The sequence below is a fragment of the Salegentibacter profundi genome, assembly GCF_054121475.1.
In genome coordinates, this window is the sequence record NZ_JBSYGG010000004.1 from 230,687 (window position 1) to 346,029 (window position 115,343).

At 39.9% G+C, this 115,343-nt stretch carries 104 protein-coding genes and 6 tRNA genes (2 of these 110 running past the window's edge); 51 read left to right on the forward strand and 59 right to left on the reverse strand.

Features of this window, described 5'->3' with window-relative positions; translation table 11 throughout:
• The 4 genes from ACW6NC_RS07795 to ACW6NC_RS07810 form a co-directional block, all read left to right on the forward strand.
• A protein-coding gene (locus ACW6NC_RS07795) for an HAD family hydrolase (protein ID WP_457864989.1) crosses the window boundary here: on the forward strand, positions 1–713 show its 3' portion. The gene continues 97 nt to the left of window position 1, outside the view; 713 of the gene's 810 nt are visible here — the last part of the coding sequence; its start codon lies off the left edge, out of view; the stop codon is at positions 711–713.
• Positions 714–827: 114 nt separating this feature from the next.
• Positions 828–2,090: a DUF819 family protein gene (locus ACW6NC_RS07800; protein ID WP_457864991.1), complete on the forward strand. Its 1,263-nt coding sequence runs from the start codon at positions 828–830 to the stop codon at positions 2,088–2,090.
• 52 nt (positions 2,091–2,142) lie between these two features.
• Complete coding sequence (locus ACW6NC_RS07805; RefSeq protein ID WP_457864993.1) at positions 2,143–2,895, forward strand: DUF4369 domain-containing protein; 753 nt, start codon at positions 2,143–2,145, stop codon at positions 2,893–2,895.
• A gap of 228 nt (positions 2,896–3,123) precedes the next feature.
• Positions 3,124–4,401 (forward strand): L-lactate MFS transporter, encoded by a 1,278-nt coding sequence (locus ACW6NC_RS07810; protein ID WP_457864994.1) that lies wholly within the window; start codon positions 3,124–3,126, stop codon positions 4,399–4,401.
• A gap of 677 nt (positions 4,402–5,078) precedes the next feature.
• On the opposite strand, the gene ACW6NC_RS07815 is transcribed toward ACW6NC_RS07810, so the two are convergent.
• From ACW6NC_RS07815 to ACW6NC_RS07840, 6 genes are all read right to left on the reverse strand, one after another.
• A tRNA-Thr gene (locus ACW6NC_RS07815) sits at positions 5,079–5,152 on the reverse strand.
• 11 nt (positions 5,153–5,163) lie between these two features.
• Positions 5,164–5,430 carry a hypothetical protein gene (locus tag ACW6NC_RS07820; protein WP_457864995.1) on the reverse strand — a complete coding sequence of 89 codons (267 nt, stop codon included), beginning with the start codon at positions 5,428–5,430 and terminating at the stop codon, positions 5,164–5,166.
• Between the two features lie 79 nt (positions 5,431–5,509).
• A complete protein-coding gene (locus tag ACW6NC_RS07825; protein WP_457864996.1) occupies positions 5,510–5,962 on the reverse strand; it encodes a peroxiredoxin in 453 nt (150 codons plus the stop codon).
• Positions 5,963–6,373: a 6-pyruvoyl trahydropterin synthase family protein gene (locus ACW6NC_RS07830; protein WP_457864998.1), complete on the reverse strand. Its 411-nt coding sequence runs from the start codon at positions 6,371–6,373 to the stop codon at positions 5,963–5,965. It lies immediately after the preceding gene.
• Entirely contained in the window at positions 6,370–6,888 is a 519-nt protein-coding gene (idi, locus tag ACW6NC_RS07835) for an isopentenyl-diphosphate Delta-isomerase (protein WP_457865000.1), read from the reverse strand. Before idi ends, ACW6NC_RS07830 begins: the two co-directional genes overlap by 4 nt.
• A 56-nt stretch (positions 6,889–6,944) precedes the next feature.
• Complete coding sequence (locus tag ACW6NC_RS07840) at positions 6,945–8,609, reverse strand: OmpA family protein (protein WP_457865001.1); 1,665 nt, start codon at positions 8,607–8,609, stop codon at positions 6,945–6,947.
• An 83-nt stretch (positions 8,610–8,692) separates the two neighbouring features.
• Between ACW6NC_RS07840 and ACW6NC_RS07845 the strand changes: the two genes are divergently transcribed.
• Both ACW6NC_RS07845 and ACW6NC_RS07850 read left to right on the forward strand, forming a co-directional pair.
• Positions 8,693–10,282 (forward strand): peptide chain release factor 3, encoded by a 1,590-nt coding sequence (locus ACW6NC_RS07845; RefSeq protein ID WP_457865003.1) that lies wholly within the window; start codon positions 8,693–8,695, stop codon positions 10,280–10,282.
• Between the two features lie 113 nt (positions 10,283–10,395).
• Positions 10,396–11,763, forward strand: a complete 1,368-nt coding sequence (locus ACW6NC_RS07850; protein ID WP_457865005.1) for an alanine/glycine:cation symporter family protein — start codon at positions 10,396–10,398, stop codon at positions 11,761–11,763.
• A gap of 35 nt (positions 11,764–11,798) precedes the next feature.
• Here ACW6NC_RS07850 and ACW6NC_RS07855 read toward each other — a convergent pair whose 3' ends face one another.
• From ACW6NC_RS07855 to ACW6NC_RS07960, 22 genes are all read right to left on the reverse strand, one after another.
• Positions 11,799–12,116: a DUF3467 domain-containing protein gene (locus ACW6NC_RS07855; protein ID WP_332039639.1), complete on the reverse strand. Its 318-nt coding sequence runs from the start codon at positions 12,114–12,116 to the stop codon at positions 11,799–11,801.
• A 170-nt stretch (positions 12,117–12,286) separates the two neighbouring features.
• Positions 12,287–16,588 carry a DNA-directed RNA polymerase subunit beta' gene (gene rpoC, locus ACW6NC_RS07860; protein WP_457865007.1) on the reverse strand — a complete coding sequence of 1,434 codons (4,302 nt, stop codon included), beginning with the start codon at positions 16,586–16,588 and terminating at the stop codon, positions 12,287–12,289.
• Between the two features lie 80 nt (positions 16,589–16,668).
• Positions 16,669–20,481 carry a DNA-directed RNA polymerase subunit beta gene (rpoB, locus tag ACW6NC_RS07865; protein ID WP_457865009.1) on the reverse strand — a complete coding sequence of 1,271 codons (3,813 nt, stop codon included), beginning with the start codon at positions 20,479–20,481 and terminating at the stop codon, positions 16,669–16,671.
• A 131-nt stretch (positions 20,482–20,612) separates the two neighbouring features.
• Complete coding sequence (gene rplL / locus ACW6NC_RS07870) at positions 20,613–20,990, reverse strand: 50S ribosomal protein L7/L12 (protein ID WP_081211360.1); 378 nt, start codon at positions 20,988–20,990, stop codon at positions 20,613–20,615.
• 57 nt (positions 20,991–21,047) lie between these two features.
• Positions 21,048–21,569: a 50S ribosomal protein L10 gene (rplJ, locus tag ACW6NC_RS07875; protein ID WP_457865011.1), complete on the reverse strand. Its 522-nt coding sequence runs from the start codon at positions 21,567–21,569 to the stop codon at positions 21,048–21,050.
• Between the two features lie 10 nt (positions 21,570–21,579).
• A complete protein-coding gene (gene rplA, locus ACW6NC_RS07880; RefSeq protein ID WP_457865013.1) occupies positions 21,580–22,278 on the reverse strand; it encodes a 50S ribosomal protein L1 in 699 nt (232 codons plus the stop codon).
• Positions 22,279–22,297: 19 nt separating this feature from the next.
• A complete protein-coding gene (rplK, locus tag ACW6NC_RS07885) occupies positions 22,298–22,735 on the reverse strand; it encodes a 50S ribosomal protein L11 (RefSeq protein ID WP_457865015.1) in 438 nt (145 codons plus the stop codon).
• Between the two features lie 79 nt (positions 22,736–22,814).
• Complete coding sequence (nusG, locus tag ACW6NC_RS07890; RefSeq protein ID WP_093405645.1) at positions 22,815–23,366, reverse strand: transcription termination/antitermination protein NusG; 552 nt, start codon at positions 23,364–23,366, stop codon at positions 22,815–22,817.
• Between the two features lie 14 nt (positions 23,367–23,380).
• Entirely contained in the window at positions 23,381–23,578 is a 198-nt protein-coding gene (gene secE, locus ACW6NC_RS07895; protein ID WP_457865234.1) for a preprotein translocase subunit SecE, read from the reverse strand.
• A gap of 78 nt (positions 23,579–23,656) precedes the next feature.
• Positions 23,657–23,729: transfer RNA gene (locus ACW6NC_RS07900), tRNA-Trp, on the reverse strand.
• A gap of 60 nt (positions 23,730–23,789) precedes the next feature.
• The gene (tuf, locus tag ACW6NC_RS07905; protein WP_457865017.1) at positions 23,790–24,977 is read right to left on the reverse strand and encodes an elongation factor Tu; all 1,188 of its coding nucleotides are present in this window, start codon (positions 24,975–24,977) and stop codon (positions 23,790–23,792) included.
• A gap of 58 nt (positions 24,978–25,035) precedes the next feature.
• Positions 25,036–25,107 (reverse strand) — tRNA-Thr (locus ACW6NC_RS07910).
• 135 nt (positions 25,108–25,242) lie between these two features.
• Positions 25,243–25,315, reverse strand: a tRNA-Gly gene (locus tag ACW6NC_RS07915).
• 73 nt (positions 25,316–25,388) lie between these two features.
• Positions 25,389–25,470 (reverse strand) — tRNA-Tyr (locus ACW6NC_RS07920).
• Positions 25,471–25,685: 215 nt separating this feature from the next.
• Positions 25,686–25,759, reverse strand: a tRNA-Thr gene (locus tag ACW6NC_RS07925).
• Positions 25,760–25,862: 103 nt separating this feature from the next.
• Positions 25,863–26,165, reverse strand: coding sequence for a ribosome hibernation-promoting factor, HPF/YfiA family (hpf, locus tag ACW6NC_RS07930; RefSeq protein ID WP_457865019.1), 303 nt, complete (start codon positions 26,163–26,165; stop codon positions 25,863–25,865).
• A gap of 33 nt (positions 26,166–26,198) precedes the next feature.
• Positions 26,199–27,089 (reverse strand): tyrosine-type recombinase/integrase, encoded by an 891-nt coding sequence (locus ACW6NC_RS07935; RefSeq protein WP_457865021.1) that lies wholly within the window; start codon positions 27,087–27,089, stop codon positions 26,199–26,201.
• A gap of 157 nt (positions 27,090–27,246) precedes the next feature.
• Positions 27,247–27,441: a 30S ribosomal protein S21 gene (rpsU, locus tag ACW6NC_RS07940; protein WP_081211342.1), complete on the reverse strand. Its 195-nt coding sequence runs from the start codon at positions 27,439–27,441 to the stop codon at positions 27,247–27,249.
• Positions 27,442–27,538: 97 nt separating this feature from the next.
• Positions 27,539–28,708, reverse strand: a complete 1,170-nt coding sequence (locus ACW6NC_RS07945; RefSeq protein WP_457865023.1) for an acyl-CoA dehydrogenase family protein — start codon at positions 28,706–28,708, stop codon at positions 27,539–27,541.
• A gap of 481 nt (positions 28,709–29,189) precedes the next feature.
• Positions 29,190–31,268, reverse strand: a complete 2,079-nt coding sequence (locus ACW6NC_RS07950) for an amino acid carrier protein (protein ID WP_457865025.1) — start codon at positions 31,266–31,268, stop codon at positions 29,190–29,192.
• A 133-nt stretch (positions 31,269–31,401) separates the two neighbouring features.
• Positions 31,402–31,632: a PspC domain-containing protein gene (locus ACW6NC_RS07955; protein ID WP_457865026.1), complete on the reverse strand. Its 231-nt coding sequence runs from the start codon at positions 31,630–31,632 to the stop codon at positions 31,402–31,404.
• 173 nt (positions 31,633–31,805) lie between these two features.
• On the reverse strand, positions 31,806–32,513 hold the full coding sequence (locus tag ACW6NC_RS07960; RefSeq protein WP_457865027.1) for an SGNH/GDSL hydrolase family protein: 708 nt from the start codon (positions 32,511–32,513) through the stop codon (positions 31,806–31,808).
• A 57-nt stretch (positions 32,514–32,570) separates the two neighbouring features.
• Here ACW6NC_RS07960 and ACW6NC_RS07965 point away from each other — a divergent pair, with 57 nt between their 5' ends.
• Positions 32,571–33,137, forward strand: coding sequence for a hypothetical protein (locus ACW6NC_RS07965; RefSeq protein WP_457865028.1), 567 nt, complete (start codon positions 32,571–32,573; stop codon positions 33,135–33,137).
• Positions 33,138–33,279: 142 nt separating this feature from the next.
• Here ACW6NC_RS07965 and ACW6NC_RS07970 read toward each other — a convergent pair whose 3' ends face one another.
• Together ACW6NC_RS07970 and ACW6NC_RS07975 are read right to left on the reverse strand one after the other, a co-directional pair.
• A complete protein-coding gene (locus tag ACW6NC_RS07970; protein ID WP_457865029.1) occupies positions 33,280–34,260 on the reverse strand; it encodes a PLP-dependent cysteine synthase family protein in 981 nt (326 codons plus the stop codon).
• 54 nt (positions 34,261–34,314) lie between these two features.
• Positions 34,315–35,547 (reverse strand): ABC transporter permease, encoded by a 1,233-nt coding sequence (locus tag ACW6NC_RS07975; RefSeq protein WP_457865030.1) that lies wholly within the window; start codon positions 35,545–35,547, stop codon positions 34,315–34,317.
• 9 nt (positions 35,548–35,556) lie between these two features.
• Here ACW6NC_RS07975 and ACW6NC_RS07980 point away from each other — a divergent pair, with 9 nt between their 5' ends.
• Both ACW6NC_RS07980 and ACW6NC_RS07985 read left to right on the forward strand, forming a co-directional pair.
• Positions 35,557–36,786, forward strand: coding sequence for an exo-beta-N-acetylmuramidase NamZ family protein (locus ACW6NC_RS07980; protein ID WP_457865032.1), 1,230 nt, complete (start codon positions 35,557–35,559; stop codon positions 36,784–36,786).
• A gap of 58 nt (positions 36,787–36,844) precedes the next feature.
• Positions 36,845–37,048 (forward strand): PLD nuclease N-terminal domain-containing protein, encoded by a 204-nt coding sequence (locus tag ACW6NC_RS07985; protein ID WP_457865235.1) that lies wholly within the window; start codon positions 36,845–36,847, stop codon positions 37,046–37,048.
• Here ACW6NC_RS07985 and ACW6NC_RS07990 read toward each other — a convergent pair.
• Positions 37,045–37,539 carry a YkgJ family cysteine cluster protein gene (locus ACW6NC_RS07990; RefSeq protein WP_457865034.1) on the reverse strand — a complete coding sequence of 165 codons (495 nt, stop codon included), beginning with the start codon at positions 37,537–37,539 and terminating at the stop codon, positions 37,045–37,047. The two genes, ACW6NC_RS07985 and ACW6NC_RS07990, sit on opposite strands and share 4 nt — an antisense overlap.
• Before the next feature lie 11 nt (positions 37,540–37,550).
• On the opposite strand from ACW6NC_RS07990, the gene ACW6NC_RS07995 reads away from it, so the two are divergent.
• Complete coding sequence (locus tag ACW6NC_RS07995) at positions 37,551–38,285, forward strand: class I SAM-dependent methyltransferase (RefSeq protein WP_457865035.1); 735 nt, start codon at positions 37,551–37,553, stop codon at positions 38,283–38,285.
• Between the two features lie 35 nt (positions 38,286–38,320).
• On the forward strand, positions 38,321–39,094 hold the full coding sequence (locus tag ACW6NC_RS08000) for a hypothetical protein (protein WP_457865036.1): 774 nt from the start codon (positions 38,321–38,323) through the stop codon (positions 39,092–39,094).
• A gap of 156 nt (positions 39,095–39,250) precedes the next feature.
• Here ACW6NC_RS08000 and recQ read toward each other — a convergent pair whose 3' ends face one another.
• A complete protein-coding gene (gene recQ, locus ACW6NC_RS08005) occupies positions 39,251–41,449 on the reverse strand; it encodes a DNA helicase RecQ (RefSeq protein ID WP_457865037.1) in 2,199 nt (732 codons plus the stop codon).
• A gap of 82 nt (positions 41,450–41,531) precedes the next feature.
• On the opposite strand from recQ, the gene ACW6NC_RS08010 reads away from it, so the two are divergent.
• Genes ACW6NC_RS08010 through lptB form a run of 4 tightly spaced genes read left to right on the forward strand, consistent with a single transcriptional unit; the run spans position 41,532 to position 44,459 of the window.
• Positions 41,532–42,497, forward strand: a complete 966-nt coding sequence (locus ACW6NC_RS08010) for a KpsF/GutQ family sugar-phosphate isomerase (RefSeq protein ID WP_457865038.1) — start codon at positions 41,532–41,534, stop codon at positions 42,495–42,497.
• Positions 42,497–43,336, forward strand: a complete 840-nt coding sequence (gene tatC / locus ACW6NC_RS08015) for a twin-arginine translocase subunit TatC (protein WP_457865039.1) — start codon at positions 42,497–42,499, stop codon at positions 43,334–43,336. The genes ACW6NC_RS08010 and tatC overlap by 1 nt, the downstream gene beginning before the upstream one ends.
• Positions 43,326–43,676 (forward strand): carboxymuconolactone decarboxylase family protein, encoded by a 351-nt coding sequence (locus ACW6NC_RS08020; protein ID WP_457865041.1) that lies wholly within the window; start codon positions 43,326–43,328, stop codon positions 43,674–43,676. Before tatC ends, ACW6NC_RS08020 begins: the two co-directional genes overlap by 11 nt.
• Before the next feature lie 42 nt (positions 43,677–43,718).
• A complete protein-coding gene (gene lptB, locus ACW6NC_RS08025) occupies positions 43,719–44,459 on the forward strand; it encodes an LPS export ABC transporter ATP-binding protein (protein WP_457865043.1) in 741 nt (246 codons plus the stop codon).
• A gap of 18 nt (positions 44,460–44,477) precedes the next feature.
• On the opposite strand, the gene ACW6NC_RS08030 is transcribed toward lptB, so the two are convergent.
• Positions 44,478–45,236, reverse strand: a complete 759-nt coding sequence (locus ACW6NC_RS08030; protein WP_457865045.1) for a CDP-alcohol phosphatidyltransferase family protein — start codon at positions 45,234–45,236, stop codon at positions 44,478–44,480.
• A gap of 147 nt (positions 45,237–45,383) precedes the next feature.
• Between ACW6NC_RS08030 and lnt the strand changes: the two genes are divergently transcribed.
• Complete coding sequence (gene lnt, locus ACW6NC_RS08035; protein WP_457865046.1) at positions 45,384–46,982, forward strand: apolipoprotein N-acyltransferase; 1,599 nt, start codon at positions 45,384–45,386, stop codon at positions 46,980–46,982.
• A gap of 179 nt (positions 46,983–47,161) precedes the next feature.
• Here lnt and ACW6NC_RS08040 read toward each other — a convergent pair whose 3' ends face one another.
• The 18 genes from ACW6NC_RS08040 to ACW6NC_RS08125 form a co-directional block, all read right to left on the reverse strand.
• The gene (locus ACW6NC_RS08040; RefSeq protein ID WP_457865048.1) at positions 47,162–49,660 is read right to left on the reverse strand and encodes a hypothetical protein; all 2,499 of its coding nucleotides are present in this window, start codon (positions 49,658–49,660) and stop codon (positions 47,162–47,164) included.
• An 81-nt stretch (positions 49,661–49,741) separates the two neighbouring features.
• A complete protein-coding gene (locus ACW6NC_RS08045; RefSeq protein ID WP_457865050.1) occupies positions 49,742–50,263 on the reverse strand; it encodes a DUF4402 domain-containing protein in 522 nt (173 codons plus the stop codon).
• Positions 50,264–50,267: 4 nt separating this feature from the next.
• Entirely contained in the window at positions 50,268–53,048 is a 2,781-nt protein-coding gene (locus ACW6NC_RS08050) for a T9SS type A sorting domain-containing protein (RefSeq protein ID WP_457865051.1), read from the reverse strand.
• A gap of 4 nt (positions 53,049–53,052) precedes the next feature.
• Positions 53,053–53,871: a fimbrial biogenesis chaperone gene (locus ACW6NC_RS08055; RefSeq protein ID WP_457865053.1), complete on the reverse strand. Its 819-nt coding sequence runs from the start codon at positions 53,869–53,871 to the stop codon at positions 53,053–53,055.
• An 84-nt stretch (positions 53,872–53,955) separates the two neighbouring features.
• Positions 53,956–54,450 carry a DUF4402 domain-containing protein gene (locus ACW6NC_RS08060; RefSeq protein ID WP_457865055.1) on the reverse strand — a complete coding sequence of 165 codons (495 nt, stop codon included), beginning with the start codon at positions 54,448–54,450 and terminating at the stop codon, positions 53,956–53,958.
• An 86-nt stretch (positions 54,451–54,536) separates the two neighbouring features.
• On the reverse strand, positions 54,537–55,019 hold the full coding sequence (locus ACW6NC_RS08065; RefSeq protein ID WP_457865057.1) for a DUF4402 domain-containing protein: 483 nt from the start codon (positions 55,017–55,019) through the stop codon (positions 54,537–54,539).
• A gap of 194 nt (positions 55,020–55,213) precedes the next feature.
• The gene (locus ACW6NC_RS08070) at positions 55,214–55,717 is read right to left on the reverse strand and encodes a DUF4402 domain-containing protein (RefSeq protein ID WP_457865058.1); all 504 of its coding nucleotides are present in this window, start codon (positions 55,715–55,717) and stop codon (positions 55,214–55,216) included.
• A gap of 264 nt (positions 55,718–55,981) precedes the next feature.
• Positions 55,982–57,379, reverse strand: a complete 1,398-nt coding sequence (locus tag ACW6NC_RS08075; protein ID WP_457865060.1) for a sugar transferase — start codon at positions 57,377–57,379, stop codon at positions 55,982–55,984.
• Positions 57,380–57,521: 142 nt separating this feature from the next.
• On the reverse strand, positions 57,522–58,538 hold the full coding sequence (locus ACW6NC_RS08080; protein ID WP_457865062.1) for a glycosyltransferase family 4 protein: 1,017 nt from the start codon (positions 58,536–58,538) through the stop codon (positions 57,522–57,524).
• A complete protein-coding gene (locus ACW6NC_RS08085) occupies positions 58,538–59,551 on the reverse strand; it encodes a glycosyltransferase family 4 protein (RefSeq protein ID WP_457865064.1) in 1,014 nt (337 codons plus the stop codon). The genes ACW6NC_RS08080 and ACW6NC_RS08085 overlap by 1 nt, the downstream gene beginning before the upstream one ends.
• Positions 59,508–60,869: an O-antigen ligase family protein gene (locus tag ACW6NC_RS08090; protein ID WP_457865066.1), complete on the reverse strand. Its 1,362-nt coding sequence runs from the start codon at positions 60,867–60,869 to the stop codon at positions 59,508–59,510. Before ACW6NC_RS08090 ends, ACW6NC_RS08085 begins: the two co-directional genes overlap by 44 nt.
• Positions 60,869–62,275: a glycosyltransferase gene (locus ACW6NC_RS08095; protein WP_457865068.1), complete on the reverse strand. Its 1,407-nt coding sequence runs from the start codon at positions 62,273–62,275 to the stop codon at positions 60,869–60,871. Before ACW6NC_RS08095 ends, ACW6NC_RS08090 begins: the two co-directional genes overlap by 1 nt.
• Before the next feature lie 342 nt (positions 62,276–62,617).
• Positions 62,618–63,781, reverse strand: a complete 1,164-nt coding sequence (locus tag ACW6NC_RS08100; protein ID WP_457865070.1) for a glycosyltransferase family 4 protein — start codon at positions 63,779–63,781, stop codon at positions 62,618–62,620.
• Positions 63,778–64,593, reverse strand: coding sequence for a class I SAM-dependent methyltransferase (locus ACW6NC_RS08105; RefSeq protein ID WP_457865071.1), 816 nt, complete (start codon positions 64,591–64,593; stop codon positions 63,778–63,780). The genes ACW6NC_RS08100 and ACW6NC_RS08105 overlap by 4 nt, the downstream gene beginning before the upstream one ends.
• A 10-nt stretch (positions 64,594–64,603) precedes the next feature.
• Entirely contained in the window at positions 64,604–65,590 is a 987-nt protein-coding gene (locus ACW6NC_RS08110; protein ID WP_457865072.1) for a glycosyltransferase, read from the reverse strand.
• 1 nt (position 65,591) lies between these two features.
• Positions 65,592–66,581: a glycosyltransferase family 2 protein gene (locus ACW6NC_RS08115; protein WP_457865074.1), complete on the reverse strand. Its 990-nt coding sequence runs from the start codon at positions 66,579–66,581 to the stop codon at positions 65,592–65,594.
• Positions 66,571–68,172 (reverse strand): glycosyltransferase family 2 protein, encoded by a 1,602-nt coding sequence (locus tag ACW6NC_RS08120; protein ID WP_457865075.1) that lies wholly within the window; start codon positions 68,170–68,172, stop codon positions 66,571–66,573. The genes ACW6NC_RS08115 and ACW6NC_RS08120 overlap by 11 nt, the downstream gene beginning before the upstream one ends.
• 243 nt (positions 68,173–68,415) lie before the next feature.
• On the reverse strand, positions 68,416–70,698 hold the full coding sequence (locus ACW6NC_RS08125; RefSeq protein ID WP_457865076.1) for a nitric-oxide reductase large subunit: 2,283 nt from the start codon (positions 70,696–70,698) through the stop codon (positions 68,416–68,418).
• A 496-nt stretch (positions 70,699–71,194) separates the two neighbouring features.
• On the opposite strand from ACW6NC_RS08125, the gene ACW6NC_RS08130 reads away from it, so the two are divergent.
• From ACW6NC_RS08130 to ACW6NC_RS08190, 13 genes are all read left to right on the forward strand, one after another.
• Positions 71,195–72,055, forward strand: coding sequence for an ABC transporter permease (locus ACW6NC_RS08130; RefSeq protein WP_457865078.1), 861 nt, complete (start codon positions 71,195–71,197; stop codon positions 72,053–72,055).
• A 51-nt stretch (positions 72,056–72,106) separates the two neighbouring features.
• Complete coding sequence (locus ACW6NC_RS08135) at positions 72,107–72,868, forward strand: class I SAM-dependent methyltransferase (protein ID WP_457865080.1); 762 nt, start codon at positions 72,107–72,109, stop codon at positions 72,866–72,868.
• A gap of 6 nt (positions 72,869–72,874) precedes the next feature.
• On the forward strand, positions 72,875–73,798 hold the full coding sequence (locus ACW6NC_RS08140) for a glycosyltransferase (protein WP_457865082.1): 924 nt from the start codon (positions 72,875–72,877) through the stop codon (positions 73,796–73,798).
• A 170-nt stretch (positions 73,799–73,968) separates the two neighbouring features.
• A complete protein-coding gene (locus ACW6NC_RS08145; RefSeq protein ID WP_457865084.1) occupies positions 73,969–74,868 on the forward strand; it encodes an FkbM family methyltransferase in 900 nt (299 codons plus the stop codon).
• 28 nt (positions 74,869–74,896) lie between these two features.
• Entirely contained in the window at positions 74,897–75,280 is a 384-nt protein-coding gene (locus ACW6NC_RS08150; RefSeq protein WP_457865085.1) for a glycosyltransferase family 2 protein, read from the forward strand.
• 11 nt (positions 75,281–75,291) lie between these two features.
• Positions 75,292–75,804, forward strand: a complete 513-nt coding sequence (locus ACW6NC_RS08155; protein WP_457865086.1) for a hypothetical protein — start codon at positions 75,292–75,294, stop codon at positions 75,802–75,804.
• Positions 75,805–75,860: 56 nt separating this feature from the next.
• Entirely contained in the window at positions 75,861–76,544 is a 684-nt protein-coding gene (locus tag ACW6NC_RS08160; RefSeq protein ID WP_457865087.1) for a sulfotransferase family 2 domain-containing protein, read from the forward strand.
• A 278-nt stretch (positions 76,545–76,822) separates the two neighbouring features.
• Positions 76,823–77,599: a class I SAM-dependent methyltransferase gene (locus ACW6NC_RS08165; protein ID WP_457865088.1), complete on the forward strand. Its 777-nt coding sequence runs from the start codon at positions 76,823–76,825 to the stop codon at positions 77,597–77,599.
• 22 nt (positions 77,600–77,621) lie between these two features.
• Positions 77,622–78,899, forward strand: a complete 1,278-nt coding sequence (locus ACW6NC_RS08170) for an ABC transporter ATP-binding protein (RefSeq protein WP_457865089.1) — start codon at positions 77,622–77,624, stop codon at positions 78,897–78,899.
• Between the two features lie 15 nt (positions 78,900–78,914).
• Positions 78,915–79,877 (forward strand): sulfotransferase family protein, encoded by a 963-nt coding sequence (locus tag ACW6NC_RS08175; protein WP_457865091.1) that lies wholly within the window; start codon positions 78,915–78,917, stop codon positions 79,875–79,877.
• Positions 79,878–79,980: 103 nt separating this feature from the next.
• Positions 79,981–80,805 carry a glycosyltransferase family 2 protein gene (locus ACW6NC_RS08180; RefSeq protein WP_457865092.1) on the forward strand — a complete coding sequence of 275 codons (825 nt, stop codon included), beginning with the start codon at positions 79,981–79,983 and terminating at the stop codon, positions 80,803–80,805.
• 30 nt (positions 80,806–80,835) lie between these two features.
• Complete coding sequence (locus ACW6NC_RS08185; protein WP_457865094.1) at positions 80,836–81,687, forward strand: glycosyltransferase family 2 protein; 852 nt, start codon at positions 80,836–80,838, stop codon at positions 81,685–81,687.
• Position 81,688: 1 nt separating this feature from the next.
• Positions 81,689–82,573: a glycosyltransferase family 2 protein gene (locus tag ACW6NC_RS08190; RefSeq protein WP_457865096.1), complete on the forward strand. Its 885-nt coding sequence runs from the start codon at positions 81,689–81,691 to the stop codon at positions 82,571–82,573.
• Here the strand turns inward: ACW6NC_RS08190 and ACW6NC_RS08195 are convergent, their stop codons facing one another.
• Positions 82,574–83,473, reverse strand: coding sequence for an alpha-1,2-fucosyltransferase (locus ACW6NC_RS08195; protein WP_457865097.1), 900 nt, complete (start codon positions 83,471–83,473; stop codon positions 82,574–82,576).
• 126 nt (positions 83,474–83,599) lie between these two features.
• On the opposite strand from ACW6NC_RS08195, the gene ACW6NC_RS08200 reads away from it, so the two are divergent.
• From ACW6NC_RS08200 to ACW6NC_RS08210, 3 genes are read left to right on the forward strand one after another with little or no spacing between them, the layout of a single operon-like run.
• Positions 83,600–84,646, forward strand: a complete 1,047-nt coding sequence (locus ACW6NC_RS08200) for a hypothetical protein (RefSeq protein WP_457865098.1) — start codon at positions 83,600–83,602, stop codon at positions 84,644–84,646.
• Complete coding sequence (locus ACW6NC_RS08205; RefSeq protein WP_457865099.1) at positions 84,643–85,473, forward strand: glycosyltransferase family 2 protein; 831 nt, start codon at positions 84,643–84,645, stop codon at positions 85,471–85,473. Before ACW6NC_RS08200 ends, ACW6NC_RS08205 begins: the two co-directional genes overlap by 4 nt.
• On the forward strand, positions 85,470–86,435 hold the full coding sequence (locus ACW6NC_RS08210; RefSeq protein WP_457865101.1) for a glycosyltransferase family 2 protein: 966 nt from the start codon (positions 85,470–85,472) through the stop codon (positions 86,433–86,435). The genes ACW6NC_RS08205 and ACW6NC_RS08210 overlap by 4 nt, the downstream gene beginning before the upstream one ends.
• Here ACW6NC_RS08210 and wecB read toward each other — a convergent pair.
• The gene (wecB, locus tag ACW6NC_RS08215; RefSeq protein ID WP_457865103.1) at positions 86,404–87,489 is read right to left on the reverse strand and encodes a non-hydrolyzing UDP-N-acetylglucosamine 2-epimerase; all 1,086 of its coding nucleotides are present in this window, start codon (positions 87,487–87,489) and stop codon (positions 86,404–86,406) included. The two genes, ACW6NC_RS08210 and wecB, sit on opposite strands and share 32 nt — an antisense overlap.
• A 124-nt stretch (positions 87,490–87,613) precedes the next feature.
• Between wecB and ACW6NC_RS08220 the strand changes: the two genes are divergently transcribed.
• The 12 genes from ACW6NC_RS08220 (at position 87,614) to ACW6NC_RS08275 (ending at position 100,717) form a co-directional block, all read left to right on the forward strand.
• Positions 87,614–88,867: a UDP-glycosyltransferase gene (locus tag ACW6NC_RS08220; protein ID WP_457865104.1), complete on the forward strand. Its 1,254-nt coding sequence runs from the start codon at positions 87,614–87,616 to the stop codon at positions 88,865–88,867.
• Complete coding sequence (locus tag ACW6NC_RS08225; RefSeq protein ID WP_457865106.1) at positions 88,864–90,021, forward strand: glycosyltransferase family 4 protein; 1,158 nt, start codon at positions 88,864–88,866, stop codon at positions 90,019–90,021. The genes ACW6NC_RS08220 and ACW6NC_RS08225 overlap by 4 nt, the downstream gene beginning before the upstream one ends.
• On the forward strand, positions 90,014–91,102 hold the full coding sequence (locus ACW6NC_RS08230; RefSeq protein ID WP_457865107.1) for a glycosyltransferase family 2 protein: 1,089 nt from the start codon (positions 90,014–90,016) through the stop codon (positions 91,100–91,102). Before ACW6NC_RS08225 ends, ACW6NC_RS08230 begins: the two co-directional genes overlap by 8 nt.
• Positions 91,103–91,112: 10 nt before the next feature.
• Entirely contained in the window at positions 91,113–91,745 is a 633-nt protein-coding gene (locus ACW6NC_RS08235; protein WP_457865109.1) for a hypothetical protein, read from the forward strand.
• A 5-nt stretch (positions 91,746–91,750) separates the two neighbouring features.
• Positions 91,751–92,749: a glycosyltransferase gene (locus ACW6NC_RS08240; protein ID WP_457865111.1), complete on the forward strand. Its 999-nt coding sequence runs from the start codon at positions 91,751–91,753 to the stop codon at positions 92,747–92,749.
• Positions 92,749–93,927: a glycosyltransferase family 4 protein gene (locus ACW6NC_RS08245; protein WP_457865113.1), complete on the forward strand. Its 1,179-nt coding sequence runs from the start codon at positions 92,749–92,751 to the stop codon at positions 93,925–93,927. Before ACW6NC_RS08240 ends, ACW6NC_RS08245 begins: the two co-directional genes overlap by 1 nt.
• Positions 93,918–94,913 carry an N-acetylneuraminate synthase family protein gene (locus tag ACW6NC_RS08250; RefSeq protein ID WP_457865114.1) on the forward strand — a complete coding sequence of 332 codons (996 nt, stop codon included), beginning with the start codon at positions 93,918–93,920 and terminating at the stop codon, positions 94,911–94,913. The genes ACW6NC_RS08245 and ACW6NC_RS08250 overlap by 10 nt, the downstream gene beginning before the upstream one ends.
• Positions 94,914–95,113: 200 nt before the next feature.
• A complete protein-coding gene (locus ACW6NC_RS08255) occupies positions 95,114–96,418 on the forward strand; it encodes a UDP-glycosyltransferase (protein ID WP_457865116.1) in 1,305 nt (434 codons plus the stop codon).
• A gap of 647 nt (positions 96,419–97,065) precedes the next feature.
• Positions 97,066–97,584, forward strand: coding sequence for a hypothetical protein (locus tag ACW6NC_RS08260; RefSeq protein ID WP_457865118.1), 519 nt, complete (start codon positions 97,066–97,068; stop codon positions 97,582–97,584).
• Between the two features lie 9 nt (positions 97,585–97,593).
• Entirely contained in the window at positions 97,594–98,553 is a 960-nt protein-coding gene (locus ACW6NC_RS08265) for a glycosyltransferase family 2 protein (RefSeq protein ID WP_457865120.1), read from the forward strand.
• The gene (locus tag ACW6NC_RS08270) at positions 98,540–99,166 is read left to right on the forward strand and encodes a class I SAM-dependent methyltransferase (protein WP_457865121.1); all 627 of its coding nucleotides are present in this window, start codon (positions 98,540–98,542) and stop codon (positions 99,164–99,166) included. Before ACW6NC_RS08265 ends, ACW6NC_RS08270 begins: the two co-directional genes overlap by 14 nt.
• Before the next feature lie 414 nt (positions 99,167–99,580).
• Positions 99,581–100,717: a glycosyltransferase family 4 protein gene (locus ACW6NC_RS08275; protein ID WP_457865123.1), complete on the forward strand. Its 1,137-nt coding sequence runs from the start codon at positions 99,581–99,583 to the stop codon at positions 100,715–100,717.
• A 234-nt stretch (positions 100,718–100,951) separates the two neighbouring features.
• On the opposite strand, the gene ACW6NC_RS08280 is transcribed toward ACW6NC_RS08275, so the two are convergent.
• Positions 100,952–102,049, reverse strand: coding sequence for a hypothetical protein (locus tag ACW6NC_RS08280; protein WP_457865125.1), 1,098 nt, complete (start codon positions 102,047–102,049; stop codon positions 100,952–100,954).
• 2 nt (positions 102,050–102,051) lie between these two features.
• Entirely contained in the window at positions 102,052–102,831 is a 780-nt protein-coding gene (locus tag ACW6NC_RS08285; RefSeq protein ID WP_457865127.1) for an RNA polymerase sigma factor, read from the reverse strand.
• A 380-nt stretch (positions 102,832–103,211) separates the two neighbouring features.
• On the opposite strand from ACW6NC_RS08285, the gene ACW6NC_RS08290 reads away from it, so the two are divergent.
• The gene (locus ACW6NC_RS08290; protein WP_457865128.1) at positions 103,212–103,457 is read left to right on the forward strand and encodes a hypothetical protein; all 246 of its coding nucleotides are present in this window, start codon (positions 103,212–103,214) and stop codon (positions 103,455–103,457) included.
• A gap of 171 nt (positions 103,458–103,628) precedes the next feature.
• Here ACW6NC_RS08290 and ACW6NC_RS08295 read toward each other — a convergent pair whose 3' ends face one another.
• On the reverse strand, positions 103,629–103,832 hold the full coding sequence (locus ACW6NC_RS08295; protein ID WP_457865129.1) for a dodecin family protein: 204 nt from the start codon (positions 103,830–103,832) through the stop codon (positions 103,629–103,631).
• Between the two features lie 229 nt (positions 103,833–104,061).
• Between ACW6NC_RS08295 and neuC the strand changes: the two genes are divergently transcribed.
• The 3 genes from neuC (at position 104,062) to asnB (ending at position 107,700) form a co-directional block, all read left to right on the forward strand.
• Positions 104,062–105,219 carry a UDP-N-acetylglucosamine 2-epimerase gene (neuC, locus tag ACW6NC_RS08300; protein WP_457865130.1) on the forward strand — a complete coding sequence of 386 codons (1,158 nt, stop codon included), beginning with the start codon at positions 104,062–104,064 and terminating at the stop codon, positions 105,217–105,219.
• A 79-nt stretch (positions 105,220–105,298) separates the two neighbouring features.
• Positions 105,299–106,000, forward strand: a complete 702-nt coding sequence (locus tag ACW6NC_RS08305; RefSeq protein ID WP_457865132.1) for an acylneuraminate cytidylyltransferase family protein — start codon at positions 105,299–105,301, stop codon at positions 105,998–106,000.
• Positions 105,988–107,700: an asparagine synthase (glutamine-hydrolyzing) gene (gene asnB, locus ACW6NC_RS08310; RefSeq protein WP_457865134.1), complete on the forward strand. Its 1,713-nt coding sequence runs from the start codon at positions 105,988–105,990 to the stop codon at positions 107,698–107,700. Before ACW6NC_RS08305 ends, asnB begins: the two co-directional genes overlap by 13 nt.
• Before the next feature lie 52 nt (positions 107,701–107,752).
• On the opposite strand, the gene ACW6NC_RS08315 is transcribed toward asnB, so the two are convergent.
• From ACW6NC_RS08315 to ACW6NC_RS08325, 3 genes are all read right to left on the reverse strand, one after another.
• On the reverse strand, positions 107,753–108,577 hold the full coding sequence (locus tag ACW6NC_RS08315; protein ID WP_457865135.1) for a polysaccharide pyruvyl transferase family protein: 825 nt from the start codon (positions 108,575–108,577) through the stop codon (positions 107,753–107,755).
• Between the two features lie 114 nt (positions 108,578–108,691).
• Positions 108,692–111,163, reverse strand: a complete 2,472-nt coding sequence (locus ACW6NC_RS08320; protein WP_457865137.1) for a GumC family protein — start codon at positions 111,161–111,163, stop codon at positions 108,692–108,694.
• Positions 111,164–111,961, reverse strand: coding sequence for a polysaccharide biosynthesis/export family protein (locus ACW6NC_RS08325; protein ID WP_457865139.1), 798 nt, complete (start codon positions 111,959–111,961; stop codon positions 111,164–111,166).
• Between the two features lie 231 nt (positions 111,962–112,192).
• Between ACW6NC_RS08325 and ACW6NC_RS08330 the strand changes: the two genes are divergently transcribed.
• The 3 genes from ACW6NC_RS08330 to ACW6NC_RS08340 form a co-directional block, all read left to right on the forward strand.
• On the forward strand, positions 112,193–114,055 hold the full coding sequence (locus ACW6NC_RS08330; RefSeq protein ID WP_457865141.1) for an ABC-F family ATP-binding cassette domain-containing protein: 1,863 nt from the start codon (positions 112,193–112,195) through the stop codon (positions 114,053–114,055).
• Between the two features lie 127 nt (positions 114,056–114,182).
• Positions 114,183–114,983: an O-methyltransferase gene (locus ACW6NC_RS08335; RefSeq protein ID WP_457865142.1), complete on the forward strand. Its 801-nt coding sequence runs from the start codon at positions 114,183–114,185 to the stop codon at positions 114,981–114,983.
• A 43-nt stretch (positions 114,984–115,026) separates the two neighbouring features.
• On the forward strand, positions 115,027–115,343 hold the start of the coding sequence (locus ACW6NC_RS08340; protein ID WP_457865143.1) for an ABC transporter ATP-binding protein. It continues 382 nt past the right edge of the window; 317 of the gene's 699 nt are visible here — the first part of the coding sequence; its start codon is at positions 115,027–115,029; its stop codon lies off the right edge, out of view.

Below are 115,343 nucleotides of genomic sequence, written 5' to 3' on the forward strand. Positions count from 1 at the left end.
AGGAAAAATTACCGGTAGTACTTATTTCAGCAAGAATGCCTGCTGCCATGCGTCATCTTCAGCAGGATTTAGAAATTGAAGATCAGCCTATCATAAGTTATAATGGTGGTCTTATCCTGGTCAACGGAGAACCGGTAAGCTCTACTGAAATTCCTTTTAACATCCTGGCTGATCTTTCAGCATTTAATGAGGAAATTAAAGCACACCTAAGTCTTTACCATAATGACGAGTGGTATGTGCCTCAAATGGACCGCTGGGCTATTCGGGAAGAAAATAACACCCGGGTTACACCCGAAATAAAATCCAATTCCCAGGTCCTTTCTCAATGGGAAGCAGAAAATAAAAGCGCCCATAAAATAATGGCAATGGGTACCGAAGCAGAAATAGATGCCATCAGGGACTATTTGTCAAAAGAATACCCGGGGCAATTACACCTGTACCGCTCTAAACCTACTTATCTTGAAATAGCCAATAAAGCGATCTCGAAATATACCGCTATACGGTATTTGTTGGACAATCACTTTAATCTGGACCCTGCACACTGTATTGCCTTTGGTGATAATTATAACGATGTGGAGATGATCAAAGGTGTGGGAATGGGCGTTGCCGTGGCTAATGCCCGAAGGGAAGTCCTCGAGGTAGCCAATGTAGTTACCGACGCCGGAACAGAGGATGGTGTAGCTACATCGCTGAAAAAGCTTTTTAAGCTGTAAAAGAGCCTTCTATTGGGCATGGGACCTTCTATAATTTCTTCAAAAATGCTGGTCCAGCTTTTAAGAATAGTTTAAGAAAAATTGTATTTTGGCGCCCCTATATCAATTATTCTTATGGAAAATGCACTTTTTACCAATGATGCCATAGTCTTTGGACTTTTAATGATAGCCCTGGGATTTGTATTTTATACGTCTTCCCAAAAAGAGGGATTCTGGAAAAAATTCTATTCCGTAGTACCCGCGCTATTAATGTGCTATCTCCTTCCGGCGATTTTTAATTCTCTCGGGCTCATCGATGAGCAATCATCGCAACTTTATTTTGTGGCCAGCCGTTATCTTTTACCGGCAGCCCTGGTCCTTATGACTCTTAGTATTGATCTTAAGGCTATTTTTAACCTGGGTCCTAAAGCCCTTATTATGTTCTTTGCCGGAACGATAGGAATAATTATAGGTGGTCCTTTGGCTATTTTACTTATTTCCACCTTTTCCCCGGAAACCGTGGGAGGGGTTGGACCAGACGCCATCTGGAGAGGATTATCCACCATTGCAGGAAGCTGGATTGGCGGTGGAGCGAACCAGGCGGCGATGTTGGAAATCTACGAGTATAATCCAGATCTCTATGGAGGAATGGTACTGGTAGATATCGTGGTGGCCAATCTTTTGATGGCCGGCCTTCTGATGGGAATCGGAAAAACCGACCAGATAGACCGCTGGTTGAAAGCCGATAACTCCGCTATAGTAGATCTTAAAAATAAAGTGTCCAATTATGCCGCTAGTGTCACCAGAAACCCTGTGCTCCCAGATTATATGATCATGTTAGCCCTGGCCTTTGGTGCGGTGGGTATTGCGCACTTTGGCGCCGATGAAATTTCAAGCTTTTTAGCTTCTAATTTTGAGGTCTTCACCGACAAGAAAAGTGCCCTTTCTTCGTTTTCTTCTGATTTCTTCTGGATGATCACTATTGCCACGGCTATTGGTATTGGTTTTTCGTTCACCCGGCTTAAAAGCTATGAAGGTGCCGGGGCAAGTAAACTGGGTAGTATTTTCATCTATATCCTGGTAGCCACCATTGGAATGAAGATGGACCTTACTATGGTTTTCGACAATCCTGGTCTCATTGGAATCGGTTTGGTCTGGATGTCTATTCACGTGGTCGTGCTTTTCCTTACCGCCAAGATCATTAAAGCTCCTTATTTTTTCCTGGCCGTAGGAAGCCAGGCGAACGTTGGCGGGGCCGCTTCAGCCCCTGTAGTGGCAGCGGCATTCCACCCATCCCTGGCTACGGTCGGGGTACTGCTTGCCGTATTCGGCTACGTGGTGGGTACCTATGGAGCCATACTAACGACAATATTAATGCAAATCGCTGCGGGGAGTTAGTTTAAAAAAGAAAAATATAAGATATTTGCGCACCTAAATCCTAAACTAAAAAATGAAAAAATTAAGCCTTCTTTTATTGATCCTAATCGGGCTTTCGGCCTGTTCAACAAAGGAAAGTAACCTGGTGGTCAATACCCAAATCAAAGGCCTGAAGAAAGGTACGGTCTATCTTCAGAAAATTGAGGATACGCTTTTAGTCAATGTAGATTCTGTAGTGATCAATGGAAATGCTGAGTTCGTCCTTGAAACCTATATCGAAAGCCCACAGATGATGTACCTTTCCCTGGACAAAGTAGATAATTCGGAATATAATGATCGATTGGATTTCTTTGCGGATAAAGGTGAAGTAAGCATTGTCACCAACCTGGAAAATTTTGAGGAGGATGCAGAAATAGTGGGCTCGAAGAACCAGGAAAAACTTGTGGAATACCGAAAGATTCAGAAAAGGTTTAATGATCGTAACCTCGATCTTATCAAGGAAAGTTTTGAAGCGGAAAAAGAAGGCGATGAGGAGCTTCTGTTGGAAATAGATAAAAAATATGAAAACCTTTTAAAACGAAGGTACCTCTATACGGTAAATTATGCGATCAACAATAAAGACCTGGAGATCGCCCCATACCTTGCGCTTTCTGAGGTATTCGATGCCAACATCAAATACCTGGATACGATCTATAGCTCGCTTGATAAAAACGTGAAGAAATCTTTTTACGGTAAAGAATTAAAGCGCTTTTTAAAAGAAAGACGCGAGGAAGAAGAAAAGGCAGAAGAATTAGCTCAGGAAGCATCCACTGACAAAGAGCAATAAAATTTAAATAGAAAAAGAAATTTCTTTGACCTCTCCATCCCCTGGAGAGGTTTTTTTATACCCTACCCCACCAAAATGAGTTTGCACAATGGGAGACCTTAAAAAAGTCGCTTTTTATCTAAAACCAATTAGTTTTATGGATTTTTCTTGTTTTTTTACCAAAAAACTTGATACTTGTCAGCTTTTTAAATGAAGTAACCCTAAAAAACCAATAAAACTTAATTTTCTATGCAAAATCCTGCTTTAAAAAACCGATGGTTAATCGCTTTATCTGCCATTGGAATTCATCTTTCTATAGGTGCTGCCTATGCTTATAGCGTGTATACCATTCCCCTGACCGAGACCATGGGCTGGTCGGTTTCTTCGGTAACCCTGGCCTTTACCTTTATGATGGTTCTCGGGGGCGGGGCGGCAGCTTTATTTGGTAAGTTTGTGGAAAGAAGCGGCCCGAGAAAATCAGCCATGCTTGCTGCCATCCTATTCGGACTGGGCCAGGCAGGCTCAGGGCTTTCAGTTAGCCTGGAATCCCTTCCCCTTTTTATCATTACCTATGGAATTTTAAGCGGCTTGGGATTGGGCATAGGATATATCGCCCCGGTGTCCACCTTAGTAAAATGGTTTCCAGACCGCCGCGGCCTGGCCACAGGGATGGCCGTGTTAGGCTTTGGGACAGGGGCCCTAATTACAGCACCTGTTGCCGCCTACTTAATGGAAACCCTCAGCATTCCTACGACCTTTTATATTCTCGGGTTTAGTTACTTCTTACTGATGACCCTCGCCGCACTTTACATTGCTCCTCCACCTAAAGGCTGGCTGCCCAGGGGTATGAAAGACGCCATTAAAACAGGTACAAAAAAGGTGAAGGTTGATCTCACCCAATCAAGTGGAAAAGAAGCGGTCAATAGCAGGCATTTCTGGATGCTCTGGACTATGATGCTGATCAATACCAGTGCAGGGATTATGATGATTTCGGTAGCATCACCAATGGCTCAGCAAGTAGTAGGTTTATCGGCCGGAGCCGCGGCTGCCATGGTGGGGATTATGGGAGTCTTTAACGGGGCAGGAAGAATTGGTTGGGCAACCGCCTCCGATTACATATCAAGACCTGTTGTTTTTATATGCTTTTTTATCATTCAATTGGTCACTTTTCTTACCCTTCCGATAATTACCAGTGTAATAATTTTCCAGGTCCTAATCTTTCTCGTGGTGAGTTGTTATGGAGGTGGATTCTCCAATCTACCGGCTTTTATAGCGGATCTATTCGGAACTAAAGAATTAGGAGCGATCCACGGCTATCTTTTAACTACCTGGTCCCTTGGCGGCTTAATCGGTCCTACCCTGGTATCCCAGATCTACGCCCACACCGGCAGCTATATCCCGGTCTTTTATGTCTTTGCCGGATTAATTGCAGTAGCTTTGATTATTTCAGTATTGCTTTTTACTGACATAAGAAAGGTCAAACAAAAAAAGACTCAATCTCAAAAGTTAGATCTAAGTGAAAAATAAGTTTATTTGCGAACAAATATACTTCAGTGAATAAAGAGACTGATCTATACCTGCTAATTTTTATCCTTCCAGAAGACTTACTAGCCTATTTGAATAGTATTGAATTTGACAAAAAACTATACCTCCAAAGGCAATTAAGAAATATAGAAAGAAGCTGGGAGGCAGTTTTAAGGCGCAAGAACCTTACTGATATTTATAATATCATATATGATATTATAAGGCAAAAGTACCAGAAAAAATTAAAAGTCAAACTGTATACACTCAAACATTCAACTAATTATTAAAGTAAAAAAAACTGATAAATGGGAAATGGGATTTTATGCAAAAAACATCTTTTGTTCTGTTTTTCAACATCAAAAGTTAGGCGAGAAAAAAGGAAGAACATGAAATTACTCAACTGTACTCTACTCGTTTATCCTTTTATCTTTAACAAAATAAAAGTAGGGGCCCCTTGTAGCACAATTAGGAGAGGTTAGAAAGATGAATTCCTCTTGTATCGGTTCAAAAAATTGTTTGCTTAAAACTCAAAAAAAACAGATAATATACTTAACCCGAAAAAACTTCGACAAGAAGCCTTACCGCTAATCCATAGAATGAAATAAGCATTCCGCTACACATCATTCTTTGGTCCTAACTAAAAGCCCTCTCCATTACTGAAGAGGGCTTTTGTTTTTTAGAGCCGATGGAGGGACTCGAACCCACGACCTGCTGATTACAAATCAGCTGCTCTAGCCAGCTGAGCTACATCGGCCAAAAATGCTATTACAATGCGTTAATCTTTCCTACAAGGCCTTGTGCCTTAGTTTCAAGTTCTTTTTCTATCGCCTTAAAATGTTGTTTTTTATTCTCAACATCTTTCTGATTTATCTTCACGATAAGCTCATCGAAAGTAGTGATCGCTTCATCTACGATCGCTTCGGTTTGCTTAGGGTCTTGTTTTGGGTTTGCTAATTGATTTATGTAAGCGGCTTCAATAATATCGCCTAAAACATAATTCACATCCCTCTTTAAAAGTCTTTTACTTGCCATAATGCTTAAATTTCGGCTGCGAATTTAGTCTATTTTTCGTTATCATTGACTCAAAACCAGACAATTTTTCTTTAAATCATCAGGAAAGATTTTTTCTAAGAGCAGTTAGGGCTTTCAGCATATGGTGCCTGGAATTCATATTATTGAATTTATAAATAAGTGTTCCCGCCTTGTTAAACACGAAGGTCTCCCTGCCGGGAAGGAGCCCTAGTAAATTGGGTTGTACCCCAAAGGCCTTCCGGGCCTTCTTTTCCGGATCTGAAAGCAAAAGAAATGGTAGTTGATGCCTTGTTTTAAATCTGGCATGTGATCTTTGGGAGTCTGAACTTACCCCGATAACCTCCGCGCCCAAGTCTTTAAAATCCTCATAACTATCCCTGAAACCACAGGCCTCCCTAGTGCACCCGGGAGTAAAATCCCTGGGATAAAAATATACCACCAAAGCTTTATCGATGCTGCGAAAATTTAATTCCCTACCAGCTTCATCTTTCAGGCTTAAATCAGGTAAAGAGTCTCCAATATTTAGTCCCATCTATTCTCCGCTGTAGGTTACAAAATTCCTTGGGGTTTCATAGAGTGTCACCTCAAGCTTAAGGGATGGTTTTAATTTCTTGCGTAGTTTATTCCAGATCACCACCGCAATATTTTCAGCAGTTGGATTGAGCTCCTTGAATTCAGGGAGCTCTTCATTTAGATTTTTATGATCAAAAGGGACCTCCACTTCCTGATAGATCAATTTTTTCAGGACTTTCAGATCCATCACAAATCCTGTTTCCTCATCGATCTCACCATTAACAGAAACGACCAGTTCATAGTTGTGCCCGTGGTAATGCGGATTACTGCATTTGCCAAAGACCGCTTCATTCTTGGCCTGGTCCCAGTCTTTTCGGTAGAGCCGGTGCGCCGCGTTGAAATGAGCCTTTCTGTGGACGGTTAATCTCATTGCTGAATATGTTTATAGTATTTATCGAAGATTATTTTAAACCATTCGGTATAATCATCTGGATGCTCATTCATATCCTTTTCTATATCCTCCAGGGACATCCATTTCCAATCGGCAACTTCATGGGGATTGGGCTTTGGATCTTCATTATAATGCCCCACTAGGATATAATCGTATTCGTGTTCGGTAAGGCCGTTATCAAAAGGAGCGCGGTATATAAAACTGATGGTTTCCTTGAGGTCTGTTGTAAAGCCCATCTCTTCCATTAGTCGCCGTTTCCCCGCGTCAATATTGCTCTCCCCTTCCCTTTGGTGGCTGCAACAGGTATTGGTCCACAAGCCCGGAGAATGGTATTTTTCCAGGGCACGCTGCTGGATCATCAGTTCATTATTTTCATTAAAGACAAATACCGAAAAGGCTCTGTGTAACAAGGCTTTTTCGTGGGCTTCAATCTTTTCCATAAGCCCTATTTGCTCATCTTTATCATTGACCAGAATTACTTTCTCTTTTTCCATTTCTTTTCTTTGTGTGTCAAAAGTACAAATCGACCTCGGATTAACAAGGTGTTTTATTATAATCGCCAGGCTTCCCCACGAGTATAGATTTCGCAATCTATAGAAAGGATAAATTCCGACCTGCGGTTGGCCTGATGCTGTTGCTCATTACAGGGGACACCATTTTTACAAGGATTAACCAGTTCCGTTTCACCATATCCCCTTCCGGAAATACGATGGGCTTCAATACCCTGGGCTATAAGAAACTCACGGGTGGCCTCTACTCTGTGATCGGAAAGCTGCTGATTGTATCTATCGTCCGCCCGACTGTCCGTATGGGATCGGATATCCAGCAGGATTGCCGGGTTTTTTTGCATAAATTCAGCAATTTCCATCAATTGCGGTTTTACTTTTTCCCGAATTTCAAATTCATCCAGGTCAAAATGAATTGGATCCAGGTTTAAAATATCAGTGATATCATCCCCGATTTTTGCCCCTATGATCCTTTGATTAGAATCCCTGGATTTAAAACTTACCAGGTTTTCTTTTCTTTTGATTTCCGTAGCATAAAAACTCCAGTTGAAAAATGTGCGTAGGGCTGCAATATGTGCAGGAGTCTCTCCGTAGATACTGTGTCCTGCCTGGTATATAACCAGACCATTTTTTGGGTTATCAAAGCCATGACCATAAATGGTAATTGCTGCCTCAGCATCGGTGATTTCACCTTTATCAGGCGCATCCGGATCGGAAACCAGAATGCGAGCTCCCTCTCTCCATTTATTGATGCGCTTGGGAAAAAATATGCGTTCGGAGCCGTTGAGATGTGCTTTATCCGGACTACCAAGATATTGCGCCACCGGATCGCCCGGGAAAGCATTTTTGTAGGGAGGTGTACCATGGCGATGATCACGAAAAGGAACCAGGCCAGCGCTTCGGGCCCCCGGAAATCCTGCCGATAGAAAATTAAGCTGAATCAGCTCCCCTGTTTCTTTCCCTGGGCCAACAAGGTTCTCAAGAATACTGGCAGCATGGCATCCCGCCCAGATTGCCCCTTTATATTTTTGGTTCCAGTAATAGAGATTCCTATGCGTTTCGAATTTTGGATCGGCATGAGGTAGTACAAAAATATCATCGCAAACCCCAAGTTCAGCAGGAGATTTCCAATGAGCAACCCTGCCTCCGCCGTAAGCCGATGAGGGAATTCCAGCGGCTTTAAAGAAAGGAACAGCTATATAGCCGTTTTCCTTATCCAGGGTCCACCTAGGGGGGATGGTAAGGGTATTAAATACAGGCAGCTTTATGTCCTCCCGGGTTATTTGAATAACTACTCCCTGGTCTTCCCAGGCCTTAAAGGTTTTTCTTACCGGGGGAGTGATATAGGAAACCGGTACCAGGAAAGCACCTGAACGGTAATCGATTTCCCCTATGGAAAAATCCCTGGCATCCTTCTCTTTATTGGGATTGATAATCCATTTTACCGCTACCTCGTGATCTTTTAAAAGTTCATATAATAAGCCATAAGGCTTCAAGGCATTTTGGTGGCTTTGAGGCCGCTGTCCCATATTAATTATATAAGCACCCGCCGCAAAATCTTGTTGTCCAGCCTGCGCATTAAGCGGCGGCAATAGCACGAAATGAAGAAAAAATAATATACCAGCCCAGAGACGCTTCATAATAGGTAAAAATACGCATTGTACGGCGGTAAAATTGAGTTTACCACTTAATTTTAACGCTATTTTCATAAGAAGTTTTGGACCAATTAACCGCTTTGAGCTTCGGATAAATTCCCGAAAAAACTGTACTTTTGCAGCCTTAAAAATTCAGAATGAAAAGCTTTCAAAAAGAGATTAATAGGCGAAGAACTTTCGGAATTATTTCTCACCCCGATGCCGGTAAAACAACCCTTACAGAAAAATTACTCCTTTTCGGAGGAGCAATTCAGGAAGCAGGGGCGGTAAAATCCAATAAGATAAAAAAAGGGGCTACCAGTGACTTTATGGAGATTGAACGGCAACGTGGGATCTCGGTGGCTACTTCGGTACTCGGTTTTGAATACAAAGACATTAAAATCAATATTCTCGATACTCCAGGGCACAAGGATTTTGCTGAAGACACCTTCCGAACACTCACTGCTGTAGACAGCGTGATCGTGGTCATTGACGTGGCTAAAGGGGTTGAGGAGCAAACCGAAAAACTGGTGGAAGTTTGCCGGATGAGGAACATTCCCATGATCGTTTTTATCAACAAACTGGATCGTGAAGGGAAAGATGCCTTTGAATTGCTTGACGAAATTGAACAAAAACTCAACCTCACCGTAACGCCCTTGAGTTTTCCCATAGGAATGGGATATGATTTTAAAGGGATCTATAACATCTGGGAAAAAAATGTAAACCTCTTTACCGGGGATCCTCGAAAGGATATTGAAGAGACCGTGGAAATCTCAGATCTTAATTCTGAAGAGCTCGACAACCTCATTGGCGATGAGGCCGCCGATACCCTTAGAGATGAGCTTGAACTCGCCCAGGGTGTTTATCCTGAATTTGATAAAGAAGCCTACCTGCAAGGAAATTTACAACCGGTATTTTTTGGTTCCGCCTTAAATAACTTTGGAGTTCGTGAGTTACTGGACTGTTTTATTGAGATTGCCCCAAAACCCCGACCAAAAGACAGTGATGTGCGGACCGTAGCCCCCGATGAGAATCACTTTACAGGTTTTGTCTTCAAGATTCACGCAAATATGGATCCCAAACACCGGGACCGCCTGGCATTTATTAAGGTCGTTTCCGGAAAATTCGAACGGAATAAGCCATACCTGCACGTAAGACAGGGTAAAAACCTGAAATTCTCCAGCCCGAATGCATTCTTTGCTGAAAAGAAAGAGATCGTAGATGTATCATACCCCGGGGATATTGTGGGCCTTCACGATACGGGCAACTTTAAGATCGGGGACACCCTAACGGAAGGGGAAAACCTCCATTATCGGGGAGTACCGAGCTTCTCACCTGAGCATTTCAGATATATCAATAACGCGGATCCCATGAAATCCAAACAATTGGAAAAAGGTATTGATCAGCTGATGGATGAAGGAGTTGCCCAGCTCTTTACCCTGGAAATGAACGGACGAAAAGTAATAGGCACCGTAGGAGCCCTTCAATTTGAGGTGATCCAGTACCGGTTAGAACATGAATATGGAGCTAAATGTACTTACGAAAACCTGAATGTCTATAAGGCTACCTGGGTAGAAGCAGAAGATGAAAAAAGTGAAGAGTTCAAAGATTTCAAAAGGGTAAAAGCCAAATTCCTGGCTAAGGATAAACATGGGCAGCTTGTGTTTTTTGCTGATTCCCAATTTTCTTTACAGATGACCCAACAGAAATACCCTTCATTAAAATTTCATTTTACTTCTGAATTTTAACAGGTCAAACACTCTCATTAATAGGCACTAAGCATTCACCAACAAATAAACTCCGCAAGGCTTCCTGTTAAATAGAAGTTAATTTCATATATTTTCAGCGCAAAGCTGATTTTATGAGTGAAATAGATGAAATTGTTGCCCAGTTTGCTTCGGCAGTCTGGGGAGTCCCCTTAGTGATTTTATTAATTGGTGGTGGGGTTTACCTGCTCATTCTCTCCAGGTTTCTACCCTTCCGTTACCTGGGTCATGCCCTTGAAGTACTTCGTGGAAAATATAACAATCCCAACGATCCAGGAGAGATCAATCATTTTCAGTCCCTCTCCACTGCCCTTTCCTCAACGGTTGGAATGGGAAATATCGCCGGGGTAGCCGTTGCAATAGCCATCGGGGGTCCGGGTGCGATCTTTTGGTTATGGGTCAGCGCCGTAGTGGGTATGGCTACCAAATTCTTCACAAACAGCTTATCAGTGATGTACCGGGGAAAGGACACCCAGGGAAATATCCAGGGTGGTGTTATGTATTACATCATGGAGGGACTGGGTAAAAAATGGAAAATAATGGCCATTTTCTTCAGTGTAGCCGGGCTGATCGGCGCCTTACCGGTTTTTAATGTGAATCAGCTCACCCAGGCGATCAACTTTATCCTTCTTGAGCCCAATGATGTACCTACAGGGTTTATAACAAATCTTATAATCGGCATTGTCCTGGTTATAATCACCTCGATAGTGATCCTGGGAGGCCTGACCAGGATAGGTTATACGGTGTCCAAACTGGTTCCGGCCATGGTAGCCCTATACTTTTTTTCCGTACTGATCATTCTCTTTGTCAATTATGACCAGGTACCTTATTATTTTTCCTTAATTTTCACCGATGCTTTTGCCGCTGAAAATTATAAGGGAGAACCACTCTTAGGAGGCGTTTTGGGGGGACTAATTCTACTAGGGATCCGAAGGGGTGCTTTTTCCAATGAAGCTGGAATTGGAACGGCTACAATGGCACACGGGGCAAGCAAGACCTCTGAGCCTATCCGAGAGGGGCTTGTAGCCATGATGGGACCTGCCATTGATACTTTGGTCGTTTGTACCTTAACGGCCCTTACCATTCTGGTAACAGGGGTGTGGCAAAGCACGGATGTCAATGGCGTAAGCCTTACCGCGGCCGCTTTTGATGCTTCTATTCCGTATGTTGGAAGCTATTTGCTACTATTGTGCATTGCTGCCTTTAGTATCTCCTCGCTTTTTTCATTCTCTTACTACGGTACAAAATGCCTTTCATTTCTCATAGGCGCTGAAAGAAAGCACTACTATAACTATTTCTACATTATAAGTATCATGATCGGGGCTACAACTTCCCTGAGCATGATGATTAATTTGATTGACGGTTTCTTTGCTCTTATGGCGATTCCCACAATGATAAGCACCCTCATTCTTGCCCCACGGGTCATGAAGGAGGCCCGGGTTTACTTTAAAAGATATAAATAAAAAACCCCGCTTTATCAGCGGGGTGGGTAGTCTTTTTAAGCCTGACCAGTAGGGCCAAAATTCAGCGGAATAGGTGACTTTTCAAAATCCTGGATTTCTCCATGGGCTTTTTCAAAGCGCTTTACATTATCACCCAGGGCCTTAAGCAAACGTTTGGCATGTTGAGGAGTCAGAATAATCCTCGACTTCACTTTGCTTTTAGGTTTTCCAGGCATAATATTCACAAAATCGATCACGAATTCTGAAACGGAATGATTGATAATAGCCAGGTTTGAATAGGTTCCTTCGGCAACGCTATCGTCCAGTTCTATATTTATTTGTCCTTTTTTGGGCTGCTTTTTTTCTTCACTCATAATACTGATTGTTATTTTAATTTTTTCTGAAGCTTATTGCTTAAACAAGCCGGAATCAATTTGCTAAAAATTCAGGCTAATACTAAAATACAAAAAATCCCGTCCTGTTAGCCACCGGGACGGGATTAAAAAAATCAGGGCCGCTAATGCGACCCTGATTATATTTGAAATTAGTTATAATTAACTTCCTGTTTACGCTCCAGCCTTTGGTCGAATTCTTCCTTAGAACCAACAATAATGCTGTCGTATTCACGCATTCCCGTACCTGCAGGAATTCTGTGCCCTACAATTACGTTCTCTTTCAGGCCTTCAAGTTCATCGATTTTTCCGCTAACCGCAGCCTCATTGAGGACTTTGGTGGTCTCCTGGAAGGAGGCAGCTGAAATAAATGATTTGGTTTGAAGCGATGCCCTGGTTATCCCCTGTAGTACAGGCTTAGCAGTGGCAGAAGTTACGTCTCTTGCCGTAGCCAGATTCTTATCCTCTCTTCGTAAAAGGGAATTTTCATCTCTCAATTCGCGAGGAGAAACAATCTGTCCTGGTTTAAGATTCTCTGAATCCCCAGCATCCTCAACTACTTTCATTCCAAAAACCTTATCGTTCTCTTCGATGAAATCCGATTTATGAACAAGTTGGTTTTCAAGGAAAATCGTATCTCCTGGATCCTGAATTCTAACCTTTCGCATCATTTGTCTTACCACGACCTCGAAGTGCTTATCATTGATCTTCACACCTTGTAATCGGTAGACTTCCTGTACTTCATTGACCAGATACTGCTGAACTGCATTTGGTCCTTTGATATTAAGAATATCTTCAGGAGTTACAGATCCATCAGAAAGCGGCATTCCTGCACGAACATAATCGTTCTCCTGTACAAGGATCTGGTTAGAAAGCTTTACTAAGTACTTTTTAACCTCACCGAGTTTAGACTCGACGATAATCTCACGGTTACCGCGTTTGATCTTTCCGAAAGACACCACACCATCAATTTCGCTAACAACAGCCGGGTTAGATGGGTTACGGGCTTCGAACAATTCGGTTACCCTTGGAAGACCACCAGTAATATCTCCTGCTTTAGAAGACTTACGTGGAATTTTTACAAGGATCTTACCTACCTTGATCTTGTCCCCGTTATCGACCATAAGGTGAGCACCCAATGGCAGGTTGTAGGAACGGATCACTTCATCCTTCTTACCAAGGATATGAAGTGTTGGTATGAGTTTTTTGTTTCTTGATTCAGAAATTACTTTTTCCTGGAATCCGGTTTGCTCATCAATTTCAACCTGGTAGGTCACCCCTTGCTCCACGTTTTCATATTTGATCTTACCTGCAAATTCAGAAATAATAACTCCGTTATATGGATCCCACTGGCAGACCACATCACCTTTTTTAAGCTCTGCTCCATCCTTGATAAAGATCTGAGCTCCATAAGGGATATTGCTGGTACTAAGTACCACGCCGGTCTTTTTGTCTTTAATCTTAAGTTCCGCTGTTCGCGAGATCACGATATCGGCGTTGCTTCCATCAGGAGCTTCACCTTTAACAACTTTAAGGTCTTCAATTTCGGCAATACCGTCCAATTTAGCCTCAAGTTTATTGTCCTCAGAGATGTTTCCTGCAATACCACCTACGTGGAAGGTACGCAGGGTTAGCTGTGTTCCCGGCTCCCCAATTGATTGGGCAGCAACAACACCAACTGCTTCTCCTTTTTGAACCATCTTGTTGGTCGAAAGGTTTCTTCCGTAGCATTTTGTACAGATTCCTTTTTTAGCCTCACAAGTCAGCGGAGAACGTACTTCAACACTTTCTATTGGCGCACCGTCGATCTTTTCAACAACCTCGTCGGTTATTTCCTGACCAGCTGTTACAAGAAGCTCACCTGTTGAAGGATGGGTTACATCATATAAAGAAATTCGGCCAAGGATTCTCTCCCCTAAGGATTCCACAACTTCTTCATTTTTCTTAAGTGGTCTTACTTCAACCCCTCTTAAGGTACCACAATCTTCCTCATTGACGATAACATCCTGAGATACATCTACAAGTCGACGTGTTAGGTACCCGGCATCAGCCGTCTTAAGGGCCGTATCGGCAAGACCTTTACGCGCACCGTGGGTAGAGATAAAGTATTCAAGAATCGAAAGCCCTTCCTTAAAGTTGGAAAGAATTGGGTTTTCAATAATTTCACCACCCCCAGAACTGGATTTCTTAGGCTTAGCCATCAATCCACGCATACCGGTTAACTGACGAATTTGCTCTTTAGATCCACGTGCACCGGAATCAAGCATCATAAATACCGAGTTGAATCCTTGCTGGTCTTCGCGAATTCGCTTCATAGCCAATTCGGTAAGCCCTGCATTGGTAGAGGTCCAGATATCAATAACCTGGTTATAACGCTCATTGTTGGTAATAAGACCCATATTATAGTTTCCTATAATGCCTTCTACCTGCTCGTTGGCCTCATCGATCATCGTTTGTTTCTCCTCAGGAATAATAATATCCCCTAAGCTGAAAGAAAGTCCACCACGGAAAGCGAAACCATATCCCATTTCCTTAATAGCATCAAGGAAATCTGCGGTTTCAGGCACACTGGTTACCTTAAGAATCCTTCCAATAATATCTCTAAGAGATTTTTTGGTAAGAACTTCATTGATATAACCGGCCTTTTCTGGTACAGCTTCGTTAAATAACACTCTACCTACTGTGGTTTCAATGACCTGGTAGGTAATTTCACCAACTTCATTGAAATCTTTGGTTCTGATCTTAATTACAGCATTAAGGTCTACCTGTTTCTGGTTATAGGCGATAATTAGTTCTTCAGCAGAATAGAAGGTCAGTCCTTCTCCTTTCACCTTCACCTGGTCGGTAGATACTCTTGACTTGGTCATATAATAAAGACCAAGTACCATATCCTGAGACGGAACCGTAATAGGTGATCCGTTTGCAGGGTTTAGTATATTGTGAGAAGCCAGCATTAATAACTGTGCCTCCAGGATAGCCTCAGGACCTAAAGGAAGGTGAACTGCCATTTGATCCCCGTCAAAGTCGGCGTTGAATGCCGTACATGCAAGAGGGTGCAACTGAATAGCTTTTCCTTCAATAAGTTTAGGCTGGAAGGCCTGGATTCCCAGACGGTGAAGTGTGGGGGCACGGTTAAGCAATACGGGGTGTCCTTTAAGAACATTCTCAAGGATATCCCAAACCACAGGCTCTTTCTTATCTATTATTTTCTTGGCAGATTTTACCGTTTTTACAATTCCTCGTTCGATCAGTTTCCTGATCACGAAAGGCTTGTAAAGTTCAGCGGCCATATCTTTAGGAAGACCACATTCGTACATCTTCAATTCAGGTCCAACCACAATTACCGATCTTGCGGAGTAATCCACACGCTTACCGAGAAGGTTTTGACGGAAACGTCCCTGTTTACCTTTAAGCGAATCGGATAGAGATTTCAAGGGTCGGTTAGAATCGGTTTTTACTGCCGAGGATTTTCTGGTATTATCGAATAATGAATCTACTGATTCCTGAAGCATACGTTTTTCATTACGCAGGATCACTTCAGGAGCTTTGATCTCCATCAATCGCTTCAAACGATTATTACGGATGATCACCCTTCTGTAAAGATCGTTGAGATCTGAAGTCGCGAAACGACCACCGTCCAGGGGAACAAGTGGACGTAATTCCGGTGGAATTACAGGCACCACCTTCATAATCATCCATTCCGGCAGGTTCTCGCGGTTATTATTGGCATCACGGAAAGCCTCCACAACCTGAAGACGCTTAAGGGCCTCTGTTTTACGTTGTTTGGAAGTCTCGTTGTTCGCCTTGTGCCTTAACTCATAAGAAAGCTCGTTAAGGTCGATTCTCCTTAGAATTTCGATAAGACATTCCGCGCCCATCTTGGCGATGAACTTGTTCGGGTCATTATCATCTAAATAAAGATTTTCCTGTGGAAGAGAATCCAGGATATTAAGGTACTCTTCTTCGGTAAGGAAATCCATTTTTTTCAATGGTTCTCCTTCTTCATTTTTAGCGATACCTGGCTGAATGACTACATAACGTTCGTAGTATATGATCATGTCCAGTTTCTTGGACGGAAGACCAAGCAGGTATCCAATTTTATTCGGTAAAGATCGGAAATACCAGATATGTGCTACAGGAACTACCAAATTGATGTGCCCCACACGGTCTCTACGTACTTTCTTCTCGGTTACTTCTACCCCACATCGATCACATACGATCCCCTTGTAGCGTATTCTTTTATATTTACCGCAGGCACATTCATAATCCTTTACAGGACCAAAAATACGCTCACAAAACAGACCATCACGCTCTGGTTTGTGTGTACGATAATTGATAGTTTCCGGTTTAAGCACTTCACCGCGGGATTCTGCGAGGATAGATTCCGGGGAAGCCAAACCGATAGAGATCTTATTGAATCTCTGTACTGTATTCTTATCATTATTTCTAGCCATAATAACTGCTGCTATAATTATTGTGAAAATCCTGTTTTAAGGGGACACACCCAGGTGTCCCCGTATTCTAAAACAGGGTATTATTCTTCTAACTTAATATCCAATCCAAGACCTTTCAATTCATGCATAAGTACATTGAAAGATTCTGGAAGACCAGGCTCTGGCATAGGCTCGCCTTTTACGATTGCTTCGTAGGTTTTTGCCCTTCCTATCACATCATCAGATTTCACGGTTAAGATCTCACGTAGGGTGCTTGAGGCTCCATAAGCTTCAAGTGCCCAAACTTCCATCTCACCAAAACGCTGACCACCAAACTGTGCTTTACCACCAAGAGGTTGCTGGGTAATAAGCGAGTATGGTCCGATCGAACGTGCGTGCATCTTATCTTCAATCATATGTCCTAACTTCAACATATAGATCACACCTACAGTAGCTGGCTGGTCAAAACGGTCTCCGGTACCACCATCATAGAGATAAGTGTGACCAAAACGTGGAATCCCTGCTTCATCGGTAAGTTCATTGATCTGGTCAATGGTCGCCCCGTCGAAAATCGGAGTGGCATATTTCTTACCAAGCTTCTGACCTGCCCAACCAAGTACGGTTTCATAGATCTGTCCGATATTCATACGCGATGGTACCCCAAGAGGATTCAGCACGATATCCACAGGTGTTCCGTCATCGAGGAACGGCATGTCTTCCTGGCGAACAATTCTCGCTACAATACCTTTGTTACCGTGACGTCCTGCCATCTTATCCCCTACTTTTAGTTTACGCTTCTTAGCGATGTATACCTTAGCAAGTTTAAGAATTCCTGATGGAAGTTCATCTCCTACGGAAATGGTAAACTTCTCTCTTCTCAAGTTACCCTGAAGATCATTTTCCTTGATCTTATAGTTATGGATGAGATCGGCCACCAAAGCATTTAGGTGATCATCTGTAGTCCAGGTACCATGGGTAAGGTGGGTGTAATCATCTACAGAGTTAAGCATTTTAAGGGTGTATTTCTTCCCTTTTGGCAATACTTCTTCTCCTAGGTCGTTTTGCACACCCTGAGCTGTTTTTCCACCAATAATCGCAAACAGTTTATCAACTAGTTCTGCTTTTAAATTGGCGAATTTCGCATCATACTTTTTCTCAAGTGCAGAAACATCTTCTTTATCCTGAGCTCTTTTGCGCTTGTCCTTTATGGCACGGGCAAAAAGCTTTTTCTCAATAACCACCCCATTAAGTGATGGAGAGGCCTTTAGAGAGGCATCTTTTACATCTCCGGCTTTATCACCAAAGATCGCGCGAAGCAGTTTCTCTTCAGGAGTCGGATCGCTTTCACCTTTAGGTGTAATTTTACCGATAAGAATATCACCAGGTTTCACTTCGGCACCAATTCTAATCATTCCGTTCTCATCAAGATCCTTTGTGGCTTCTTCTGAGACGTTTGGAATATCATTGGTCAATTCTTCATTACCTAATTTAGTATCCCTAACTTCCAGTGAATATTCATCGATATGGATAGAGGTGAAAATATCCTCTCTAACCACTTTTTCAGAAATTACAATCGCATCCTCAAAGTTATATCCTTTCCAGGGCATAAAGGCAACCTTCATGTTTCTACCTAGTGCAAGTTCTCCTGCTTCAGTAGCATATCCCTGACATAAAACCTGACCTTTGGTTACCCGGTCCCCTACCCTTACAATAGGTTTAAGGTTGATCGAAGAACCCTGGTTGGTTTTACGGAATTTTATAAGATCATAAGATTTTGAATCACTATCAAAGCTGACCATTCGCTCCTCATCGGTTCTGTCGTATTTGATAATGATCTTCTTGGCATCTACATATTCTACTTCTCCCTCTCCTTCAGCATTTATCAATACACGGGAATCCGTTGCTACCTGACGTTCAAGCCCGGTTCCGACAATCGGAGAATCCGCTCTTAACAGGGGTAGTGCCTGGCGCATCATGTTTGATCCCATCAAGGCACGGTTCGCATCATCATGTTCCAGGAACGGAATAAGCGAAGCCGATATTGAGGAAATCTGATTTGGCGCCACATCGGTATAATGGATCTCTTTTGGATCTACAACCGGGAAATCCCCTTCCATACGCGCAATTACCCTGTCGGTATCAATGGTACCATCCTGGGAAAGAGGAATATTGGCCTGGGCGATCTTTTTATCTTCTTCTTCCTCGGCGCTTAAATAAATAGGCTCCTCGGATAAGTTTAATTTTCCTTCTGTCACCTTGCGATAAGGGGTCTCAATGAATCCCATTCCATTTACTTTGGCATAAACCGAAAGTGAGGAAATAAGACCGATGTTCGGTCCTTCAGGGGTTTCAATTGGACAAAGTCTACCATAGTGCGTATAGTGCACATCACGAACCTCAAAACCTGCCCGCTCTCTGGAAAGACCTCCTGGTCCAAGAGCTGAAAGACGTCGCTTGTGCGTAATCTCAGCAAGCGGGTTGGTCTGATCCATGAACTGAGACAGCTGGTTAGTCCCAAAGAAAGAATTGATCACTGACGAGAGTGTCTTGGCATTGATCAAATCGATCGGGGTGAAAACCTCGTTATCACGGACATTCATACGCTCACGAATGGTACGTGCCATACGGGCAAGTCCCACTCCAAATTGCTGAGATAGTTGCTCCCCAACAGTTCTAACACGACGGTTAGAAAGGTGGTCGATATCATCGATCTCAGCCTTAGAATTAATTAATTCGATAAGGTATTTTACAATGGTGATAATGTCTTCTTTGGTAAGCACCTGCTTATCCATAGAAACATCAAGACCAAGCTTTTTGTTCATTCTGTATCGTCCTACCTCTCCAAGGCTGTAACGCTGATCGGAGAAGAATAACTTGTCGATAATGCCACGCGCGGTTTCTTCATCTGGCGGTTCGGCATTACGCAACTGACGGTAAATATGTTCAACCGCTTCCTTTTCAGAGTTGGTTGGATCCTTTTGTAGGGTATTATGAATGATCGCATAATCACCGGTTGAATTATCCTCTTTATGAAGAAGAATAGTCTTGGTTCCGGTTTCTAGAATTTCTTCAATATGCTCTTTTTCAAGTTCGGTATCACGGTCTAAGACGATCTCGTTACGCTCAATGGAAACTACCTCTCCTGTATCTTCATCTACGAAATCTTCATACCAGGTGTTGAGCACACGAGCGGCCAGTTTACGGCCTAATACTTTTTTAAGTCCTGTCTTAGAAACTTTAACCTCTTCTGCAAGGTCAAAGATCTCGAGGATATCTTTATCACGCTCAAATCCGATAGCACGGAAAAGGGTGGTCACAGGTAATTTTTTCTTTCTGTCGATATAAGCGTACATCACGCTGTTGATATCGGTAGCAAATTCTATCCAGCTTCCTTTAAAAGGAATGACACGAGCAGAATATAGTTTTGTTCCATTGGCATGAAAAGACTGTCCAAAGAAAACCCCGGGCGAACGGTGCAATTGAGATACTACAACTCGCTCTGCGCCGTTGATGCAAAAAGTACCGCTGGGGGTCATATATGGGATAGTACCCAAATAAACGTCCTGTACGATGGTTTCAAAATCTTCGTGTTCAGGGTCGGTACAATAAAGCTTTAATCTTGCTTTAAGCGGTACACTGTAGGTGAGGCCACGTTCAATACATTCCTGGATGGAATATCTTGGCGGATCCACAAAATAATCTAAAAATTCTAGTACAAATTGATTACGGGTGTCCGTAATAGGGAAGTTTTCAAGGAAGGTGTTATAAAGTCCTTCATTTCCCCGCTCTTCTGATTTGGTTTCTAATTGAAAGAAATCCTGAAATGACTTGATCTGGATATCCAGAAAGTCAGGATAATCAGGCCGGTTCTTTACAGAAGAGAAACTCACTCTTTCAGTTTGCTTTGCTAACATCAATGGACGGATTATAAATTATATAAAAAAACTGCGCGTTATAAAGCCTTAAGCTCTATATACGCAAAAGGGTTTAGACCTTCAGGAGCGAATCCTGAGGCCTAAACCTAAATAATATTGCTTCGGCAAGCTTATTTAAGCTCAACCTCGGCTCCTGCTTCTTCTAACTGTGCTTTAAGTGCTTCAGCTTCATCTTTTGCTACTCCTTCTTTTACTGGAGCAGGTGCGCCATCTACTAATGCTTTAGCGTCTTTAAGACCAAGACCGGTAAGTTCTTTTACCAGTTTAACTACTGCAAGTTTAGATCCACCTGGAGCTTTAAGAATTACGTCGAATTCAGTTTGCTCTTCAGCTTCTTCACCACCTCCGGCAGCAGCACCACCAGCAACAGCTACAGCAGCAGCTGCAGGCTCTATACCATATTCTTCTTTTAAAATATCAGCTAACTCGTTTACTTCTTTAACGGTTAAGTTAACCAATTGTTCTGCGAAATCTTTTAAATCTGCCATTTTCTATCGTTTTAAAATGTTCTTTAAATATATAATTGTTAAAAAGTGCGTACTATACTATCCTTCCTTTTCGGAAAGGGTCTTAAGAATTCCGGCAAGTTTTCCACCGCCTGATTGAAGTGCTGAAATAACATTCTTAGCAGGGGATTGTAACAGGCCAACAATATCTCCGATAACTTCTTCCTTAGATTTGATGTTAACCAGAGTTTCAAGATACTCATCGCCAACATACACCGCTTCTTCTACAAAAGCTCCTTTTAGTAGAGGTTTATCAGATTTCTTTCTGAATTCTTTGATTACTTTCGCTGGGGCATTCCCAGTTTCAGAAATCATTATTGAGGTATTGCCTTTTAAAACTCCAGGAAGATCACCGAAATCTTTATCAGATCCTTCCATCGCTTTAGCAAGCAAGGTATTTTTAACTACCGCCAGTTTCACGTTAGCCTTATAACAGGCCCTACGTAAATTTGTGGTCGCTCCGGCATTAAGTCCGGAAATATCAGCTAAATAAATGATTGAATTATCAGTTAACTGGGCAGTTAAATCTTCAATTACTATTGATTTTTCTTCTCTTGTCATAACTATCTAATTATTGCTCAGTGAACCTTTTAGTATCAATCTCCACACTTGGGCTCATAGTAGAAGAGATATGTATACTTTTTATGTATACTCCCTTTGCTGCCTGAGGCTTCAATTTTACCAAAGTAGTTAATAATTCTCTCGCGTTTCCGGCTAATTTTTCAGCCTCAAAAGATGCTTTCCCAATTCCTGCGTGAACGATTCCGGTTTTATCAACTTTAAAATCGATCTTACCAGCCTTCACATCAGATACCGCCTTTGCAACATCCATAGTTACTGTACCGGTTTTAGGGTTTGGCATTAGGCCTCGTGGTCCTAACACCCGACCAAGAGGTCCAAGTTTACCCATTACACTAGGCATGGTGATAATTACATCAACATCGGTCCAGCCTCCTTTTATCTTGTCTAGATATTCATCCAATCCAACATAATCAGCGCCAGCTTGTTTTGCTTCCTCTTCTTTATCTGGGGTAACCAGAGCAAGAACTTTAACATCTTTACCAGTACCGTGTGGAAGGGTTACTACACCTCTTACCATTTGGTTGGCCTTTCTGGGATCTACGTTCAAACGAACCGCTAAATCCACAGAAGCATCAAAGTTTTCATTGGAAACGTCCTTTATTAAAGCTGAAGCTTCTGCTACCGAATACGTCTTACCGCTTTCGATTTTAGATTGGGCTTCTTTTTGCTTTTTAGTCAATTTTGCCATTTCTTAATTTCTTTTTGGATTAAAACGGTGGGTTCCCTTTTACAGTAATTCCCATTGAACGCGCTGTTCCGGCAACCATCTTCATTGCAGATTCTATAGTGAAGGCATTTAAATCCTGCATTTTGTCTTCTGCAATAGCTTTAACCTGATCCCAAGAAACACTTGCTATTTTTTTTCGGTTAGGTTCTCCCGAACCTTTTTTGTTCTTAGATGCTTCCAATAACTGTACTGCAGCTGGAGGTGTTTTAATAACAAAGTCAAAAGACTTGTCTGTATAAACATTTATCGCAACCGGCAATACCTTACCTTGTTTATCCTGAGTTCTACCATTGAATTGCTTACAGAATTCCATGATGTTTACCCCGGCAGCACCTAAAGCAGGTCCAACTGGTGGTGATGGGTTAGCAGCACCCCCGCGAACTTGTAGTTTTACAACTTTACTTACTTCTTTTGCCATTTTTTCAATTTTTAGGTGATAGTTTGTTATAGTGGAAGCTTTAAAAAACTATCGAAAAAAATATGTAACACTATTATCTTTATACTTTCTCAACTTGCATATAACTCAATTCCAATGGTGTTTTTCTTCCGAAGATCTTCACCATTACCTCGAGCTTACGCTTTTCTTCATTAATCTTTTCTACAGTCCCGTTAAACCCGTTAAAAGGACCATCGATAACTTTGATGGTTTCTCCAATGGTAAAAGGTATGGCCACATTATCGGCTTTAACCGAAAGTTCATCCACCTTACCTAACATTCTGTTGACCTCAGATTTCCTTAATGGAACCGGATCACCGCCTTTGGTCTCACCCAAAAAGCCAATCACTCCGTTAATGGATTTGATAATATGAGGAATTTCCCCTCCAAGGTTGGCCTGCACCATCACATAACCAGGAAAGTAAACTCTTTCCTTATTCACTTTTTTTCCGTTTCTAATCTGGATCACCTTTTCTGTAGGAACCAAAACCTGGTCAATATAATCCTCAAGGTTATTATGAGCGATCTCCCGCTCAATGTATTCCTTGACCTTATTTTCCTGGCCGCTAACAGCCCGGACTACATACCAGTTTTTATCCTTAACATCTGCCATTACCTGCTTTTTTTTTAAGATTTAATCCACTTGAAGTACTCCTCAATAACTCCACTAAATAAAGTGTCTACACCCCATATTGCAAGGGAAAAGATTATAGAGAATACCGCTACAAGAATGGTAAGCCTTTGAGCTTCTGGCCAGCTTGTCCAGGTAACGTGGTTTTTTAACTCGTTGTAAGATTCGGATATATAATTAACAATTCCTGCCATTGCTTTCAAAGTATTTGAACGGATTGAGAGACTTCCTTCAGTTTTCCTTAGGACAGGCTTCTCGCTTCTTTTTTTCTGCACGGGTTGAGAGGCTCGAACTCCCGACACCTGGTTTTGGAGACCAGTGCTCTACCAACTGAGCTAAACCCGTAAATATAAGTGAAGGTATCCCGGCTGTAAACCAGGATACCTTTTTATATAAAAACTATTATTAGTCTAGAATCTCAGTAACCTGACCAGCACCTACTGTTCTACCACCTTCACGAATCGCGAAGCGAAGTCCAACATTCATAGCGATAGTCTGAATAAGATCTACAGTAATAGTAAGGTTATCACCTGGCATTACCATTTCAACACCTTCAGGAAGGTTGATAGTTCCTGTTACATCAGTCGTACGTACGTAGAACTGAGGACGGTAGTTGTTATGGAAAGGAGTGTGACGTCCACCTTCTTCTTTCTTAAGGATATATACCTCAGCTTTGAATTTAGAGTGTGGAGTTACAGATCCTGGCTTGGTAATTACCATACCTCTAGAGATCTGAGTTTTCTCAATACCTCTTAATAGGATACCTACGTTATCTCCAGCTTCACCTCTATCAAGGATCTTACGGAACATCTCAACTCCAGTAATGGTAGAAGTAAGTTTTCCTGCACCCATTCCAATGATCTCTACTGGATCTCCGGTGTTAGCAACACCAGTCTCAATACGACCAGTAGCAACAGTTCCACGACCAGTAATAGAGAACACATCCTCGATTGGCATCAAGAAAGGCTTGTCTACATCACGCTCAGGAAGTTCGATCCAGCTGTCAACAGCCTCCATAAGGTCAAGAACGGTTTTAGCCCATTTCTCATCACCTTCAAGAGCACCTAGAGCAGATCCAGAGATCACAGGAGAATTATCTCCATCATACTCATAGAAAGAAAGAAGATCTCTTACTTCCATTTCAACTAGTTCAAGAAGCTCCTCATCATCAACAAGGTCAACTTTATTCAAGAACACAACGATTCTTGGGATACCTACCTGGCGTCCAAGAAGGATGTGCTCACGAGTTTGTGGCATAGGACCATCGGTCGCAGCTACAACAAGAATAGCACCGTCCATTTGTGCAGCACCAGTTACCATGTTCTTTACATAGTCGGCGTGACCAGGACAGTCAACGTGAGCATAGTGACGGTTTGCAGTCGCATACTCTACGTGCGAAGAGTTAATAGTAATACCTCTTTCTTTTTCTTCAGGAGCATTATCGATTTGATCAAAAGCACTCGCTTCTGAATAACCAGCATCAGCTAATACCTTAGTAATAGCTGCAGTTAAAGTCGTTTTTCCGTGATCTACGTGTCCAATAGTACCTATATTAAGGTGCGGCTTGGACCGATCGTAAGTTTCCTTTGCCATAATTAATACTTATTTAATCTTAGTTATATATTAGTGTTCAATTTTATACAAAATCTAGAGCCAACGACGAGATTTGAACTCGTGACCTCTTCCTTACCAAGGAAACGCTCTACCCCTGAGCTACGTCGGCTGTTAAGGAAGCATCACCCCCTATTTTTCAGGAAAACAAAAAATACCATAAGCCAGTTTAGGCTTACGGATTAAAGAATCGTTCACTCCTACAGACTCAGATGCCAATTATTGACTATCTGCGTCATAAAAACAGAGCGGGAGACCGGGTTCGAACCGGCGACATTCAGCTTGGAAGGCTGACGCTCTACCAACTGAGCTACTCCCGCAAATTATTTAAAATTCAATTTTCCATCTTTAAGACTTATCCTAAACGCAGAACCTGGAATCTTAAATTTAAAGTGGGGAGAGCAGGATTCGAACCTGCGAAGTTAAAAACAGCAGATTTACAGTCTGCCCTCGTTGGCCGCTTGAGTATCTCCCCAAAACAAAATTTCCACTATTTCATAGAACCATAACCACTATGGGTTAAGCTTTATGATGTCTTTTAAACGGCTGCAAATTAAATGAATTTTACAGCAGCATCCAAAGCATTTTTTCAAAAATTTTAAGAACAAATTTTAGCCGCCTCAACTCCAGAATTTTAAATCCTGATTTTTTTTATTCAGAACGGTTTTTTTTGCTTTTCAAAATTTCAAGAGCCGATGGAGGGACTCGAACCCACGACCTGCTGATTACAAATCAGCTGCTCTAGCCAGCTGAGCTACATCGGCCTCTAAGCCTACTTTTTCACACAAAAAAGTCCGCTATTTCTAACGGACTGCAAATGTAAATAAATTATTCCTTTCACAAAACAAATCTGTGAAAAAAAATCATCTAAACGTGAGCATTCATTTTTTCCTTGCGTTTTATTAATTGGCGCTGTAAGGATCCAACACATTCATCTACACATTCTTCAAATTTTTTACAGGTCTTTTTTACCATGAGCTCCCCTCCGGGAATGCTCAATAAAATTTCTGTAGTCTTATTAGTCTTATCACTGGAATTTTCCGTTTTTAGAAATACATCCGCATAAATTATCTTATCAAAAAAGTTGTCGAGTTTATCTAATTTCCTTTGAATAAAATCAATGAGTTTCTGGTCAGCATTGAAATTTACAGACTGCACGTTTACTTTCATCTTGTTGAAGAATTTAATTAAACAATAATTGAGTTAGTCTTTCTTGTTCCGGGGGTGCGCCATTTTGTGTACCTTATTTAATTCGGCAATGCTATTATGAGTATATACCTGAGTCGAAGCAAGGCTAGAATGCCCTAGCAACTCTTTTACAGCATTGAGGTTGGCTCCCTGGTTCAATAAATGTGTCGCAAAGCTATGCCTTAAAATATGTGGACTGGTTTTTAGCTTCCCGGATACCTTACTAAAGTAATTATTAATAATCCTATAAACAAAACTTTCAGATAATTTAACGCCGGTTTCAGAGACAAAAAACGGGGTGTCACCCCGACCTACTTCCAGGGCTTTTTTAGCGTCACGGTAGGTTTTAACCGATTCACACACCGATTCCAGCAAAGGAATATACCGCTGCTTGTTTCGCTTGCCCAGAACCTTGAGTACCTGGTTTCCTTCATCAAGGTCCCTATCCATTATATTGATAAGTTCAATTCGCCTAAGCCCGGTGGTATAAAACAGCTCCACTATAAGTTTATCCCTGATCCCCTGGAAGGTATCGGTTTCAAAAGACTCAAGAACCTGCATTACCTCTTTTTGAGAAAAGGGCACCTGTACTTTTACAGGAGTTTTTAAGGCTCTATGTTTTGCCAGGGGAGAAATTTCAAGTTGCTTGGTTTTCTGAAGAAAACGATAGTAAGCCTTTAAAGAGGATACTTTCCGGTTAACACTGCGGTTGGAAATTCCACTTTCAACCAGGCTTACGATCCAGGTTCTTATTTGGGGGTAATTAACCAGGATCAGATCCTCGGTATCGAATTCTTCCTTTAGGAATTCCCGGAAGGCCGTAAGATCAGCCTTATAGGCAGTAAGGGTATGCACAGAGTAATTTTTCTCTAATTGCAGGTAATCCAAAAACTGGGAGAAGGGCATAAAAAAAACTGTTGGAAAACAAAGTTATAAAACTTTAGTTTACCAACAGTTATATTGTAATACCAAGAAGCAAGGCTTACCTGGATTTAATTTTAAATCTCTCTAAGAGAATTATCAGCCTGGAAGATTCCCTTTTAAGGAAATGATCAAAGAAGTTCTAAATGTCTTCCTGATCTCTTAGATGCTGAATGTATTCTGCTTTCTGGATTTGAGCCCTACGTTCTACTGACGGCTTTGTGAAATGTTGACGACTTCTCAATTGACGCATCGTTCCCGTTTTATCGAACTTTCTCTTAAAACGCTTCAGCGCTCTATCAATATTTTCTCCGTCTTTTACTGGTATTATTAACATAGTGTCACCTCCTTTCTTTAAAAATTAGGCTGCAAATATAACTCAATTATACAAACCCACAATTAATATTTAAATTATTTCCTACCGTAGAATAAATTTATTTTGCCGCGGGTTTATACTCTTTCTTATCTATGATCATCTTAGCGATAATCTCCCTAAGGATCTCAGAGGTTCCTCCGCCGATAGGGCCTAAACGACTATCACGTAACATTCTTGCAAGCGGGTAATCCTCCATATAGCCATAACCGCCTAACATCTGCAAACAATCATAGATCACCTGGTCGGCCATTTTAGTAGATAGCAGTTTAGACATACTGGCTTCTTTCACCACGTATTCTCCGGCCTGCATTCTTTTAGTGACAGAGTAGTTAAATTCCCGACACATCTCTACTTCACTGGCCATATCAGCCACTTTATGTCTTAAGGCCTGGAATTTATTAATGGTCTTTCCAAAGGCTTCTCTTTCGGCCATATATTCCAGGGTGTAATCCAGGGCATATTCAGCACGCGCATGTGCGTTTATTCCCATTATTAAACGCTCCATAGCGAAATGCTGCATGATGTAGGAAAAACCTTTGTTCTCCTCACCCATTAAATGATCGGCAGGAATCTCTACGTTATCAAAAGCTATTTCTGCAGTATCTGAAGCACGCCATCCGAGTTTATCCAGTTTGGAACTGGATATCCCGGGGGTCTCCCGATCTACTATAAAAATGCTCATTCCTTTACTTCCCTTCCCGGGCTGGGTTTTAGCAGCCACCACGAGGTAATCAGCATATACCCCATTGGTGATAAAGGTCTTTGATCCATTGAGGATATATTTATCTCCTTTCTTTTCCGCTGTACTTCGCATCCCTGCCACATCAGAGCCGCCAAATGGCTCAGTGATACACAAGCACCCAATCTTCTCACCATCAATACTGGAGGTCAGGTATTTTTTCTTAATCTCTTCGCTGCCTTCTGTCTTTACGTGGGTCATAGCCAAATAAGCATGAGCCCACATGGCAGCAGCGAATCCTCCGGAGTTAATTTTTTGCAATTCCTCAAGAAAGATTACGGTGTAAAAAAGATCAAGCCCCATTCCGCCATATTCTTCCGGTTGATTAAGGCCAAAATACCCCATCTCCCCAAATTTCTTCCAGATGAAACGCTCAATCTCCCCTGTTTTCTCCCATTTATCTATATGAGGCACCACCTCTTTCTGAAGAAAATCCTTAAAACTCTTTCTAAATAGTTCGTGTTCTTCTGTAAAATACATACTGTTCATGCGCAAATAATAGGTTTAGAGGTAGCTGGTTTACCCTTTAGATTTTAAATTGTTAAAAATAAATTGATTTTTCAAGATTCCGAAATAAAAATGTCAGGTAAATCCTGACAAGAACGAAAATCCATAATCTTAATCAATGCTCAAATATAATTGAATCTTATCGATCTTATCCCCCTAAAATCACGATAATTTTATCAATTCCGCAAAATAATGGATTCAATCTTTAGGTCCTCGATACCCTGTAACAAGCGCAAACGGGCTGGGATTATGAAACTGGGAAATTCCATACGCGTCTTGGGGCTTTATTAGACTGGGGCTGCAATGTTTTTAAACCTTTTAAAGACTTTTTTTCTCAGTTGTTCCACTGTAAACCTACAGGGTAAACTTTTTATCAGATTAATATAAAAAGAAAGATCCCATTTTGCTTTTTCTAATAAAACAAAATGGGATCTCAATGTTGTCCTTTGGCAACAAGCTTAGCCTAGCTTGCTTTGGCTTCTCGCTGTTTTTTAAACAACTCTCCGGCCTTTAATTTTCGGAAATATTCTTTTAGATCATCCCGTACCTCACCAGACATGATATAGAGTCCGATTATATTCGGGAAAGACATGGCCAGGATCATCATATCGGAGAAGTCAAGTACCGCTCCTAAACTTATCGATGCTCCCACTACAACAAATACAAGGAAAAGCACTTTATAGACCAGTTCAGTCTTTTTACTTTTTCCAAAAAGATAGGTCCAGGAACGCATTCCATAGTAGGACCAGGAGATCATTGTTGAAAAAGCAAAAAGGAATACTGCCAGGGCCAGTACGTAAGGGAACCAGGAAATAACACTGGCAAAAGCATCTGAGGTTAACTGAACCCCGCCTACACCTTCAATTTCGTGCATCCCTGTGAAGATCAGCACCAAGGCAGTTAAGGTACACACAACCACAGTATCGATAAATGGCTCAAGTAAAGCCACAAAGCCTTCAGATGGTGGGTGGTTTGTTTTGGCCGCAGAGTGGGCAATCGCAGCGGACCCTACCCCGGCCTCATTAGAAAAGGCAGCTCTTTGGAATCCTACCACTAATACTCCGATTACACCTCCTTTTAAGGCTGTAGGATTAAAAGCCCCATTATAAATAGCTGCAAATGCTGGGCCTATATTTTCATAGTTTATAAAGATCACGGTAAGGGCTCCCAGGATATATACCGCTGCCATAAAAGGAACTACTTTCCCCGTTACTTTAGCAATACTCTGGATACCACCTATAATTACAATACCGACAAGCACGGCGATCACCAAACCAAACCAGAATCCATTTCCAACTAACATTGGGAACTGACCGGAAAGGATCTCGAAAGATTGATTGGCCTGGAACATGTTCCCTCCCCCAAAGGAGGCGCCAATACCAAGTACAGCGAAGAAAGCTGCCAGAAATTTCCCAAGCCCGCGCATGTTTCTTTTTTCAAGCCCATATCGCAGGTAATTCATCGGGCCTCCAAAAATTCGGCCTTCAGAGTTAATAAACCTGTATTTAACCCCAAGGGTACATTCTACGAATTTGGAAGACATCCCCAATAGACCGGCAACAATCATCCAGAAAGTTGCTCCTGCCCCGCCCAGTGAAACGGCTACGGCAACTCCAGCAATATTCCCTAAACCTACAGTAGCCGAAACTGCCGTGGTAAGAGCCTGGAAGTGGGTGATACTTCCCGGGGCATTGGGATCGTCGTATTTCCCTTTTGCCAGATCCAGAGAATGCCTGAATCCCCTGAAATTGATAAAGCCCATTCTTACGGTGAAGAAAGCTGCACCAAAAATAAGCCAGATTACAATAAAAGGTATATTATGGGTTTGAGGATCACCATTGGGATGGGTCAACATCACTGGTTCGTCATATTCGATGCTGGCTAGAAAATGAGCCCCCGCCTCGATAACATCCTCGGTATTTTCAAAGTCATAAATAACATTCCCTTCCTGCACTTTATGCTCAAGGGTCCCTGTTGCATTAGCATAGGCATTGACATCACCTCCTTTATCGGAGCCCACAACAGCAATGAGGTCTCCTTCCTCCACATGGGCTCCCTCGGCCACTCTCCATTCTTTAAGCACAAATCGGTCTTCAATTCCTGCTTCCCAGCCTGGGGTAGCTACATTTTTTATATCGGCATAGGCAATTGGATCATAAATCCCTATTGCAGAGAAGGGATCCCAAAACAGGATTGCCGTCATGTTTTCAACTATTGGAACAAAAGTACCATTAAAATGTTCGGTGATGGCTTCAGCCTTAACCTCATAAGAGCGGGTGGTAGAAGTTCCTTCACTATCGGTAATTACTACGGAATAAGGAATTCCTTCAGTCAGGTTCTCAGCTCTTTCAGAGTCTAAAGAGGTTCCCTGGTTAGACCATTTATAGGTATAAGGAGGTGCGCCCCCACTTACCTCAAGATCTATAAAACCATTATTAATTACATTTGAAGGATTCCCTAATTTGGCCTCGACTTCAAGTTCCTGAGCGTTTATTGCTACAAATGAAAATAAAAAGAACAATGAAAGTATATACTTTCCCATATAGTTTACTAGTTAATTAAGCATTTTATTTTTCAGCGAAGCAAGATGCTAAAAAAATAGCCTTTTTCAAATTTTTAGGAGTTAAATTGTAAAGGAATTGTTAAATCGAAGGTCTTTTTTAGCAGCATTTATACTAAAGATCAAAAACGGAAGAGCGTTTGGTATACACCAGGTCCTTGAGTTTTAACCAAAATGCCAAGGTCAGGTACACCACAAAACCCATTCCCAGGGTAAAGAAAGATGCATAGATAAAAAACAGCCGAACACTTTTTGCCCGCATTCCCATTTTATCGGCCATCCGGGAAGAAACATAAAACCCATGCCGTTCAAAAAAATACCTTATGTTGTGGATGAGCCTACGCATAAGGCAAAGATAAACTTTCCCGTTTAATTGACATAGTCTAATTAAGCATCCTTAATATCTCATTTGTTTTAGCAATGGCCCACCAGAAAAAAGGACCATTCTGGCTTCCAGGCGAAGTCTAGGGTTCGCGGCTTTGACCTTTCCGAATGCTATCGTTTTATCCTGTTTGAATGTTACTGGCTGGGCAGCTTCTGAGTGATTTGGTCTACAATCTCCTCCACCCAGTACCGGTACATCGTAGCGCTGGGATGAAGTTCATCCTCTACAAGCAGGCTCGGATCACGAGCGGCTTCCCGGGAAATAGGAGTAATATTATAAAAATCCACACCATATTCCTGGGCCACTCTTCTGAAAATTTCATTGAATTCCGCAATTTCAGCCGAGATGGCTTCAGCATCTTCCCCGGCAAACGGCGTCACCCCGTAGTCCGGGATACTCAAAGCGAAGACTCCCTGCTCACGGGTTTTTGAATAATTAAGGGCCATGCGAAAGACTTCCCGCAGATCTTCCTCATATTCCCTTTTGGTCTTTCCCTGATATTGGTCGTTCACCCCTATGAGAATGGAAACAAGGTCAAACTTGCGGGTATAATTAAGTTCCCTTTCCATGGCCTTAAAAAGGTTCCTGCTGGTCCACCCGGTCCGGGCAATAATTTTTGGAGGTGCAACACCGTAGCCTCTATCCCGTAAATGACTTACCAGTTGCACTGGCCAACGATCTTGTGGAGCGACACCTTCTCCTATGGTATAGGAATCTCCCAGGGCTAAATAACTGTACTCCATCTCATACTCGCGATCAACATCCTCCTGCACGGTTTGAACCAGGCTTCCACAGCCTGAGAGGCCGGTGACCATGATAAAAATTAGTAGTATATTTTTCATCTAAAACTATTTTAAACCTGAAAATACGCTAATTTGTAATAATCCAAAACTTTAGATATGCAAAAGAACTACATTTTCCTATTTTTATATCTGTACGCTTCATTCAGTTATAGTCAGCAAAGTCCAGCAGAAAAATTCTGGACAAAATTGCAGGGACACTGCGGAGAAGCCTACCAGGGGAAAATAAGCAGCGAAAATCCCGGGGAGACTTTCGCCGGAAAAAACCTTATAATGCACGTAAGGGCCTGCGATGAAAATAGTATTAAGATACCTTTTTTTGTCGGAGACAATAAGTCCCGCATCTGGGTGCTAAGGTTTAAGGATGATAAAATCACGCTAAAGCATGAGCATCGACACAGAGATGGCTCAGAAGACAAAATCACAGAGTATGGGGGATCAGCTTCCAACTCGGGAATGGATAGCCTCCAGGTCTTTCCTGCAGACCCACAAACTGCAGCATTACTCCCAGCGGCTGCTAGCAATGTCTGGTTTATCACTATCGATGAAAAGCATTTTACCTATAACCTCAAACGAATTGGCACCAAGACCAATTTCTCTGTGGTATTTGATTTAAGTCAACCGGTAGAAAACCCAGGGGTACCCTGGGGATGGGAAACAGATTAAAGCTTCAAAACAGCCTATGGGAATTCAGCCCTGAAGCCTATCCTATCCTTGATATAGCTTTCATGCTTTCTTTACTACTGTAAATTCCATTTAAATTTACCCTGTTTACACGGGACCAAAAGGGTTGGAATTACCCAGCAACTCATTCCAGGTAGCCCATTTTTTCCATCCACTCATCATTATACATTTTACCTACGTATCTACTGCCGTGATCATGGAACAGTACCACTACCACATCATCTTTGGTAAAATGCTCTTTTAGCTGCAAGAGTCCTTTTGCCGCTGCTCCTGCCGAATTTCCAAGGAAAAATCCTTCTTCCTTGGCCAGCTTTCTGGTATAAATGGCCGCATCCTTATCGGTTACCTTGGTAAACCCATCTATTACACTGAAATCCACATTCTTGGGCAGGATGTCCTCCCCAATTCCTTCGGTAACATAGGGATAGATCTCATTTTCATCAAAGATCCCTGTCTCGTGATATTTCTTAAATACAGAACCGTAGGTATCGATACCCCAAACTTTGATATTGGGGTTCTGTTCCTTTAAATACCTTCCTACCCCGGAAATGGTTCCCCCGGTACCGACACCAACTACAAAATGGGTAACCTTCCCGTCGGTCTGTCTCCATATCTCAGGACCTGTGGTTTCGTAATGTGCCTGGGTATTGGCCAGATTATCATATTGATTCACATACCATGAATTCGGGGTTTCTTCGGCCATTCTTTTTGAAGTAGAATAATAAGACCTAGGGTCGTCCGGGGCCACATCGGTAGGACAAACGATTACCTCACTACCCACGGCTTTAAGGATATCGATCTTTTCCTTACTTTGTTTATCCGAAATCACACATACCATCTTGTAGCCTTTTACGATGGCTGCCAGGGCAAGGCCCATTCCGGTATTCCCCGAAGTACCTTCAATTATAGTACCGCCAGGTTTGAGTTTTCCCGATTTTTCCGCCTCCTCTATCATCTTTACCGCCATCCTGTCCTTCACCGAATTGCCCGGATTGAAAGTCTCGTATTTGGCCAGGACCAGGGCATCTATATCTTTTGTTATCTTATTCATCTTCACCAAAGGGGTATTCCCGATGGTTCCTAAAATATTTTCTACGTACTCCATATATAGTTTTACAAATTATAACTCGTCCTTATAGTCGGTTTTCCTCTATAGGCTTTACTCGAATTTTATACTCTTTGCCGGAGATATTTTTGAAATGATCACGGATGGAATTAGCAACATCAGCATACACAAGAGCAAGGTGCCGAGATTCACGGCCAAAATATAATCCCAGTTTAAATATACCGGAACTTCCGTGACATAATAGGTATCCGGGTTCAAAGGGAATAATTTAAAATATTTTTGAATCAGCAGCAAACCCAGTCCAATAAGATTTCCCCAAAATAAGCCCAGCAGGATTAAATAGCCGGCATTGTACAAAAATATCTTCCTTATACTCCAATCTCCACTTCCTAAAGCCTTGAGAATCCCTATCATCTGGGTTCGCTCCAGGATAAGCACCAGCAAAGCGGTGATCATATTTATTCCTGCAACAAGGATCATGATTCCGATGATCAGGGCAATGTTGAAATCAAAAAGTTCCAGCCATTCAAAAATGGAATAATATTTCTGATTAATGGTTTGCGCATCGAGGAACGAACTGGTATTCTCATAGACCTCCTGGCCTTTCTCGTCCAATTGACCAAAATCGCTTAAAAATACCTCGAAGCTTCCGACCTGGTCTTCTTCCCAGCGGTTAATACGTTGAATATGTCGAATATCAGCCAGCATATACAGCTCATCGAACTCCTGGAAACCAGAATTGTAAATTCCTGTAACGACAAAGGCCCGAAGCAGGGGGCGATCGCTTTCTTCCCTCAAAAAATAGGTCGGCACTTTATCTCCTACTTCCAGTCCCAACCTATTGGAAAGGTATTGGGAGATCATTACCTCATCGTTAAGGCTTTCGGTGAATTGGGGAATCTCACCCGCGGTGATGAAATCCTCAAAATATTCCCATTTATAGTCTTTCCCCAGGCCTTTGACCAAAACCCCTTCGAAATCAGTCTCCGTTCTAATGATTCCCGCCTTAGTGGCTACAGCCTGCACATGCTCAATGCCTTCCACAGTGTTGAACTCAGGATAAAAATCCTGCTCTTTGGAGATAGGAGCCAAAGAAACCTGTGAACTGTTATTATCGTAACTAGAGATACTGATATGGCCATTAAATGCCGCGATTTTATCCCTTATTTTTTCCTGCAGTCCCAATCCCGTAGCGAAGGAAACCAACATCATTACAACCCCAATAGCAATGGCAGCTATCGCAATTTTTATTATTGGGGCAGAAATACTACTTTTATGGCCTTTGGCGTGAATAAGGCGCTTTACTACGAAAAATTCGAAATTCAAATTATCACGATGATTAAAAGGTTATTCAAAAGTACATTTTTATTCGCTTTTATTGGACTTGTTTCCTGTGGAAACACAAATTCCCAAAAAGACGGTCTCAAGGATTCCAAGGAAGAGACCCCGGTTGAATTAACCGCTGAAAACATAATTGTTGGCGCCAACCGCACCCAGACTTACCTTCCCCTGTTAGAAGGGAAAAATGTGGGTCTGGTGGGAAATCAGAGTTCCCGTATCGAAAAGGAAACAGGGTATATCCACCTTGTAGATTCCCTGCTTTCAAAGGGTGTGAAGCTAAAGAAAGTTTTCGCGCCCGAACATGGGTTCCGCGGCACGGCTGATGCCGGGGAAGCTATTGAAGACGGAAAAGATGCTGAAACAGGCCTGCCGGTCATCTCCCTTTACGGAGACAATAAAAAGCCCAAACCCGAACAACTGGAAGGTCTCGATATCCTTATCTTTGACCTACAGGACGTGGGAGCCCGGTTCTATACTTATATTTCATCCCTGCATTATGTAATGGAAGCCTGCGCCGAGAATGATATTCAACTTATTGTTTTTGACCGTCCAAATCCCAATGGACATTATATAGACGGCCCTATTCTGGAAAAGGAATTTAAAAGTTTTGTGGGCATGCATCCCATCCCTACAGTACACGGGTTGACCATGGGGGAATATGCAAAAATGATCAATGGGGAAAAATGGTTGAAAGACGGCATCCAGTGCAGTCTCGAAGTAGTGGAAATGGAAAATTACGATCATTCCCTGGCCTATGAACTTCCGGTTAAGCCATCACCGAACCTTCCAAACACCCAGGCTATCAATCTTTATCCCAGCCTTTGCTTTTTCGAAGGCACCAACGTCAATGCAGGCCGTGGTACCGATAAGCAATTCCAGGTATTTGGCTCCCCTTATTTGGACCAAAGCTATTTCGATTATAGCTATACCCCCCAGAGCAAAGATGGCGCGAAAAACCCAAAACACCTTGGAGAGCAATGCTATGGCCGTGACTTAAGCACACACCAGGCTCTGGACAAAATTAACCTGGAATGGCTTATAGAAGCTTACCAGCACACCGAAGATAAGAACGAGTTTTTTAATGGCTTCTTTACCAAACTTGCAGGAACCAAAAAACTTCAACAACAAATTGAAGAAGGACTTAGCGCCAAAGAGATTCGCCAGTCCTGGGAACCGGGATTAGCAGAATTTTCTAAAAAACGAGAAAAATATTTATTATATTAAGGGAAATAATTTCCCTATGATCGAATTAGATACTTCAGGCTTTTGGCTTTCCGCTTTAATGGTGGCACTGCTGGTGTTGCCTGTCCTGGCTTTTGCTCATTTGCTAAAGCAAAATTTTAAAGGAAGGCATCGATTAATCTGGGTCCTTATTATTATCTTTTTACCCCTGTTTGGGCCGATATTGTATTTCATTATCATAAAAAAATACAAGAAAGTAAACCTTCTTAGAAGAAAGGTCAGACAATACAGGCAGCGATCCTAAACTTTTATCCTGCGCTTCATCTCTTCCACAATATTATATGCCGCAGGACAAATGGCGGTATTTTTCATGGTGAGATTGCTGATTTTATGGAAATCCTTCCTATCGGTATGCGGGAATTCCCTGCAGGCTTTCGGTCGGACCTGGTAAATAAGACAATAGTTGTCGGAGTCCAAAAAGGCACAGGGCACCTGCTGTAATACATAATCATTATCCTCATCAATTCGAAGGTATCGCTCGATGAAATCCTTTGGTTTGAGTTTAAGGTGTTTACTTATTCTCTCGATATCCTTATTGGTAAAAAGAGGGCCAGTGGTTTTACAGCAATTCGCACAATCCAGGCAACTGGTGCGAGAAAATTCTTCCTGGTGAAGCTCCTGCATTTGCCTGTCCAGGTCCTTGGGTGGTTTTTTCCGAAGCCTGGAAAAGAACTTTTTATTTTCCTTATGCTTATCTTTGGCCCGCTCCGGGAGACTTTTTAATTCTTCCTCCATTTTGCAAAGATATGAATAACAATACTCCAGATAAAGATATCTTCGGAAAAGCGATCTCCGCTTTTTATCACCATAAGGATGAGACGCCTATCCATGTGCATTCCCCCGATTTCGATGATGATATTATTCCCGTGCCTTATTTATTCAGAAGTTTTTCGCAAATGCCTGCCCTGGAGCAAACAGCCCTGAGGTTGTGTTCCGGGTCTGTGCTCGATGTGGGCTGTGGAGCCGGGAGCCACGGTCTCTATCTTCAGGAAGAAAAGAAATTAGAAGTTACCGGCATAGATACCTCTGGGGGAGCCATAGCGATCGCTCGTCTGCGGGGGCTAAGAGATGCCCGTCAGATTGATTTCTTCAAGCTGGGTGATGAAAAGTTCGATACCATATTAATGTTGATGAACGGCAGCGGAATTATAGGCAAACTTGCCAACCTGGATGCTTTCTTTTCCCAGGCTAGAAACCTTCTGGCTGACGGCGGTAAAATCCTACTGGATTCCTCAGACCTTAGTTTCCTCTTTGACCAGGATGAGGATGGAGGAATATGGGTAAACCCCGAGGAAGGATATTACGGGGAAATCCAGTTTGAATTAAGCTATAAAGGTGAAAAGGGCCGCTGGTTTAACTGGCTGTACATCGATTTCAACTCCCTGGAACTGGCTGCCGAGAAAAACAATTTCACCTGTAAGCTGATAAAAAAAGGAGCACACTATGATTATTTAGCCGAATTGAAGCCCAAAATGTATTAAATTTCTATTTTTACCATTATTTCAAACTCCTTCAAATGCTTAAAACAAATCACTTAGCTTTACTTCTATCTTTACTGCTGGTGTTATCTTCCTGTACCTCTGATAATTCAGAGGATGAAAACAAGATCAATAAATCGGCTAATCTGCAGGGACTTGGAGATTCTGCCAATGATTTACTTAGTGACCAGCAGTATACCTCAATGAATATTGAAATCGCCTACGTGGAGGGTTATGCTCCCACACAGGAAGCCATTGCAGCATTTAAGGGTTTTCTTCAGGACAGGGTATACAAACCAGATGGCATTCAAATAAGTATGAGGGCTGTGCAATCCTCCGGGAAGGCGCCATTTGATATCGAAGAAATCGCCGATATAGAAAAAGATATCCGTAGCGTTTATAATGTAGGGGACGAGATTGCCGTATTTATATATTTTGCCGATGGAAGCAGCGAAAAAGACGAGGATAATCGTTTTGTCCTGGGGTCTGCCTTCAGGAATACTTCCATGGTGATCTACGGGGGAACCATAAAGGATTTTGCCAACCGGCCCAATTCACCTTCTAAAGCCAATATCGAAGCGGCCACCCTGAATCATGAATTCGGGCATCTATTCGGACTTGTGGATTTGGGCACTGAGCCACAATCTGCTCATAAGGATGAAGACTTTGCCGGGCATTGCAATGTTTCAGGCTGTCTGATGCAAGCCTCCATCGAGTTTGGCGGCGGAATCGTTGATGTGATCGATAGCGGAAACATTCCCAGCCTTGATGATCAATGTATTTTTGACTTGCAGAATAACGGCGGTAAGTAAATTCCCCAGCCGGGTTAATACCGATACTCACTAGGCGTGCCATACAAAAGGAATTCATTCTCCGCCTTCTGGTTACTCCTTATTATAAGGCTAAAAAAAGCCCGGGGAAGCCATGAATGAAGATTGAATCATAGCTCCCAGGTATCATAATGATGGCTAATTGGCCACCTCACTGATGAATTTTATCCGGTAAAGGCGTAGTTCCTCATCATCATACTCTCCTTCAAATTCCTCTATGGCAGCATCTATATTGTCCGATTCAGCCTCGATGAAATATTCATGTAGTTCCTCCTGCTGATCTTCATCCAGGATATCATCTACCCAGTAATCGATATTGAGTTTGGTACCGCTATAAACGATGGCTTCCATCTCCTTGATAAATTCCGGCATTTCCATCCCCTTAGCGGAGGCAATATCATCAAGAGGCAATTTCCGGTCCACGCTCTGAATGATGTAAAGCTTAAGTGCGGAATTGGCACCGGTTGATTTAACGACCAGGTCATCCGGTCTGATAATATCATTATCCTCCACATACCTGCCGATGAGATCCACGAATTCTTTTCCGTATTTTTTAGCCTTGCCTTCCCCGACACCATAAATATTATTAAGCTCTTCCATGGTGATCGGATATTTCAAGGCCATATCCTCAAGAGAAGGATCCTGAAAGACAACAAAAGGAGGAACTTCCCTTTTCTTGGCTACTTTCTTGCGGAGTTCCTTAAGCATTTTCACCAGGGTTTTATCCACCCCGCCGCCTGCCGTTTGGGCATTGACCGTCACGCTTTCCGTGGTACTGTCAAAAATATGGTCTTCGGTCATCATAAAGGACTGTGGATCTTCCAGGTATTTTCGGCCTTTATCGGTAAGTTTAATCACGCCGTAAGTCTCGATATCTTTCTTTAGATAACCCGAAACCAATACCTGCCTTATAAGGGCCATCCAATATTTTCCATCCCTGTTTTTGCCCTTCCCAAAAAGCGGATGTTCATTGGTTCTATGCGATAGGATTACCGCATTGGATTTCCCGATAAGGGTCTTAACCACTTCCTTGGCCTTGTATAGTTCTTTGGTCTCTTTTATCGTTTTGAGTAGGAGTTCCACCTCTTCCTTAGCTTCGTGCTTTTTCTTGGGATGCCTAACGTTATCATCCATGGAAGCCCCTTCCCCGGTTTCCTGGTCGAAAGCTTCCCCGAAATAATGGAGGATGAATTTCCGACGTGACACCGAAGTCTCGGCATAGGCCACGACTTCCTGTAAAAGCGCATGTCCAATTTCCTGTTCGGCCACCGGTTTACCACTCATGAATTTTTCCAGCTTCTCAATGTCCTTATAGGAATAAAAAGCAAGACAATGTCCTTCACCACCATCACGACCAGCCCTACCGGTTTCCTGGTAATAACTTTCTATACTCTTGGGGATATCATGGTGGATCACAAAACGCACATCGGGTTTGTCAATTCCCATTCCGAAAGCGATAGTGGCTACCACCACATCAATATCCTCCATCAGGAACATGTCCTGATGCTTGGAACGGGTCTTGGCATCAAGCCCGGCATGATAAGGCACGGCTTTTATCCCGTTGACCTGAAGGGTCTGGGCCAGTTCTTCCACCTTTTTTCGACTCAGACAATAAATGATCCCCGATTTGCCTTCGTTTTGTTTGACAAAACGAATAATATCGGCATCGACATTTTTTGTCTTTGGTCGTACTTCGTAATACAGGTTAGGCCTGTTGAAACTCGCCTTAAAGGTTTTAGCATCAGGTATCCCCAGGTTTTTTAAAATATCTTCCTGAACCTTCGGAGTTGCGGTAGCTGTAAGGGCAATGATAGGAATGTTATCTCCTATTCTTTTAATAATTTGCCTGAGATTCCGGTATTCCGGTCTGAAATCATGGCCCCACTCACTGATACAGTGTGCTTCATCAATGGCCATAAAAGAGATTTTCTGCCTTTTAAGAAAATCAACATGATCTTCTTTGGTAAGCGATTCGGGAGCTACATATAGTAATTTAGTCACCCCATTCGAGATATCCTCTTTTACCTGCCTGACTTCTGTTTTGTTCAGGGAGGAATTAAGGACATGGGCCACGCCATGTTGCGAGGAAATTCCACGAATAGCATCTACCTGGTTTTTCATTAAAGCGATAAGGGGCGAAACCACAATTGCCGTTCCTTCTTCAATCAACGCAGGGAGTTGGTAACATAGGGATTTCCCTCCTCCGGTAGGCATTACCACAAAGGTATTGTTTCCTTTCACAATACTGGTAATCACCTCTTCCTGAAGCCCTTTGAATTGGCTAAATCCAAAGTACTTCTTTAGCTGTTGGTGTAAATCAATTTCCTTCAAACTCATTCAATTGTGTTACAATTTTACATACATTTGCAAACTAAAGATACATATTTCTTTAAACCCACAATTCATAATTTTATCTAATTTGAAACTCCAGGAAAAAATTCTTATTGCTGCCCGAGAAACCATTTCCATTGAAGCCAAAGCGATTGCAAATTTAGAACATCTTATTGATAATGAGTTCGTTCAAGCGGTAGAAAAAATTTATCATTCTAAAGGAAGAGTGGTGGTTACAGGAATAGGAAAAAGCGCCATAATTGCCAATAAGATCGTAGCTACCTTAAATTCCACCGGTACCCCTGCTATTTTTATGCACGCGGCCGACGCGATTCACGGAGATTTGGGAAATATTCAGAAGGACGATGTGGTGATTTGTATCTCCAAGAGCGGGAACAGCCCCGAGATCAAGGTTCTTGTTCCTTATATTAAAGACTTTAAAAATCCCCTTATAGGAATTACTGCGGATAAAAACTCATTTCTGGGCCAGGAAGCAGATTTTTTCCTGAACTCCTATGTAGAAAAGGAAGCCTGCCCAAACAACCTCGCCCCTACCACAAGTACAACGGCGCAAATGGTCCTGGGTGATGCCCTGGCCATTGCCCTGGTTAACTTAAAGGGTTTTTCACGAAAAGACTTTGCCAAATATCACCCAGGGGGATCCCTTGGTAAGAAACTCTATCTCAGGGTAAGTGATATCACTGCCCAGAACCAGAAACCGGCGGTATCTCCCGATACTTCCGTAACCGATGCTATCATCGAAATTTCTGAAAAAATGCTAGGTGTAACTGCAGTGCTGGAAAGCGATAAGATCATTGGTATAATTACCGATGGCGATATAAGGCGAATGCTGAAAAAAAACACCGAGTTTCAAAAGCTTACCGCAAGGGATATAATGAGTCTCAACCCAAAAACAATCAATCAGGATACCCTCGCAGTGGATGCCCTGGATATGTTGGAAGAAAACAAAATCTCCCAGCTCCTGGCAGTAGAAAACGGGAAATACTCAGGGGTTGTCCATATTCATAATTTAATTAGAGAAGGTATTTTATAATGAAGCAAATAGGTACTCCCCAGGAAGAAATGTCATTCCTTGATCATTTAGAAGACCTGCGATGGCATCTTATACGTGCTACTCTTGCGGTAGTCATTGCAGGAAGTTTAGCCTTTCTGGCCAAAGGATTTATTTTTGATGTGCTGCTATTCGGCCCCAGTAAAGGGAGTTTCTTTTCCTACGATATCCTTTGCCGTATCTCCACGGCTATAGGAATTGACGGGGGGTTTTGTTTTGACGAGATGCCTTTCCGGATTCAAAGTAGAACCATGGGCGGGCAGTTCTCTGCCCACGTTTGGACTTCAATTACTGCCGGGTTTATCATAGCTTTCCCGTATGTGATTTATGAATTCTGGAAATTTGTGGCCCCTGCCATGCATAATAATGAACGCCGGTACGCCAAAGGATTTATCTTTATTTCCTCCCTGTTATTCTTTACCGGTGTGATCTTTGGATATTACGTGGTCACCCCACTTTCCATTAATTTCCTGGGGAAATACCAGGTAAGTGAAACGGTTTTTAATGATTTTGACCTGAGCAGTTATATTGGCCTGGTAAGAGCCTCTGTGTTGGCAAGCGGACTTATTTTTGAATTACCCATTCTGATCTATTTTCTTACCCGAATCGGGATTGTAACGCCCGATTTCCTAAAGAAATACAGAAAATACGCATTGGTGCTGGTACTTATCCTTTCTGCCATAATCACCCCTCCGGATATTGTGAGCCAGATTATTGTCGCCATTCCAGTGCTCTTACTCTATGAAGTGAGTATCATCATCTCTAAGGTGATCTATAAACAGGAACAACGAAAATTAAAAAACCAAGGCTATGAGCAATAAAGTTGAAGAATTTAATGAGTATCGTGCTCAGATGAATGATAAGATCCTCAATGAAAATAACAAGGTTTTAAAAAGGATCTTCAATCTTGATACCAATGCCTTCACCGAAGGCGCCCTTGATAAAAAAACAAAGGAACTTCTAGGCCTGGTGGCTTCCCTGGTGCTAAGATGTGACGATTGTGTAAAATATCACCTGGAAAGCAGCCATAAAGCCAATTTAAACCGCGAGGAAGTTATGGAAACCCTCAGTATCGGTACCCTTGTGGGAGGAACGATCGTGATACCTCACCTTCGCAGGGCATTTGAATACTGGGAAGAACTTGAAAAAGTCAAAGAATAAGGCTGGTATAATTAATGTAACTTAGAGCATTAAATTTACAGGATGAAATTACGCGCTGAAGACTTAGTAAAGAAATATAAAGGAAAAGCAGTTGTAAAGGGTATTTCCATCGAGGTAAACCAGGGGGAGATCGTGGGGCTCTTGGGTCCCAATGGTGCCGGAAAAACAACCTCTTTCTATATGATCGTGGGTCTTATTAAGCCCAATAGCGGCAGGATCTTTCTCGACAGTGCGGAAATCACCAAATACCCCATGTATAAACGGGCCCAGCACGGGATAGGTTACCTGGCCCAGGAAGCTTCGGTCTTCAGGAAATTAAGTATCGAGGATAATATTATGAGCGTGCTGGAACTCACCGATCTCTCAAAAAAAGAACGACACCTTAAGATGGAGTCCCTCATTGAGGAATTTGGGTTAAATCACATCAGGAAAAACCGGGGGGACCTACTAAGCGGGGGAGAACGTCGTCGTACCGAGATTGCGCGTGCCCTGGCTACCAATCCGAAATTCATCCTGCTCGATGAACCTTTTGCGGGGGTTGACCCTGTCGCCGTAGAAGACATTCAGCGTATTGTGGCCCAGTTAAAGAATAAGAACATCGGTATCCTCATCACGGATCATAACGTCCAGGAGACTCTTGCTATTACCGATCGCACCTACCTTATGTTCGAAGGAAGTATCCTCAAACACGGGGAACCTGAAGAACTCGCCGAGGATGAGATGGTAAGAAAGGTCTACCTTGGAAAGAATTTTGAACTCCGAAAGAAAAAGATCTTCGATTAGCCTTTTTAGAGTTTTAGTTTACACCTCTTCCTTTTCCGGTACCAGAACCGAAAGTATAACGTAGCTCACAATAATAAGAGGAATGGCAATAAACTGAAAAATTAGGATTAATGCCAGGGACCCCAAGAGGAAAAAATATCGCAGCTTATTATTGGCAAAAGACCAGTCACTGAATTTAAGTGCAAAGAGTTTGATCTCTGCATTAAGCAGATAACAGCTTAGCAAAGTTAGCCCAATCAGGAACCACTCATTGAGCAACAGGGAAGTGATCATCTCCCCGGGCTGGAAAGTTAGAATTAACGGTAAGCTTAGTATCAACATGGCGTTGGCCGGGGTAGGAAGTCCTATAAAAGAATCCGTCTGGCGATCATCTACATTGAATTTGGCCAGCCTGAAAGCCGAAGCCAGGGTAATAAACAACCCTATAAAGGCTAAGGTATTAAAATTCCATTCCCACCAGGTCCCCTGGATACTCCACTGGGTTGTGGAGGCTGCCTGGGGATTCGGAAGTGCCTTACTGAGCATCTGGTACATTACAATTCCGGGTACTACCCCACTGGTAACCACATCGGCCAATGAATCCAGTTGCAGTCCAACTTCGCTTTTCACATCCAGGGCTCTTGCCGCCAGGCCATCAAAAAAATCAAAGAAAACTCCCGCGGCCACCAGCACAGCCGCCATAATTAAATTTCCCTGCACGGCAAATATTACGGCGATGGTCCCACTAAGGAGGTTGAGATGAGTAATAAAGTTTGGAACGTATCTTTTGATGGTCATTGGTGTAGTTTTTGGTAAAAATACTAAAGTTAAATTTAGAAGATTAGAAGTCCTTAAAATTTTCAAAAACGAGGATTAACAGCTTTTTTCATTAGGCTGGCTCGAAAACAAGTCTCAGTTTCCTATTTTTGAAAAGAATAACAACATATGAAGAATTTTTTATACGCCCTTTTCTCTGGAATTTTACTTGCCCTGGCCTGGCCTACTTATGGTTTTCCCCTGTTGCTGTTTTTCGCCTTTGCTCCCTTGCTCTACGGCGAGTTTAAACTAAGGAATTTTTCCAAAAGCCATACCGGTTGGAAGGTATTTGCCCTGGCTTACCTTAGTTTTTTCACCTGGAATTTAATCACCACCTATTGGATCTATTTCAGTACCGCTTTTGGAGGAGCTTTTGCCATCCTGGTGAATTCCCTGCTTATGGCCCTGGTATTTATGCTCTACCATATAGTAGCAAAACGCACCGGCTTTGGGGCGGCGGCTACTTTCCTGGTCAGCATCTGGATGGTTTTTGAAAAACTCCATCTGGAATGGGAGTTTTCATGGCCCTGGCTTAACCTGGGCAATGCCTTTTCGGAGTATCATAACTGGGTGCAATGGTATGAATACACCGGTACCTTTGGTGGGACTCTTTGGGTTTGGCTGGTAAACATCGCCGTTTTCAAAGCGGTAATTCTTTACCGGGAATACAGGGATAAGGCCGTCATCTATCGTGGAATATTTAAAAGTGCCCTCCTCATTTTAATCCCTCTGGGTCTTTCCTGGATCATTTTGTCCAATTATGAGGCTGAAGGGGAAAAGCTCGAGGTAGTGATTCTGCAACCCAACATCGACCCCTATACCGAAAAATATAACATCAATGATACTCGTATCGGGCAACTTCTGCTGGATTTAGCCGAAGAAAAGACCACGGAAAATACCAGGCTCCTTGTGGCTCCTGAGACGGTTTTTGCCGATGGTACCGTGCTTCCGAATTTTGAGGAATCAGAAGCAGCTTTTTTTAGCAGGCAGCTTTTGAACAGGTATCCAAACATCAATTTTTTAAGCGGGATATCCTTCTATGAACGCTTCAATGACCCCTCCAGGGTCAGGGAACAAAGCAATCAGCTTGGTCCTAATGACTGGTATGACGATTATAATTCGGCATATATGATGAACAGTACGGACTCTACCCAGCTTTATCATAAATCCAAATTGGTAGTTGGGGTCGAGAACTTCCCCTACCAGGACATCCTTAAACCCATCCTGGGAGATATTATGATTGATCTGGGCGGCACCGTGGCCATGAAAACCACCCAGGAAGAACGTTCGGTCTTCGAAATGGAAAACGGGAAAGCTGCGGCAGCAGCACCGATTATATGCTACGAATCAGTTTATGGGGATTATGTTACCGGTTATATCAGAAACGGTGCGGGTTTTCTTAGCATCATCACCAATGACGCCTGGTGGGGCAATACCCAGGGGCATAAACAACATTTGAGTTATGCCAAATTAAGAGCCATAGAAACCCGAAAAGATATAGTGAGAAGCGCCAACACAGGGATCTCGGCCTTTATAGATCAAAAAGGAAATATTGTAAAAAGCCTGGGGTACGAAAAACAAGGTAGTATTAAATCGGAGATCCTGGTCAACAATAAAGAGACCTTCTATGTGCAGTATGGGGATTACCTGGCCCGGGTAGCACAGTTTTTGGCCTTGTTCATATTCTTATTCGCCATGGTAAAATACCGGAGAAGCAGACCCTCATAAAAAAACTGGTCTGCAAGCATGGTTCTTGAAGGAGGCTAAAGATGTAAATTCCAAAGCCACTCACCAATAGTGCAATGGACTTTCAGAAAGGGAAGGGTTTGAGCCTGGAGCCTTCAAGAAGCACACCACCTTACAGGGCGCTTGCAACCGGTTAGTCCATCAAGACTTAACCAGCGAGCCTATTGCTTTTTTAGAACAAATTCCAAGGTATCCACAATATCTCCATATTCATCCACCTCTATTTCAAATTCAATAGCTTCCGGAACGGAAACATACCCCAGTTTTTCCAGTTGCGCCTGATCAATTTCTGCGGTGTACTGGCCTGGTTTTAGCCCGAGATAAGTGAAATATCCATCACCTTCACTGAGAATTCTGGCAGCTTTATTTCCTTGTGCATCCAATATATTGATCACAATCCTGCCCTGTCCTCTAAGACCATCGTCTTCCATATAGACCATTCCACTGACTTCCCCCATGACTTCAACGGGCACATGAATTTCCTGGAAGTGATTAGGCAAGGTATGCACCTTAATTTTTGGATTAGGGATCTTCCAGGCGATATTATCTAAACTTACCGGATCTATTTCAAGGACCATATCCAGATAAGGCTGTAAGTCACGAATCCTAAGGATGGTTTCATCTTCATGATAGCTCAGTCTTCCGGTTCGGTTCTTTAACTCCATTCCCGGAACTCCTGGTTCCATAGGGTCTCGCACCCCATTCCCATTAAAATCCAGAAATGGAATAATAGTTAACCCGGCTTTAGACATGGCACTGCGGTTACTGGTCAGGATTTGACCGGTATTGTCATCAAGCATCATACTTCCCCTTGCGGATTGCACAAAAGAGGAATTACGGTTTCCTATCCTTGAGGTAATAGAGGTTTGTGCAAAATTTAGCGCGTACCGGAACCCGACTTCAAAAATATGGGCGTCCCGCAGGAAGTTGTTTTCGTAAGCAAGATTCAGAAAACCACGTTCAAAGATGGGCCGTTCCAATTCCAGGATCAGATTATTGAACTGCGATCTGCTGTAATCATATTGCACCTGCGGTGAGAACAAGAAACGTTTTGGCAATCTGTAGGTTTGTGAAAGCGAGCTGTAAATCGTTGGCTGCTTTACCCTGTCGTTATAAATACCATAGGTGGTAAAATTGGTACTGACCCCAAACACAGCTCCCGAAAGCAGCATTTGTGCTGTCGTGAACTCGGTTGTCGGCATGATGATCTGGTTGAGGCTAAACCTCCCGAACATCGAGAAATTATTCCCCCTGATTGGCGTGGATAAACTTATTTTTCTCTCTTCCAGGTAGTTGAAATTTATTGCCGTCTGGTTCTGATCATATTTGATGTAATTCAGATCAACCTGCAAGTTTTTTGGTGAGCGATAACTCAGTAAGCCTTCTCCTTTTACCCCGTACATATATTCCCCGGAGAACAATAATCCGGAAGCTATCCGTACTGAGGAATTCACAAAAGGCATCACTTCACCACTGGTCACTTCAGAAAGGTACTCCACACCACCCCCGATGGTAATAGCATTGCTTAACCCGTAATTGAGATTAAACCGGGAAAAACGTTGCCACTGTTCATTCTCTACCACTCCAGCACTAAGGGTATATTCCACTTCATTCTTCGGAACAAAATTATAAGGGATATTGATTACCCGCTCCTCTACCCTTTCCTCCCCCCAGGGGCCGTAAAAGCGAAGACTCACGGCAGTATTTCCATACATCAACGGGACTTCAAAGGAATAAAACCCAGAGGCATCTGCCTGGGTAAAATCTATCAGTACATTATTCACGTAGAGTTCCACCGTCCAGCGTGGGTCGGTATAATCATTCAAAAGGTAAGTACCAAAAGACCGGCGGTTTTGCATAGGGCTGTTACTGACCTGTACCCCGCTTACCGGTGCAAATAACGAAGAGGTGGCACGTGCAAAAATCCGACCTACGCTCACCTGTTTGAACAGCTTGCTCTCATTGTTCACATAGCGCCACTGGTAAAACTGGTTGCGGGAATTAAAAGGTACCCTGGAAGAATAATTCAGCATTAAATTAGTCTCTCCTCCAAGGAACATGGTGCCCAGACCCAGGCTCAGTCTGTTGTCGTTCTCAAAGTCGGTTTGCTGGGTGGTCACCACCCCCCAATCCAGGGTTCCGGGTTTAAAAAAAGGATATCTTCTGGCAATAGTGGTATCGGGTTTGACTTCGCCCCGAACACGGTTGAGATTCTCCCTCATTTTCTTTAACCGCATTTCCTTGATCACCGGTAATTCTAATTCGGTGTCGAGATCAACGGAAAGACTCCTAAAAGAAAACTGGGTATCAAGTCCGAAAATATCTCCAAAGTAATTCGACTTGAGATAAGTGCCTATTGGAGTTTCGATGAAATCTGAAGCTGGAAGGTCAAACTCCTCACCTTTAAACAGAATATAGTTTTCCTGGAAATTCATCCTGTATGTGGAATCCGGGTGGACTATAAAACCTGTGATCCCATCAGAAGTTTCTTCATTCTTTATCTTCAGAAAATCAAATAATTCCTGAACTGGTAAATAGGCATCTTGACCTTTTATAGCAATAGGGATATCGATGGTGCCGAGTCTTGGTACAGTCATTTCGACACTGAGCTCATCATATTCGGGAAAAGTTTCTTGCGCGCTTACTGATAAGGAGCACAAAAGAAAAAATAAAATTAGAAGATGGAATCGTTTAGGTTTTGGAGGAAAATTCGAAGTAATTCTATTCATCGATAATGGAGCTTACTGATGGATAAAATTTAAAGTGAAAGTACCGTTATAAGTTCCCGGAAGGCTCCCTGAATTATCAGCAGGAATTTGCAACGTGCCCCCTACAAAGACCTCATTAGGGCTCTCGGCATCGGGTGCCGTGGTCACAAAAGTACGCCGGCCAGTACTAAAGCTATTGATATAAAGATAAATTTGGGCTCCTGTGCCTTGATTCTCCAGAATATAGGGACTCGTGTCCTGAATATAAATAATTGTTCCGGGATTGGCATATACATCAAATAATGCAGCCGAAGCCTCCATGCCAAAATTAAGCTCAAAGATATCCCCGTTGACCGTCCGCAGGTTATCGTAACTAACGGTAACATTCCCTCCTGCCGCACCGGCCACAAAAGAACCAAAATTAAGATTCCGGGCGGTACGGACTTCCACACTGATGGGAACTGGTGGATTCTCCTGAGCGCTAAGCTGCTGGAAAAGACCAGCACCTAATACCCAAATGATAAATCCGATTTGTCTGAGCCCATTTTTTACCATAGTCCTATTTCCTGATTAATACTTTCTTGGTATATCGCTTCCCATCTTTCTCCAGGGTCACGAAATATACCCCGGAGCTGCTTATTCCTTCAAAATTTACCTGTTCTTTTCCTCGACCTGCTTTGGTCTCCAGGACCTGGCCAGTTACCGAATTCACTCTCAAAAGACCCTCCTCTTGCTCATCAAGGTTGAGATCCACCTCCATATTTCCATCCCGGCTAAACACACTAAAAAATTCATTCCCGAATTCTGTCTCTGTCAAAATGGGTTGGTGGCTAAAAAGCACTTCAAACCTATTATTGATTTCGCCTTTCTCTACTTCAAAACTGTAAAACTGTTTCCGCAAATCAACGATGTTGTTTGTTTTATTGTCCCTAAGAAAAACAGCAAAATCAAAAGGCAGATTTTCCAGGTCCCCGAGTTCAATCCTGATAGTACCCCCTTTATTAGTCTTTAGTCCAAGAGGTAGGATTTCTTTCTTCTCTTCCGAAAATGCCAATGCATTTATAGAAAGCTTCTTTTTGTCTGGAGTCAGAATATATAGGTTAGGAACATTCACATCGGTATTCATTAGCTTATGAGCATCCAGCCTGCTATCATAACGTTGGCTGGCCTGATTTTCAAAATAAATCAGGGTTCCGTCCTTACTTGGCGCTTCTTTAAAAGAAGCATAAAGTCTTATTAACGATTTTGGAGCCGGTTCCTGCTTGCGATAAAATGCCTGACTAAAATTATTTACCCTGGCAGCATTGCTGATTCCCAATGTTCCATTAACGGGGTAACTGCCTGTGTCAGAATCACTCACCTTTACAAAGAAGCCCTGCATTGCCGGAATGACCCCCGTGGCATTCCCTCCGTTTTGGGCAAGGCCGTTGACATAAGATTCATAGGTGCCAGTATATCGATTCCCACTGCCGGCGGTAAAAAAATGTATCTGGTCATCGATATTTACCTTGTTCCAACCTGCAGCATCCCAATCTATAGGAGAAGGATACGGGTTTCCTACCAGGTGGAAACCTTTGGTATACGAACCATTATTATTTTTTAAGTCAACACTATAATCACCATTATTCACTTCTCCTGTCAAAGAAACCGTCAGGGCATTTGTTGCGGCCCCAAAATTAAGGGCATAACCCTCCATAATATTCAGCGCGTTTTCAGGGATGAAATAGGGTTCCCAACCTGTGGCATCCAGATCCAGACTGTCTATCCTTCGGTTTTCATCATAGCGGTAAAAATTAGGAAAGGCTTCGGTCAAATTAATATCAGTAAAATCACCTACTTTTGAGGCTTTAAAGGGAGAAGAGAAATATTTATAACCGAATGCATTGTCAAGATAACGTTGCATGGTAACATTCCCCAGGACCTCACCAGTCCCGGAACCGTCAATAAGGGCGGTTTGACTGGCATCGGAAATTAGGCTTAATTGGTTCCCGGTATCAAAATTCCCCGAAGCAACCCTGAGCATTCCTGTAAGTTCTATTAAGGCTTCTGAGGTAACCCCAGAAGGATTATCAATCTGCAAATTTTGAATTCGGTTATTTACAAACGCGGCTCCAGGGATTGTTTGAGGGAGTTCACCCTCAAAGGAAACACTCCCGGTTTCTACATTCAAATTCTGAGAATTCACAAGGCTACCGGCAATTCTAAGCCAGTTATTATCTACCAGCACTGAAGCTCCTGATTCTATAGTAAGATCATTCGATAAGGCATTTGCGCCAGCATTAATTACCGGGTACCGTTGAAGGCCAGCAGGGATAAGCACATCGGTTTGCAAATCAGGAATTCGCTTACAACTCCAGTTTTCTACGTTATTCCAGTCGGTGTCAATTGCCCCCGTCCATACTCCAGGCTGTTGCACCTCAAGGCTCACATTTCGGGAAATAGATATTTTACAGCTAGAATTAGCCGGATCGGTTGGTTTTACAATAAGTCGGTAAAGGTTGCCGCTATCCGCAAGTGAAGTATTTTCCAGAGAATAAGAAGGAGCGTTCATGCCTACATTAGTCCAGTCGGCTTCCCCAATTTTTTCCTGCCACTGGTAATTTACTGGTGTATCAATGATGGGAGACACACTGAAGCTTGCCGTTTCTCCCTGACACACGCTTTGGGAAGAAATATCGCTCAGGTCAAAGCAGTTCATCAAATCCACCAGTTCATCTGGAAAATCCTCCTGATTATCTTCATAATCAGCGGTAGAACCATAGTCACAGTTTGTATCAATATTCGGAGTTCCAGTATAATCCTGGCCCCCGGTACAATCAAAGGTATCAGGCCAGCCATTTCCATCTAAACCCTCAAAAATATATATTTTGGCCTCTTGGATATCTAAAAAGGTGTGATTGGCACTCCCATTGGCAATGAACTGGCCATAGATGACCAGATAACTCTCCAGGGAAAGACTCACCTGGTTATTCACCTCAAAATCTCCATAAATTATTACCGCCGAGTTATCCCCCATATTGAACCCCAGGGAATTATTGGTCATCGTAACATTCCCTTGAACAACCAGGGTACCCTGCACATCCAGGTAGGCATCCTTTCCAATTACTAAAGAATTAATGGTAACAGTTTGACCTTCGGGAATCGTGACGGTACCGTTTTCCAGGGTCACATCGCTAGTTTCATCCGGTAAACCCGGTTGAGACCAGGAAACATCATTCCAATTTCCTGTCCCTGATGAATCCCAATCATTCTGTGAAAAGGCTAATTGGGTAAGAAAAACCCCCATCACCAGTAAGGTGATTTTAAAAAGCTTAAAAAACCGGGGGGAGTTTATTATCATTACACTATTCTAAAGATTTCTCTTCGTTTGCCAGTACTCGGCCTTCTTCTTCCCAATATTTTATTCTGAGTTTGCCTTTTCCAAGATCGACCTTCTCGGCATCTCTTAGCTGAAATGAAAAATCTCGGACCGAATTAGGAGTGTACACCGAAATTCCTTTAACCACGCCAACTTCTGTTTCAATACCATTGGTTGATATATGGGTCACCGTTAAGTTTCCGTACACGGACATATTCCCAGTGCGCTTTATTTGCAGGCTAAGTTTTGGTTGTTCCGCCTGAGTATCAAGTTGGATGTTCTCCAGACTTATTTGGGTAGTATTCTCCCCTTCACGGATAATAATAGGTATACTGATCCCGAAAACAGTTTTGATATTTATTGAGATTCCTTCGCTCTCTTCTTCGGTATCTTCACCAAGGGCAGTTTGTTCCTCCACGGCTCTGAAATACATATGCGAGCGGTACTCGCCCTCTTCCAGGTTTCCGGTGCGAGTTAACTGCACCCTGATGGTTTGTGCTTCATTCGGGGCTAGCCTTACTCTTCGCGGGAAATATCTAAGGAAATCCGTCGCAAACCGCTGGCCTGCTTCGGGTTTTTCCACCTGTTCGAAATTGCCTTCCTGGGTCATCTTATAATTCACAAAAGAGATCGCATACACCGCTGTATCGGAGCCAGTATTGGCCAGATCAATCTCCTGGGAACGCTGCGAACCATCAAAAACCAGGCGTTTAGGCATGATCATAAGGTCTCCCTGAGCGTGAGTGAATCCTGAAAAAATTAAAATAAATAAAAAGAGTAAGGGACTAAGTAGTTTCTTTCTCATATCCTTGGGGCTGCATTATTAATTGTACTTCAGATTTCAAAGGTACTTATTTTAAGCAGAATATGTTAACGAAAGCTTAAGGTTTCAATTATAAGACACTGTTACATTGAAGCCCGCTTCATTGGTATAATACCCGGCAGGCTGATTGGCTTCCAGGTTAAGGGTTGCTCCTATCTTCAGTACATCACTGTTTTCCCCTGGTAGTCTCTCTACACTAAACTGATCGATCACCAGGATCTGGTTGGGATTTTCCTGATGATACAGACTAAAAGAGGTCGGCAGGGTAATCGCATAATTATTGTTTCCATGAGTTACTACCGCTTCAGCAGGAGCGACATTCCCTGGAATCGAACTTGAAATCTCCACCCCATAGGCAACCCTTGAACCGTCAGGTGAAAGTATCACACTTCCAGGGTTATAAGCAGAGATAATATTCCCAAAATCAAGGTCAACGCTTTTGACTATCTGAATAGGATCTATCACAGTTGCCCTGCTCTCAACCGTGGCCGAAGCCGAAGCCTGGGCCTGGCAGAATTGCTGGGCTGATAGCGTAATAAAAAGAAAAAGAAGCTTTTTCATTTTTATTTTTTAGTTGGTATTTAGTCGTTATAAGCAAAAAACGCCGCCATAGGGGCGGCGTTTCTTATATATTTAAATAAGTTTTATTATTCATAAGTTACAGTAACATCGAATGATCCTGTATATTCACCGGTAGGCTGACTTGCTGCTACATTCAAGGTGGCACCTACACCTACTGCTTGAATTCCTCCTGTACCTACAAGGTTTCCTGCAGCGTTATGATCAAAAGTATCTACCGTAATGTTATCAGTACCATTAGAAAGGTTTACTGTTCCTGGTAATGCTATAGTATAACTAAAACCTTGGGCAGCAGTGACATCGAAAGAAGCTGCTGACGGAGAAGTTGTTCCTATTTGGCTTAATGTGGATGTACTAAAATCACCGTTTGGAGCCACAACCACTGTACCAGCGGTATTATTTGCTACCTTACCAAAATTTAAATTTTGTTCAGCAGAAATTTGTATAGGACTAACGATTTCAGCTGCAGCATTCGCTGTTGCTGTAGCATCTTCTTGAGCAAAAACAGTTCCTGAAATAAGTGCAAGTAGGATAAAAGTAACTTTTTTCATGTTGTCTATATTTTATTTGATTTGGGTTCAAATGATTTAACGGTGCAAAGATGGGGGAAAACCCCTATTGCCATCTAATTTTTTCGATAAGACAAATAAATACTCGTTGAAATACACTTTTACCTAAAAATCACTAAAAACTACAACGTTATAGCAGTTTTGTTTAAGGGATTTTTAATAGAAATAAGGAAAGACTAATTATAATTCACCGTCACTTGAAGGTCCGCAACGGTATTATACACCCCGGGCTCCTGGTTGGGATTGACATAGAGACTGGCTCCTACTTTTAAAAGGGCCGGACCATTTCCGAGCACATTTTGCTCAAGTTCTGCAGTGAAATCCTGAAGGGCCATAGCTTCTCCCCCGTTTCGGAGTTCATGACTTCCCTGGGGCAAACTAATATTGAAAGAATAACCTTGTTGCCCTGTTACCAAAAAAGTAGCTGCAGAAACATTGGACGCTTCTTTAAGTTCAAGGCCTCCTGTTGCGCTCCTGGTATTATCGGGTTTTAAAATCACAGTTCCCCCATTACGTGCATCAATATTGGCGAAGTTCATATTTGAGGTAGTAGTGATACCTATGGGTTCTATAATCGTGGCTGAAGCTTTGAAACTAGCAGTCGCTGAAGCCTGGGCGCAGCATACTCCACTAACCAATAGTGTGATAATTACGATTATATTTGAGTAAAATGATTTCATGTTCTTATCCCAGGAAAAATATTAGATTAAAATTAAGGAATTTTGTAGGAATAAGCGACAAAATACATTTTTTTTCGATGAAATGCATAGTTGATTAACATTGGATCTTCTAGTAAGGTGAATACCAAAAATACACTTGGCTAATAAGTACAGTAACTGAAGGGGTTCAAGGGATTATCATCCTTTTTAAGTAGCAATAATTTTACAAGAAAATGAATTCACAAGGGGGTACAATAGCTAATGAGCTTTTAATAAGCCTAACAATTATTGCCCCCTAAAGAAAATAACAGTACTAAGGGTTTTAAGAAGTATGTTAAGATCCAGAAAGATCCCGCGATGTTTAATATAATAAAGATCATATTGAAGTTTGAGTAGACTATCCGTATGACAGGTACCATAATCGGCCATGACCTGTGCCCAGCCAGTGAGACCTGGTTTGATCACGTGTCTGGTATCATAGAAAGGTATACTATCGGAAAGTTCTTCAACAAAAATAGGTCTTTCAGGTCTTGGACCGATAAGGCTCATATCTCCTTTCAGTACATTATAGAACTGTGGTATCTCGTCGATCCGCGAGCGTCGTAAAAACTTACCGAAAACAGTTACCCGGCAATCATTCTTTTCAGCATACCTGGGACCATTAGGTTCTGCGTTCCTGTTCATGGTCCTTAACTTTATTATCTGGAAAACCTTCCCATTTTTGCCCACACGCTCCTGCCGATAAAACAGGGAACCACGATTAGCCAATAGGTTACCTATAAGAATAAAAGGTAGGATAAGTATTCCGAAAAACAGGCCGAGCAGGGAAACCACGATATCGAGAACTCGAAAAGCCAGGATATAAAATTTATTTTGATTGCTTCTACTAAATGGGAAATACCGGTAGAAGTGTTTATCGACATGCTCTACGGGAATACGATGGGTTACTTCCTCATAAACCTGGATATAATCCCGAATTGGAAATCCGCTTTTAAGAAGTTCGTTGAGTTGGTTATAAAGACTGAGCATAAGCCCTTGCTGATAACCGCTTGCTACAACAATTTCATTAATATGATGTGCCCTGATCGTATCGGAAAGTTTCTCAACGTCGAACCTCAATAAGCCGCTCTGGTCCAGATCGTGGTTGCCTCTATGATCGGTATTGACAAAACCTACCACCATATAATTGGGATCCGACTTCTGAAGGGAATCTGCAATTAACCGGATATCGAAGGAGTCCCCCACCACCAACACCCGCTTATAAAAGCGAGGCGTTGAAATCAAATTAATATAGGTTAGACGCCAGATTAGCATTGAAAAAGCTATCGCCAGGAAGAAAAAGAGAATCTGTAGTCTGTTTTCGGGAAGCACAGGGGTAAAATAGGGAGTAAGCATAAAGAAAAGCACTGTTAGGGCTGTGCTCAAAAGTACATTCTGCAAACTCGCCTCCCATATACTTGCCTTCCGGAGATCGTAGAGCTCAAAAACGGTATTGAAAATATTAAAATAAAGCAAAAAGACCAAAGTCCAGGTCCAGGTATCAGAAGTGATACGAAAATAATCAAAATCAAAAATGATTCCTATAAGACTGAGACTTAGTAAAACACAAACATTGTCAAACAACCGAAGCAGGACTTTGCGCTCGGAAATTTCAAAATGAAACAGCGGACGTTGTTCCGACATATTCTAGCTTGGTTATGAAGCTAAGATATAATTTTTCCTGAGAAAATTAGGCTATGGTTTGATTAGCTATGAATGGTTTTTGTTTTAGGTATAATAACCTTATTAAAGAGATACAGTATTAATAATTTCTGGGTATATGTAACTAAAGATCTTCCAATAAAGCTTTCCATTCCTTCTTCACAATTTCCCAATCAAAAACCTCAATTTTTTTCCTGGCGGCAAGACTGATCTTTTCGGCCAGTTTTGGCCTTTGCAAAAGCATTTTCACCTGGCTCAACATAGCAGTGGCATCCCCAGGTGGTACCAAAAGACCTGTTTTCATATCATTTATTAAGTAGGAAATACCTCCGACCTGCGTAGAAACAATAGGTAATCCTAAAGCCATGGCTTCAATCAGGCTTACTGGAGTGTTATCAATTTCAGTGGTATTTAGAAAAATATCGTAATCCTTTGAAAGTTTACCCCATTGGTCTTTGCTTAAAAGACCAGGAAATTCCACAGGAAGCTCTTTTTCCAAGGCATAGGCTACACACTCTTCAAAGGATTCATCCTTCTTTGGGCCTACCATACAAAGTTTCGCTTCCGGATAATCCACCAACAGCTCTTCCAGTACTTTTATGGCCAAAATCGGATTATAAATTTTCGCAAAAGAACGCACCCATAATAAATGGGGTTTTGGCTCACTCCTAATTTTAAAGGTATAATCGCTCCTCCTTACGGGGTTGGGAATAAAACGAGCATTATTTATTCCTTCTTCCAACAAGATTTCCTGCATATAGGCTGAAGGGCAAATATTAAGGTGGGCATTAAAAAAAAGAGCTTTTGTTGTTTGTGCATGTGATTTTATTCTGCGGTGCAATTGCCCCCCATGAAGCAATAAGATATATCTTAAGGAAAGCAAACGGCACAATTTGGCACAGTATACTGCATACCAAAAATTTCGCGTGCTGTAGGTGTCTATGAGAACAGCATCAGCCCCTTTATAATGGCCAATAATCGTAAGGAGCATATCACTTAAACGGAGCAGCTGGTTCTTCTTAGAAGAGGCTGTTGTGATCTTAAACCCTTCAATCCTTAACAGTGGAGCGAGTATATCTATGGAAGTCGGCGTTCCTCCCCGATCTTTCAGTTGGTTGCCTATATAGATCAAGTTTTTCATCAGGTAAGCACCCTGTTCCATTGGTCCTTAACCTTCTCCCAGTCAAAATTTTCAACTTTCTTCCTGGCTTTAAGACACATATTAGCTGTCTTCTCCTGGTCGGCAATTAAATTCTCAAGGGTACCTGCCATTGCCTGGGCATCGTTTTCGGGAACCAGAATTCCGTCTTCCCCATCCTTTACCAATATTGGCATTCCACCAACATTGGTGGAGACTACCCCTAGGCCGAGACTCATGGCTTCAATGACGCTTATCGGTGTATTATCTATAGTAGTAGTATTGATAAAGAAATCATAGTCCCGGGATAATTTCGCCCACTTCTTTTTAGGAAGTTTACCAGGGAATTTCACGTTTAAATGATGCATGCGAGCGAATTTTTTACATAATTTTAAACTACCATCCTTATCGGGACCTACCATACACATTTCGGCATTTGGATATTTCTGCTGTAGAATATTTAGCACCTGCAAAGCCAGCAAAGGGTTATAGCGTTTCTGAAACCTGCGCACCCATAGCAGTTTTGGACTGAATTCCCCGCGCTGTTTAAATGGATAGTTCTTTAGCTGTATGGCATTGGGAATGATCTTGATATTTTCAAATCCTTCAGCTTTAAAAATATCAAAAAGAAAGTGCGAAGGTGCAATATTGATCTTGGCCTTTCCGAATAAGCTTTTACTTAAGGACCGAGACCCCATTAAACGCTCAGGAAGATTCCCTCCATGAAGGATAGGGATGTAATCCAGGTTATAGGCCTGGCAAGTTTTGGCCACCAGGTAAGCGTAATAGAAATTCATAGCCCCATAAGTGTCGATCAGGACCACATCGGTTTTTTTATGGTAGCGGATTATCAAACCCAGCATCTCCAGCAACCTAAACGCCTTATTATTACGAGTGGAGGCGGTTTTCACCTTATATCCCTCTCTTCGTAGCACCTTGCTAAAGAAAGAAATATAAGTTGCTGTAAAGCTGTTAACGCGTAAGTCGTTTCCTATATAAAGGATCCTTTTTGTCATCTACTATATATAATAAAGCTAGTCCATAAACAAAAGCTGGCAACGCTATTCGCATAGCCGAATGATTTATGGTAAGAAACCAAAAAGCTAAGAACGCTAAAAAATAATAATTGTTCTTAAACTTGGTCCAGAAAATTACCGGCACAAGCAAAAGTATGAATAATGCGACTAAACCAAGAAGCCCATGTTCCGATAATAGCCTGCTGATCTCATTATGGGTGGCTATTTCCACACCAAGATTTTCTTCCCTATACTCTCTACCTTTTCCTACCCCGATCCCTGTAATTGGATAATTTACAAATGCATGGAGTTCAGTAGCCACCAATTCCACTCTACCAGTTGTGATATCTCCCTTTAACCTTCCCGCAGCATCCTGGTTGGAATACCGATTACCTAAAAGTCCTCCTGTTTGAACCATAGAAAATAGCCAGATTAATAAAGTTGCTGCTCCCAGGAGAAATACCTTAAAATTAAGCTGACCTTGTTCCCGGCTCCCTTTTTTATAATAAAGAAAAATGAGAAAGGCAAGAATACAAGCGATTGCCGTAAAGACTCCGCCCCGGGAAAAGGTGATCAGCGCTCTATAACCCATCATCCCAAGCAGCACCAGGTCGATTATATTGATGAGTTTATTTTTTATTGTAAAAACCCGGGTGGCCAGCAAAAATGCTCCCATTCCCATAACCGTTGATATTTGGTTAGGTCCAAAGCCTCCCGTGGCTGCATAATTTGCTTGCAGGTTAATTTTTACATCCAACATACTCGGAGTATATAAATAGAGAAAAAACGTTTGGGCGATCAAGGGCATCAGGAGCATAAGAAGGACTCTCTGAAAGTCTTCCTCTTTTATCTTTTTATAATAGCAGTAAAGGGCAGAGACTCCGAGGGCTACAGGGCCACTAAGATTAAAAGCTATCTGATTCTTGAATTCGGCTTCGTAGCTCATAGTTATAGAAGCCACCACTATCCCGGGAATAAGGATGAGAAGATATGTCCAATAAGGCACGGTACGAGAAGAGGTACCTTTAAAGAACATGCCTATTATCAGGAAGACAATTACCATATATTTGCCCGTCTCGTAGAAGACCATCCCGTCGGTTTGCCTAAAAAAAACCTCGGCTCCTGCAATATAAGCAGCGGCCATCAGGGCCTCATTATTACGGTTTTCACGAATAATAATTATAAAAAGAAAATAGAGAATTATCCCAAAGAGAATCAAGGAAGAAAGAGGTCGATAGGCGTAAATTGCGAATGCCATCCCCAGGTGAAGAAGAAGCAATTCTATATAATTGTATTTATATCTACTTGTAGCCGCCATTATCCAGTTCTCAAGTTAGTATAAAATTTCAGAAAAATTGGAAGCAGCCCTTCTTTTGAATAAGCTTTCCTAATCCTGGTCTGCAGGGAAAGAACATGCTTTGTTCTGAGATCTGGATCCCTGTAATACTGGGCAATACCGGCTGCCAGGGCATCGGGATCGCCGGGACCCACCAACAAGGCTGAGCTTCCGGTCACCTTTTTGCACTGACCCACATCGGTGCAAACCACCGGCAAATCTGCCAGGGCATACTCCAAGAGGGCCAAGGGCAAACCTTCAGAGCGGGAACCAAGTACACCCATATCGGCCTGGTTGAGAAAACCTGAGACTTCGGGAAAGCTGCCATAATAAAATATCTTCTTTTCTGAATTCGCAATTTTCTCTATAACTTCCTTTGAATAAGCTGTACCCGGATCGGACCCAATTAGATGGAGACTGATTTCCTTTATATCGAGTTTTTCAAAGGCTGCCAGCAGGTTCAGATGATCTTTCTGTGGACGAAGATTGGCGACACAAATTATTTTAAAGTCAGCAGGATCGCCTTTAAGATTGACTCCTGAATCAGCAACTTCAGCAGGGACGATAAAGTTATTAATCTTAATCACTTTGGGGGAATTCAGTTTCCGTTGCGCCCAAGCCTTAAGATCTTCGTTTACAGAAATTATTCCATCGAAATACTTTGAGAGAGGTTTCAGTAAATTTGTATCCCGCTGTTCGATCCACTCCGATTCCCCGTAATGATCATGCCACACTAACTTTAGCTTCAGTCCGGATAACTTCAACAACACCCCCCAGAACCAGGAAGTCCCATGAGCGTGTACAAGCTGGATCTTTTCCTTCTTTATAAATTGTCGTAGCTTCCAAAATGTCTTAAGGTCGAGGCTGTGTTTTTTATTCAGAAACAAATAGCCTACCTCCTTTTTCAGTTCCTGTTTCAACGTGCCTTCTTCCCGGGTACAGCAAAGATATGAAGCTTCAATCTCTACGATCAACGAATTCGCAAGGTTCACCGCCATGCGTTCGGCTCCGCCGGGGTTTAGAGTATCGATTAGTTGTAATACCCGAAGTTGTTTATGGTTTATAGTTTGTTGTTTGTTGTTTTCGGGTGTCGGTTCTGAGTTGTCTGTTTTAGGTTCTGAGTTCTGGTCCCGATAACTACCGGGAGTGAATTTTCCGTTGTTGGTTGTGGCCGTGCTGGCCGAAGTTCTAGCGAAGGGGTGTTGTAGGTTGAGAGTTTTAATTTGTGAATTATCAGGTGCTAATGACCCGTAATCTGGCTTTTTTTCTTTGAAATACTTTGATATTGTGACTGAACCGAGCGAAGCGATTTTTTTATCCCGTGTGTAAGTGTAGCAAATCGGCAGTGTAAAAAAAAATTGAAAACCTGGAAAAAATTTAGGTGCCAATGGGCGATTTTTTGGCCCTGTTGCTAAAAAAACACCTCTACATAGGGCGCCCTTTTTTGTTTCGTTTTTTGGGCGAGCAAAAAATGAAAGGATAAGCAATTCTTGAAAGGCTAAAAATTCCCTCATAAATAATTTAAATGAAAATTATAATCATATATAAACCCAGCTGCCAAAGCTCCAAGTCCTCAAAATGTGCAACCTTAGCCATCTTTTAAATATTTACAAATTCCACACTGAAATTATAAAATTAAACCGGAACACACCGTATATCACACGAATTGCTAATTCATTTTACACGTTGAACGGGAAACATTGAACCTGCCCTGGCAAACATCTTAAACTTTAAACGAATTCCCGAATCGATTTTTCAAACTTTTCCAGAGTATATTCCTGACTCCATTTCTGCGCAGCTATGCACATTCGCTCGATCTCCTCAGGATTCTCAATTAGCGCCTGCACCTTCTTTGCAATAGCATCCAAACTTACATCCTCAACACTTGAACCTTGGACCTTGAACCCCGAACCCTCAAGGATTCCACGCCTAGTATAATTTAACATCCACGCTAGACAACTAATATTAGTAGCCACAGGAATACATCCATACCACATTCCTTCCGCTATTGCCTTTGGCCAGCCTTCGCTCTTTGAGAGCAGAACCACGAAATGGGCTTTTCTATAGGCTTGTTTTAATTCTTCCAGGCTTTTCCGGCCTTTTAGTCGTACGAATTTTTGCAGCTCTGTTTCCTGAATCAAGTCTCTAAGAGAATCTTTTAAAACTCCGTCCCCGTAAATCTCTAGTTCGGCTTCTACTCCTCTTTTCTTAAGCACCCAGATAAGATTGATTGCCTCAAAGACTCCTTTGCCTTCCACCAGGTTTCCGGTATAGACAAACTTATATGGGGGGCTGAAATCTTTTTGAACTAATTCTCTATCCTTTTCAGAAAAACTTGCGGTAAAAAAAGGAATTATATTTTTAGTCTGTCGCGGCCAGTCTCCGTAAACCAATACGTTGAGATTCCGACTCAAGAAAGTATTACTTAATATCCATTTCTGAAGCCTGTAGCTGAGGGGTTGCCTGGAATCGGGATCCCAGTTCCCTGCGTATTTAATCGATTTGGGTTTCTTCGGAAAAAAGATCTGGGCAATAGCGGCAAGCAACCCGATATTCCCCGGGCATCGCAAATGCAAGTGATCGGCCCGGCGCATTGCCCCCATTATACGGAAGAAAATCACCGGTATTTTAACGAGTGTTATAACGATATTTTTAACTTCAAGTAGATTAAAAGATGGGATTGCAGTAAAAGTTAAATTTTCGTGAAGATACGGAGCCTCCATTCCCCGGGTCTCCTGCTCCCCCATTCTCCTTCTCTTCTCCAAAGGTGCCACAACTTCAACTTCTTCTGGATATTTAAACCACAAATTCATCTCACGCACATATGGGCTATAGGCATAATAACGGTCCTGATTTCTATGATGAATCACGTGGGTGAAAATGGCAAATCTCATTTTGATGGCTTTTTAGCCATGCGCATACTTAAATGCATACATGAAAACATATGTTCATCAGAACCGGCAGACAAATCCCAGTCTTCCTGATGCCAGGCCCTGGCCTTTGTTAGTTTTTTTTCTTCAGATAGCGGCATAAATCCAATCAGGGCACTCCACTTGGCCTTGCCCAACACAGCCCTACGCTCCTTCATTTCAAATGCCTTTTCGAACTTATAATAAGTCTTTTTGGAAAAAGGCCACTCCCAATCCCGGTCACTTTGGAAAGGTCGGTAGATATTTCTTAATAACTTTATAGGCTTACTGGTCTGAAGTGGGTCATAACTAATAATCTCACCTCCGGCCGCAAGTTTTTCGAGCAATTTATTTATTAACTCATCTACATCTTTAAAATGATGTAAAACCCCATAGGCATAGATCAGGTCGAAATCTTTTTCAATGAATTCCTCTGAGAGAAAATCCATCACCTCAGCACGGGCTCCGGCAATCTTTTCCAGTCGATGGTTCAGGTTGTTTATACCTTTAGGACTCAGGTCTATGCCCAGGTATTCTTTAGAATTTTGAGCCAAGTAAAAGCTTAGGGAGTTCCCGGCATAACAACCCAGGTCCAGCACCTTTTTTTCAGATAGCTCGCCAAACCAGCTTTTATGCAATTCATAGATATCCCGCTCAACCCCGATGTCTTTTTTGATCCGGTTTAAGGCCCCATTCCGGAAATAAGACCACAGCCGGGTAGCAGCATTCTTCTGCTTGGAATCGTAGAACTCTTTTTGTTTTCTATTAATTATTTTCTTATTATCATTTTCTCCCATAATTTTAAAGTTAGTTGAAATGGGATAATAATCTTTGGATTGATTTTTTCGGCGTTAAGTATTGATTAAAATACTCCTTTGAGTTTTTTTCCATTCTATTTCGGTAGACCTCATCATTAAAAATTTTACGAATCACCTCTTTTATTTCTTCTTCAGTGGGATTAACATAATGCACATGAATTCCGTGTTTTAAAGGCTCAGGTAATTCATTGGTATAGGATGTAGTTATGATAGCTTTACCTAAAGCTAAGAATTCTGCTAATTTCCAACCATGACATTGTTGAACGGCCGGAGTATTAAAAACCACAAAAGATTTCTTTATTCTTTTTAAGTATTGTGAAGGCGGAATTCTTTTATCTATAAGATCAGAGTAAATTAATTCATTTTTATCAGAACGGGGAGCAAAACCACCTTCAAATTCTATTTCTTCTATTTCTTTACAAGCTTTTATAAATTTAGACCTTAATTCATTTGTTTCCGGTTCATTTTTCCAGAGGGAACTAATGAAATAAATATAATTATTTTTTGATTTATAGGCTTTTAAATACTTTTTATAAGGAAGCCTTTTATATTGTCGCCAATAACTGGTAAAGAAGTATTTTTTTAGGTAAATCCTATCTTTTGATTTATAATAATTACTTAGGGAAAAGAAAATGGTCTCAGGTATAGACCAAATCCGTATTCCAAAACTTGGTCCCAGTATTTTAATTTTCTCGCTAAGTGTATTGGGCAGGGTTAATTTGTTGTAATTTACCTTACCATAAATATTGCACCATTTAAGTTCCTTCACAGATATTCCAGGGGAATCAAGAGCATCAATTACAATTTTGGTTTCTTTTCCATTGTTTTTAATTATAGCTGCTAATGTTCTTGATGTGAATTTAGGAAATTCCCTGGCGCCAAAACTTACATTCTTTCTACCATATATATTATAAAGTCCTTCAATATAAAAAGAATAGTAAAATACATCTACTACCGAATAGATTATTATTTTCATTCTATTTCTTCGGTTTTTTAATTAGCAGGCTAAATAATCCATTTATCCTTCCAACACTTTCGAAAAATGTTTCTTGTTTTTCACCTCTATTAATTATATTACCTAAACGTACCAATATAAGAAGAACAGCAAGAGCATACCATTTAAAAGTAGCTTTAATCCCAGGTGAATTATATTTAACCCGCCAGACATACCAGCCGTTTCTGATCACCATTTTACCATATTTGAATTTATCCGGCCTGCCCGATTGTTCATGATGATGAGCCACCCGAGCCGCAGTATTCACATAAAGCTGACCAAATTTTGAAGCCCGGAGACAAAAATCCATATCCTCATAAAGTCCATAGCCAACAAAATATTCACAAAAGTTAAGCTTTTGAAACAAGCTTTTTCGATAAGAAGCCACCCCACCCATAAAGAATTCTACCGGGTAGGTTTTCCCCGTGGGAGGCAAAAAGCCAATAGAAAGCCCATTGGAAAATTCCGGCATTATCCCCGGGGGGCGATCGCTTAATAGTCCCATTCTTTTCCGAAGCAGGTTCCTACTACCCAGGGTTCGAATGAAGCCATCAATTTTAAATTCCTGATAAGCCGGTGCCCTATCGTTTTCTTCCCAGTTTACTTCGTTGGTGATATACCCCCCAATCCCAATCGCATCAGGAAAAACCGAATAAGTGGTGATAAGTTTTTCAAAATAATCCGGTTCCAGTATGATGTCGTCATCAAGAAAACAGATAACCTCTATATCTTCCGCGGCCTTTTGGATCCCGTAATTCCGTTGACGGGTTAGACCACGATCCTTATCTTCTACCTTAAAATATTTCAAACCCGGAAACTTTTTATTTTCCAGTAGTTTTCGGGTGAGCTCATCGGGGGAGGCATCGATCACCAGCAGCTCATCGGGCAACCGACTTTGTTTAGCTAATGACTCCAGCAATTTACCAATAGCCCCGGGTCTTTTATAAGTGCAGATGATCAGATTAAATTTCATCCGGCATCTTTATTTTTTGGTTCTCTATGGTTAATGCTTCAAGTTTTTCTGACCACTCCTCACTTTTTCTCCAGCGTTCCCTCATCATTTTTAGATATTTGATAGGGCTCTTTATCTCCTGCATGAGATAATAACGAAGGAAAAGTTCGTTTTTATAGCCTTTAAGTTGATGCACAGTATAATATTTCCTGACGTAAATCATTAATGTAGGGGAAGGTTTAGGTTTATCCTGTTGCCAGGGAGGCAAATTTAATTCTCTGAAGCCCCCTCGGGGAGCCTTCAGATGCAGAGTTTCTATTTCAGGATGATAGATGATATCACAGCCGGCATAGCGCAGCTGCATTCCGTAATCCTGATCTTCTCCAAATCCATATTCAAAAACCTCATCAAAGCGAAGTTTTTTACAATAGCCTGCATTTACTATACTGGTGCCTGATCCAAAACTCCCCCATTGTTTTATTTTATGAAAAACGGTCATTTCTCCTTCCTGTTTACAATTAATGTTAAGGCAAGGCACGCCAAGTCTTTTTAATTCATCCAGGCTATTGTGCAGCAGATCTGGCTCAAATCTTATATCGTCATCGGCAAAGAAAACCCAATCGGCATCCACCTCTTCAAGAGCTATATTTCTTGCATTGCAGGCCCCGGTTTGATGTGTGAAATGATGCACTATATTAAAAGGCCAATTTCGGGTTTTTAATTCCGTCAGAGCAGATTGGGAATCCGATTGCGGATTCTGTTCTACCACAATCACTTCATTGGGAAGAAGACTTTGGACTTTCAGGTCTTCCAGTACCTGCAACAGGTATTTCCTACGCCCAAGAGTAGGAATAATTACATCAATGCGATTTCCGGTATTCTCAGGTTTCATGGACTTCACCACAATATCTGAAAGGTCCACCTCCTTCTTAAAATATTTTTGCTGAAAAACTGCCCGGACTACTGTCAAAAACGGGAAAGAATTCTCATATTTCATAAAGCACCAAAACAATAACCAGACACGAATGCTTTTATAATGTGAGTACACGAAAGCAAACAATTCTTTAGAAGATGCTGTGGCCTTAACATTAACCGTGTCAGGCTGAGCCTGCCCGGAGGGCGACAGTCGAAGTCCCTCCTTTACCAACTGCGGCACACTATAACAAAACAGTCCGTTCTGCTGCCCCAGTTTGGCGACGGAATTCAGTAGCAAACCAAAATCCCTGATAGGTCCGAATAAGTTTTTAAACTTCAGCAGTACTTCTCCTTTTATCCCTCCAACATCAGTACTCATTCTCCAGGTCGCATACTTAAGGTTTCGGCTAACATTCACAAAAGGCAACTGGTCAATATACCCGATAGCCCCGGGAAGATAATCTGATTTCACAGCATAGGAGGCCATGATTAGGTTGTGATGAAAAACTTCTTGCCAGGACTCTGGATGCAAATAATTTTCGAATTCCTCCTCACACCAACATATCAATTCCTCAGGATACTGTTCCGCTAGATCCCAAAAATTCCTGCAAATATCAGTTTCCTTCACCTTTAGATCTCCCCCTTTATAATGGACGCGGACAAGCTTTTCAGCATGTTTATGGATAAGGAGGAGCATAGGTGCTTTTCTGATTTGAACAAATGTAAAAAAATTAGGTGTTAGTTTTTCATTGGTGATCTGTAGTTTTTGCTAAGTAGGTTAATCAATTTAGATTATTTAAGCGAAGCCCACGATACTTTCCTGGGGAGTTACAACATAAAATTTGCAGTGGAGACTGAACAAAAAAAAGGAGACATAAGCATGGCACTGAACTCCCTCCCTACCGGGAATTAATGACAGTTTTATGTCTCCTCCTTTATTTTATACTTCTGCGTACTCTTCCTCGCGTACTTTCTCTTTTTTCTCTGTTGGTACTTTCTTACTGCTGTTCAGAGAGAAAACAAACCATACAAAGGCAAATAGACCTATAGCAAATATGGTATCACCAATGGCCCTTAACCAGCGTAGGGTATCCATTCCCGGTTGTTGCATGAACTCGGCCGATCTAGCGTACCACATTCCCTCATTTACACTGGCTACCGTTTGCAGTAATCCAATGGGAAGTACACTTAGAAGTACCATTAACAATAAGCCTATATTTATAGACCAAAAAGAAAAACTTAGGAGTTTGTCATTCCATATCTGAACCCTGTATAGGCTTCTCAGCACAAATAACATCAGTCCAATCCCCAGAAAACCATAAACTCCAAATAGCGCTGTGTGAGCATGTACAGCGGTGGTGTTCAGTCCCTGCATATAATAAAGAGCTATTGGAGGATTGATAATAAATCCGAAAATTCCAGCACCTAAAAAGTTCCAAAAAGCTACCGCAATAAGGCAGTATATAGGCCATTTGTAATCCTTGAGCCATTCCGTGGCCTTGGATAGCTTATAGTTTTCATAAACTTCATATCCAATCAGCACCAGTGGTACTACTTCCAATGCACTAAATGTTGCCCCCAATGCCATAACGGCCGTTGGCGTTCCACTAAAATATAAATGGTGAAAAGTTCCCAGAATACCACCGGAAAGAAAAATAACCGTAGCTAATAACACACTCAGTGTTGCCGTTTTTGTACGCAGTAAACCTAATCTAACAAAGAGGAAGGCAGACACTACGGTGGCAAAGACTTCAAAGAATCCTTCTACCCACAGGTGAACCACCCACCAACGCCAGTATTCTGCAATGGCAAGGTTGGTTTGTCTTCCCCACATTAGACCTGCACCATAGAAAAGGGCAATAGCGGCTGAAGAAACCAAAAACATTATTAGCATATTTCTTTCCGCAGTTCGTTGTCTTATTACAGGAAGGAGTGGTCTTACCATCAGGGCGAGCCACACAAATAGCCCTACGAAAAGGAATATTTGCCAGAACCTTCCAAGGTCTACATATTCATAACCCTGGTGTCCAAACCAAAAATTCTCTGCTAATCCTAGTTTTTGCATGATCCCCATCCATTGTCCGGCCATTGAACCAAAAACGATCACCAAAAGACATACGAAAAGGAAGTTCACTCCGAATTTCTGAAATTTTGGGTCTTTGCCTGAAACAGCGGGTGCTATATATAGACCAGTACCCAACCAAGCCGTGGCAATCCAGAGAATTCCAAGCTGAACATGCCAGGTTCTTGAAATCGAATAGGGTAGAATTTCGGCCAGATCCAATCCATAGAACCCATCACCTTCTACTCCGTAATGAGCAGTAACCACACCAAAGGTCACCTGGATAAGGATAAGAACACATACTATCCACATATACTTCTTTACCGCTTGCATTGAAGGGGTAATTGTTTGTTTCATCAGTGGATCTACCACAGGTTTTTCAGGTTCATCCTCTTCTTTCATTTTTGCATGATAGAACACCATAAGCCCTATTCCTACAAGGAGAAGGATTATACTGAATCCTGTCCAGATAAGTAGGTCTCCCGTAGCTTTATTACCCACAAGATCATCCGGAGGCCAGTTATGGGTATAAGAAACTTTCCCGCCTGGCCTTTCAGTAACGGTCGCCCAGGTGGCCCAAAAGAAAAAACCGGCCATTTGATGCATTCGTTTTTCATCCTTAATGGAGTTCTCAGGAATGGCATAATAATTCCTAAGCTCGTCAAGTTCCGGATTGGACATAAACAATCCGCGGTAATAATCACTTAGATGACTGACCGCCTTTGCTCTTATAGGAGTGATGGTAATACTTCCATCGGCCTCATTATAGGTGTTCTTCCTCAGTTCGAGTTGAAGCCTTCTTTCCAGGAGCGCCTGCTTTTCACTTTCAAGCTCTTCGTAGGGCTTGGCATAATCCTCTTCAGACCATTGATTGAGGATGAACAGGGCCTCACGGTGAAGCCAATCTGCAGTCCAGTCAGGGGCCTGATAAGCACCATGTCCCCAAATGGAACCAACTTCCTGGCCGCCCATACTTTGCCAAACATTCTGGCCGTCCTTAATGTCCTGCCCTTCAAAGACAATTTCACCTTCAGTGGTGACAACCTTTTCGGGCATTGGAGGAGCCTTTTGATAGATTTCAAAACCATAGTAACCAAGGATTGCAAAGGATACTGAGATTACCAGTAGGAATGCAATCCATAATTTTCTTTCTTTTGTCATGAGGTAATAATTTGAAGCCAAAAAAGAATTTAAAACCTATTCTTTTCTGGTTTGGTTAGGATATTTTTTTGTTTAAGTAACTCAAATTAAGAATTTTAGGTCGGAAGAAAAAAGGGCAGGCTTGTTTTGTGGTACTTTCATAATTTGATTTTAAATGGGTTATTTATTTAAAAGCAAAGATGAAAGCTTCAGAAGCGTTGATTTATGAGTCGGGTCATAAAGATCCGATTTCCCCTACTTTATTACAAGCATTATGAAACCAGCCTGACAGTGTTGGTTTTATAAAATTTTTTAATGATAAACGTGTGCCACACTGAGCCCGAAGGGATCGAAGTGAAAATCCAGTATACAGATGCTCATAGAGGAGAGTAAAAGAAGATTTAATAATTAATTATTTGTTATTGTTTTTTCTTCCCCCCGCTTAATCCCTCCTTTATCAAACTCTTTTTCTAAAAAATATCGTTAATTTCACTTCCTAAATTTTATTTTATATACAGTGAATAATTTAGAAGACGACTGGCTTTACGAGATAAGTCCGAAGCGCAAATTAATCGACCTGAATTTTAAGGAGATTTGGGCTTATAAAGACTTGCTCATTCTATTTGTAAAGAGAAATATTATTACTGTATACAAGCAAACCATACTGGGGCCACTTTGGTATTTTATCCAACCTTTATTCACCGCCATTACTTTCACCCTGGTTTTTAACAATATTGCCAATATTCCGACAGGAGATGTGCCTCCCTTTCTTTTTAATCTTACCGGGATTACAGCCTGGAACTATTTTAGCCAATGTTTCACAGGCACTTCCAGCACTTTCAGAGCAAATGCTGGAATATTTGGAAAGGTTTACTTCCCAAGGGTAATAATGCCATTATCAACGGTTATTACAAACCTCTTTAAATTTGGAATTCAGTTATTAATCCTCATGTTAGCATATATTTATTTAGTTTGGAATGGCAACAGTATTAGCCCAAATTATAATCTTTTTCTTTTTCCTGTTTACGTTTTGATGATGGCCTTACTTGGACTAGGACTTGGAATGATTATCTCTGCCTTTACAACTAAGTACAGAGACCTTACAGTTTTAGTAAGTTTTGCAACCTCCCTTTTAGTATATTTCTCCGCTGTCCCCTATCCTCTTAGTGAGGTTTCCCAAAAATTACCCGAATGGGACTGGATAGTAAAATACAATCCCTTAACTCAAATTGTTGAAGGATTTAGATATATGATATTGGATACCGGCATTTTTACATGGACCGGTTTCTTCTATACTCTCATTGTTTCAGTAATATTATTTTTAATCGGACTTGTTGTTTTCAATCGAACTGAAAAAAACTTTATCGATACAGTTTAGAAAAGTTTTATAATAAATCAAAAGCAAGCCGAATTTGAAAAAATGAATTGAATGAAGCTAAAGAATATTATTAAAGAGGAATTTAAGAAACCTTCCAGGAAAAGATTGCTTAATTCTTTAGATGACCTAAGAGCCTTATTTTTTCGAAATAACCTTAACCGGCTAGCCAAAATCTACAGAACTGATAAAGGTATAGGTCATTCTTACGTCCAGCACTATCAAAATCATTTCAAAGGGCTTAGATTAAAAAAAATTAAGCTTCTGGAAATTGGAGTCGGAGGTTATTCTTTTTCTCATTTGGGAGGAAATTCTTTACGGATGTGGAAAAGATTTTTTCCTTACGGTAAAATTTTTTCATTAGATATATATGATAAAACTTCGCTTCAAGAACACAGAATTAGGATTTTTAAAGGGAGCCAGGTAGATCCCGACTTCCTGGAAAGGGTTGTAAGGGAAATGGGGAGCATAGATATTATTATTGATGATGGAAGTCATCAAAACGAACATGTTATTACTACTTTTAAGTTGCTATTTCCAAAATTAAAAAATAGGGGCTGGTATATAGTGGAAGACACCCAAACATCATACTGGGAGAACTATGGAGGAGACAGTGAGGATCTTAATAACTCTAAAACAATGATGAACTTCTTCAAATCCTTAACCGATTCTTTAAACTATAAAGAATTCAATAAGCGGGATTATTCACCCAGCTATTTTGATAAAAATATTGTTGCTATTCATTTTTATCACAATATTATTTTTATTCAGAAAGGGATTAATACTGAAGAATCTAATGTTTTAGAAAAGAAATAATTTGGCATGGATGAAGTGAAAGAAATCTATGTAAGTGTCTTTGTGCTAACCTATAATCAGGAAGAATTTATAGGGCAAACCATAGAGAGTATTCTTGATCAAGAAACGAATTTTAAAATTCAATTGGTTATAGGGGAAGATTGCAGCACAGATGATACCCGCCGAATTTGTGAAAAATATGAAATAGATTATCCAGAATTAATCAAGTTACTTCCTTCGAAGAAAAATCATGGGCTTATAAAGAATTTCATCAGGACCTATAAGGAGTGTGAAGGTAAGTATGTTGCTATTTGTGATGGAGATGATTACTGGACAGATCCCTTAAAACTTCAGAAGCAGGTAGATTTTTTGGAAAGCAACTCTGATTATAGCATTATTTTTACTTCTTTTAAATTTCTATTTCCAGACGGCCGGATGGTAGAAAAAAATTATAGTAACCAAAGTACAAATACCAATTTTGAAGACCTGATCTTCGGAAACTATATATCTTCTGTAACAGCAGTATTCAGGAACAAAAAAACAATTGCTGACTTTCCCGACTGGTTGGGCACCTGTCCTTACGGCGATTGGCCATTATATTTGTGGACGGCCAGAAATGGCAGTAAAATAAAATTTTTAAAAGATGTAACCGCGGTATACAGAAGGGAAATTGGAGTTTCAGAAAAAATGAAACTGGTGCCTAGCAAGATTGCACTAGAGAATCTTAAAATTGTTAAGAATGTTGGGAACGATTCTCATTTTCCAAAATTTCAAAGGGAAATAAAAGAAAGTTTATTAAAACATCAAAAAGAATTATTGGTTTGTCATATTAGAGAACACCAATATTTTAATGCACTCCAAATGAGCTTTAAAATGTTTTTAAGAACACCTTTAAAGATGCTTCATCTGTATGCTTATTTGATTAAACGTAAATGTATTCCCTTAAAATAAAAAAATAACTGTAAGAAAATAACAAGAATTGAAAGTTAATTAAGAAGTATATCAAGGTTAATACCTGCGTAGAAATATATTAGAAAAAAATGCAGTTATGATTAATTGCTCTAATTTTTTAGAATATTTAAAAATTATTCATCCATATCATAAATTAAAAAAATCACCAAATGAAGTACCAACTTTACAAGTTCATCAATAATTTGGGATATAATGTTATTAATAAGAGAAAAAAGGAAAAAAACATTTGGAAAAAATTAGACAAATATAAAATACGGGTACACAAGGACTTGTTGTATAATAGTGCCGCTTACATATTTCAATTCGAAAAAGCTTATAAGGACTTTTCTGTTTTAGAAAATGAAGAATTTCTAATTATAAAATTTTGTGGTTTAATTTTTGAAATTGAAAGCACTGAGGAATTGTTAATTCTTAGTGAGATCTTTCTTGAAAAGGACTATAACTTTATATTTAATTCACATTGTGTTGTAATTGATATTGGAGCCAACGTTGGCATAGCAAGTATTTTCTTTTCTCAAAAAGATTATGTAAAAAAAATATATTCTTTTGAACCCGTAATCGATACTTTTCGAATTGCAGAACAAAATTTCAAAAATAATAATATTAAGAAGATCAAGGGTTTCTATAATTTTGGTTTGGGTGCAAATAATAGAGTTGAGGATTTTTTCTTTAATAAGAACTTGAAAGGTAATTCGGGATTAAGAGGCTTTTTAAGTCCAAGTTACAACAGAAGTAGTATTGTAACTGAAAGTCGTACAGTGGAAATAAAGAAAGCTTCTGATGTTTTAGAACCGATAATTAAAGAAAATCAAGATTTGAAAATTGTAGTAAAAATTGATTGTGAGGGTGCTGAATATGAGATAATAGAAAATTTATCAAAAGAAAATCTTCTTAAAAATATTGATATTATTATGATTGAGTGGCATGATCGGGGAGCTAAAGTTATTGAAGACTATTTGACCATAAATAATTTCACTATCTTTTCAAGATCGTTAGGGATTACAGGATTAATTTATGGGAAAAATGAAACCTTATTAAATGGTAAATAAACAACGAAAAGCAATAAACTAAAAATTTTTGAACGAGTTAGTATCAATTATAATCCCAACCTATAATAGAATGTCATTCTTAGGGGAAACCTTAGATTCCGTCTTAAATCAAACTTACAAAAATTTGGAATGTATAGTGGTAAATGATGGGGGAAGTGACTACACTAATGAATTAATGCAATTCTATTGTGAACGTTTTCCTGAAATTAATTATTACAAAAGACCTGATGATCTTCCAAAAGGTGTTGGTAGTTGTCGTAATTATGGTTTTGACTTAAGTAAGGGGGAATTTGTAATGTGGCTGGATGACGACGATGTACTTGGGGATTCAAAGCTTGAAAAGCAGATTGAAGTTGCTACGCCTGGTACTAATTGTCTAATTACATGTTCCTGGGGCCGGCTAGTTGGATAAAAACAAATTTAATGAATTATAATATCTACAAAGACTATTTTGACCCAATTGGCTTGTTGGTAGATTATGCTAAACTAGAATATTTTCCACCTCATGTTTTCCTTGTCCCACGGCAGTTAGTGAAAAAAGCCGGCTACTGGGATAATAATTTGAAGATTAATGATGATGGAGTTTTCTTTGCCGGTATTATAATAAACGCTTCCGAAATTAAATTTGCCCCAGGAGCTTTTGTTCTCTACAGAGGCCATACCGGCAATAATATAAGCAAATTGGATTCCAAAGAAAAAGCTCTTGATTTAATAAGTAGCTGGGATATCATTGAATCAATGATACCGGTTGGAAGAAAAAAAGAGGTTGAACCTTTTATTTATAATATTAGAAGATTTGTATATAGGATGCTCAAGGAAGCTCGATTTAGAAGCGTTATAATTAAAAATGTCTATCAATTTCGTGGATATATAATTGAAGATTGCATAAGAAAAACAAGAGAACTATTAAAGAAAAGATCACAATCCAAAATTTAATATTGAATTCAGAATACAGGAGTCGGAGGTTAGAAAAAGACATTTAAAATTATATAATGATTTCTCATCAACACAAAACGATCTTTATCCATATCCCTAAAACGGGAGGCTCTAGCATTTACAAATTCTTCCATCCAGATGTTCCACTGATACCTGATACTCCAAATTATAATATTCATTATGGCTGGTGTCCAAAGAGGAAATTTTATCTCCAACACGCAACTGCATTTCAGCTTTTAGATACAGGATTAATTTCAAAGGAAATTTGGAACAAATATTTTAAATTTACTATTGTCAGAAATCCATGGGATAGAAGCTACTCAGATTATTTATGGGCAATGAGAACTTCAGCTATAAAAGATTCATTCAGAAATTATATTACAGCGGGAGGAGATTTTGAAAAAATATTTTCAAATCAGGATCATCCAGGTTACAAAGGAGATCATTTGAAGCAACAGAAAGATTTTTTTGAAGAAAAAGGGATTTATTCTGTTGATTATGTGGGAAGTTTTGAAAAGCTTCCCTCTCATATGAAGTTTATTAGCAAAAAGGTCGGCCTCAATAAAAAATTTGATATTAAAATTAATGAAAGCACAAGCAGACATTCTCATTATTCGTTTTTTTACACAAAAACTCGCAAAAAACTAGTAGAACAGTATTATCATGATGATATAGTTAGATTTAATTATACATTTGAAGAGCAAAAAAAAGGCTTGTATAGTCTTAAAAAATTTATTTAGCTAAATAGTTCCCAGGTTTGGCAAAAATTCTTTTTGAATTTGGCATGCATAATAAATTTGTTCCTGAACCTTTCACTACAAAAATAGGTACTTCCAAGATTAAAGTTTATAGCATTTTTTTTTAATGAAGAAAAGTAATTTCAAAAGCAGGGTTAAATTTTCTAGATAATATTTGATAACAAAAGCTTTAGGATGGAAATAATTTGTTACAGTTTTAGTATCCTGATAAATTCTATTTAAATAGTTATTATGGAATTTTTAAAGAACAGTTTTTAATAATGAATCAATTACAAAAATATTTTGAGCATAACAAAGCTAATTGTATAGATAAATGGCTACACTATTTCGATATTTATGACTTTTGGTTTAATAAATATAAAAACAAGTCTATAGTTATCTTAGAAATTGGAGTTTTTCAGGGAGGATCTTTAAAGATGTGGAGAGATTATTTTGGTGAAAAAGCGAAAATTTATGCGATAGATATACAACCTTCTTGCAAGCAATTCGAATCTGAAAACACTAAAATATTTATTGGGTCTCAGGAAGATAGAGAATTTCTCTCAGAAGTAAAATCTCAAATTCCTGAAGTCGATATCATTATTGATGATGGGGGACATACCATGAATCAACAAATTGTATCTTTTGAGGAGTTGTACGGGCACTTAAAGGATGGAGGGATTTATTTATGCGAAGACCTCCATACGTCTTATTGGGAAGTTTATGGAGGAGGTTATGGAAAGCCTGATACTTTTATTGAATATTCAAAAGGTTTTATAGATTCTATCAATGCTTGGTATGCGAGAGATAAGAAGCTAAAAGTGAATAACTTTACTCTTAATACCTATGGCTTGCATTATTATCCCAGCATGCTGGTAATTCAAAAGAGAACCATGGAGAAACCCGTTTCAAAAAGACAGGGAAGTATTATTATACCGCTTGAAAATTTTTCATTACCCGATTTAAAACAATCTTTTTATATAAGAAATGCTAAAAAGATTAAAAAATTCTTAAAAAAAATTCAGAGAAAAAGTAATGGTTCGTTTAAACAACAATGATATAATGTTTAAGTAAATTATCATGAGTGTAATTCTAAAAGCCAAAAATATCTCCAAACAGTATCGCCTTGGAACAGTAAGTGCCGGAACATTAGGAGATGACCTGAAGCGTTGGTGGTATAGTATAAGAGGGAAAGAGAATCCATTTTTAAAAGTAGGTGCTGTAAATGAAAGAAACTCTTATACAGATGAGGATTATGTTTGGGCCTTAAGAGATATCAACTTTGAGGTGAAACAAGGCGAAGTACTGGGAATCATCGGAAAAAATGGGGCCGGTAAGTCAACACTCTTAAAATTATTGTCCCGAGTTACCTCACCAACCACCGGAAGTATTAAAACCAGGGGACGTATAGCATCTTTACTCGAAGTGGGTACGGGATTTCATGGGGAACTTACCGGCAGGGAGAATATTTTTATGAATGGAGCCGTGCTGGGAATGACCAAAACGGAGATCAAGTCTAAACTGGATGAGATCATCGCATTTTCTGGATGTGAAAAATATATTGACACACCAGTTAAACGCTACAGTAGCGGGATGACAGTAAGGCTTGGTTTTGCCGTGGCCGCTCATTTGGAACCTGAGATCCTCGTGGTAGACGAAGTGCTTGCCGTAGGTGATGCTGAATTCCAGAAAAAAGCCATCGGGAAAATGCAGGATCTTTCCACAGGGGAAGGGAGAACCGTGATTTTTGTAAGTCATAATATGGGATCAATTCAACAGCTTTGTTCAAAGTTAATGGTTCTAGAAAATGGAAGGTTGAAATTCCTTGGTAATACTCAGGGGGGAATTGATTTGTATCTAAGACATAACAGGAATACAGTAAAAGCCTCACTCTCTGAAAGAAAAGATAGGATCAATGGTGAAAACTTTAAGTTTTCTGATCTGAAAATTATAAATAAAGAAGGTTCAAATCTTTCAAATCTTTTATCTGGAAAAGAGTATACGTTTAGGATGAGATATCTATTGAAATCCGATTTATATTCTGTTCAAATAAGACTGATTTTTGTTGATAATAAAGGTATAGTAAGGTTTTTATGTAATAATCAATTTTCAAACAGAGCGTACAACCTTCTTAAAAATGATAATGGTCAAGGCATTATCGAGTGTACAATTCCTAAATTTCCATTACCTAACGGAAGCTATGCAGTAAATTTAACTTGTTTTTCATCAGGCGAAATAATGGATGATGTCCAAAATTCAATACAATTTGAAGTAGTGGGTGGAGATTTCTATGGTACTGGTAAAGAGCAAGGTTTAAAAGAAGGTGTACTTGTTCCTAATTCTTTTTCATTTAAATAGGATTTAAATGCAAGTATGGGAGATAAAAATGATAATTTGAAAGAACATAATCTCATATTCATAATTTCTCAACCCCGAAGCGGATCTACATTTTTGCAAAATCTGCTTTCTAATAATACCGAGGTAAACACCTGCAGTGAACCGTGGTTGCTTTTAAATTTTACCAATCAACTAAAACCTTCTTTAATATCAGCTACTTTTGATAATAAGTTAGCAAGAAAAGCTTTCCGCAATTATATAAATGACCAAAAAATAGATTTCACCAAAAAGCAAAAGGAATTTATTCTGGAACTGTACAGTCCGCTTCAGGAGGGTTTTAAATTAGTAATAGATAAAACCCCGCGCTACTGGGAAATCTTAGAAGAAATTCAACAATTATTTCCCAAAAGTAGAATTATACTTTTGAAGCGTAATCCTATAGACGTAGCTATTTCTATGATGAAAACCTGGAACATTAAATCTTTATCCAGTTTAAGTACTAATTACAGTAGAGATCTTTTAATAGCTCCCGGTAAGATCCATTTATTTAGTTTATCAAATAAAGCTAATAAAAATATATATGTTTTGCGGTATGAAGACCTGGTAGACGACACGCAAACAGAAACTGAAAAGATTTATAATTGGTTGGGAATTAAATATTCTACAAAGGTTTTAGATTTAGAACAAAATCAAAAGTACAAAGGAGAGTTCGGAGATCCCTATCAGAATTCAGATAAGAATTACGAAGAAATAAAGGCCATTTCAGAACTGGTTGAACTGAATAAAACTCAGAAAAAATTTTTAAAAGGCTATGCTCATTTTCTCGGAAAGAAATTTCTTAAAGAGTATGGGGATTATGAGTTTAAGGAATATAAAAGAACAGCAGAATTTTCATACTTTTTTCAACAAACAAAAAATTGGAATGGCAAAGTTAATTTTAGGAGCAAGATAATATTCCTCCTTAAAGAAGCATATTTTAGATGGTGCAAAATAAAGTAATTAATAGTCTTGTTTGCTTGATTTTTTTTGAAACTAAAAATATATTCAAACCGACTTATTTAATTTTACCCAAGCTATGTCTTTCTGACATAAAGAATTTTATATGATGAGCAAAGCTCCCTTAATAAGTATATTAACTGTCAATCTCAATAATCTTGAAGGTTTAAAAAAAACCATGCACAGTGTCTTTGGTCAAAACTGGCAGGAATTCGAGTATATAATCATAGATGGAGGTTCTACCGATGGAAGTAAAGAATATATTGAATTTCACAACCCAAAAATAGATCATTGGGTGAGTGAACCTGATAAAGGGATCTATAATGCGATGAATAAGGGCATAAAAATGGCCTCCGGAGAATATCTTCTTTTTTTAAATAGCGGAGATTCAATTTGTGAAAATGATATATTGTTGAGGGTATCAGAAGACTTAAAAAGTAGATTAGACATATATTATGGTGATGTTCTTTTAGTGGATAAGAAAAAAGAAAAAGAGTTACTTACTTTTCCAGGTAAACTAAGCTTCAGTTTTTTTTGCATTAGCACTATAACCCACCAGGCAGCCCTTATAAAAAAATCACTTTTTGAAAATATATTTTATTATAATGAGAATTATAAATTAGTATCAGATTGGGAGTTCTTTATTTGTGCCATCTGCAAATATAATGTTCGTTATTATTATTTAAATATTCCAGTGGTAGAATATGATAATACGGGCTTATCCAGTGGAATGAATTATGAGCTTATGCTAAAGGAAAGGAAAGAGGTTTTGACCACTCAGTTCCCTTTGTTTTTGGAAGATTACAGCGAGTTGGTTAAAGCACGGCAAAAATTTGGTTCAAAAAGATTCCGTGCCTTTTCAAAATTAGAAACAAAACCTCTGACTAGAAAAATAAACTCCCTCTTGTTTAAATTATTTACAAATTATTAAAGTCGGATATTGTTCGTTAATTGAAACTTAATGAAACCTTTAATTTCTATAATTATTCCAACCTATAACCGGGCTGACCTGCTGGGTGAGACTTTAGCTTCAGTTCTTAAGCAAACTTATCAAAACTGGGAATGTATAATTGTAGATGATGGTTCAGAAGATGACACCAAAGCTTTGGTGCATTCTTATAAAGATAATAGGATTAAATATTTTTATAAAAAACATGAAGAAAGAAGTCAGGCCAGAAATTTAGGTTTGTCAAAGGCAAATGGAGATTTAATCCAGTTTTTGGATTCAGATGATATTTTAGAAAACACCAAATTAAAAAGGTCTCTTGAAAAAATTAGTATTGAAAGCCCGGAATTTAAAAATATTGTAATTACAAATTTTAGAAATTTTTACGATTCTTCTGAAAAAACCATTTGTCCATATTGTAAACTGAAGAATGAATATTTAAATTTCAACAGTATTCTATTCGAATGGGAATTTAAATTTAGTATACCAATTCATTGTGCATTAATCGATAAGAGATTAATAATTGATTTTAAATTTCCATCTCAACTATCCCAAAAAGAAGATTGGTTCCTTTGGCTGCATATATTTCAGGATCCTAAGTTGAAAATTAATTTTATAGATAAACCCTTAGTTCTACAGCGTTTAGTTAAAACAAAAGCAAGATTGAATGACTATGAAATTGAAAAAAAAGTTTTAGCCCATCTCCAAAATAGAATATCAGATAATGAGAGGGCGGATTATTATTTGTATTTGATAGAAGATAAAAACAAAAAAATCTTTCAATTGCGTAATTCTGTAGGGAACTATAGAAATACCAGAACTTACAAATTATCACAAATGGTAAAGAAAATACTCAAATTAGGATAATATGAAATCTGAAAATATAGAAGTATATGCTATTATCTTAAATTATAATTCATCCAAGGAGGCCATAGGATTGTATAATAATCTTGTTGAAAATTTTGGGGTTTCTCTTAAAATTCTGGTTGTGGATAATGCTTCTGCAAAAGCCGACCGGGAGCAACTAAAAAAAAATATTCCTGAAGAAAATATTATTTTTAATTCTAAGAACTCCGGCTATGCCGGAGGTAATAATATTGGGATTAAAAGGGCGATTCGGGAGAATGCTAATTATGTTTGGATACTAAATCCAGATATAAGAGTAGAGAAAAACACTTTATCTATACTTGTTGAAACCCTTCAAAATAATTCAACTCTTGCTGCAGTGGGCCCAAGGATACTTAAAAGAGAAAATCCAGATACAATTTTTACTGATGGTGAAAAATTATTGATGGATAAAAAATGTCATACCCACCAAAAAAATCATAATAAATCGAGACATGTAATTGAACCTAAAATAGATTTTGATATAGATTACATAGATGGGAGTTGCATTCTTATTAATAGTAGAGCTATTGAGGATGTTGGCTTTTTACCAGAGGAATATTTCCTATATTTTGAAGAAACGGATTGGTGTTCTAGGGCTAAGAAACGAGGATATAAATTAGCTGTGAATTCTCATGCGATTGTCTACAATCTTACCAGTATAAAGAAGGAAACATTTCATTACTACTTTATGCGTAACAGACTAATTTTTAGTAAAAAATTTCATCCGAATTTTAATAAAGTAAGAAGGTATTATCTGAATCTAGTATTCCTGGAATTTATTAATAGACTTAAAGGGAAATACTTCAGTCCTTTTTATAAGAGCAGAGTAAAAGGTTTAATTTCTGGAATATTCAGAACTATCTAATTATGATCTTTGAATCTTGCTTATTCTTTTTTGTGCTTTTTCTTTAATTTTTTTTGTTAAGTATAAAAGATATTCTTTAACTCCATTTATTTCCCCTGTTATTTTAAGCCTTAAATAATTAAAAGGGATCGAATAATTATGATGGTCAAACTTAGTCCATCTTTCGGGAAAGTAGTCCCTTTCATTAGTTATATCTGCATGTTTTCCCCTAAAATTTTTTACAGGTGCGATTATTTTCGATCCCTGTTTTTCACCAAACCAGGCAAGCCACCATGAGAATGTGGAATTACTGATTATAAAATCTTTACAGAAAGTTCCAAAGGCGAGTTGTTCTATAGCCGATAGGTTTTCAAGGAAATGGGAATTTGGTAAAAAGGAAAAGTGCTTTTTACAATAATCAATATCATCACTAGTAAATACTAGCTTTCTATCTCTCCAATCTGGAAAGTTCTCGGTTAACGCGGTAAAGTAATATTTATAAGATAACTGGTAAAACCATGGATGATGGACAAAATCTCCTCGACGAACTGAAATTAATATTTTGTTTTCCGCACTAGCCAATTCCGTTTTCTCCAGGATATTTTTCAAAAACCCATCTCTGAAAGTAAACGTATTCTTTACTAGGTTGATGTCAAAATACTTTTCAGACTGTAAATAACCATATAGATCATAATTTCCGTTTGAAAGGTTCCATTCGTGAAAATGATAGAATTTTTCATTTATTTGTATGCAATTATTGCAACTACCATGGGGTAGATTAAACTTAAAATATTCTTCATATTCCCAAATTGGAAAAACGCAATCCTGATTATTTCTTTTAGCTAAACTTATTGTAGAAGCAATTTGGAATAATTGATTGCCTAAATTTCCTTTTTTTCCTAATTTAGAAAAAGTTAGCATAGGATCATTTTTTGTTTAAAGCTTTTCTTTTTGTATTGGTTTTGAAAGCTCTCTATAGCCTACAAATAAATATCATTCCTTTCAGAAATTATCTGAGATTCTTAAAATTTTATTTTTCTTTGAAGCGTGAAGATACTATTTCCATTATCAAAGCATGAATATCATCCATATTTGGAGGAAATTCTTATTCATTCAAAAGAAGAGATTGTATTTGGTAAAATACAAAAATACGATGCTTCGATTGATATTGTAAATATTCATTGGCCAGAAACTTTTTATAACTGGAATGAACCTACAGCAAAAGAATTACAGGCTCTAATTCCTCAATTAGAGAAATGGAAGAGAACAGCAACTATCGTTTATACCAAACATGATCTTAGAAGAAGTAAGGGGGAAACCCCTAATTTTAGCAAACTCTTTGATATTGTGGAAAGTTTAACGGATGTATTTATACATTTAGGACTCCACAGTAGAAAGTTGTATGAGGAAAAATTTCCAGATAAAGTCCATGAGATTGTTTATCACCCATTATTAAAAGATGTTTTCAAGAAAACTTCTAAATATGTTGCTAGAGAAAAATTAGGAATAGACCAAAAATCTTTAGTAATACTGGCACCAGGAAAAATAAGAACTGATGAAGAGCGAAAGCTTGTTTTGAAGTCATTTAATTCTATTAAGAGAAGGAACAAGGTTCTTATTTCTACACATATGAGGACGGAGCTTAAAATAGAGTTACCTGGCAGGGTAAGAATGAAAAAATTCTTTGATTTTCAATCATATTTTAAAATGAAATTTAAACAGAAGCACTCTCCACCAAAATATATTTTTACTTATAAAAGTTTAAGTAGTGAAGATTTAGCCTTAAAAGTTTCAGCTGCGGATATAATTTTAATACCGCGAATAGATTTATTAAACTCAGGAAGTGTTTTTCTTGGATTTACGTTTGATAAAATTATAATTGGACCAGATGTTGGCAATATTGGACCTCAACTAAAAGAAGTAGGAATGCCAGTCTTTAATCCGTTATCTTTATCTTCCGTTAAAAGTGCTTTAAATAAGGCGATAGAAATGCTTAAAAGGCATAATGCTGATTCTGAATACATTGAAAAATACCAACCAAAAGCTATCGCTATGAATTATTCAAAAGTTTTATCAAAATATCTCAAAAATTGAATCCTCAAGTTTCCATAGTTATCGCTTGTTACAACGATCCCGATGTGGTAAAGGCCGTAAAATCTGCAAAGAGCCAAACCTATCTAGAAAAGGAGATCATACTGGTGAATGACGGATCAGATAAACTGGTGGCCGATATCATGGAGAATTTAAGGAAAGATGTAGACCTGTTGATTAGCCAGGAAAACTTAGGGCAAAGCATCGCCAGGAATAACGGTATAGACCAAGCTACAGGAAAATATATCTTAAACCTTGATTCAGATGATTTCTTTGAACCCGAATTCTGTAAGAAAGCAGTGAAATTGATGGAGGATGACCCCGAAATAAAGATTGTGACCTGTAAAGCTTTAAGGTTTACTAAAAAGACAAAGATTGATATTTACACCCCCCGGGGAGGGGATTATAAAAATTTCCTTATCCATAATTCAGCCCTGGGAAGTTCTATGTTTAGAAAAGAGGATTGGAAAGTTTGTGAAGGTTATGAAACGGATCTACCTGTACTTGGTTTTGAAGATTGGGAATTATATCTGAATATTCTTAAAGATGGTGGCCGTGCCGTGGTAATAGATGAAGTGCTATTCAATTATCAAGTTCGCCATAACTCGACTACTGCCCGGATTAAACATTTGAAACAAGAAAAATTCAAACAAATAGTTTTTAAGCATAGAGATTTATATGTAAAACACTTTGACCTTCTTGTAAATGATCTCTTTGAGAGGATTAAAAAAGAAGAAAGGGAAAAAATTAGAATTTCTAATACATTAGATGCCCGTTTAGGTGGTAAGTTGCTATCTCCATTAAGGTTTCTTATAAAAATACTGCAATGATAATAGATTCCAAAAATCCCGAAATATCTATTATAATGGCTACTTATAACCGCAGTCACCTCATACAGGAAACTTTGAATTCCATAGTTAATCAAAGTTTCCGGGACTGGGAATGTTTAATAGTAGATGATGGCAGTAATGATGACACCTTTTCCGTAATTAAAAGCTTGTTGGATTCCGACCAAAGATTCAAATATTACAAAAGAGAAGTTAAGTATAAAAAAGGGCTCCCCGGATCCAGAAATATGGGTCTAGATCTTGCTAAAGGAAAATATATTCAATTTTTTGACGACGATGATATCATCCATCCGGAAAACCTTAAAACTAGTCTTAATTTATTAAAAGATAGTGGCTTTTACTTTTGCAGATATCAAAAGAAACCTTTTACCGGAAAATGGAAAAATATTGAATTCGGTAGGACCGAACAAGTTGAGAAAATACCATTTAGTCTTAAAAATATTGAAGATATGATTACCGGAAGAATTCCTTTTGCTTCCTGTACTCTACTCTGGTATAAACAATGTTTCGAAGAAGTAAGATTCAATGAGGATCTCATGTATGGGGAAGAATGGGAATGTTATACCAGAATATTAACGAAGGGATTTAGCGGCGTTTCAATTAACAAGATTTTATATTACAATAGAAAACATTCCCAATCAAATACAGGAGAATATTGGGCCAAAAATACCATAAGGCGGAAATCGAAAATAAAAGCCGCAATCCTTATTATAGAAGAGCTAAGAAGGAATAATTTAATATCTCCAAAAATCTTCAAGTATTTTATGCAGCTTGGTTTCTTTTTAAAATCTCAAGCTATTATAAATAAAGTCTTAATTTGTGGTGAAGCAGGTCTCATTACCAGGATAAAGTATAACATGGGCTTTTATATTTACCCCCTACTGCGTCCCATTTTTATTATAAAAGGAAAAATCAGAAAATTGATATTTTCTCCAGAATCCTAACAATTCTTTCACCCGTTTTTCCATCCCATTTTTCGGGAATATTTCCTTTTTTCCAATGACCTTCAAAAAGCTGATCTAAGTATTTTTTAAATTTTTCTGGATTGGTACCAATTAACTCATTGGTTCCCTCACTAATAGTTTCGGGTCTTTCGGTATTATCGCGCAAACTAAGGCAGGGTAATCCTAAGACGGAAGCCTCTTCTGTAATTCCTCCACTGTCCGTTATCACTGCTTTACTTTCTTTTATTAAATAATTAAACTCATGGTAATCCAAAGGTCCGGTTATATGAATATTAGGAATTTGCAATTTTTGATCTGCAATTCTTTTTGCAGTTCTTGGATGTGCCGGGAATATTATAGGCATTTCATTAGCATCGGCTGAAAGAGTTTCAAGAATAGTTTTCAATTGGTTAATATTATCCACATTTGAGGGCCGGTGGATAGTTAAAACCAGATATTTCTCTTTCAATAGATTAAGTCGTTCGAATATTTCGGGCTTTTTGAATTTTGATTTATGATGCAATAAAGTATCGATCATGATATTTCCAACAAAGAAAACCTTATTAGGATCCTTTCCCTCTTCAATAAGAATTTGTGAAGCTGTGGCACTGGTAGTGAAATGGTAATCACTTATAGAATCTATCAGAATCCTGTTTATTTCTTCTGGCATTTTCCAATCGTAAGAGCGCAAACCCGCTTCAATATGAACAACTTGAACATTTTGTTTTTTAGCGGTAATCGCACAGGCCATACTAGAAGTTACATCTCCTACCACAATACATAAATCGGGTTTTTTATCTGCTAAAATCCTTTCATAAGCAAGCATAATACCTGAGGTTTGTTCGGCCTGCGTTCCACTACCTACATTTAAGTTAAAATCGGGTTCAGGGATCTCCAAAACTTCGAAAAAGCTTCCGCTTAGTTTATGATCATAATGTTGACCTGTGTGTATTATTCTTAATTTTATTGGAGACTTTAAAGTTAAAATCGCGTGATATAGTCCTGCTATTTTAACAAAATTGGGTCGGGTTCCAGCAATTAGATCAACTTCCATAATATTTATTTCGGTAAAGCAAATCTAAAGAAAATAATTACTGGCCTTATTTTCTTTTAATACCATCAGAATAATTAAATTTTAAATTTCTTAGATTTACAAAACAATATACAAATCCTTCAATTTGCCCAAATTTCCGAAAATTCTTGTGATTTCTGAATCTATTGATACAGAAGACAGTAGTGGAACCAAAGGAAGGGTAGCCCTGATTCACAACTTAAAAAAGATCGGTTGCGATTTGAAGGTGCTACACTATACCCGAAAGGAAATTCAACTAAAGAATATTCCCACTATTGCAATAAAGGAAAATAGAAAAAGCCTTTATTTTTTGCTCAGTAGAATAGAAAGACATCTTAGGAAGACTTTAAAAATAGATATTCATAAATTTCTTGAAAATATCTTCGGTTTTTCGTTTACTCTTTATAATGACCGTGATAGCATTATAAAAGAAATAAAAAAGGAAAAAAACTACAAGCCAGATTTCATACTTACTTTAAGTAAAGGAGGCAGCTTTAGGCCTCATCATGCCCTTTTAAAATTGCCAGAATTGCACCAAAAATGGATTGCATATATACACGACCCCTACCCTATGCATCTTTATCCTCCACCTTTTGCCTGGGTAGAGCCGGGACAGTTTAAAAAATGGGAGTTTGTTCAAAATATTTCCGAAAAAGCATTACTTCCTGTCTTTCCTTCCCAACTCTTAATGCATTGGATGGGGAGCTATTTTCCTGAATTTCTACAAAAAGGGATAATAATACCACATCAAATTTCCGATGATGTTAGGATTGACATAGATCTCCCTGATTTTTTTAATCCTGATGCTTTCAATATTCTTCACGCGGGAACCCTTTTGGGTCCGCGTGATCCAAAACCCCTGGTGAATGCTTTTGTTTCCCTAATAGAACGATATCCACACGCCTCTGAAGAAATTAGATTGATATTTATCGGGAAAAGTTCACACCATCAAAATTGGCTTAAAGCAAAATCAGATACAAATGAGAGTTTAAAGTTAATCCCAGGAGGAATCCCCTATAAGACTATACGTTTACTTCAAAATTCATCTGCTGTAAACGTTATTCTAGAGGCGAAAGCTCAAATAAGTCCGTTTCTGCCGGGGAAATTTCCGCATTGTGTGCAGGCAAACAAACCAATTTTACTTTTAGGACCTGCCTTAAGTGAATCAAGGCGGCTACTTGGAGAAAGTTATCCCTACTGGGCTGAAGTGTCTGACGAAAAAAGGATATTTAAATTACTGGAAGAAATGTACCTGCATTGGAAGAAAGATCCATCATTATTCCTGCTGAACAGAAAAGATCTTGAAGAGTATTTATCCCAAAATCATTTATCGGAGGTCATTAAAGGTCTAATAAAATGAGAATATTGATGGTATCTATGTTTGCAGGACATTTTTTCAACTGGGCCGATCAGCTCAAAGATTCTGGGCATGAGATCTTATGGATAGATGTTTTTGATAACGGACAGGAGGTAGAAAGGATCAACTGGATGGAGCAAACGGTAAACTGGAAAAGGAAATTCGATTATCCGGGGAGACAATTTCTGAAGAAAAATTTTCATTTTTTTTACGAAGCCCTGAGTGCTTATTTTGAAAGGCCCCTTTCCTATATATTTGAAGAAAAACTAAAGGAGTTTAAACCTGATGTGGTGCAAAGTTTTGTTCTTTTTTCCGCCTGTACCCCTATTTTAAAAGTGATGCAAACACATCCTCAAATAACATGGATATATTCAGCCTGGGGGAATGATCTCTATTATTTTCAAAATGAAGCAAATTATCTAAAAGATATTAAAAGTGTTCTTCCAAGAGTGGATTATATGTTTGCTGATTGCACCAGAGATTACCACATAGCACAAAAATATGGATTTGAGGGTAAGTTCTTAGGGAGTTTTCCTGGTGGCGGCGGTTACGAACTTGAACCTAAAGAAAATTTAATTCATCCTTCAAAGAGAAATCTAATCTTAATAAAAGGCTATCAGGAATTGTTTGGAGAATGTATTCCGGTTTTAAGAGCTATTGAAAATTTAAAATCAGAATTAAAGGATTTTAAATTTGTAGTATTTGGGGTAGAACCAAAGGTTATTGAGTTTATCCAGACGTCAGAACTAAAAAACTGGCCCAATTTTAATCTATTAAAACAAATAGGCCGAGCTAAAGTTATAGAGCTTATGGGGCAGGCAAAAATTTATATAGGGAACAGTATTTCGGACGGGATGCCTAACACCCTGCTTGAAGCTATAATTAGTGGAGCTTTTCCCATTCAGTCTAATCCCGGAGGAGCTACAGCAGAAATAATTGAAGAGGGTTTAAATGGGTTGCTAATAAAGGATCCTTTAAATGTGGATGAAATACAGTCTGTAATATTAAAAAGCTTGAATAATCCGGGTTTAGTGGAAAATGCATTTTTCTATAATATTGAAAAATTAAGACCTGAACTTGAACGAAAAACTATAAAACAACAGGTGCTCCAAAGATATAACCAAGTGGAAAAAGATCTAAATACTAGAAATGGATAAAAGTCTTAGTATTATATATGCATTTCGGGATAGAGATGTAGAAAGAGTAAAACTTTCTATGGAGTCTCTAAGAAATCAAAAATCCCAAAATTTCGAGGTAATCTTTGTAGATTATGGAAGTGATTCCGAGACTTCCAATAAAGTTCAAAAAGCCCTGGAGAGTTTTGAGTTTTGTAATTATTCCTACCTGCATACTTCTCAAAGGTTATGGAATAAAAGCAGGGCATTAAACTATGGGATTAAAAGAGCAAAAAATCCATACATCTTTATTGCTGATGTTGATCTGATTTTTTCGCCAGTGGCTACAAAATTTCTTGAGAATAATATTTCTAAGGATTCTTTTAAAATATTTAAACTCGCATATTTGGATGAACAGGCCTCTGTAGATATTGATCGTAATAAAAATTTTAAAGACCTTAAAGCTACAAGAACAGGAGAAATAAACGGAATGATTCTGGCCCGCAAGGAAGCCTTTTATGAAATTTCAGGTTATGACGAATTTTATCATTTCTATGGTTCGGAAGATGTCGATCTTTATGCAAGACTTAAAAATGCCGGTTTTATAGAAAAAAGAACAGAACAGATTCACTTTTATCATAACTGGCATCCCTCCTACCAAAATTCTGAACAGGGAAAATTAACCATAATTCCCAGACTGAAAAATGCTATGAGGATTAATGAACAGCACTATCTAAATAGTCTTAAAAATAAAGTGATTGAACCAAATTCTCAGGTTTTCTGGGGGGAAGCGTTTGAAAAAAGTAATGCTGATAAATTGAAATCACCCGATGTTAAAATAGAATTAGAAAATATCGAAGCTGCTGTGGAGCATTTTATTTTTGAGGGAATCAAATTCTATAAAAATAAGATTGTTGAAGTAAAAATTTATGAGGCTGATTATTATACCGGCCTTAAATACAAGATCAAGAAAAGACTAGGAAAACAATCTCAGACTTATATTTCCCTTAAAAAAGTGAACGATATAATCCTGAAAAGGATCATATTTGAATTTAGGAATCATAATTATTCCTATAAAATCACAGCCGATCTGAAGAATATTGTGTTTAAAATTGAACTCTAAGAAACTTTTAATGGCAGGAATTCCATTATTTCGTAAATTATATTTTTTCAGCCTTAATAAGGGGAAAGGACTGCTTGCAAAGCTGCATCTTAGGAGAAGGAGAAAAACGACCAAAGCTCTAAGAGAAAAGGGAGAAAGTGATCTGAATAGATGGAAAAACCCTGATGAACTTGATGAGAGCTGGGATGAGAGGACCTATATCTTAGCATCCTTTATAAAACCGGGTGCCAGAGTTATAGAATTTGGAGCGGGTAACCTTAGCCTTAAGACTAGACTTCCCGTAAATTGTTTATATCAAGCGTCTGATATAGTTTGCCGTTATCCTGATGTAATTAAGTGCGATTTGAATGAAGAGATACAAATAGATATGAGACAGTATGATACTACTGTTTTCAGCGGAGTGCTTGAATATGTATACAACATTGAAAGTGTGTTCGCTCAAATATCTAATCATATCGAGAATATTGTATTATCTTATGCCTGTAGCGATATTTCTAATGCAGACAGATTAGAAAACGGTTGGTTAAGTGACTATAAAAAAGCCGAACTGGAAAAGATATTCGTTTCATATAATTACAGAGTCATAAATTATAAGGAATGGAGGAATCAATCTATATATTGTTTAAAGAAGAATAATAACTAAAGGCAATGAGAAAAGGTTGGAATCCCCAAAAAACTCAGGAAAAAATTAAACTCAGTGTTAATCATAGAGTGGTGATCGTTGTATTTATTCCTAAACCTGAAGGCTATTATGAAAACGTCCTGGACGTTTTTAAACTTAGCCTTGATTCTTTGATCAGAGCCAATAATGATAGTTACAAAATTACTGTTGTAGACAATGGTTCCTGTGAAGAATTAAGAAATTTATTACTTACTTATTCAAAAAAGGAAGTTGATTGTATAATTCAACACTCAACTAATATTGGTAAAATAGATGCCTTAATAGGTGCTGCAAGATCTTCCCGGGAAGAATATATAACTTTAAGTGATACAGATATCCTATTTCTGGAAGACTGGGAAAAAGCAGTTATGGACGTCTTCAGGTCTTTTGACAAGGTTGGTTCTGTTTCTCCTATACCCGTGAGGCAGGGCCTCTTTTATGGCACAAGTTCGGTCCTAGGACAAATTCTTGCGCAGCGGGTAAAGTTTAATTTCGCAAAGATTCCGGAAAATTTTGAAGACCACAATAGGTACCTGTCAAGTATTAATTGGAACAATGAGAAAGACCCTGATAATAAATGGCCTGTAATAGAGAAGAATGGGGTAAAGGCCATCATAGGAAGCGGACATCAGGTTTTAACTATAAAACGAGAGATTCTTTTTGAAACCGTACCATTAGAACCTTCCTTAACTTTGGTAGGGGGTAATTCAGAATATAAATATGTTGATGAGCCAATAGACAAAGCAGGCTTAATGCGACTTTCAGTCTTTGAAAATAAGGCCTACCATATGGGTAATGAGATAGAATCCTGGATGTTAGAAAAGTTGCAGAATAATAGGCAAAATTTCACCGATGCGGTAAGTAACAATACCAATCAGAATCTGAATGGAAACTCCAATGCCAATTTCACTAAAAATTTAAGACAGAAGGCTTATGGCCTTAGAAAAGCTGTGCTTAAAAGAATGTTTCGCATATTTTATAATTAATGGCAAGAATATTACTGATAGGTCCAATAGAAGATTTAGGAGGAAGAGAGCTGGAAGCAGGTTTTGCAGCTTCTGTTTTGCATTATGATTTCGAGGTTGACGTCCTCTCCACAGGAAATATTACAGACCGCTCACAAATTTATGAAATGGTGGGTGATATTAAAATGAGGTCCCTAAAGCAGTTGTTATTCAAAAGATACGCCTTTTTACGACCTGCTGCATTATTAAGTTATCTAAGAAATAATAAAAAAGAGCCGGTTTATTTCTATATAAATAACCGGGTTAATTCCAGGTTTCTCAAACTACGGGAAAATGAGATATTAAAAGATGTCCTAATAAATTATGATCTTATCTTTATAATAGCTCATTTAGAGACCTTAAGAACTAAAGAAATAATCAAGTTTTCAAAGCTATTGAAGAAGCCGGTTATTTTCAGAACTACGGGAGAAATAGAATTAACCGGCGAAGTCCCCTCCTATTTAAAGGATGTAGATCTGTTTATTCATCATTCAATAATTAATGCTAATAATTTACATCCCAAATTAAATTTTAATAATTATACCATAATAGACCAAAACTCATATATGGAAGAGGGACTTTTGGGGCTTGATTTGCCAAAAAGAAAAGTAAATAGATTTATTACTGTTGCCCGTCTCGCACCAGAGAAAAATCTTTTTAATCTTATTTCATTTTTCGAAGAATTCAGTGATGAAAATGATGAATTGACTATTGTAGGTACTGGTAGACTTTATTCTGAATTATTGGCTAAATCCAGAGACATTAAGAATATTAAATTAATGGGACATCTAAATATTAATGAAGTTAAAGAACTTTATCGTGACATTGAATGTGCTATTATTCCTGCTTACACCGAAGCAGGGCCATTGGTAGGAATCGATGCTATGGCGGCAGGCAAGATCATTTTAAGTACAGAAGTTGGGGCTATGCCTGAAAGACTGGCAAATACGAATAATGATTTTTGGTTTGAGGCGGATAACGGAGAAAGTTTTAAGAAGCAATTTGAAAAGATTAAGAACTTGACAGATGCAGAAGTATATAGAATAAGCGAGCAGAACCGAAATACTTATATTGAAAGGTACAGCAAGACTGCTGTGTCCAAGCAATATTACAAATGTATAACAGATATTCTCAAAAATAATTCTAAAGTATGTTTATAATAGCTGAAATAGGACAAGCCCATGAAGGGAGCCTTGGAATAGCTCTTTCTTATATAGATGCTCTTGCAGAAATGGGGGTCGATGCGGTAAAATTTCAGGTTCATATTGCAGAAGCTGAGAGCAGTATTTATGAACCCTTCCGTGTTAAATTTTCTGAGCAGGATAAAACAAGGTTTGATTACTGGAAAAGAATGGAGTTCAGTAAGAAACAATGGCAGCTTTTAAAGAATCGATGTGTGAAAAAAGGAGTTGAATTCCTGGCTTCTCCTTTTAGCAATAAGGCAGTGGAGCTACTGGAGGAGCTAGAAGTAAATAGATATAAGATAGGTTCAGGGGAGGTAAATAATTTTCTCCTACTTGAAAAGATCGCTCAAACCGGGAAGCCTGTAATCCTGTCCTCCGGGATGAGTACTCTGGAAGAGCTTGATAAAACGACGCAGTTCCTTAAAAATCGAAAAGTGGAATTTTCAATTCTACAGTGTACCACGGCATACCCAAGCGAGCCGAAAGAATATGGACTGAATGTGATTGGAGAGTTAAAAGATCGATACAGGGTATCGGTAGGCTATTCTGATCATTCTGCACGACCTGAAACCTGTATTGCGGCCACGGCCCTGGGTGCCGAAATACTAGAGTTTCATGCCGTATTTGATCGTCGGAGCTTCGGACCCGATGCCACTTCCTCCATGGAAATTGATGAGATCAAAGATCTTGTGCAAGCTGTTCGAAATATCTACACATCTATGAAGCAGCCCGTAAATAAATCGGATAATTCAAAATATGAAAATTTAAAAAAGATCTTCGAAAAATCCCTCGCTGTTAATAAAGATCTTCCCCAAGGTCACATTTTAAGTTTTGAAGACCTGGAGGCGAAAAAACCAAAAGCTTATGGAATGGATGCATGGAACTTTGAAGAAGTAATCGGTAAGCAATTAAAGCGGAAAATGAAGAAATGGGAGTTTTTGCATTGGGAAGATTTAAGTTAGGCTAATCTTTATGTCTAAGGCAGCAGCCCCAATTTATACTTACGCGCAAAGACTTTTTGAATAATCAGTTTTCTCTATATTTGAAACCAAGCTAAATACCAACTGATCTGAAACCCAAAAAGAAAATACTCATCCTCCTCCCCGATGGGGTGGGCTTACGAAATTTTGCCTTTACCTCTTTTGTGGAAATCGGAAAAAAAATGGGATGGGAAGTGATCTTCTGGAACCATACTCCTTTTGACCTTCATGAACTGGGTTATAAGGAAATTAAACTTCAGGGAAGCGCCCAGCCTCAAACCGATTTACTAAAAAGAGCGAAAATCGAAGCGGAAATCGATCATTTTACAAAAAAATTTAACGATCCGGTTTATCAAACCTATAAATTCCCTATCACCAAAAAAACGATTAAAGGCAGAATAAAGAACGGAATAGTAAGTGCTCTCCATAGTTCGCATAAGGGAGAAAAGGGGCTGTCTAGGCTCAGAAAAAAAATGAAGACTTCTGAAAGGAAGGGGGACTACTATAAAAAATGCAAAAATGTCCTGGAAAAGGAAAGGCCCGATCTGCTTTTTTGTACTAATCAGCGTCCTGTGAATGCTATAGCTCCACTAACGGCGGCGCTAGATATGGGTATTTCCACCTCAACTTTTATCTTTTCCTGGGATAACCTGCCTAAGGCAACTATGGTGGTGGAAACCGATCATTATTTTGTCTGGAGCGAGTATATGAAGGAAGAGTTGTTGAATTACTATCCTAATATCAATGTGGAACAGGTTTTTATTAGTGGGAGTCCGCAGTTCGAACCGCATTATGATTTGAGTCTGAGACAGAGCCGAGCAGTTTTTTTTAAGGAACACGGGCTAGACCTCTCTAAAAAATATATCTGTTTCAGTGGTGACGATATCACCACCTCTCCTGATGATCCTCAATACCTGAATGATTTGGCCGAGGCTGTAAGGAAATTAAATTCCGAAGGAGATAAACTGGGAGTTATTTTCCGGCGCTGCCCTGTGGATTTTTCTGATCGGTATGATGAAGTGTTGAAAAAGCACGCGAAATTAATTGTACCAATAGCACCAAAATGGGAGAAAGCCGGAGAGGAATGGAACAGCATTCTACCTACCAAAAAAGATCTGGAATTACAGGTAAATACTATTTTGCATTCAGAAGCTGTAGCTAATGTAGGTTCTTCTATGGTTTTTGATTTTGCAGTTTTTGGAAAACCCTGTTTATACATTAATTATGAAGCAGAGACAAAGAATAATCCTGAGTGGTCTCCCGGAAAGGTTTATAATTTTATTCATTTTAGATCGATGCCAACCGGTGAGGAAGTGTTCTGGTTAAATTCAAAAGAAGAAATTGAGGCTAAGTTGGAAAAAGCTTTAAAAAATCCAGAGGAGAAAGCGGAACAAGCCATCACTTGGTTTAAAAAAATAAATAATTCCCCCGCTGATAAGGCTTCGGAAAGAATATGGATAGAATTAAATACTATTTGTAAAAAATGAGAATAAAATCATTAAAAAGCTTTTTCCAGGAAAATAAATTTATTTCTCTCCTGATTCTCATCAGTCTGATCTCATCTTTAAGAAATTTATTCTTACCCTTATTTGGTGACGAAACAACCTATTTAAAAATTGCTAAAAACATATTGGAATCCGGACAGTATTTTCATCACGAGAAACCCTCAACTATTACTCCTTCCCTTCCTTTTTTAATTGCTTTATTTTATACCGAATTTGAGCCCACAGTCGGTTTGGTTCTTTCAAGATTAGCAAATCTGGGATTCGTCCTAATTGGTATAAGATATCTTTATAAATTTCTCAAAGGCCTAAATTTAAATTCCACTATTGTTCCTGTAATTATTTTGCTAACCGCAGTGAATAATAATTTCGTACTCTGGAGCACAAAGCTTTATCCCGAAAGCATCATATTTTGTTTTTTCTGGATATTCATTTACTATCTTAGTAAGAAAGAGCTCAGGATAAAGGAAGTTTTAATTTTTTGTGCATCCCTCTTGATTCTGACTTTAACCAGATATGTTTTTGCTGTACTGGGCCTTTTATTAATTTTAAAACTTTATCCCTTTACAAAGGAATTACTGAGGTCAAATCAACGGAAAACTTTATTCAAACATTCAGTTTATTTGATCCTAATGCTTTTACCTATTTTAATCTGGTTCAAATATGTTTATTATATTGAAAGTGAAAATAATATGGGGCTTAGTTATTTTAACCGTTTTAAAGAGACTGAGCCGTTTTATAATATCAAAGCCGGATTAGGATTAATTAAACATGCCGAGGTAAATAATATTAATGGAATTCCTGCATTTATATCTTTATTCATTCCTATGACCGGGCTACGAAGTTGGTTATTTAGTTTCCTATTAATCATAAGTTTCGCATCAGGTTTTTTACTTCAAATAAAAAACAGAAAAAGTCGTAATCTGTTTTTTGCTGTTCTATTAATCATGGGTGGATTGGTGTTTGCCGGAACTGGCTTCAGCAGATATTGGTTATTCATGCTACCTGCTTATATTTTAGGTTTTTATTATTTTTTCAGAAAACTTATTCCAGAAAATAAAACTTTCATTCTGGCAGGAAAAATAATAGCAATGCTATATGTTATTAATGAGTTGCGTCTAAATTTCAAAATATTTAATGAACTCCTATAAATCCATAATTTGAAACCGAAAAAACTCATCATCTACCTTCCCGCTTTAAATGAAGAAAAAGATATCATTAAGGTTACAAGGTCTTTACCAAGGAATATATCGGGAATCGACCAATTGGAAATCCTGGTGGTAGATGATGGTAGTACCGATCAAACCCGGGAATTATGTTTGAAGGAAAACATTAGTGTAGTTTCCCATGTAGCTAATCGTGGAGTAGGCTTAGCATTCCAAACGGCAATCAATTACGCTCTGGAGGCTGAAACTGACCTTCTTGTAAGCATAGATGCGGACGGACAGTTTGACACAAATCAAATTGAAGATCTTTTAAAACCTATTCTGGAAGAAAAAGCTGATTTTTGTACCGGAAACAGATTTGCAGCGGGACGTCCTGAAAATATGCCTAAAATTAAATATTGGGGTAATAAACAAATCAGTAAATTGGTTAGTTTAATAAGTGGGGTACGTATTTATGATGCTTCCTGCGGATTTCGTGCATATTCCAGGGAGTGTTTATATAGCTTAAATATTCAGGGAAGTTTTACTTATACTCATGAAACCATTTTAGAATTATTACAAAAAGGGTTTCATTTTGGACAGCTACCTATCAGGGTGAATTACTTTCCTGACAGGGTTTCCCGTATCGCTAACAACCTCTGGATATATGCCTTCAGAACCTCTTTAATCATATTTAAAACCTGGAAGGATTATAAGCCACTTCGTTTTTTCTTAAGCATCGCAGGAGGAATTCTTATGTTGGCGTTATTAATAGGTGGTTTTGTGCTTTTTCATTGGTTTCAAACGGGAATGATAACTCCTTATAAAAGTTTTGGATTTATTGCACTTGCGTTAACTGGCATTGCAGTAATATTAATCACCTTGGCCTTCGTAGCAGATATGCTTACCCGGGTTAGAATGAACCAGGAGAGAATTCTTTATTTAACCAAAAAGAATTATTTTGAAAAGAATTGATTATTCCAATTTGACGGCCCAACCGGAAAAGGAAAATTTTAGAGGGAAGTATGAGTCTAAAAACATTCTCTCCAAATACTTAGTCAACAATTATTATAGAGCAGTTAAAAGTCTGTTAGATTTAACTACTGAAGTGACCAAAGCACATGAAATTGGGATTGGCGAAGGATATTCTACCCAGAGACTGAGAAAATGGTTGCCATCAATAAGTGGGTCGGAGTTTGTACCTGAATTAATCTCCAGTGCTAAACAAAATAATCCCGGTTTAAATATATTTCAAGAAAGCGTGTATGACTTAAAGTATGATAACGAAAGTGTGGATTTGGTATTTCTATTGGAAGTTCTGGAACATCTGGATTATCCGGAAATTGCACTTTCAGAAATTAAAAAAATTTCAGGGAGATATCTTATAATTGGAGTTCCAAACGAACCTCTGTGGAGGATATTAAACTTATGCAGGTTAAAATATGTTTCTGATTTTGGTAATACCCCCGGACATCTGAACCATTGGTCGAAAGAAAAATTTAAAGAGTTAATTAATGAACACTTTGGGAAAATAATTGCAGTTAAATCACCAATTCCCTGGACAATAATTCTTGCCGAGAAACATTGAACATTTAGCTAACCGATGTTAAATTTTAACCATTTCATAGGACAAAAGAAGTTTTACCTTCGCTATCTCGCGATTAGTATAATAAGTTATCTATACACCTTATCGGGACTTTTTTTATTAGTAGAGTTCCTCGCTATAAACGAAGTAATTTCATTTATTCTGGTTTATGGCAGTACTTATCTAATTCTATATACAGTGCAATTAAAATACTTATTCAACAAAAAACATAACAAGATGAAATTAATTCGTTACTTAATGTCCATTATTAGCTTTTATATTCTAGCTAATGTTTTATATAATTTAGGACTACTTTTGAGTTTTCCCTATATCTTATCTGCAGTATTGGGCATAGGGTTAATTATACCTTTACGAATTATAGTTTATAAATATTACGTATATAAAGATTAAATTGATATGCACCTCACCTTCCTCACCCCAGAATACCCTCACTCCCAGTCCAGCCCTTCCGGCGGTCTAGGTACCAGTATAAAAAGCCTGGCGGAGCAATTGGTGAAAAAAGATATGCGCATCACGGTTTTTGTTTACGGGCAGAAAAAAGATGAAGTTTTTGAAGAAGAGGGGATCCAATTTCATTTTATCAAACAATTAAACTATGACTTCTTTGGCTGGTACCGCTACCGGAAATACCTGGAATTCTATCTAAACAAGCTAATCCTGGAAGAGCAGATCGATGCCCTGGAAGCCCCAGATTGGACTGGCATAACTGCTTTTATTAAGCTAAAGTGTCCGCTAGTGATAAGATTGCACGGCAGTGATTCCTATTTTTGCCAATTGGAAGGACGACCACAGAAAAAGAAGAATTTTTGGTTTGAGAAGTTAGCTTTAAAGGGGGCGGATCATCTTCTCTCCGTGAGTGAATTTACCGCCGATAAAACAAGAGAGATTTTTAGTTTTAAGAAGAAAATTAAAGTGATTCCGAATTCAGTAGATGTTCAGGCCTTTAAGTCTACAGAAGAAGCACCAATTCCTGATACCATTCTGTACTTCGGGACTATCATCAGAAAAAAAGGAGTGCTGGAACTGGCTGAAATCTTTAACTTGGTAAACAAACAAAACCCAAATGCCCGCCTGATTATGGCAGGGTATGATGTGATAGATATTCAGACGAAGAAATCAACACGTCGCTTGTTTGAGGAAATCTTAACCGAAGAAGCAAAGGAAAATTTGCTTTGGACAGGCAAGCTGCCTTATGAGGAGATCAGGTCACGTATCTCGCGAGCTGCGGTGATCGTGCTACCCAGCTTCGCGGAGGCCCTGCCTATGACCTGGCTGGAGGCAATGGCTATGGAAAAGGGACTGGTTACTTCAGATATTGGCTGGGCGAAAGAAGTGATGGTCGATGGTAAGACAGGCTATACCGTAAATCCTAAAGACCACGACTCTTTTGCTGCAAAGGTGATCGAACTACTTAAAAACCGGAAGCTTGCAGAAAAAATGGGAAAAGCAGCCAGGAAGCGAGTGGTTGAGCGGTTTTCTACGGAGGTTATTGTGGAGGAGAATATTCGTTTTTATGAGTCTGTTATTAACTAATAATCCATTGTATATTTAGTGCATTCGAAAATATAAACTGGAGATTCCGGATTCAGATATCCAGCTTACACCAGAAAAATTCCAAAAAGAAATTTATCATATAGGAATGTTGTTTTTATTAAATGGTCTCCCTCTATAGAATAAGGGTTGCCCACGCGTTGTATATGCTAAGCGCATTTAGTGAGTGCTCTAATCTGCCTCACCATGCGGGTGTACAAGCACCCTCCTAATTAACTAATCTATTATAAGTTCAATACCGGCTTTCTCGGCCTTGTACTTTATTTTGGTCATCAGGTCATAATAACTCCAGTTCCTTAAGACAAAGGCTTCCTCCCTGGCTATTTCAATTTTCTTCTCCTGGTCCAATAAAATGAGTGTCCCTGCCTGGTGTTTGATGCAGAAATCAATGAGCTTTCTACTATACACGTGCAGTCGTTGGTTGACATAATTACGCTCCTTTTCCCTAAACCGGGTCAATGCTTTGGTTTTGCGTTTTGTCCCTTTCCCCGACCTTGCATATTTGACTCCCTCCCGTATCCTTCTACAAGCGGCTTGTATCGCTAACCTTCGGTATAAAAACTCTTCCCTGCTGCCAATTTTAAGCTTGGCTTTTCCGATCTTTACCAGGATTGGGTATTCCAGGGACAAGCTCGCTTCTGCAACTACTCCCGGCCGTAATTTGTGCTTTTCCTTCTCCAATTCAAAGGTGGCCAGCATAAAGATCTTACCGTCTTTTAATTTGATATGGGAAGTACGCATTTTGGTTTTTCCACTAATCAGCTCATGCATCAGTTTCCATTTATCGTTAAATTCCCTTCCTAAATAGGTCTTTACGGGAATGGAGAAAAAACGGAAGCAAAAAGCCTTCTTATCAGGATTGAATTTCAACCCACACACGCCCTCCATATCAAAGGGAAAAGCCATATCCTTTTTAAAATTGGGTAAGGAACGCTGGCCTGTCCAATACTCCTCCCTGTTTTTCCTGAAGGAGCTCAAAATAGAGCTATTGAGGTTGGTTAAAATGTTGGTGGGCATTTCTCCTTTAAAGCGATCGGATACCATCCGGTAGGTGGTATTGATCCGGGAACGGTTGAAGATGCCAAGATCATCTTTCTTTATATCCACCAGTTTATACTTTATGCCTTCTGTTAGATAGAAGAACTCCTGAATCATCTCCTGAACATAGAGATGGGATACGATAAGATTTGCTGCCTTGTAGCATCGGTAACGCCACCGGTATAGTTTCCCCATGGCCTCCTCCCGTTCTTCCCTTGTAGGCAGATCGATCAACAGCTGGATCCTGCGGGTGAGTTTGATTGTATTCTTTCCCATCACTAAGCCGGTTGTTGTTCGTGTTTGGGCTGCATAAGCCTATAGGCGGCCATAAATTCCTGGTGAACTTCCTTTTGAGAAAGGCTTAGCTCCCTGGCAATTGCAGCAAAGGAGTATTGCCTTTCATTGCGAAGTTGCAAGACCTTTTCCTGTTCAGGGGTTATTTCGCCTTGCATCTCTACGGCCGAAACCGGTTTTGGTTTTGTTTCCAGATTATTGCCCTGGTGGATAATATTTTTAATATCCTCGATGGCTTTTTTTACCTCATTGCTGGTATGGGTGATACTGGTGCCCATTACCTGGGCAATAACTTTATAGCTAAAGTCATATTTTAAACAGAGTTCTATCAGGCGCTTTCTTTCGCTGCTAAGCAATGGGAGCACATTTCGTATCCTGTCGAAAGCTTTTTGCTCCGTCTCGTGATCTTTTTGGTGTTGAAAATCTTCATTAGGATCATAGCCGGCTAAATAGTCCTGGTAGTCCTGGTAACTTTCCAGGGAATTGACGGTCCTGAAAAACTTGTTTTTAGGACGGGTATAATAGGTATAACATTCCCTTTTCATCACCAATCGAAGGAAGTAGTAAATATGTTCCGGGCGTTCTATCCGGTCTCTTTTCTCCCATAGTATCAGAAAGCTGTCTTGAACCAGGGTTTCTACGGCAAAATCATCATCCAGGATTTGCCGGCCCACCCAGAAGATATTGTGGTAATACCTTGAATAGATAAGTTCCAAAGCATCGGGATGCCCTTGTTGTAATAATTCAAAAATACGCTGTAACATAAGCGGTCGCCTTTAAGCTGTAGGCAAATACCTCCAGAATTAAACTGAGTTTAGCTTAAGCGAATTCTTATAAGGTAAAGAGAAGATAGCTTTGAAACGAAGGCCTTAAAATAAAGGGCATGGTGACTTACTTATGCCAATGCGGTACTGGTATACCAAGGAACGACAAGTAAGCCCACGCCCGGGTCGTGAGCATTATCACTTATCATCTCGTTCCTTAAAATTACCAGTTTTCATTGGCGAGATTCAAAGCGAATGCTTCTAATATTTTACTTAAAGAAGTTTCGCAAATATATTAATATGAGGTAAATATAATAAATATTTTTTAAAAGTGTCAAACTTGACAATTTTTTTCGACTCATTGGAAGGATATTGTGATAGTGAAAGAATGGAGAAAAGCATATCGAAAAAAATTTAGTGAGCATTTAAGGAAGCTGATTGAAGAAAGTGATCGGGATATCGCCACTATAGCATCAATCGGAAATATTGAAAATAAAGCCATTTATCGAATCCTAGCTGACGAAAATGAGCCCAAAATAACAACAATCTTACCTATCGCTAAAGGTTTAGGGATTCATCCTATGGAATTATATAACTTTAATTTTTCTCTTCAGGAATTAGAATAGTAATTTATTGATTACAATATTTCATTCTCAATTTTCTCTCTTTACGGTTTTCCGTTCCTATTATTTGAAATATCCCATTCTAAATAAATAATATTCATTATTCTATAAGCCTGTATTAAAAAAGGGAAAGACCACTAAGCCCTTCCCTTTAAGACAAACAAACTTCATTTATTAATGGGTAACTACAAAGCTGACTTTAGTAGTTACTCCATAGGAAACTATTCGGTTCCCTTCCACTTTACCGTTCATATCTTTCACATAGATTGATTTAATGTTCTTTACGGTTTTAGCGGCCTCCTGTAAGGCGTTATTAGTAGCATCTTCGAAACTTTTTTCTGAAGAGGCCATAATTTCAATTACTTTAACAATTGCCATAATATTTACTTTTTTAGTGGTTAATTAAAAATTATTTCTCAGCATTAAATTAGCACTTATCCCTGCCATTGAAAAACTTATTCCTGTGATTAACAAAACATTATATTAGTTAAAGAATCAGGAAATACAGATATATAGAAGCCCCAGACGGAATTGAAGGATGACTTGTACAGGCCTTTGTGATTATTACCGAATCGCTTACCTTTAACCGATAAACCTATATTCCTAAATGAATAAAAGAAAGATCTGCGTGGTAGTCACCGCCAGGCCATCATACAGCAGGATCAAGTCGGCACTGAGCGCTATACAAACCCATCCAGGCTTGGAATTACAATTGGTGATCGCAGGATCTGCGCTGCTGGATCGCTATGGGAATGCTGTAAATTTTATTGAAAAGGACGGATTCCCCATAGCGGCTAAGGTCTTTATGGTACTGGAAGGTGAAAACCCAACTACTATGGCTAAAACCACTGGGCTTGGAGTTATGGAACTTACCAATGTGTTCTATAATCTTAAACCAGATGCGGTGGTAACCATAGCCGATAGGTTTGAAACCATCGCCACCTCGATTGCAGCAGCCTATCAAAATATTCCTTTGGTTCATATCCAGGGCGGAGAAGTCACCGGAAGTATCGATGAAAAAGTTCGTCATGCTAATACCAAACTCGCCGATCTTCACCTGGTTGCAACGGAAGACGCCCGGAAGCGGGTCATCAAACTCGGTGAAGCAGAAGACAAGGTAATCAACACAGGGTGCCCTTCGATAGACCTGGCAAAACAGATCACCGAAGACCCTGAACTTAATTTCGATCCTATTGAAAAATATGGCGGGGTGGGTAAAGACCTGGATTGGAAAAATGGCTACCTGGTCGCCATGCAACACCCGGTGACCACAGAATACCAACAGGCAAAACAACATATCACCGAGAGTCTAAAAGCGGTTAAGGAACTTAACATGCCTACCTTCTGGTTCTGGCCAAATGTAGATGCCGGATCTGACGGTACTTCTAATGGGATGAGAACCTTCCGGGAGTTGGAACAACCAGAAAACATACATTTTTTCAAGAATATGGAGCCCATGGATTTCCTCAGGTTACTGAAAAACTCAAAAGCCCTGATCGGGAATTCGAGTGCAGGATTAAGAGAATGCGCTTATCTTGGCGTACCTGTAGTCAATATTGGGAACAGACAGTACCGCAGAATTCGCGCTGAAAATGTGACTGATGTAGGTTATGACCAGGAAGAAATTCTCGAGGCAACCAGACGTGCTAGCGAGAAAACACATTTCCCCTCCTCACTGCTTTACGGAAATGGAAGCGCCGGGGTTAAAATTGCGGAGATTCTTGCTAGTGCGGAATTGAGTTTTAGCAAAACGATCACGTATTAAATTTTGTTTTAATATCGGATTAAAGGAATACTATTGGACCCAAGAAAAGAATTAGAAAGTAGTTTAGCTTAAAGGCCATATGACAAGAAAAATACTCGGACTTGTTCCAGCCCGTGGGGGTAGCAAAGGCCTCCCCGGTAAGAACATCAAGATGCTTGGTGGTAAACCTCTGCTGCAGTATACCTGGGAATCAGCAAGGCAATCAAGCATGCTTGATAAGGTGGTTCTAAGTACTGAAGACCAGGAAATAAAAAAGGTCGCTTGTGGGCTAGGGATAAACGTTCCTTTTACAAGGCCTGAAAATCTTGCACAGGACCTGACTCCAAGTATCGAAGTGATTATTCACGCGCTAAAATTCCTTCAAGATAAAGGCGAGGAATTTGATTTGGTTTGTCTGTTGCAACCCACCACCCCGTTTCGATCGCCTGGACTGATTGATGCCTGCATTAAAAAGTTCGAACAAAACAATTATGATTCACTGATAAGTGTACGGGAAGTTCCCTCTGAGTGTAATCCACACTGGGTGTTTGAAGAGGAAGGAGGCTTGTTGAAGCTTGCCACCGGAGAGGAAAGTATAATTCCCCAAAGACAGAATCTACCAAGGGCATACTTCCGGGACGGAGCCATCTATCTTACTAAAACCAAAGTACTCCTGGAGCAAGGTTCCTTATTTGGAAGTCGAACCGGTTTTTACGATACTACTGGTTCCCCCTATGTCAATATTGATACACCGACTGATTGGCGGGAAGCCGAGAAAATTGCAGCCCAATGTGCGGAATAGCAGGAATCATTGGACCGGGAGAAAGTACTTCTGCCATAGAGAAGATGCTGAAATCTCAGGACCACCGTGGACCAGATCATACAGGACAGTATGTTGATCAAAGCTTTGCAGCGCTTGGTCATAACCGCCTTTCTATCATAGACCTTTCCCCTGAAGCGCATCAGCCTTTTTTGGATGAAACAGGACGTTTTCAACTCGTTTTCAATGGGGAGATCTATAATTATAAAGAATTAAGGCAGGAACTGGCATCCGGCTACCCTTTTAGAACAAGATCTGATACCGAGGTCCTGCTGGCCGCATTCCTCAAATGGGGTAAATCCTGTTTGCAACATCTCAATGGCATGTTCTCCTTTGTTATTTGGGATGCTAAGACGAAACAACTCTTTGCTGCTCGGGACCGCTTCGGGGTAAAACCATTTTATTACTCTCAATTCGGAGAAGATCTGTACTTCGCCAGTGAGATCAAAGCCTTAAAAACAGTCATTCACGAGATCACTCCCAATGATAAGCTTTGGGCAGGTTATCTGGCTTACGGCTCTTACGGAATGCCCAATGAAACTTTTTATAATAACATCCACCAACTCCCTGGCGGACATTTACTGGAATACTCCCAGGGCAAATTAAACATCCAGGCCTGGTATGATTTTAAAGAGAGGGTTTCCGGTATCATGCCGAGTGAGGATTTCCAGGAAGCCAAAGCCACTTATTTTGATTTATTAAAAGAAAGTATCCGGCTGAGATTTCGGGCTGATGTTCCCCTGGGTTTCAACCTCAGCGGAGGAGTAGACAGTTCTTTATTACTCGCCCTGGTAAACCTCTTTGAAGACAAAAAAAATATCACGGCTTACAGTTTTTACACAGGTGATGCGCGATATGATGAACTGCCCTGGGTGGAAAAAATGATTGCCACCACAGCGAATCCGCTGAAAAAGGTCAGATTATCTCCGGAAGAGGTAGCCAAAACAGCTGATTTCATTTCTAAGATCCAGGAGGAGCCCTTTGGAGGAATTCCCAGCCTGGCCTATTCAAAGATCTTCAGCCAGGCAAGACAGGATGGAGTAAAGGTCCTGCTGGACGGCCAGGGCATGGATGAGCAATGGGCAGGCTATGACTATTACCTGAATCCAAAAACCAAGAGTACCATTCAGGGGACTGGAGGAAAAAGCGCTTTCCGGCCGAATGTTCTTGATCCTGATTTCATGGCCTTAGCTGAAAAACCTATTTATCCCAAACCCTTTGCGGATAAATTACTAAACCTGCAATACCGAGACCTTTTTTATACCAAAATCCCCAGGGCGCTCCGGTTTAATGACAGGATCTCCATGGCCTACAGTACCGAACTCCGGGAGCCCTTCCTGGACCACCGAATGGTAGAGTTTGCTTTCGCTCAACCCACGGACTTCAAAATATACAAGGGCGTTCAGAAGCACCTTTTAAGAGAGATTCTCAAGAACCTGGCTCCAGAAGAATTGACATATGCACCTAAACGCCCCTTACAAACCCCACAACGAGAATGGCTTGGCGATGAGCTCAAAGAGTTTACCGAAACGGTACTGAAAAAATTATTAGGTTCTCCCGCCGCCGGTTGGTTCAATAAAAAAGAGCTGGAAAAAGAATGGCTAAAATACCAGGCCGGAGACAGGGAAAGTAGCTTTCATATCTGGCAATGGATAAATGCGGGCTTGGTGTTAGGTCAATAGTAAAGGTCCATCGGATTAACCTAAAGAGAATTTTCGTAAGGAATCTTTAAATTTATTTTTTGTTTTTCTTCGGCAAAAAGGGACAGGCCGCAATTAGGCCTTTTTGAAGAGCCCTTACTTTTTCTGCTTCGGGAAGCAAAGGGTATTGCCCCATCAATGAAATTATATCCTCAGAAGTCAGGATTTCCTTTACAAAGGGAGGATCATAGACCGGTAATTCAACGGATTCAAGGTAATCCGGGTACTTAATTCCATCTCCAAAGATCTTATCTGAGAATTCTATCCAAAGGCTGGGAATTCGGTAGGCATGAGATACTATTAACCCATGAAGGGAAGAGGATAGCGTTTTTTCACAACTCATAATCTGACGGGTTACTTCTTCTACATCCATACACATAAGGTCAATTACCTTAATATCCGGACTGGATTCGAAAAGTTCAACGGCCTTTTTATAATCGTGGTAGTGCGGAATAATGCCTATTTTGTATTCCTTTTTAACCTGGGGGTTAAAATATTCAGGTAAAAGGAGTGCCGGATCTCCATAGACAGCAGGACACTGATATCCGAGCTGCTGTAAAAATTCCCGGGTTCGCGGTCCTCTGACGGCCCTGAAATCGGCCGGGGCCACATGATGTTCCCGGTCAATAATCCCACTGCCCCAGACAATACTGTCTTTGGTAGCATGCGGCAGGATACTTCCAATAGCTAAATAATGAGCTTTATTCCATTTATACCAGGCTTGCTTCTTGGGATGAACCCACTTCACCTGTCGACCAGAAATCTTTTCCACAAGATATTTGGAAAGAAGGTCCCCGTAATTCTCCTTCTTTTTAAAAATAAATTTGATCTCGCTCCAATAGAAAAGGTTGATGGTCATTAAACGATGCTATTTTGTCCTTATAGTTGAAGAGTGAATGGAATAGTTTGAATTCCTTTTATGTTTAATAGTTTATGATGACACAGTCCAGGTATTGGATTTTATTTTTTAACCTTACTCAAAATTCCTCATGGCCTTTTTCCACCATCTTTTGAGTTTACGGGTAGGATCGGATTTTTCCACGTAGCCTTTGGAATATCGGTTGTATCCGTAGCCGTAACCATAACCGTAGCCATAGCCGTAGCCATAGCCATAGCCATATTTGGCTCGATGTACGAAATGGTTAAGCACATAACTGATATTTTTGATCTCACCTTTGTGGTATTTCTCATTGATGGATTCCAGCATGCCGCGTTTGGTGTAATCCTGACGAATCAGATAGATGGTAGCATCGGCATATTTTACCAGGTTCAGGGCATCGGCAACCATACCTATTGGTGGGGTATCGAGAATGATATAATCATATTTCTTTTTTAACTCTTCAATCAAGACATCCATTTGTTCGTTGATAAGCAGTTCTGAAGGATTTGGTGGAACCGGACCGGCAGTGATAACATCAAGAAAAGGAATTTTGCTTTGCTGAATAATCTCTTCAGTGGAGGCCTGGTCAATGAGATAATTCACCACACCCAGGTCATTGTTAAGTTCAAAGTCATCAAAGATCTTAGGTTTACGAAGGTCAACCCCTACCAGCACTGTCCGGCGCTGACTAAGTGCAAACACCGTAGCCAGGTTCATGGCACAGAAAGTCTTTCCTTCTCCGGAGACAGAAGAAGTAATCAAAAGCGTTTTGGAACCGGTTACCCCTTGCTTCTTATACATAAACTGGAGACTGGACCGCAGTCCCCTGAATCCTTCCGCAATTGAAGATTTCGGATTATCGAAGACCACCAAATTTGAATCAGACTTACTCTTTCCGATCATTCCCAGAATTGGGATTGGAGAAAGCCTGCTTACTTCCTGGGCATTATGAATATTGGTATTCAAAAAGACCAACAGAAAAACAAAGGTAAGCGGGATCACCCCACCTACCAATACGGCCATCACGTAGTTTAGTTGGGTGTTTGGCCCTATTTGACCGCCGCCGGTATCCTTTGCCGGGTCGATGATCATCACATCGCTTACGTTGGCTGCTTTGATAAGTCCGGCTTCGCTGCGTTTTTCCAAAAAGAGATTGTAACTCTTTTCATTAAGACTGTAGCGTCGTTGTATTTTAAGCAGGTCCTGCTCTTCCTGCGGAAGTTTCCTGATCTCGGCCTCTAAATTAGCGATCTGTCGGTTAATGCTTCGCTGTTCCTCCTGCAACAATCCTTGGGAAGAACTGATATTCTCCAGTAGAATCGATTTCACCGAATTGATTTGCCTGTCAATATCATCAAAAACCGGGGAGTTTTCTTTTAGGGTATATTGATAGTTGCTGCGTTCTTCGGCAAGACTAATGATCCTGGAAACACCGCTGGCAATACTTCCTTCGTTAATACCAGCCACTGAAGGTGCCGGTACATCGCTGTAATCGGTACGGGTTTCGAGATAATTTCGCAGGGTTTCGTAATATGAGAGCTGTCTTCTGATATCCTCCTTGCGCAGATCAAGACTAGAGAGTTTATTGGATAACTGCGAGCTTTCCGCAGAGATATCCATTATGGCATTTTCATTTCGGAACCGGTTGAGTTCATCTTCCACCGCTTTGAGCGCCTGGGACTGTACGGCAAGGCTGCTGTCTATAAAACGAATGGTCTTTGTTGCAAAAAGGTTCTTCCGTGCCAGCATATTCTCGCTAAGCACCCGGACAGTTCCGTTCAAATAATCGACGATCCTGGCCTTATTGCCACCGGTTTTGCTAAGCCTGATCACCGAAGACCCCTGAGATTCTGGGGACACATTCACCCCGCGATAGCGTCCGACGGCCGAATCAAAATTGAGAAAGCTGACATAAAAAGCTTTACCGGGCTGAAGGGCCTGGTTTGTTCTGATAAGCCTTCCGTTAAAAAACGGTAAACTGATCTTTTCCCCTATTTTGAAATCCTTGTTAAATTCCCGGGGCTCAGTACTTAAAGATGATTTCTCCTTGCTGCCGTAGTTTTGAAGATTAAGTGTTGCAGGTACATTAGCCTGGAGATTATAGGTAGAGGAATCCTTCATCCTGATAATCATAGTAACATTAAGGGCCTGTTGTTTCAGGGTATCGGTTTTTACCTCAAAAGGCGTTTTCCCATAGGCATCGATCCGCTGATATTCTCCATCTTCAAGGTAATTAGTGTAAAACTGAAGATCTTCCACTACTTCCTCGTTATGAGAGCGAGAACGAAGGATGGTCATCGCGGTATTGACCTTATCAGAAGTACCCCCCCAGTTAAAGGTCAGGCTGGTATTGGAGGTAAAAAAAGGATTCTGGTCGTCCTTGATGGAAATGGAATTCCCAAGGTTATAAACAGGGAGTTTCCGCACATTATTGTAATAGGCTACCGCAAGGCTAATGCCCACCGAAAGCAAAATAAGCTTCCAGTAACTGATCACCTTCAGGACAAATCCTTTAAAATCGAAGGTGGAGCCTACATCTGATATGTGATCATCTTCATGTGCCATTTAGAGTCGGGTAAATAATAAGATCGAAGTGGTCACCACCGAGAGCAGGGTCACTCCTGTACGGAAGGCTTCCATTCCGGTTGTTCCAAATCCCAGGGCCTTTTGTGGCAGGGGATTCACTATGATCATATCGTTAGGTTGTATATAGTAATAAGGACTGCTAATCGCATCGATATTGGTAAGATCTATGCTATAGACCTCCTCGCCATGCGGGAATTGCCTGATAATCTTTACGTTTTGCATATCCCCGTACTCACTTATTCCCCCGGCATTGGCTACGGCTTCCATAATAGTTACTTTCTCCTTATAGATCACCTGACTACCGGTGCCAATCTCTCCCAGGGTCGTATATCTTATCCCGGCCAGTTTAACGGTGACAAATATATTGGCTTCATCCTTGAAATAATTCTCCAGCAGGAGCTTTTCAATTTTTTCACGGACTTCCTTTTCCGTGTAACCAAGCACATTGACCTCCCCGAGGGTCGGTACCCGAATATTCCCATGAGCGTCTACCGTAAAGCCATCGAAGAATACCCGCTCTTCAGTAGTGGCACTAAGGTTGGCTTCATCAACAGGGTTAAACATCCCCACCAGTTCCTGATCCAGGGCTTTCACCCTAATACTCAAAAGATCCCCGGTCTGGATGCGGTAAGGTTTCTTTAATTGCTGAATTTCTATGATACTATCCAATTCCTGCTCATTATCCTGCAGGTAAGTAATTCTTTTGGTAGACACGCAGGAAGAAAAGCTCAGCACTACCGCAAAAAGGAATAAAATACTTTTATACTGCTTCAGCATATTTCAGAGGCTATTTGTTGGGCAACTATCCTTTTCGGCTGGAAAGGAATTGGACGCTGACAATATTTCTTAAGGAAGTCTCTTTAAGAGCGCACCTAAGAATAAACGCAGTGATTCAATTTAAAACCTTAAGCAAAACCTGTTTAGATAGTTTTAACAAATATAGTTTTTGTAGGCTAATAATAAAATTAAGTCGCAATTTTCCTGTTATTTTGCAACAAATTTGAATTTGTGAATTACCTCTCAGTAGAAAATATCGCCAAATCCTATGGCGAATTGCAGTTATTTGATAATATTTCCTTCGGTATCAATGAAGGTCAGAAGGTGGGCTTTATTGCTAAGAACGGCTCAGGGAAGACTTCCCTACTTAATATCCTGGCCGGTACCGACACTCCTGATCAGGGAAAAGTGGTATACCGGAAAAATATCAAGGTATCTTTTCTTGGTCAGGAACCCAACCTGGATCCTCATCTTAGCGTGGAAGAAACCATATTTTCTTCGGAAAACGATATCCTAAAGATTATCAGCCGGTATGAAAAAGCTTTAAAGAATCCTGATGATACCGAGGCCTATCAAAAAGCTTTCGAGGAAATGGAAGCTTCCCAGGCCTGGGACTTTGAGACCCAGTACAAGCAGATCCTCTTTAAACTTAAGCTAGAGGACCTGGAAAAAGAAGTAAAGTATCTTTCCGGGGGGCAAAAAAAGCGACTGGCCCTGGCGGTAATGTTGCTTCAAAAACCCGATTTCATCATCATGGATGAACCTACCAACCACCTCGACCTTGATATGATCGAATGGCTGGAAGAGTATTTCAGAAAGGAGAACTTCACTATCTTCATGGTGACCCATGACAGGTATTTCCTGGAGCGGGTGTGCAACGAAATCGTAGAACTGGACCACGGGCAATTATACACCTATAAAGGAAATTACAGCTATTACCTGGATAAGAAGGAAAGCCGGGTAGAACTGGAACAAACCAATACGGAAAAAGCCAAACAGCTTTATAAAAAAGAACTGGATTGGATGCGCCGTCAGCCCAAGGCGCGTACTACAAAATCAAAATCAAGGATAGAAGATTTTCACGAGATAAAGAGCCGGGCCCAGCAGCGTCGTAAGGATCATCAGGTACAGCTGGAGATCAACATGGAACGTCTGGGAAGTAAAATGGTTGAGCTTCATAATATCTCTAAGTCCTACGGAGAGAAGGAACTGCTGAGCAATTTTAATTATAATTTTAAAAAAGGGGAACGAATAGGTATCATCGGTAAGAATGGAACCGGCAAGTCTACCTTCCTCAATATTCTAACCGGTGGCATTAAACCCGATACCGGAAAAGTAGTAATCGGGGAAACTATAAAATTCGGATATTACACCCAGGCCGGAATCCATGTAAAACCCGGCCAGAAGGTCATTGATGTGATTCGGGAATTCGGGGATTATATCCCGCTTAAAAAAGGACGACAGATTTCTGCCCAGCAATTGCTCGAGCGCTTTTTATTCGATCGGAAAAAGCAATATGATTTTGTAGAGAAATTAAGCGGTGGGGAAAAGAAAAGGCTCTATCTCTGTACGGTCCTCATCCAGAATCCAAACTTCCTCATCCTGGATGAACCCACCAATGACCTGGATATCGTCACCCTGAACGTATTGGAAAACTTCCTATTGGATTTCCCGGGTTGTTTACTGGTTGTTTCCCACGACAGGTATTTTATGGATAAGATCGTAGATCACTTATTTGTTTTCCAGGGGCAGGCAGAGATTCAGGACTTTCCCGGCAATTATTCAGATTACCGCAGTTACCAGGAAAGCAAACCGGGACCGGAAAAACAAGAAAACAAGGCACAGGAAGGCAAAAAAGAATGGAAAAAAACCAGCAGCGGAAGCAAATTAAGCTATAACGAGCAAAAAGAATTTACCAAACTGGAAAAGGAGATCGCAAAACTGGAAAAGGAGAAGAAGAAACTTCAGCAGAAATTTCTTGAAGATCTGGATCCCGAAGCAATAAAAGAGAACTCCATAGCGCTTCAGGAAATAGAAGATAAGATCGAGAAAAAAACCGAGAGGTGGTTTGAACTCGGATCGCTAGCGGAATAGCCTGTAGCAGGTTTCCTTTTGGATATTCAATTGGCTACCCGTGTAAATTCTAGTGTTTATTAAAGTATTTTTCAAAAAATGAATTCATACCTCATAGCTGAGAACATCATTTAATTCCCTTTTTGAAATGTGGTTAAGATACCTGAAGTTTCTATTAAAGAGCCAGAACCAACACGGTTTGCATTCACCTTTTGTGTATGAGCTGGTTACCCGGTGTTTTTATGATAAGACCAATTACCCTCAGTATGAGGTAATGGAAGCCTATCGAAAAGAGCTGCTGGAGGATAAAAGGAAGATCACGGTTACGGATTTCGGGGCTGGCAGCAGGGTTTTTAAATCCAAAGAAAGAGAGGTTGCTGCCATTGCAAGGAATGTCGGAATACCGCGTAAAAGAGCTAAATTCCTATTCAGGCTTGCAAAATATCTGGAGTGCAAAAACATCCTGGAACTGGGCACTTCCCTTGGAATTGGCACATCAGCACTTGCTTTGAACGAATCGGCACAAGTAACCAGTATTGAAGGCTGTCCGCAAACTTCAGAAGTAGCCAGGGCTTACCTTAAAAAGTTTGGTTTCGAAAATGTCAATCTGGAAGTCGGAGCCTTTGAGCAGGTGCTAACCTCAATAAGGCCAGGAAGTCCTTTAACAATGGAAGGTGAAAACCGCACAAAATCCACTTTTGACCTGGTATACTTTGACGGGCATCACACCAGGGAGGCAACTCTAAAATACTTTGAATTACTGCTGGAGGCCGCTCATAATGATTCGGTTTTCGTCTTTGATGATATTCACTGGTCCCCGGGGATGGAGCAAGCCTGGGAAACCATCACACAACATCCAAAGGTCAGGGTGAGCATCGATACTTTTTACCTGGGATTGATTTTTTTCAGAAAAGAACAGGTAAAACAAGATTTTATAATTCGCTTGTAACAAATCGGAACGACCGGCGTCCTATTGACACAAAACATTCTTCATGAGCAAAGTCATCGAGATCAGAAACATTACCCGGGATTTTCCTCTGGGCAGTGAAATCGTAAAAGTATTAAAAGGTATAGACCTGGACATTGACCGGGGGGAATATGTCGCCCTTATGGGACCTTCAGGATCCGGAAAATCGACTTTAATGAATTTGCTGGGATGCCTGGATACACCTACTTCTGGATCGTATATCCTCAACGGGGAGGATGTAAGTAAAATGAGCGATGATGAGCTGGCCGAGATCAGAAATAAAGAGATCGGTTTTGTTTTTCAGACCTTCAACCTTTTACCTAGAACCACTGCACTGGATAA

Coding starts and splice junctions, on each gene's coding strand:
- ACW6NC_RS08255 (WP_457865116.1), top strand. CDS start 95,114: ATGGGATGGGAAGTGATCTTCTGGAACCATACTCCTTTTGACCTTCAT.
- ACW6NC_RS07960 (WP_457865027.1), bottom strand. CDS start 32,513: ATGAAAAATATACTACTAATTTTTATCATGGTCACCGGCCTCTCAGGC.
- ACW6NC_RS08240 (WP_457865111.1), top strand. CDS start 91,751: ATGAGAAAAGGTTGGAATCCCCAAAAAACTCAGGAAAAAATTAAACTC.
- ACW6NC_RS08160 (WP_457865087.1), top strand. CDS start 75,861: ATGATTTCTCATCAACACAAAACGATCTTTATCCATATCCCTAAAACG.
- recQ (WP_457865037.1), bottom strand. CDS start 41,449: ATGAGTTTGAAGGAAATTGATTTACACCAACAGCTAAAGAAGTACTTT.
- ACW6NC_RS07845 (WP_457865003.1), top strand. CDS start 8,693: ATGAAAAGCTTTCAAAAAGAGATTAATAGGCGAAGAACTTTCGGAATT.
- ACW6NC_RS08065 (WP_457865057.1), bottom strand. CDS start 55,019: ATGAAAAAAGTTACTTTTATCCTACTTGCACTTATTTCAGGAACTGTT.
- ACW6NC_RS07840 (WP_457865001.1), bottom strand. CDS start 8,609: ATGAAAATAGCGTTAAAATTAAGTGGTAAACTCAATTTTACCGCCGTA.
- ACW6NC_RS07850 (WP_457865005.1), top strand. CDS start 10,396: ATGAGTGAAATAGATGAAATTGTTGCCCAGTTTGCTTCGGCAGTCTGG.
- ACW6NC_RS08055 (WP_457865053.1), bottom strand. CDS start 53,871: ATGAGAAAGAAACTACTTAGTCCCTTACTCTTTTTATTTATTTTAATT.
- ACW6NC_RS07955 (WP_457865026.1), bottom strand. CDS start 31,632: ATGCGTAGGCTCATCCACAACATAAGGTATTTTTTTGAACGGCATGGG.
- ACW6NC_RS07945 (WP_457865023.1), bottom strand. CDS start 28,708: ATGAACAGTATGTATTTTACAGAAGAACACGAACTATTTAGAAAGAGT.
- ACW6NC_RS08245 (WP_457865113.1), top strand. CDS start 92,749: ATGGCAAGAATATTACTGATAGGTCCAATAGAAGATTTAGGAGGAAGA.
- ACW6NC_RS08170 (WP_457865089.1), top strand. CDS start 77,622: ATGAGTGTAATTCTAAAAGCCAAAAATATCTCCAAACAGTATCGCCTT.
- ACW6NC_RS08280 (WP_457865125.1), bottom strand. CDS start 102,049: ATGGGAAAGAATACAATCAAACTCACCCGCAGGATCCAGCTGTTGATC.
- ACW6NC_RS08190 (WP_457865096.1), top strand. CDS start 81,689: ATGAAATCTGAAAATATAGAAGTATATGCTATTATCTTAAATTATAAT.
- ACW6NC_RS07830 (WP_457864998.1), bottom strand. CDS start 6,373: ATGAGATTAACCGTCCACAGAAAGGCTCATTTCAACGCGGCGCACCGG.
- ACW6NC_RS08175 (WP_457865091.1), top strand. CDS start 78,915: ATGGGAGATAAAAATGATAATTTGAAAGAACATAATCTCATATTCATA.
- rpoC (WP_457865007.1), bottom strand. CDS start 16,588: ATGGCTAGAAATAATGATAAGAATACAGTACAGAGATTCAATAAGATC.
- ACW6NC_RS08180 (WP_457865092.1), top strand. CDS start 79,981: ATGATGAGCAAAGCTCCCTTAATAAGTATATTAACTGTCAATCTCAAT.
- ACW6NC_RS08110 (WP_457865072.1), bottom strand. CDS start 65,590: ATGAAAATAATAATCTATTCGGTAGTAGATGTATTTTACTATTCTTTT.
- ACW6NC_RS08140 (WP_457865082.1), top strand. CDS start 72,875: ATGGATGAAGTGAAAGAAATCTATGTAAGTGTCTTTGTGCTAACCTAT.
- ACW6NC_RS07825 (WP_457864996.1), bottom strand. CDS start 5,962: ATGGGACTAAATATTGGAGACTCTTTACCTGATTTAAGCCTGAAAGAT.
- ACW6NC_RS08105 (WP_457865071.1), bottom strand. CDS start 64,593: ATGGGAGAAAATGATAATAAGAAAATAATTAATAGAAAACAAAAAGAG.
- ACW6NC_RS07855 (WP_332039639.1), bottom strand. CDS start 12,116: ATGAGTGAAGAAAAAAAGCAGCCCAAAAAAGGACAAATAAATATAGAA.
- ACW6NC_RS08050 (WP_457865051.1), bottom strand. CDS start 53,048: ATGATAATAAACTCCCCCCGGTTTTTTAAGCTTTTTAAAATCACCTTA.
- ACW6NC_RS08120 (WP_457865075.1), bottom strand. CDS start 68,172: ATGCTCCTCCTTATCCATAAACATGCTGAAAAGCTTGTCCGCGTCCAT.
- ACW6NC_RS08060 (WP_457865055.1), bottom strand. CDS start 54,450: ATGAAAAAGCTTCTTTTTCTTTTTATTACGCTATCAGCCCAGCAATTC.
- lptB (WP_457865043.1), top strand. CDS start 43,719: ATGAAATTACGCGCTGAAGACTTAGTAAAGAAATATAAAGGAAAAGCA.
- ACW6NC_RS08045 (WP_457865050.1), bottom strand. CDS start 50,263: ATGGTAAAAAATGGGCTCAGACAAATCGGATTTATCATTTGGGTATTA.
- ACW6NC_RS07965 (WP_457865028.1), top strand. CDS start 32,571: ATGCAAAAGAACTACATTTTCCTATTTTTATATCTGTACGCTTCATTC.
- ACW6NC_RS08135 (WP_457865080.1), top strand. CDS start 72,107: ATGAAGCTAAAGAATATTATTAAAGAGGAATTTAAGAAACCTTCCAGG.
- ACW6NC_RS07810 (WP_457864994.1), top strand. CDS start 3,124: ATGCAAAATCCTGCTTTAAAAAACCGATGGTTAATCGCTTTATCTGCC.
- ACW6NC_RS08195 (WP_457865097.1), bottom strand. CDS start 83,473: ATGCTAACTTTTTCTAAATTAGGAAAAAAAGGAAATTTAGGCAATCAA.
- tatC (WP_457865039.1), top strand. CDS start 42,497: ATGAAGCAAATAGGTACTCCCCAGGAAGAAATGTCATTCCTTGATCAT.
- ACW6NC_RS07970 (WP_457865029.1), bottom strand. CDS start 34,260: ATGGAGTACGTAGAAAATATTTTAGGAACCATCGGGAATACCCCTTTG.
- ACW6NC_RS08145 (WP_457865084.1), top strand. CDS start 73,969: ATGAAGTACCAACTTTACAAGTTCATCAATAATTTGGGATATAATGTT.
- ACW6NC_RS08250 (WP_457865114.1), top strand. CDS start 93,918: ATGTTTATAATAGCTGAAATAGGACAAGCCCATGAAGGGAGCCTTGGA.
- rpoB (WP_457865009.1), bottom strand. CDS start 20,481: ATGTTAGCAAAGCAAACTGAAAGAGTGAGTTTCTCTTCTGTAAAGAAC.
- tuf (WP_457865017.1), bottom strand. CDS start 24,977: ATGGCAAAGGAAACTTACGATCGGTCCAAGCCGCACCTTAATATAGGT.
- hpf (WP_457865019.1), bottom strand. CDS start 26,165: ATGAAAGTAAACGTGCAGTCTGTAAATTTCAATGCTGACCAGAAACTC.
- ACW6NC_RS08070 (WP_457865058.1), bottom strand. CDS start 55,717: ATGAAATCATTTTACTCAAATATAATCGTAATTATCACACTATTGGTT.
- ACW6NC_RS08115 (WP_457865074.1), bottom strand. CDS start 66,581: ATGAAATTTAATCTGATCATCTGCACTTATAAAAGACCCGGGGCTATT.
- ACW6NC_RS08165 (WP_457865088.1), top strand. CDS start 76,823: ATGAATCAATTACAAAAATATTTTGAGCATAACAAAGCTAATTGTATA.
- ACW6NC_RS07805 (WP_457864993.1), top strand. CDS start 2,143: ATGAAAAAATTAAGCCTTCTTTTATTGATCCTAATCGGGCTTTCGGCC.
- wecB (WP_457865103.1), bottom strand. CDS start 87,489: ATGGAAGTTGATCTAATTGCTGGAACCCGACCCAATTTTGTTAAAATA.
- rplJ (WP_457865011.1), bottom strand. CDS start 21,569: ATGACAAGAGAAGAAAAATCAATAGTAATTGAAGATTTAACTGCCCAG.
- ACW6NC_RS08325 (WP_457865139.1), bottom strand. CDS start 111,961: ATGCTGAAGCAGTATAAAAGTATTTTATTCCTTTTTGCGGTAGTGCTG.
- ACW6NC_RS08260 (WP_457865118.1), top strand. CDS start 97,066: ATGCTTTTACCTATTTTAATCTGGTTCAAATATGTTTATTATATTGAA.
- ACW6NC_RS08210 (WP_457865101.1), top strand. CDS start 85,470: ATGATAATAGATTCCAAAAATCCCGAAATATCTATTATAATGGCTACT.
- ACW6NC_RS08320 (WP_457865137.1), bottom strand. CDS start 111,163: ATGGCACATGAAGATGATCACATATCAGATGTAGGCTCCACCTTCGAT.
- nusG (WP_093405645.1), bottom strand. CDS start 23,366: ATGGCAGATGTTAAGGATAAAAACTGGTATGTAGTCCGGGCTGTTAGC.
- ACW6NC_RS08185 (WP_457865094.1), top strand. CDS start 80,836: ATGAAACCTTTAATTTCTATAATTATTCCAACCTATAACCGGGCTGAC.
- rplA (WP_457865013.1), bottom strand. CDS start 22,278: ATGGCAAAATTGACTAAAAAGCAAAAAGAAGCCCAATCTAAAATCGAA.
- ACW6NC_RS08335 (WP_457865142.1), top strand. CDS start 114,183: ATGTGGTTAAGATACCTGAAGTTTCTATTAAAGAGCCAGAACCAACAC.
- rpsU (WP_081211342.1), bottom strand. CDS start 27,441: ATGTTAATAATACCAGTAAAAGACGGAGAAAATATTGATAGAGCGCTG.
- ACW6NC_RS08155 (WP_457865086.1), top strand. CDS start 75,292: ATGAATTATAATATCTACAAAGACTATTTTGACCCAATTGGCTTGTTG.
- ACW6NC_RS07980 (WP_457865032.1), top strand. CDS start 35,557: ATGATTAAAAGGTTATTCAAAAGTACATTTTTATTCGCTTTTATTGGA.
- neuC (WP_457865130.1), top strand. CDS start 104,062: ATGAATAAAAGAAAGATCTGCGTGGTAGTCACCGCCAGGCCATCATAC.
- idi (WP_457865000.1), bottom strand. CDS start 6,888: ATGGAAAAAGAGAAAGTAATTCTGGTCAATGATAAAGATGAGCAAATA.
- ACW6NC_RS07950 (WP_457865025.1), bottom strand. CDS start 31,268: ATGGGAAAGTATATACTTTCATTGTTCTTTTTATTTTCATTTGTAGCA.
- ACW6NC_RS08305 (WP_457865132.1), top strand. CDS start 105,299: ATGACAAGAAAAATACTCGGACTTGTTCCAGCCCGTGGGGGTAGCAAA.
- ACW6NC_RS08235 (WP_457865109.1), top strand. CDS start 91,113: ATGGCAGGAATTCCATTATTTCGTAAATTATATTTTTTCAGCCTTAAT.
- rplL (WP_081211360.1), bottom strand. CDS start 20,990: ATGGCAGATTTAAAAGATTTCGCAGAACAATTGGTTAACTTAACCGTT.
- ACW6NC_RS07995 (WP_457865035.1), top strand. CDS start 37,551: ATGAATAACAATACTCCAGATAAAGATATCTTCGGAAAAGCGATCTCC.
- ACW6NC_RS08225 (WP_457865106.1), top strand. CDS start 88,864: ATGAGAATATTGATGGTATCTATGTTTGCAGGACATTTTTTCAACTGG.
- rplK (WP_457865015.1), bottom strand. CDS start 22,735: ATGGCAAAAGAAGTAAGTAAAGTTGTAAAACTACAAGTTCGCGGGGGT.
- ACW6NC_RS08230 (WP_457865107.1), top strand. CDS start 90,014: ATGGATAAAAGTCTTAGTATTATATATGCATTTCGGGATAGAGATGTA.
- ACW6NC_RS08275 (WP_457865123.1), top strand. CDS start 99,581: ATGCACCTCACCTTCCTCACCCCAGAATACCCTCACTCCCAGTCCAGC.
- ACW6NC_RS07985 (WP_457865235.1), top strand. CDS start 36,845: ATGGTGGCACTGCTGGTGTTGCCTGTCCTGGCTTTTGCTCATTTGCTA.
- ACW6NC_RS07820 (WP_457864995.1), bottom strand. CDS start 5,430: ATGGCAAGTAAAAGACTTTTAAAGAGGGATGTGAATTATGTTTTAGGC.
- ACW6NC_RS08285 (WP_457865127.1), bottom strand. CDS start 102,831: ATGTTACAGCGTATTTTTGAATTATTACAACAAGGGCATCCCGATGCT.
- lnt (WP_457865046.1), top strand. CDS start 45,384: ATGAAGAATTTTTTATACGCCCTTTTCTCTGGAATTTTACTTGCCCTG.
- ACW6NC_RS07800 (WP_457864991.1), top strand. CDS start 828: ATGGAAAATGCACTTTTTACCAATGATGCCATAGTCTTTGGACTTTTA.
- ACW6NC_RS07990 (WP_457865034.1), bottom strand. CDS start 37,539: ATGGAGGAAGAATTAAAAAGTCTCCCGGAGCGGGCCAAAGATAAGCAT.
- secE (WP_457865234.1), bottom strand. CDS start 23,578: ATGGCAGGAATTGTTAATTATATATCCGAATCTTACAACGAGTTAAAA.
- ACW6NC_RS08080 (WP_457865062.1), bottom strand. CDS start 58,538: ATGAAAAACTTGATCTATATAGGCAACCAACTGAAAGATCGGGGAGGA.
- ACW6NC_RS08020 (WP_457865041.1), top strand. CDS start 43,326: ATGAGCAATAAAGTTGAAGAATTTAATGAGTATCGTGCTCAGATGAAT.
- ACW6NC_RS08030 (WP_457865045.1), bottom strand. CDS start 45,236: ATGACCATCAAAAGATACGTTCCAAACTTTATTACTCATCTCAACCTC.
- ACW6NC_RS07935 (WP_457865021.1), bottom strand. CDS start 27,089: ATGCCCTTCTCCCAGTTTTTGGATTACCTGCAATTAGAGAAAAATTAC.
- ACW6NC_RS08125 (WP_457865076.1), bottom strand. CDS start 70,698: ATGACAAAAGAAAGAAAATTATGGATTGCATTCCTACTGGTAATCTCA.
- ACW6NC_RS08075 (WP_457865060.1), bottom strand. CDS start 57,379: ATGTCGGAACAACGTCCGCTGTTTCATTTTGAAATTTCCGAGCGCAAA.
- ACW6NC_RS08090 (WP_457865066.1), bottom strand. CDS start 60,869: ATGGCGGCTACAAGTAGATATAAATACAATTATATAGAATTGCTTCTT.
- ACW6NC_RS08085 (WP_457865064.1), bottom strand. CDS start 59,551: ATGACAAAAAGGATCCTTTATATAGGAAACGACTTACGCGTTAACAGC.
- ACW6NC_RS08100 (WP_457865070.1), bottom strand. CDS start 63,781: ATGAGATTTGCCATTTTCACCCACGTGATTCATCATAGAAATCAGGAC.
- ACW6NC_RS08295 (WP_457865129.1), bottom strand. CDS start 103,832: ATGGCAATTGTTAAAGTAATTGAAATTATGGCCTCTTCAGAAAAAAGT.
- ACW6NC_RS08000 (WP_457865036.1), top strand. CDS start 38,321: ATGCTTAAAACAAATCACTTAGCTTTACTTCTATCTTTACTGCTGGTG.
- asnB (WP_457865134.1), top strand. CDS start 105,988: ATGTGCGGAATAGCAGGAATCATTGGACCGGGAGAAAGTACTTCTGCC.
- ACW6NC_RS08315 (WP_457865135.1), bottom strand. CDS start 108,577: ATGACCATCAACCTTTTCTATTGGAGCGAGATCAAATTTATTTTTAAA.